This is a genomic window from Streptomyces sp. NPDC047130, from assembly GCF_040643475.1.
In the GTDB taxonomy this organism is placed as follows: Bacteria; Actinomycetota; Actinomycetes; order Streptomycetales; family Streptomycetaceae; genus Streptomyces.
This window is the reverse complement of sequence record NZ_JBEYUK010000025.1, coordinates 1-95951: the sequence shown is the minus strand read 5'-3', so window position 1 is coordinate 95951 and position 95951 is coordinate 1. Positions and strand designations below refer to the sequence as shown.

Below are 95951 nucleotides of genomic sequence, written 5' to 3'. Positions count from 1 at the left end.
GCCTCCCCGGCGGCCACCACGCGGAGCGCCTGCACAAGCTCGTGTGCCGGGGCGTCCTTGAGGAGGAAGCCGCTGGCCCCGCCGGCGACCGACCGCGGCCGAGCCGTACGCGAGGACGGGCCGGGCAGACCGGCGGGCCGGGCAGACCGGCGGGCCGGGCAGACCGTGCTGTCCGGGCCGTGCGGACCGACGCGTGCCGCTCGCGGCGTCGGGCGGTCGGGCGGCAGGGCGGCCTGGCGGCCGGCCGTCAGGAGGCCGGGCGGTCAGCCTGCCCGGCGGTCAGGCCGTATGCGCGGTCAGGCCGTTTTCGCGGTCATGATCCCGAACCCGGCGATGTACTCCCGGATCGGCTTGTAGAACCGCGTGCCCACCTCGTACCTCCCCGCGGCGCCGAGCGCGCCGAAGGCGGCCACCCAGGTGCGCACCTCGTGGGCGGAGTTGCCGGCGGCCTCGGCCATGCCGGCCGGTGTCATCGCGTCGACGGGGGTGAGGTCGCCCGAGGCCAGGGTGTCCATCAGGGCCCGGTCCCAGGCGGGGTTGAGGTCACGGATGGCGGCGGTGCCCGCCGCGAAGGCCCGGCCGGTGTCGATGACGCGCTGCTGGCGGGCGTCGCGGGCCGCGGCGGTGGGGTGGCGGCCGTCGAGCAGCAGGGCGCGCGCCTGCTCGTCCGCCGTGGCCCACTGCGGCACCGGCGGGTCGTGGGAGAGTCCGCCGGAGCCGATCACCAGGACCCGCTCGTCGAGCGTGGTCAGGAACGAGCCGATCGCCTCGCCCAGCAGCCGCACCCGGCGCATCGAGGTGAACGGCTTCGCGACGCCGTTGACGAAGACGGGGATCGTCGGCACCGTGGCGATGCCCCCGAAGAGGATCTCCAACGGCTGGATCGCCCCGTGGTCCAGCTCCATCCGGCGTGAGACGGCCACGTCGAGGTCACGGTCGAGCACGTGCTGCGCCAGCCGCTCGGCCAGTTCCGTGGGGACGTCGAGCGGCCCCTCGGCGGTGCCGTAGTCGCCCACGCCGAGGGCCTCGTACCCGATGCAGAACGGCGGCATCAGGTCGTAGAAGAAGCCGTTGTAGTGGTCCGGCGCGAAGGCGAGCACCAGGGTGGGGTCGTACTCCCGGACGAAGGACCGGGCCTGCTCGAAGGCGGCGTCGACCTCGGCCTTCACCTCCGCCGGCGGATCGTTGAACTCCAGCAGCGGCGAGTGGGACATGGTGACGAGGGCGAGGCTCACGAGGACACTCCTTCGGCGAGGGCTCCGGCGCGCCGGAGCGCGGCGAGGGCCGTGGACGTCTGCTGGCTGAGGCAGGCCGCGGCGACGAAGCGGTCGGGGCGCAGGACGACGGTGCCGCAGGCGCGGACGTCGAACCACCGCTTGAGCGCGCCGGACAGGTCGCCGACCACCGTGACCGGCTCCGGCGAGTCGGCGAACCGCTTCTCGGCCCACTCCCGCTGGGTCTCCGGCACGAACGACACGAGCCGGATCCGGTGCCGCCTGACGAACGCCAGGTCGGCGGGGGTCAGATGGGCGGTGGGGTTGCCGCCCCAGGACGCCAGGGTCCACCAGTCGCCGGTGACCTCGTCGAGCAGGACGTTCTCGGCGTCGGCGGTGGTGACGCGCGGCTGGACGAACTGCAGTCCGACCGGCGAGACCGAGCCGGGCGAGTCGACGAACGGGAGGAGCCTCCCCTTCTTGAAGCTCGCCTGAGCCGTGCCGGGCCGCAGCGTCACCTGGTCGACGACGACGCCCTCGGCGTACCGCGGCATCGGCTTGAACCGCAGCTCGCTGAAGTAGGACTTCCACGTCGGCACCAGGTTGAGCGCGCCGGCCGCCCGGTCGCGGACCCAGCCGCCGAGGGGGCGCATCTTCATGACCGACCCGGCGGTCATGTTGACGTCGATCATGTCGGCCGCGTGCTTGCGGCGCTCCGTGGTGTACGTGTCGAGCAGGGCGTCGCCCGCGTCGCCGTCGAGCACGGCGGTGAGCTTCCAGGCGAGGTTGGTGGCGTCCCGGATGCCGGAGTTCCACCCTTGGCCGAGCCACACCGGCATCAGGTGCGCCGCGTCGCCGGCCAGGAAGACCCTGCCCTTGCGGAAGCTGGAGGCGACCCGGCCGTGGTGGGTGAAGGTGCGCTGGTTGATGATCTTCAGCGCGGAGGGGTCCGGCACGTGGCGGCGCAGCAGGCCGTTCATGAAGGAGCGGTCCTCGACCAGGTCCGTGGGTTCGTCGTCGTGGAGCATGAACTCCCAGCGGCGTATCCCCTGCGGCAGGCCGATGGAGACGTACGGGCGGCGGGGGTCCGCGCCCAGGTAGACCGACGGGGTGCCGATCGGGTCGTCGGCGACGTCCACGACGACCCAGCGGGTGGAGGGCGACCTGCCCTCGAACTCCACGCCCATCCACTTGCGGGTGAACGAGCTGCCGCCCTCGCAGCCGACGGCGTACCGGCCGGTGACGGTGACGGTCTCCTGCACGGCACCGTCGGCGTCGAGGCGCTCGGCGGTGACGACGACGTGGTCGCCGCGGTCCTCCAGGCCGGTGACCCGGTGGCCGAAACGCAGGTCGTGCTCCGGGAAGCGCCCGACCCCGGCGGCCAGCTCCCGGTCGACGAGCGGCTGGATGAACCCGTGCTTGCGCGGGTGGCCGAACTCCTCGGTGGTGGGGTCGTTGGTGGCGAGCACCTGACCGGTGCCGTTGACGAGCCGCACCACGTGGTGGGGCACCGTGAAGGGCTTGACCCGCTCCCACAGCCCCGCGGTGGCGAGGGTGCGGATCGCTTCGTCGTCGAGGCCGACGCCGCGCGGGTAGTCGATCAGCTCCTGGCGTGCCTCCAGGACGATCGCGCGGTGGCCGCGCACGCCGATGAGGTTGGCGAGGGTGAGCCCGACGGGTCCGGCTCCGATGACGACGACGTCGGTGTCGAGAGTGGGGGTGGACATGTGCGGCGGCCTCAGTTGTGCGAGAGGAAGTCCACGACGAGACGGTTGAACTCGTCGGCGTGCTCGATCATGGCCCAGTGCCCGCAGCGGTTGAGGAGCACCAGACGGGAGTCGGCGATGTTGGCGGTCAGCCACAGGCTGACCTCGAAGTGCAGGACCCGGTCGTCCTTGCCGTGGATCAGCAGGGTCGGCGCCTGGATGCCCGGGATCAGGTCGCGGTCGACCCGGCGGGGGATCGGCGCGCCGTGGGCGAGGCCCTCGAGGTAGTTGGTCAGGTGCTCGGGGCGGGCCAGGGCGGCCTCCGAGCGGGCGCGGGTCAGCTCGGGGGTGGCGAACCGCGCCTTGTCGAAGGTCATGATCTCGACCAGCGCCTTCATGTTCTCCGGGCTGGGGTCGCGGTAGGCCCGTGCGATCACCTTCAGGCCCTCGCTGGGACCGTCGCCCGCGGAGAACAGGTTCTTCACCGGGCCGCGGCCGAGCGAGGCGCCCATGGTGACCAGGTGGCTGAGGCGCTCGGGATGCAGCGTCGCGAACCGGATCGCCGTGTGGGCGCCCATCGAGTTGCCGATCAGCGCCGCCTTCCCGATGCCGAGGGCGTCGAGGAACGCGACCAGGTCGGCGTCGTGGTCCATGTCGACGGTCCGCACCGCGTCCGAGTCGCCCCACCCCGGCATGTCGGGGGCGAGGACGCGGAACCCGCCGCGCGCGACGGCCTCCAGGTTGCCGGAGAAGTTGGACCAGCCGGTCGCCCCCGGCCCGGAACCGTGCAGCATCACGACCGGCGGCGCCGAGGCGTCACCGGCCTCGTAGTAGCGCAGGTGGGTGCCCGACGGGAGGGTGATGTCGCGGGCCGCGGATTCCTTGGTGAGAGTCACAACGCCTATCTCCTGTGCTGAATGTGCACGCCCTCAGGCGTTATGTGCACGCCCTTCTGCACGCCATGGCACCACCATCGACCGCGGAAGTCAATACCGACCGGTACGGCGCCGAACCACCCGCCACCGCCGCCGGGCCGTGCGCACATCACCGGGGCGGAGACGGAACGCCGGACCACCCGCGCGCAGGCCGTGTCCGGGCGCGGGGACGGAGCCGCCGGGCCGCGAAGGGCGGGCGGCTCCGTTCTCGGGCGGCTCCACTCTCGGGCCACTCCGCTCTCGGGCGACTCCGCTCTCGGGCGACTCCGTTCTGGGGCGGGTCAGGCGAGGCGTTCGGACAGGCGGGTCGCGGCGGCGATCAGTGCGGCGGGGGCCTTCTCGGCGACCTCGGCGCGGTAGGTGATGAGGTTCAGGCAGGCCGGCGGCAGCCCCGGCGCCCCGATCGGCACGGCCACCCCGTGGGCGCCGGGCTCCACCTCCCCGAAGGTGGCGGCGAACCCCCGCTCCCGCGCCCGGACCACGGCCTCCGCGTCCCCGGGGGCCGGCGGACGCGCGGCCATGAGCGCCACGCCCGCGGAACCGCGGCCGAGCGGGTGCCGGCTGCCGGTGCGGAAGGACAGCACCCAGCTCGCGGCCGGCGGCTCCATCACCAGGAGCGCCACCGCGTCGGCCCCCTCGGTGACCAGCAGGGAGATCGTGGCCCCCAGCTCGTCCGCGAGCTCCCGCATCACCGGCTCGGCCTCGGCCCGCAGCGTGGCGTGGATGCCCCCGGCGAGCGCGGCCAGGCCGACACCCGCGCGGTAGCGGCCGTCGCCGCCCCGCACCGCGAGACGGAAGTCGGCCAGGGTGCTCAGCAGGCGCGAGGCGATCGAGCGGTGCACGTCGAGCTGGTCCGCGACTTCCTGCACCGTGAGTCCGTCACGGGCTGCGGTCACCAACTCGAGCGCGCGGAGGCCCCGAGCGAGGGTCTGGGCGCCGGCGGCGCGGGAGGTCTCAGCCATGCCCTGAGCCTAAGGGCAGCGCGGACAACCCTTGACAGCTCACCCTCCACCGTCCAGCCTTCTCTAAATGCACGAGGAAGTGCACTATTTGCATGCAGGGTGGAGAGTCAGATGGACCTGAGAGACGCGATCCGGAACAACCCGATGACCCGCTTCCAATGGGTGGTCGTGGCGCTCTGCATCCTCCTCACGATGATCGACGGGTACGAGATCCTCATCACCTCGTACACGCTGCCCGCCCTGACCGATCACTGGGCGCTGAGCAAGGGGCAGCAGGGCCTCGTCGCCTCCCTCGGCACCCTCGGCATGGGCGTCGGCGCGACCCTGCTGAGCCCGGTCGCCGACCGGATCGGCCGTCGCCCGCACATCCTCGGTTCGCTCGCGCTGATCGTGCCGGGCATGGTCCTCAGCGGTCTGGCGACGTCCTTCGAAATGTTCCTGGTCTTCCGGTTCTTCGCCGGGCTGTTCCTCGGGGCGATCGTGCCGAGCATCAGCGTCCTGTGCGCCGAGTACTCCAGCCGGCACCGCCGCGGCGTGGTGATGGGCGTCTACGGCATCGGCCTGCCGCTCGGCGCGGCCATCGGCGGTTTCCTCTCGGTGTGGCTGATCGACGCCTTCGGCTGGCGCGGCCCGTACTTCTTCGCCGCGATCGTCACCGCCCTGCTCCTGGTGCTGGCGTCCGTCACGCTGCCGGAGTCGGTCGGCCACCTGGTCGAGAAGCGCCCGGCCCACGCGCTGCGCGACTACAACCGCATCGCCGCCAGGCTCGGCGTCCCCGCCGCCGCGGCGCTGCCCGCCCCCACCGGGGCCGCCGGCAAGGTGACGTTCGCGAGCGGCATGTGGCAGGGCGTGATGCTGCCCCGCACGCTCCTGCTGTGGACGTCCTACGCCCTGGTGATCGGCGCCTTCTACTTCGCCAACGGCCTCACCGCGAAGCTGGTCACCCAGACCACCGGGGACCCTGACTTCGGCATCCGCGCCCAGGCGCTGGTCGCCGCCGGCGGTGTCGTCGGCGCGCTGCTCTTCGCCGCGGTCTCCCGCAGGATCCACCCGCGCCTGGTGACGGCCCTGATCGGCGTCGTCGGCTTCGTGGTCTTCCTCGTCTTCGCCGCCTACTTCGACGACCGGACCGCGGTCCTGGTCCTCGCGGTGCTGATCGGCCTGGCGGTCAACGGCGGCGTCGCCGCGTACTACGCGATCAGCCCCTCGATCTACTCGATCGCCATCCGCACCGCCGCGGTCGGCCTGATGATGGGCGTGGGCCGGATCGTCGCCTTCTTCGCCCCCAACATCGCGACCTTCCTCGAGGACCGCGGCTTCACGCCCGAGGAGCTCTACCGCCTCTACGGGGTGGTCATGGTCCTCTCCGCCGTGACCGTCACGGCCCTCCACCTCACCTACCGCGGCCGGCACCGCGAGGACGCGATGGACGCCGAGGACTCCTCCGCCGCGGAACCCCCGGCGGCCGGCACCGCCCGGACCTCCACGACCGTGGGCTGACGTCCGGGGCGGCGCGGGGCGGCGCGGGGGCCGCGTCCGGACACGACCGTGCGGTCAGCCCTCCTGGCGGACCGCACGGTCGTCCCGTACCGGGGCCGGGGTGCGGGTCAGCTCGCGGCGACGCCCGACGGCACCGCCGTGGCGCCCGACGGCACCGGCGCCACGCCGCCCGCGGCCCGGGCCCGGACCTCGGTCAGCGCCGCCTCGACCTCCCGCAGCACGCGGGCCGCGTCCTCCGGGTTGTTCACCACGTCCGTGCGGTCCATGTCGATGACGAAGACCTCACTGGCCGAGTAGTGCCGGTGCACCCAGTCGTCGTAGCCGGACCACAGCGTCCGGTAGTACTCCACCAGGCTCTCGTCCTGCTCGAAGTCCCGGCCGCGCATCCCGATCCGGCGCAGCACGGTGTCGAAGTCCGCCCGCAGGTAGACCATGAGGTCGGGCGCCTTGCGGTACGGCAGGCCGTCGATCTCGCGCATCATCTCGTCCAGCAGACCCTCGTACACCTGCATCTCGAGGGAGCTGATCCGGCCCAGGTCGTGGTTGACCTTGGCGAAGTACCAGTCCTCGTAGATGGAGCGGTCGAGGACGTTGTCGTCCTGCCGGTAGGCCTCCTTGATCGAGGCGAAGCGGGTCTGCAGGAAGTACAGCTGGAGGAGGAAGGGGTAGCGCTTGGCCTGGATCTCCTCGGGGCTCGCCGTGTAGAAGAGCGGGAGGATCGGGTTGTCGGCCACGCTCTCGTAGAAGACCTGGCTCCCGAGCCCCTTCGCGAGCAGCTCGGCCACGCTCGTCTTGCCGGTTCCGATCATGCCTCCGACGCAGATCACTGGCATACCTCACTTCTCCCCTGGGGATTTCCGTTCGCGGATGGTGGGCCGGGCCACTCGAATCCCCGAGATGTCCATGATCGGCGTCATGTCGCCCCCGCCCGAACGGGTCCCGGCGTGAGCCGCCCCTACCGGCGGGCCGGACCGGCCGTTCCGCAGTTGCCGCCCTCGAACGACCCGCCGCCGCCCCTGCGGCCGCCCTGAATAATAAATGAGGAATCCCGACCCGCCTGCCAGGCCGACGCCACGCTTCCGGCCCGGCCCGTCACCACCGCGGCGGCCCCGTCCGGTGCTACGCGCGCTCCAGCACGGCCTCCTCCGGGAGCCCGCCGTTCTCCTCGCAGCCCAGTTCCTTCGCCATGGCCAGCGAGAAGGAGTGCGCCACGGTCGCGTACGCGTCCCGCAGCGCCTCGGCGTCACCCTCGACCGGCTTCGGCATGCCCCAGCGCTCCACACCGATGCGGACGTGTGCCGGCTTCGTCGCGCCGGGGAACCTGTCGCTCCGGCACCCGAACACCATCGAAGCACTCTTCTCCCCGGCCAGGGTCTCCTCCCCCATCCTCAGCCGGATGAGGTCCGAGGCCGTGCTCCCGGTGGGGGCGCCGCCTTCGAGTCCCCACGTGACGCGGAGCTCGAACTCCGGCGAGCCGGCGGCCGTGTAGACGCGGCAGATGTCGTCCCGCCCTCCGGTGGGGTACGGCCATGCCTCGACGAGGCCCTTGGCGGCGTGGGCGACGGTGGACGTCTCCGCCATCGTCCCGAACCGCGACGCCCCGGTGATCACCTTCAGTGCCTTGGACGCCTCGGCGGACACCGCGTCGCCGCCGCAGAGCTCCGTCCCCGCCAGGTCCTCGGCGGCCGCCTCCCCGCCCCCGCTCCCGCCACAACCGGTGGCCGCGAGAAGCAGCGAGGCGACGGCCGCCATGGCGAGGAACCCGGCCCGTGCCGACCTGCGACCGACCATGGTCCGCGTCCTTGTCCGTCGTTCAGCGATCACGCGCGGTCCAGCACCGCCTCTTCGGGAAGCCCGCCGTTCTTCTCGCAGCCCAGTTCCTTGGCCATGGCCAGCGAGTAGGAGTGCGCCACGGTCGCGTAGGCGTCCTTCAGCGCATCGACGTTGTCCTCGGGTTCGCTCACCGTCCGGTGCTCCGCGCTGATCATCAGGTGGGCCGCTGTCGACGAGCCGGCCAACTTGTCGCTTCGACACTCAAACAGGACATATGCCTCGTTCGACGCCGCCCCGGTCTCCTCGCCCATCTTCAACAGGGTGAACTTCTGAGCGGGTTTTCCCTTTGGCGGGCCCTCGAGCCACGTCCAGATGATTCTGAGCTCGAAGTCGGTTGTACCGAGAGGCGTGTAGACACGGCAGGCGTCACCCTCCCACACGTCAGGGGTCCCGAAAGCGTCGACCAGGTCCGCCGCGGCCCGCTCGACGGTGTACCTCTCGCCAGACGCCTCGAACCGCGGCTCCCCCGTGATCACCTCCAGTGCGCGGGACGCGTCGGCGGATATCGCATTGCCCCCGCACAGTTCCGTCCCCGCGACGACCTTGTAGTCCTTCGGAGTCTTCTGGCCCCCCTCCGGCTCTCCGTCCCCACCGCAGCCCGCGGCACCGAGAAGCAACGCACCTGCCACGGCCGCGGCGAGGAGTCCCCGACGTGCCGACCTACCACTGCGCACTGTCCGCATCCTTTACTTACGTATCCTCGGTCTGCCGGCGACTCAGCCGGCCTCCGGGTCATTGCCCTGCTGGTTCTCCCGGTCGTTGCCTTTCCCGTAGCCGATCACCACTGCCTGCTGCATGTCCTCGTGGAAGTCTCTGCTGCGGGTCCCGCCATGGCGCCGCAGGAACTCCTCCATCGGCGCCTCGGCCAAGCTCTCACCGGCGGAGTAGATCGCCTTCCTCTCGTCACCGATGAGTTCGTCCACCTTCTCCTTGTGCTCGTCCACCGAGTTCTCGGAGATGCCGCCGACCACCTGCCCCACGACCTGCTCGAGCGCGCCGCTGCCGATGTCGGTCGCCAGCGGGACGAGCACCGCGGCCGTGCCCACCGCCGCGGTGGCGGGGAGGAAGGCCACGCCCGCCGCGATGCCCGCCGCGGCGCCGAACTGGACCCAGCCGGCCCGCTTCTCGACCGCTTTCTGGTAGTCCTCGTGCGTCTTGAGATTCGTCGCCTCGACCTGATCGGCCCGGGACTGGTCGAGCATGCCCTGCACCTCGGCGCCCACGCGCACGGTCGCCCTGGCGGCGCCCTCGTCGATCTTGCCGTCCGGGCCCACCGTCCCCTCCAGCACGCTGCGGGTGTACACCTGCTCCGCGGTGGAGACCGTCGCGTAGGCGTCGGGGTGCTGCCCCAGGGTGCTGAGGAAGCCCCGGACGACGCTCCGCCCGTTTCCGTCCTCCGTGTCTGCGAAGTCGACGTGGCCCTCCGGGTTTCTGCCCGGTGCGAACAAGCTGTCCGGACGGTTCTTGTCCAGCGCCCAGTTGATGTCGTCGATGTAGCCCGCGCCCATGACCCCCAGGCTGTCGACCATCGCCTCGTGGTGCTCCTTGAGCAGCTTCGGGTCGTCGGCGTACTTCTCCATGACCTGCTGCATGACCGCCGCGTTGTCCGCGTCGCGCACCACGTCGGCGTCCGGGTGGCCGGCCGGGTAGCCGAGGGTCGCCGCCTCCAGGGCGTGGCCGAGGGCGTCGGGCAGGTGGTCGAGCGACGCCTTGAGTTCCTTCTCGTCGAGCGAGTTGACGTCGCCGAAGGTCTCCCACTTCTCGTTGGTGAAGAAGTCGAGGTAGTTGCCGATCTTCTGGCCGTCCTTGTCCTTGCCGAGGTCGGCCGTGGCGCCGTGGTCGACCGTCCCGTCCTCGTTGTACGCGGTCGGCGGGTCGGTGAAGAACTTCTTCGCCGCCTCCGGGCTGTTGCCGAGCGCCTCCAGCATGGCGATGGACGGGTCGTAGCCCGCCCCGTTGACCCCGGACGGGTTGAACGGGTTCTTGAACGGGCTGTTCACCACCTTGTTCTCGGCGAACATGTACGGGTCCTTCGCGTGCAGCTGCGCCACGTGCTCCGCGATCGGGTTGAGGAACTTCGCGTCGTAGTTCCCGTAGCGCATGATGCCGCCGAGCAGCTGGTACCCGAACGGCCCGCCGTAGTCGTGCTTGGCGAGCGGGATCCGCTCCGTGCCCAGCTTGCGGAGCTCCGGACCCCACTTGTCCGAGAACTCCTTGTCGTGCGAGGCGGTGGCCAGGTTGAGGCCCAGGTTCCGCTGCAGCTCCTGGACGTCCTCGAGGCGCTGCTTGTCGACCTTGCCGTACTCGTAGGTGTCCGTGGAGAGCTGGCCGAAGAACGCGAGCGCCTTCTCCGGGCCGAGCTTCTCGTAGAAGCCCTTGGAGAAGTCCGCCGACGAACTGTTGTCCTTGAGCAGCTCGTTGAGCTGCTGGAGCTCGGCGTGCGTGAGGTCCCGGCCCTTCGCCGCGAGGGCGGCGGCGCGGGCGGCCTCCTCCTGGTCCAGCTTGGTGTACGTCGGGGCGCTGAAGTCCTTGCGGTCGGTGACGTTCGCCTCGAGGGAGTTCTTGAGGGCGAGGTCGGTGTCGTTGCAGGTCTCGACGATCCGGTCGATCTTCTTCTGCCACGACTCGATGTTCCGTCTCTCCTGCGCGAGGAGCTCGGGGTAGTCGGGGTCGCGCTTCGCGTTGGGCGGGAGCTCGGACAGCGGTTCCCGCGCCGAGACCTTCCCGGTGGCGTCCACGCGGACACCGGCCGCGGGCCCCTCGTTGTCCCGGATGTTGACCAGGTCGTCCTTGGCCTTCTTGATGGCGGCGTGACCCTCTTCCAGGATCATCCGCACGCCCTTGGCCTCGGCCGCGGCGTCCGCGAACTCCTTGGCCGTCTTGCCGATGAACTCCCGGGTGACGCCCGCGTTGACGCCGTTCCAGGAGGCCTTCTCGGCCTTGGCCTTCATCCCGTCGGTGGCGTCGGTGGCCAGCGTCTCCAGCTTGCCCGCCATCTCCGCCCAGTCGTCGACGGCGGCCTTCAGCTTCGCCACCGGGGCGTCGACTATGTCCTCGTACTTCAGCATGGTGAACGCTCCCCCGAGCCTTACTTCATGTATTCCGAGAGCACGGAGACCCGCGTCAGGTCCCCTTCGATCTTCGCCTCGTCCTTGGCGTGCTGGGCCTTGCTGTAGTCCAGGTGGTTCGAGATCTGCGCGCAGGAGTCCAGCAGGGTCCTCAGGTGCTTCTGCCAGAAGTCGTGCACCTTCAGCACGGCCGAGCCGCTCACGAAGTTCCCGTTGGTCAGCGCCGTCGCCGCGGTGAACGTGGAGGCGCGGGCGATGTCGCCGTCCTTGCCCAGCCGGCCCAGCAGGTCGTACGCCTCGTTGCCGATGGCGCCGAGGTCGTCGCGGTTGACGACCAGGTCGTCCCCGCCGCCGCCCCCGCCGCCCTCGGCCGGCACGCCGTTGAGCCGCATGCCCGACCGCTCGGCGGCCGCAGCGCGTAGTTGGGCCCATTCCTGCTCGAACGTCACGCTTTCCCCCAACTCCATCCGGGCCGGCCACTCCACCGTACTCACGCGGTCACCGACCTGATCACCTGTCCCTCGTATCATCGCCCGTTCCCGGGGCCGCAGGGAATGGCTTCCCCGAAGCCCGGACGAGACCGTCACATCCGGCCGCCGCGCGGTTGTCGACGACGCGGCGCCGCCCCGTGGTTCACGACTCCCCGGCCCCCGCCAGGCGCTCGCCGACCCGCGCCGCCGTCTCGCGCAGCCAGATGTGGGCCGCGTCGTGGGTGTGGACCGGGTGCCACCACAGCGCCTCCCGCAACGGCACCGCCTCGTAGGGCGGCTCCACCACCCGCACGGCGGCGATCGGCGTCAGCAGCCGGGCCAGCCGGGCCTGGACGAGGGCGATGCGCCGGGTGCCGGTGACCAGCAGCGGCAGGAGCTGGAAGCTGTCGACGGAGACCTCCACCCGCGGTTCGATGCCGAGCATCCCCAACTGCCGCACGGCGGGCGCGTCGTAGGTGCGCTGGTAGGTCACCCACGGCAGCCGGGCCAGGTCCTGCCGGGTGAGCCGGTCCCCGACGGTCGGGTGGTCGTCGGCGACGAGGAAGACCCAGCGGTCGTCGTAGAGGTCGGTCGCGGGGAAGTCGCTGATCACACCGTGCGGCATCAGCAGGCCGTCGGTGGCGCTGAGCAGGGTGGCGGTGTCGTCGACGACGGCCGGCTGGGTCTGGGTGAAGCGGAGCCGGATCCCGGGCGCCTCCTGGTGCACGACCCTGGCGAGCTCGGTGCCGAAGACGGCGACCGCGTAGTCGGACGCCATCAGCCGGAACTCCCGGCTCTCCTCGGCCGGGTCGAACTCGGCCTGGCTGGAGAAGAGGCGCTCCAGCACGTCGTAGGCGGTGGAGGTGCGGTCCAGCAGGACCTGGCCGAGCGCGGTCAGCTCGTAGTGGCCGCCGACGCGGGCGAGCAGGTCGTCGGCGAAGTGCCTCCGCAGCCGGGCGAGGGCCGCGCTCATGGCGGGCTGGCTCAGCCCGACGCGCTGCCCGGCCCGGGTGACGTTGCGCTCCTCCAGCAGGGCGCGCAGGGCGACGACGAGGTTGAGGTCGAGACGGGCCAGGTTCACGGTGCGGTTCCTCGCGGGGCGGGCGACGAGCGGGGGGAATAAACGCGGTGGATGCCTGCCATCCACAGAATCTATTTCCCTGATCGCGGACGGCGGGTCCAGATTAGTCCCACCGCAATCAGGAGGACATGTCCGTGAAACCCGAACCCGCGTCCGCGCTCTTCGCCGGCCCGTTCGCCCTCGCCACCCTCTCGGCCCCGGACGGGCCCGCCTTCCCCGCTCTCGTCACCCCCGACGGCCGGGCCCTCGATCTGCGGGACGCCTTCGGCGACGCCCGGCTGACCACCCGTGACCTGCTGGAGCGCTGGGAGACGGCCCTGCCGCGCCTGCGCGACCTGGCGGCCGGCGCCGACCTGCCCCGCACGGCCGTCTCGGAGCTGCGGGTGCACGCCCCGGTGGAGCCGCGCCAGGTGTTCCAGTCGGGCGCGAACTACCGGCAGCACGTCATCGACCTGCACGTCGCCCACCGCGCCCCCGGTGACGACCGTCCGGAGGAGGAGCGGCGCGCGGAGGCCGCGGAGATCATGGACCGGCGGGCCGCGGAGGACCTGCCGTACGTCTTCATCGGCCTGCCGAGTGCGATCACCGGCCCCTACGACGACGTGGTCCTGCCCGCCTGGGCGCGGAAGCCGGACTGGGAGCTGGAGCTCGCCGCCGTGATCGGTCGCCCTGCCCACCGCGTCTCCGTCGAGGAGGCCCTGGACCACGTCGCCGGCTACACCATCGCCAACGACCTCACCGACCGGGCCACCGTCTTCCGCCGGGACATGCCGCAGATCGGCACCGACTGGCTGCGCAGCAAGAACGCGCCCGGTTTCACCCCGCTCGGCCCCTGGCTCGTGCCCACCGCCTCGGTCCCGGACACGGGCGACCTGCGCCTGACCCTCAAGCTCAACGGGGAGACCATGCAGGACGAGTCCACCAAGGACATGATCTTCGACGTCGCCCGGATGGTCTCCTACGCCTCGCAGACCGCCCGCCTGCTCCCCGGTGACCTGGTGCTCACCGGTTCCCCGGCCGGCAACGGCATGCACTGGGGCCGGCTGCTGCGCGACGGCGACGTCATGGACGCCTCCGTCACCGGGCTCGGCTCCCAGCGCACCCGCTGCGTGGCGGAGGCCGTCCGATGACCCTGGACCGCACCGACCCCGAGGGGTCCATAGCGCGCGCCGCCCGCGCGTGCTCCAACTGGGGCCGCTGGGGCGAGGACGACGTGCTCGGCACCCTCAACTTCCTCGACGAGGCCAAGCGCCGCGAGGGCGCGGCCCTGGTCCGGCGGGGCGTCAGCTTCTCGCTGTCCCAGCGGTTCGACATGGACGGTCCGCAGAAGGGGTGGCGGCGGCGCACCAACCCGGTGCACACCATGCTGGACACCGGCACCGACGCCGCCCTCGGCAACCAGGGCTTCCCGCACGGCCTCGGCGGCGCCGACGACGTGATCGCGATGCCGCTGCAGTGCTCGACCCAGTGGGACGGGCTCGGACACATCTTCGACCACGGCAAGGCGTGGAACGGCCGGGACGCCGCGAAGGTCGTCACCTCCGACGGCGACCTCGTCACCGGCATCGAGCACATGGCCCCGCACGTCGCCGGACGCGGTGTCCTGCTGGACGTCGGCCGGGTGGTCGGCGACGACGGGGAGCTGCCGGACGGGTTCGCGATCACCGAGGAGCACCTGACGGCGACGGCCGAGGCGCACGGGGTGGCCGTCGGCCGGGGCGACATCGTCCTGGTCCGCACCGGTCAGCTGGCCCGCGCGCGCCGCGACGGCTGGGGCGACTACGCCGGCGGTCCCGCGCCCGGCCTGTCGTTCACCACGGCCGGCTGGCTGCACTCCACCGAGATCGCCGCGATCGCCACCGACACCTGGGGCTTCGAGGTCCGCCCCAACGAGTTCGAGCACGCCTTCCAGCCCCTGCACCAGGTCGCCATCCCCAACATCGGGCTGCTGATCGGCGAGATGTGGGACCTGGAGGCGCTGGCCGAGGACTGCGCGGCCGACGGCGCGTACGCGTTCTGGCTCACCGCGGCGCCCCTGCCCATCACCGGTGCGGTCGGCTCCCCCGTCAACCCGGTCGCCGTCAAGTAACCCACGGAACTAGGGAGTTCCCCATGAGCACACCCCGCACGGTCCTGGTGATCGGCGGTGGCGCCGCCGGCAACGCCACGGCGGTCCTGCTGCGCCGCGCCGGCCTCACCGTCGACCTGATCGAGGCCAGGGACGACTGGAACGCGACCGCCGGCTCCGGCATCACCCTGCAGGGCAACGCCCTGCGCGTGCTGCGCGAACTCGGCGTCTGGGAACAGGTGCAGGCGTCCGGCTTCGGTTTCGGCTCGGTCGGCATCACCGCCCCCGACGGGACCGTCCTGCACGTCTCCGAGGACCTGCGCACCGGCGGCGACGACCTGCCCGCCACGGTCGGCATGCAGCGACCGCGGCTCCAGCAGATCCTGATCGACGCCGTCCGGACCAGTGGCGCCACGGTGCGGCTCGGCACCACCGTGGAGATCCTCGGCCAGGACGCGGACGGGGTCTCGGTGCGGTTCTCCGACGGCGGCGAGGGCCGGTACGACCTGGTCGTCGCCGCCGACGGCCTGGGCTCGGCCACCCGCGCGGCGATCGGCATCGCCGACAGGCCGGAGCCGACCGGCATGGCGATCTGGCGGGTCGCCGCCCCGCGCCCGGCCGGCGTGACCCGCACCGACCTGGCCTACGGCGGCCCCGCCTACATCGCCGGCTACTGCCCCACCAGCGACACCACCCTGTACGCCTACGTCGTCGAGGCCAACCGGGACCGGCCGTCCATCCCGCCGGAGTCGTACGCCCGGGAGATGCGGCGCCTGGCCTCCGCCTACGGGGGGTTCTGGCCGGAGATCACCGAGCACATCACCGATCCGGCGCGCGTCAACTACACCTGGTTCGACCGGCTGCTGGTGGAGGGCTCCTGGCACCGCGGACGGGTGGTGCTGGTCGGCGACGCCGCGCACTGCTGCCCGCCCACCCTCGCCCAGGGGGCGGCGCTCTCGCTGGAGGACGCGTGGGTGCTCACCCAGCTGCTGACCGCCGCGGACACCTGGGACGACGCCCTCCTGCAGGCGTACTACGAGCGGCGGATCGCCCGGGTCCGCCCGGTCGTCGAGGCGTCGGTGCAGATCGGCCGGTGGCAGCTCGACGGCGTCCGGGAAGCGGACGTGCCGGGCCTGATGGGCCGCACCATGACGATGCTGCGGGAGCTGCCGTGACCACCGACCCCACCCCGACCACCGACCCCACCCCCACCACCGGTCCGGCCGCGACCACCCGTCCGGCCGCGGCCACCCACCCCACCGTGGACGTCCACGCGCACCTGCTGCTGCCCGAGGTGGACGCGCTGGTGGCCGGCCTCCCGGGACAAGCGGAGGCGAAGGCCCTGGACGCGCGGCGCAACGGGCCGGACGCCCTGGCCGTGAGCGGGCCGATGGTGCGCGAGCGCGTCCCGCGCCTGACCGACCCGGCCGTGCGGCTGGCCTCGATGGACGCCCAGGGCGTGGACGTGCAGCTGGTCAGCCCGTCGCCGTCGCACTACCACTACTGGACCGACGAGGAGACCGCCGAGAAGGCGTACCGGCTGGCCGACGAGGCGACCGCCGCGCACTGTTCGGCCGCCCCGGACCGGCTCCGCGGGCTCGGCCTGGTGCCGCTGCAGCACCCCGGGCAGGCCGTGCGCGCCCTCGACCACGCCCTGGAGCACGGCCTGCTGGGCGTCGAGATCTCCAGCCACGCGCCGGGGCGGGAGCTGTCCGACCCGGCCTACGAACCGTTCTGGTCGCGGGCCGAGGAAACCGGCGCGATCGTCTTCCTGCATCCCTTCGGCTGCACGCTCGACGAACGCCTGGACCGGTGGTACCTGTCCAACACGGTGGGCCAGCCCACCGAGAACGCCGTCGCCCTCTCCCACCTGATCTTCTCCGGGGTCCTCGACCGGTACCCCGGCCTGAGGCTCATCGCGGCGCACGGCGGCGGCTACCTGCCCACCCACATCGGCCGCTCCGACCACGCCTGGTCGGCCCGCTCCGACGCGGGCGCCGACTGCGCCCACCTGCCCAGCAGCTACCTGCGGCGGCTGTACTTCGACTCCCTGGTCCACGACCCGCACGTGCTGCGGGAGCTGGTCCGTGTCGCCGGGGCCGACCGGGTGCTGCTCGGTTCGGACTTCCCCTTCGACATGGGCTCCGACGACCCGGTCGGCGCGCTGCGCGCGGCCGGCCTGCCCGAAGCCGACTTCCACGCGGTCCGCGGCGGCAACGCCGCCGCCCTCCTCTTCACGGAGTGATTCCATGCGTCTGCTCACCCACCTGCGGCACGTCGACCTCGCCGTGCCCGACTACGACAAGCAGCTCGACTTCTACGCCGGCGTCTGGGGCCTGACCAAGGTCGCCGAGGACTCCGGCATCTCCTTCCTGGCCGCCGAGGGCTCCCCGGAGCAGTACGTGGTCCGGCTCCGCAAGGCCGACGAGAAGCGCCTGGACCTGGTCTCCTACGGCGCCGCCTCGGCCGCCGACGTGGACACCCTCGCCGAGCGGCTGCTGGCCGGCGGCGTCCGGCTGATCTCCCGGCCGGGCACGGTCGACACCCCCGGCGGCGGGTACGGCTTCCGCTTCTTCGACGTCGACGGCCGCACCATCGAGGTCTCCGCCGAGGTCGAGGTGCGGCGGCACCGCCGGATCGAGGAGAAGGAGTCCATCCCGGTCAAGCTGAGCCACGTCGTCCTCAACTCGCCCGACCTCGACCGCACCCGGCAGTGGTACGAGGAGCACCTGGGCTTCCGCCTCTCCGACACCCTGAGCTCCCCGCACATGGGCGAGGTCATGCACTTCATGCGGATCTCCAACCAGCACCACTCCATGGCGCTGGCGAAGGGCCCGCACACCTCCCTGCACCACATCTCCTTCGAGATGCGCGGCATCGACGAGTACATGCGCGGCTCCGGCCGTGTCATCCGGGCCGGGTTCAGGAAGATCTGGGGGCCCGGCCGCCACATGGCCGGCGACAACACCTTCACCTACTTCCTCGACCCGCACGGCAACACCGTCGAGTACACGACGGAGCTGGAGAACCTCGACGAGGACACCTGGCACCCGCACGTCTACGACTTCTCCCGGCCCGAGGTCACCGACCAGTGGGGCACCGCCAACCCCATGAACGAACTCGTCGCCAAGGAGTCGTTCAACGACCCGGACCGCGGCGTGTTCGTCGCCCCGCCGGTCTGATCCCACCCCCGCCGCCCGGGACGCGGCCCGCCCCCGTCACTCCCCCGACGGGGGCGGGCCGCGCCCCGGGCCCAGCCTGCCCCGGAGCCGCACCATGCGTTTCGCCGCCTACGAACACCGTCACCGCCGCCACGTGGCCGTCGTGCAGGACGACGGCGTCCTGGTCCCGCTGCCCGGCGTCACCTCGCTCACCGCCCTGCTGCGGGAATGCGGCGGTCTGTCCGGCCTGCTCGCCGCCGGCACGGCGGCCCTCCGCGAGGCGCCGCCCGGCCCGCACCCGTCGGAGGTGCGGCTGCTGCCGCCCGTCGAGCCTCCCTCCGTACGGGACTTCGTCACCTTCGAGGAGCACGTCGAGGGCGTACGGCGGTCCGTCGAGGGCACCGCCGGCGTGCCCGAGCAGTGGTACGCCGCCCCGACCTTCTACTTCACCAACCCGCACGCCCTCTACGGCCACCAGGAGGACGTGCCGATGCCTCCCGGCTCGGCGGTCCTCGACTTCGAGCTGGAGGTCGCCGCCGTCGTCGGCCGCGAGGGCCGCGACCTGACCCCGGAGCAGGCCCGCGACCACATCGTCGGCTACACCGTCCTCAACGACTGGTCGGCGCGGGACCTGCAGTCCGCGGAGATGAAGGTCGGCCTCGGCCCCTGCAAGGGCAAGGACACCGCCACCACCCTCGGCCCGTTCCTGGTCACCGCCGACGAGCTGGAGCCCCACCGGGACGCCGACGGCTTCCTGCGCCTGGCGCTCACCGCCGAGGTCAACGGCGAGGTCGTCGGCCGGGACCTGCTGTCCAACATGAGCTGGACGTTCGAGGAGATGGTGGCCTACGCCTCGCGCGGCACCCGGGTCGTGCCGGGTGACGTGCTCGGCTCCGGCACCTGCGGCAACGGGGGCTGCCTCGCCGAACTGTGGGGCCTGCGCGGCGAGCGGGTCCCGCCTCCTCTGAAGCCGGGCGACACCGTCACCCTCACCGTGGAGGGCGTCGGGACCGTGGCCAACACCGTCGTGCCCGGCGCCGGCCCGGTGCCGCTGCCGGCGGGCCGGCGCCGTTCCCGGGAGCGGCCGTGACCGGCCCGCGCCCCGGGCGGCTGCCGGGCAGGGTCGTGGTCGTCACCGGCGCCGCCCGCGGCCAGGGCGCCGCGGAGGCCGAGGCACTGGCCCGCGAGGGCGCCCACGTCGTCGCCACCGACGCACGGCCCGAGGGCGGCTGCCGCCGCCTCGACGTGACCAGCGAGGAGGACTGGGCGGAGCTGGCCGCCGAGCTGAAGCGGACGTACGGGCAGGTGCACGGCCTGGTCAACAACGCGGGCATCACCTGGCGGGCCCGTCTCGACGCCGTACGGCCCGAGGACTTCGACCGGGTCCACGCCGTCAACGTCACCGGGCCGCTCCTCGGCATGCAGCACCTCGCGCCGCTGATGCCGCCGGGCTCCTCCATCGTCAACGTCGGCTCGTCGGCGGCCCTCACGGCCCACTACCCGGTCGCCTACACCGCCAGCAAGTGGGGGCTGCGCGGGCTGTCCCGGACGGCCGCGCTGGAGCTCGGTCCGCGCGGCATCCGGGTCAACACCGTCCACCCCGGCTACATCGAGACCGGGATGACCGCCTCCGCCGCGCCCGCCTTCCGCGCGGCGAACGTCCGCGAGACGCCCCTCGGCCGCACCGGAACCGCCGACGAGGTCGCGCCGCTGGTGGTGTTCCTGCTCTCCGAGGAGTCGTCGTTCATCACCGGGGCCGAGATCCCCGTCGACGGCGGCCTCACCGCGCACGGCGGGGTCAAGTCCGTCTCCGACGCGCTGCGCGGGGCGCCCGCGTGAGCAGCGGGTACGCGTGAGCGCCAAGTCCGCGTGAGCGCCGCGCCGTCGCCCCGGCCCAGGCGACGGCGGCGCGGAAAGGGGATGTCCGCGCCGCCGTCTGTCATGTACAACAGCCTCATGCAAGGGGAGACACGATCCGCCGGGGGGCCTCGGACCGGCGACGAGACCGGACCGGTCTACCGGTTCGCGGCCGTGCTGGTGGGGACGCTCGTCCGGGCCGTCGCCCGGCGGGACTGGCGGGGCGTCCACCACCTGCCGGCGTCCGGCGGCTACATCACCGCGGTCAACCACACCTCGTACGCGGACCCGTTCTCCTACGGCCTGTTCCAGTACCACAGCGGCCGCCCCGCCCGGTTCCTGGGCAAGGCGCCGCTGTTCGCGGTGCCCGTGCTGGGCACGGCACTGCGCAGCATGGGCCACATACCCGTGCACCGGAACACCGCGCGGGCCTCGGACGCGCTGGTGCACGCCAAGGAGGCGCTGGCCCGGGGATGCTGCGTGGCCGTCTACCCGGAGGGCACCTTCACCGACGACCCGCGTCTGTGGCCGTCCCGGGCCAAGACCGGCGCGGCCCGGCTGGCGCTGGAGACGGGGGCGCCGGTCGTCCCGGTCGCCCAGTGGAACGCCCACGAGCTCATCCCCGCGGCCGGCAGCGTGGTGCGCCGCTCCCGGCCCTGGTACCGGCGGACCGTGCTGCGGGTGATGGCCGGCCCGCCCGTGGACCTCTCCGACCTGCGGGGCCTGGAGATCACGGCACCCGTGCTCGAGGAGGCCGGACTGCGGATCATGGACGCGATCACCACCCTCCTGGAGGAACTCCGCGAGGAACCCCGCCCGGCGGCCAAGTCCCACCTCGACCAGGGCTGACGCGACCGGCGGGGCGGGGACCCGGACGTCGCCGTCACCCCGCCGGCAGGACGTCGACGCCGCTCTCCGTCAGCCACTCGATCACCGGGTCGTCCGCGCTCCGGTCCGTGACCAGGCCGCTGATCTCCTCCCAGGGCAGGACCCGGAACCGGGAGGCGGTGCCGATCTTCTCGGAGGAGGCGAGGACGTAGGTGTCGGCGGCCCGTGCCGCCAGGGCCCGCTTCATCGCCGCCTCCTCGGCGTCGCCGGTGGTGAGCCCCGCCTCGGGGTGCACGCCGGTGACACCGAGGAGGAAGAGGTCGGCGGAGACGTTCCGCGCGGCCTCGACCGCGGCCGCGCCGCAGGCGACCGCCGAATGCTTGAAGAGGCGGCCGCCCAGCAGGAAGACCTCGGCCCGGTGGTCGAGCAGGGCGACGGCGATCGTCGGGCTGTGGGTGATCACGGTGCAGTCCAGCTCCCGCGGCAGCGCCCGGGCGACGGCCAGCGCCGTGGTGCCGCCGTCGAGGATCACCGCGCCGCCGGGCCGCACCAGCCCGGCCGCCACCGCGGCGACCTTCCGCTTGCCGTCCGGGGCCACGCTCTGCCGGGCGCCGTAGTCCACCACGGCCGGCGAGACGGGCAGCGCCCCGCCGTAGACCCGCTGGCACAGCCCCTCGCTCGCCAGGTCGCGCAGGTCACGCCGCACCGAGTCCTCGGAGATGCCCAGCTCGGCGGCGACCTCCTTGGCGACGATCTTGCCCCGCCGGGCCAGCAGATCCAGCAGGTGATCGCGTCGTTCGGCAGCCAGCATCCTTGTTCCCTCCTGCTCTTGCACGTTTCTGCATGTATCGTAGCGCCCATGACCGACAAGCCCCTGCTCATCCTCATCGCCGGCCCCTACCGCTCCGGCACCGGCGGAGACCCCGCCGCCATGGCCGCCAACCTCGAACGCCTCGAAGCGGCCGCCTGGCCCGTGTTCGCCGCCGGACACCTCCCGGTCATCGGGGAGTGGATCGCCCTGCCCGTGCTGCGCTCGGCCGGCGCCGGACCCACCGACCCCCTCGCCGACGAGGTGCTGTACCCGACCGCCGAGCGCCTGCTGGCCCGCTGCGACGCCGTGCTGCGGCTGCCCGGCGAGTCCGTCGGCGCCGACCAGGACGTCGCCTTCGCACGCCGCCGCGGCCTGCCCGTCTACCACGACGTCGCGGAGATCCCGGTCCTCGGCCGGCAGGTGGAGGCGTGACGCCCCGGCCCGGGGTGGACGTCCCGGACCACCGCGGCCGGACCGGTCTCGACCGGGCGGGACGCCACCTCGACCGCAACCCCGGCGTCCGGGTCCGCGACGTCGAGCTGACCTCGCGGGGCTGGCACGTCCTGCGCCGCACCACCTTCGACTACCGGCGCCGCGACGGCCGCTGGGAGACGCAGGTGCGCGAGACGTACGACCGCGGCAACGGCGCCGTCGTCCTGCCCTACGACACCGGCCGCGGCCGCGTCCTGCTCACCCGCCAGTTCCGCTATCCGGCCTACGTCAACGACCACCCCGACGGCATGCTCGTCGAGGCCGCGGCGGGACTGCTCGACGCGGACGACCCGGAGACCGCGATCCGCCGCGAGGCCGCCGAGGAACTCGGCGTCGTCCTCGGTCCGCTCACCCACGTCCTGGACGCCTACATGAGCCCCGGCTCGGTCACCGAGCGCCTGCACTTCTTCGCCGCCCCCTACACCCCCGGCGACCGCACCGGAGCCGGCGGCGGCGTGGAGGAGGAGGGCGAGGACATCGAGGTCCTCGAACTGCCCTTCGCCGAGGCCCTGGCCATGACCCTGGACGGGCGCATCACCGACGGCAAGACCGTGCTGCTCCTGCAGTGGGCGGCCCTCCACGGCCCCTTCGCCGCCCGCACCCCCCGTCCGGCGGACGCGGACACCACCGGGCCCGCGCGCCGCTGACGTCCACCGGCCGGCCGGGCCCGCGGCGTCACGCCCTCGGCCGGCCCTCTCGGCGTCGAGCGCCGGCCCGGCCCGTCGGCCACGGCCGCCCGGCCGGGTTGCGAAGGGCCGGGCGGCCGGGACCATGGAGGAGGAGCAGGGGGGAGTGCGCGTCCGTGCCACCGCGCCGTGGCCGCCGGACGCCCGAGCACCTGGAGTCCGCATGAGCGATCTGCCCGCACCCGTCACGCCCTTCCTGGAGCCGGCGGCGAAGGAGCTGGCCGAGGCGACCGACCCGCACCCCCGGATCTACGAGGTCCCGCCGGAGCAGGGCCGCGACATCCTCCTCGGCCTGCAGAGCGACGCGAGCGTGCCCCGGCCCGAGGTGGACGAGGAGTGGGTGGAGGTCGACGCCGGCGAGTGGGGCACGGTCCGCACCCGCATCATCAGGCCCAAGGGAGCCACCGGCCCACTGCCGGTCGTCTTCTACATCCACGGCGCCGGCTGGGTCTTCGGCGACGAGAAGACCCACGACCGGCTCTTCCGCGAGCTGGCCGTCGGCGCCGGCGCGGCCGGGGTGTTCCCCGTGTACGACCGGGCCCCGGAGGCGAAGTACCCGACCCAGGTCGAGCAGAACTACGCCGTCGGGCAGTGGCTGCTGGAGAACGGCTCCGACCACGGCCTGGACACCTCCCGTGTCGCGGTCACCGGTGAGTCCGTGGGCGGCTGCATGTCCACCGTCTTCGCGCTGATGAACAAGGAGCGCGGCGGCATCGACCTGAAGGCACAGGTGCTGCTGTACCCGGTGGCCGACGCGGACTTCGACACCCCGTCGTACCACCAGTTCGCCGAGGGCTACTACCTCACCCGGGACGGCATGATCTGGTTCTGGGACCAGTACTCCGAGCCCTCGCAGCGCACCGAGCCGTACGCCGCCCCCCTGCGGGCGAGCCTGGAGCAGCTCAAGGACCTGCCGCCCACCCTCGTCATCACCGACGAGGCGGACGTCCTGCGCGACGAGGGCGAGAAGTACGCCAACAAGCTCCGCGAGGCCGGCGTCGACGTCACCTCCGTGCGCGTCGCCGGCATGGTCCACGACTTCCTGCTCCTGGACAGCCTGCGCGACACCCGTGCCGCGAACGTCGCCCGCCACCTGGCCGTCGAGGCCCTGAGGAAGGCCCTCCACGAGAGCTGACCCCACCCCCGCCGGGGCCCGTCACTCCGTCTCCTTCTCGTGCGGGCTGCTCGCCGGCGCCTCGGCCGGCCGCTGTCTGCCTCCGTCATGACCGGAGACGACCACGACGAGGATGCCGACGACCACGGCCCCGGCGACCACCCTGCCCGCCGCCCGCAGCGCCCAGCCCGGCAGGGAGCCACCCGCACGCCGCCCCGGGGCGCCCAGTCGCTCCGCGCGCCGGGCGGGTCTCAGCAACCGCACCAGCAGCAGTACGGCGACAGGCAGTTGCAGCAGCCACAGCACCGTGCGGGGCCACTCGCCGTACCAGACGTTGGTGCCGTACAGCAGCGTGTGCCACACGCTCAGCACGTACACGACGATCACGAACCGGTGCAGCCGCCGCCAGGTGGTGGCGCCGATGCGGTTGCGGACGTAGAAGAGCAGGCCCAGCGGCACGGCCAGGTACAGGGCCGCCTGGCCGATGGGAAGGGCGATCTGCCCGGTCCCGGAGTCGTACCAGCCGGGCACGAAGGAGTCGGCGAAGCCGGTCCACAACCGCTTCAGCCACGCCAGCTCGGTCTCGTAGCGCACGAGTTCGGCCGCGAACATCAGCGCGTGCGCGAACATCAGAGCCATCGTCGTCAGGCTCGTGGTGCGGTGCCACCGCTCCAGGACCTGCCGGGGGACCGGTGACCGGTCGAGTCTCGGCCCCGACAGCAGCAGGCCGAGCACGACCGTGCCCCAGGCCCACAGCAGGCCCGACCACCCGAACGCCTGGCTCAGCAGGTACATCCAGTACGTGCCCGGGTCGTCCATGAACGGCATGACCGCGACCGTCGCCGAGTCGCCGGAGCCCATTCGCGCCCACAGGAACACGAAGACGGCGGCCGTGACCAGGACCGCCGCCGTCGCGTCGGGCACCGCGGCCCGCAGGTCGGCGCGCAGGGTGACCCGGCCGGCCGCGTGTCCGTCACGGGCGGGCGACGGGGTGGCACCGTCCTCCGGCGTCGTCCCGGGCGTCGTCTCCGGCGGCATCGTGCCCCTTCCGAAAGGCGTGCCACGGGCGGGGACTCGGCACGTGCGGCGGGAATGGCGGGAGTCACCAGTGTGGCCCGGACCCGCCGTCCACGCGGAGGCCGCATCCGGCCACATCGGCCGTGGGGGCACGGGCGTCCGGGCCGCGGATTCGCCCAGGGCGCCGCGGGCCGCTCGAGCGCGGCGTGGTAGCTTCCGAACGCCAGTCGCACTCGTGAACGCGGTCCTCCGCGTCCACGGGTCAGGGAATCCGGTGGGAGACCGGAACTGACGCGCAGCGGTAAGGGTGACGGGCGAGGCAGCAGCCACTGGACGACGGTCACGGCCGGGTCCGGGAAGGCGCCTCGCCGGGATGATCCCGAGTCCGAAGACCTGCTGGCGACCGAACGTCCACGCGACCCCGCGTATGGGTCCGACGCCGAGGAAGCCTCTGCCGTGCATCTGTCACGCCCCGTCCGCCGTTCCGCCCTGCTCCTGACCGGAGCGCTCCTGCTCACCGCCTGCGGTTCCGGGACCACGTCCGGCTCCGAGTCCGGCTCCGGCCCGTCCGCCGGGCCCGGCGGCTCCGGCAGCTCAGGCGGCTCCGGCGCCCAGGCCGTCACGTTCGAGAACTGCGGTCAGCGGGTGACCGTCGAGGCCCCGCCGCGGCGGGCCGTGTCCCTGAACCAGGGCACCACCGAGATCCTGCTCTCGCTCGGCCTCGCGGACCGCATGGCGGGAACCGCCACCTGGACCGACCCGGTGATGAAGGGTCTGGAGAAGGCCGACGCCGGGGTGCCCCGGCTCGCCGACAACCAGCCGTCGTTCGAGCGCGTGCTGGACGCCGAACCGGACTTCGTGGCCGCCTCCTTCGCGTCCACCCTGGGCAAGGGCGGCGTGGCCCCCCGCGAGAAGTTCACGGAGCTCGGCGTGCCGACGTACCTGTCGCCCGCCGACTGCGAGGGCAAGGACAACAGCGGCGGCGGCGACGGCTCCCGCACCGAACCCCTGACCATGGACACGGTCTACCGGGAGGTGCGGGACCTGGCCCGCGTCTTCGGCGTGGAGGAGCGCGGCGAGCGGCTGGTCGACCGGCTGCGGAGCCGCGTCGCCGACGCCTCCGCCGGGATCGACGCCGGGGACACCACCGTCCTGTACTGGTTCGCGAACCAGGAGTCGCCCTACATGGCGGGCTGCTGCGGAGCCCCCGGCGTCATCACCGACGCGCTCGGCGCGAAGAACGTCCTCGACGACAGCACCCAGGAATGGCCGCAGGTCAGCTGGGAGACCGTCGCCGACCGCGATCCCGACCTGCTCGTCCTCGGCGACCTCACCCGCAGGTCGCAGACCGCCGAGTCGGCCGCCAGGAAGATCGCCTTCCTGGAGTCCCATGCGGCGACCAGGAACCTCACGGCGGTACGGGAGAAGCGGTACGTGCTGCTCAGCGGGCAGGCGATGAACCCGACGATCCGCACCGTCGAGGGCGTCGAGAAGGTGGCCGCGGCGCTGCGCGAGCACGGGCTCGCCGGATGACCACGACCCTGCGCCCCTCCCCCGCCCGCCCGGCGCGGGGAGGCGGCCGCGCTCTGCCCGTCGTGGCGGGCGTGGGCGGCGGACTGGCGGTGCTCGCCCTGTCCGTCGCCGCGGCCGTCACCATCGGCCCGGCCTCCGTCGGGGTGGGCGACGTCTGGTCCGTGGTCGCCTCCCGCCTGGGCGGGGGCCCGTCGGAGCTGACCGCGATCCGCGAGGGCATCGTCTGGGACCTGCGGCTGCCGCGCACCCTGCTCGCCGCGGTGTGCGGCGCCGGACTCGCGGTGTGCGGCGCGGTGATGCAGTCGCTGCTGCGCAACCCGCTCGCCGACCCGTTCGTGCTGGGCGTCTCCTCCGGGGCGTCGACCGGCGCCGTCCTCGTGATCGTCGTCGGCGCGGGCGGCGGTGTCCTGTCCCTCTCCGGCGGCGCGTTCCTCGGCGCGGTCGGCTCGTTCGCGCTGGTGCTGCTGCTCAGCCACACGCTCGGCGGGACGACGGACCGGGTGGTGCTGTCCGGGGTGGCGGCGATGCAGCTGTTCTCCGCGCTGACCTCGTTCGTGGTGACGACGGCGGCCGACGCCGAGACCACCCGGGGCGTGCTGTTCTGGCTGCTCGGCTCGCTGAGCGGGGCCGGCTGGACCGAGGTGGGGCTGTGCTCGGCGGTCCTGGCGCTCGCCCTCGTGGTGTGCCTGGGCCACGCGCGCAGCCTGGACGCCTTCGCCTTCGGCCAGGACGCCGCGGCCACGCTCGGTGTCCCGGTCGCCCGGACCCGGCTGGTGCTCCTGTCCGTGACGGCGCTGCTGACCGCCGCGCTGGTCAGCTCGGCGGGCGCGATCGGCTTCGTCGGCCTGGTGCTCCCGCACGCCGCGCGGGCCCTCGTCGGCCCGGGGCACGCCCGGCTGCTGCCGGTGACCGCGCTCGCCGGGGCGGTGTTCCTGGTCTGGGCCGACACCCTGGCCCGTACCGTCCTCGACCCCCAGGAGGTGCCGGTGGGCGTGGTCACCTCGCTGATCGGCGTCCCGGCGTTCGTCCTGGTCCTGTACCGCACGAGGAGGACGCGGTGACGGCCCCGGTCCGGGGGCGGCCCGCCGGCACGCCGCCCGCCGCGGGGCCCACCCTCGCCGCCGACCGCGTGAGCCGCGACCTCGGCGGGCGGCTGGTCCTCGACGGCGTCAGCCTCGCCCCCCGGCCCGGCTCGGTGACGGGGCTGCTGGGGCCCAACGGCTCGGGGAAGTCCACGCTGCTGCGGCTGCTGGCCGGGGTCCTCGCCCCCACCGCGGGTGTCGTCGTCCTGGACGGGCGCCCGCTGGGCGAGTGGGGGCGCCGCGCGGTGGCCCGGCGGGTCGCCGTCGTCGAGCAGCACGCCGAGACCCTGGTCGAGCTGACCGTGCTGGACGTCGTCCGCCTCGGCCGCATCCCGCACCGGCGTGCCTGGACCCCCGCGACCGCGCCCGACGAGGCCGCCGTGCGCGCCGCCCTGGCGAGCACCGGCCTCACCGACCGCGCGGACCGGCCCTGGCACACCCTCTCCGGCGGCGAGCGCCAGCGGGTGCAGGTCGCCCGCGCCCTGGCCCAGGAACCACGCGAGCTGCTGCTGGACGAACCCACCAACCACCTCGACGTCCAGCACCAGCTCGACCTGCTGAACCTGGTCGCCGAACTCCCCGTCACCAGCGTCGTCGCCCTGCACGACCTGAACCTGGCGGCCATGTACTGCGACCAGCTCGTGGTCCTCCGCGAAGGCCGGGTGGTCGCCGCCGGCTCCCCCGCCGACACGCTCACCGAGACCCTGATCGCCGACGTCTACGGCGTCCGCGCCGAGGTCACCCGCCCCGGACCCACCGACCGCCCGCACATCCGCTTCCTGGGCACGGTGACCGGAACCTGAACGCCGGACGGCTCGCGCACCGCCGACCGGCCGACCGGTCCTCGGGACACCCGCGGGCCCCCCTTGTCAGCCGCCCGCCGGGACGGGAGGAGGCGAGGACCCGCGGAGGTGGTGGGTGAGGCGGGCGCCGAGATCGGCGGTGAGGGGGCCGGTGTGCTCGAACCCGAGCTGAGCGGCGAGGTCGGGCGTGTGGAGGCGGGCGGCCACCTCGAGGAGGCGGGCGTAGGCGTCCACGCACCTGCGGGTGCGGTGCCTGGCGGCAGCCGCCAGGACCAAGGCCACCAGGACGGCCGGCCACCACCGATGGGCGAGCGCCGCGTACAGCACGGCCCAGCCGGCCAGGGTCGTGGCGCGCACCAGCGAGGCCCGGGCCTCGGAGATCCGGGCACCCAGAGCCTCGGGGAGGACGGGTTCGAGGTAGGGCCACACGACGGCGAGGTCCATGCTGTGGTCACGGTCCAGCCGCAGGGCGACGGCCTGGACGCGATCCCCGCTCCAGGTCGGCCGCTCGGGCCGTTCCAGGGCGATCCGAGTGCGCCGTGCGAGAGCCGCGCGTCCCACCGCGGGATCGGGCCGGTCGGCCGGGTCGGGCGCGAGGGCGAGCCGCCGCTGCCGGTGGTACACGCCGTGGGCGTCGTCCCAGCGACGCTGTCTGCGTCGTACCCACCAGCCGGCCACAGCCGGCAGTCCGAGCGGCCACGCCTTCCAGCCGACCGCCAGCACCAGGCGTTCGACCAGTGAACCGACCGCCTCGGCGACGAGCCCGGCCGTGGCCGAGGCGATCATGATCGCCCCCACCAGCACGATCTGTCCGCCGACCCCCGTCACGGTCGGCTGCTGGGCGAAGGCCGTCACCTCCTGGATCAGGAACGGCGCGTCCAGTGCGTGCCGCTGCCCCAGGGTGTGCGCGGCGGCGACCGTGGCGACGTAGAGCACCCCGGGCAGGACGAGCAGTGACAGCCACCGGTCGGCGAGCTTCCTGCCCAGCTCGCCCCAGAGCCCGCCCACCTCAGACCAGCCGTTCCCGGACGAGTTCCCGGCCACCGATCGCGCAGACCGGCCGGGCGACGGCCACCTCGCTGCCGTGCCGCCCGGTGCACTGCCGCAGCGGACACCGGAAGACGATCTCGAGCGGCTCGAGACCGCTCAGCTCCCGGGCACGGCCCTCACCGGCACCGTGAATGCTCGCGAAGCCGTCGGTCGCGGCACGGAGCGCCGCGTCGACCTCGGCCAGCAGCCGTGCGGTTCGGGCCGCGTCGGCACCGCAGGCCGCCCGCAGCCGCGCCAACGGCGTCGAGGGATCACGACCGTCGTCGCCGAGCAGCTCCTGCAACTCCTCGAAGTGGGCGCACACATAGGCCAGCCCCGCCGCGTCCGTACCCGACAACCTGGCCTCCCCGCCTCCCCGCCGACGTCTCGCGCCGAAGCATCGTCTCACCAACTTGCCTTGTATGAAGGCCAATTGCCACGAACAATCCCTCCCCCTAGCCTGAGCCGGACGACGCCGCGGCACGAGACGGGGATGACGGTGACGAGTACCGGGAGACCCACGGAAGGCCTGCTGATCCACGACGCCGCGAAGGCCGCCGCAGTGGTGCGTCAGCACATCCAGGCGTTCTCCGGCACGGCCGACCCCCGGATCGCGCTCGCGGCCGCGCCGTTGTGCGCCGCGGGATCACTGATCCTCGAGGTCGGCGAGCGACTGTACGAGGAGCCCGTGACCGAGGACGACGTGGCGCTCGCCCGCCTGGTGGGTGTCCTGTTCGACATCCGTCTCCAGGTTCTCGGCCAGGCGCAGGCCCCGTTCGACGTACACGCGTGGCTGTCCGTGTTCGGGCTCCTGCACGCGATCGCTCCGACGGCCGTTCCCGGGGCCATGGCCGAGGTGTTCGCCGCCAAGCCTCCCCCTGTACCGGAAGCACACGTCCTGCTCAGCGCGATCGGCACGGTCCTGCTCCAGGAGTGCGGACGGACCAAGGACCCGGAGGTCTCCGGCACCGCCATCCCCTTGTTCGAGGCCGCGTTGCGGACCGCGCCCGAGGAGGACCGGCCAGCGATCCGGTTCAACCTGGGGAGTTCCTGGGCGGAACTGGCCGAGGTCCTCGACACACCCGACGCCCTGAAAGTGGCCGCCCACCACATGGACCGAGCGGCAGGCGCGGCCGAAGGCCATCCGGAAAGGCCGCGGATGTGGGACAGCCTCGCGAAGGTCCAGGACGACCTGTTCGCACACACCCACGACATCGCCCACCTCGACAAGGCGATCGGTGCGCGTCGGGCGTCGGTGGGCGAAAGCCTCCCCGAGGCCGGCGGCTGGTTCCTGCTCGGACACCTCCTGTGGAAGCGGTTCGAGCACACCCACGTCGAGAGATACCTGCACGAGGCGATCGACGCGACTGCTCGTGAGACCGAACGCATGCCCGGCGAGCACCCGTCGCTGCCCGGGGTGCTGGGCAGCCTCGGGAACATGCTGATGGCCCGCTACGCCACCACCGGCGACCTGGAGCAACTGGAAGCCGCTCTGGCCGCCACGGCCGCGGGCGCGCGACTCGCGCCCCCGGAGCATCCGCAGTACGCGGCGCTGCGCCAGAACACGGACGCCCTGCGGCAGCGCCACGCGCTGGCCCTGGGAGGCCTGCCCCAGCCTGCCTTCGACGGGTGGTACCACGAGCGGCGGGACCCGGACGTCCTCGCCACCCTCGCCGCGAGCCTGCTCGGCCAGTTCATCCGGCTCGGCGACCCGGAGGACGTGGAGGCTTCGCTGCGGCTGTCGCGGGAGGCGCTCGCGGCGGTCCCCGGGCATGCCGCCGCCCTGTCGGCGCGGTCCGCCGCGCTGTTCCACCGCTTTCGTCTCATGGCCGAACCGGCCGATCTGGTCGAGGCGTTCGCATCCGCCTCCGCCGCCCTCGCAGCCACACCCGACGACTCCCCCGCACGTGTCGGGCGTCTGGCCGCCCTCGCGTCCGTCCTGCGCATCCGGTTCGAGGGCGTGGGCGATCTGGCGGACCTCGCCGCCGCGATCGACGCGGCCGAGACCGCCGTCGGCCTCGCCGACCGCCTGGGCACAGCCGAGCACACGGCACCGGCCGTTCTCAGCGGCCTCCTGCTCGCCCGGTTCGTCACACTGGGCCACCGCGGCGACATCGACCGAGCCGTCGCCGCCGCCCGGACGGCAGTGGACACCGCTCCGCCCGGCGCCGAGACCGGACGCGCGCTGACCCACCTGGCTGCCGCCCTGCAGTGCCGCTACGACGCCTTCGGGCAGCGGGAGGACCTGGAAGGCGCGATCGTCTCTCTCCGCACGGCGACCGCTGTCACCCCGTCCACCCATGTGGACCACCCGGTCATGCGGCTGAAACTGGCCGTGGCCCTGCGCGACCGCGGCGACCGGGACGACCTCGACGCGTCGGCGGCCGTCCTTCGCCGGACGGCCGGGGAACTCGCCGTCCGCCGCCCCGACGACCCCGACCTCGCCCACCTGCGCTCGGAGCTCGGACTCACCCTGATGAAGCGGTGGTCGCGGGGCGGTGGTCCGGCCGAGGACGCGCACGAGGCCCTGGCGGCATTCCGAGCCTCCGCCGCCGGCGTCACCGCCTCGACGCGGACCCGCCTGTTCTCGGCCTTCTACTCGGGCCGACTGGGCATGCTGACCGGCGACACCCGAGGTGCGCTCGCCGACTACCGTACGGCGATCGAGACCCTGCTGCCCCGCCTGGCGGACCGAGGCATCCCACGGGCGTCCCGGCTGGCGCAGATCGCCCAACTCCCCCTGCTGGCCAGCGATGCCGCTGCGGCAGCGATCGCCGTCGGTGACCTCCGCCGTGCCGTACGGCTGCTGGAGCAGGGCCGTTCGGTGATCTGGTCCCAGATGATGCAGACCCGCACCGACCTGACCGCGCTGCGTGCCGAGCATCCCTCGCCGGCAGCCGAGTTCGACGCGATCTGCGCCGCCCTGGAAGGCAGCCGGCCCGGTCCGGACGGCAGCAGCACCGGGGCATCGGGGCAGGACGCCCGACGCTGGCGGCTCGGCGAGCAGTTCGACGACATCCTGGCTCGCATCCGGGGGCTCCCCGGCTTCGCCGACTTCCTCGAACCGCCGTCCTTCGAACACCTCCACCGCGCCGCCGACGACGGCCCGGTCGCGGTCATCAACATCAGCAGCCACCGCTGCGACGCCCTCCTGCTCACCCGCTCCCCCGGCGAGGACCCGATCAGACTGGTCGAGCTGCCCGGCGTCACCGCCAAGGACGTCGAGCGCAGCGCCGCCGGCTTCCTCGACGCCGTCGGCCGGCTGAACAAGCCCGGGCTCGCCCTCGGCCCCGTCGAGGCCCGTGCTCTCGGAAACCGGATCACGGACACACTCCACCGGCTCTGGGAGGACATCGCCGAGCCCGTCCTCGCCGAACTCGGCCTGGATCAGCCGGCGGGTGCGGAGCTGCCACGCGTGTGGTGGTGCCCCACCGGCCCCCTGACGCTCCTCCCCCTGCACGCCGCAGGGCCCAGGAACGGGCCGCCGGTGATCGACCGGGTGGTCTCCTCCTACACCCCCACCCTGGGCTCGCTCGTCAGGGCGAGATCGCACCGCCCGTCCCGGCGTCCGCGGCTGCTCGCGGTAGGGGTGTCCGGCGCACCGAAGGGCGACGGAGCCACCGCGCCGCCGACCGACCTGGCCGGCGTCCGGGAGGAACTGTCCGTGCTGGGTGAGCTCTTCGGCGACGCGTCCACCCTCCGGGCCGAGGAGCGGGCCGTCCGGTCGGACGTCCTGTCGGCGCTGCCCTCCCATCCCTGGGTCCACTTCGCCTGCCACGGCATCCACGACCAGGACGACCCCGCCCACAGTCACCTGGCGCTGCACGACGGACCCTTGTCCGTGACGGCCGTCGCCGAGCAGAACCTCTCCGGCGCCGAACTCGCCTTCCTCTCCGCGTGCCACACCGCGCGCGGCACCAGCGCCCTGGCCGACGAGGCGATCCACCTCGCCGCCGCCTTCCAGCTCGCCGGCTTCCCGCACGTCGTCGGCACCCTCTGGAGGCTCGCCGACGACCCGGCTCCTGGCATCGCACGCGACTTCTACCAGGCCCTGACGGCCTCCGCCGACGGAGCGGGCGGCAGCGCCCGCGCCCTCCACGACGCCGTCCGGCGACTCCGCCGGGACCCCGCCCACGCCGCACGCCTGGACTGGGCCTGCTACGTCCATGTGGGCCCGTAGGGTCAGGGCACCAGGGAGCCGAGGTCGATGTCCCCCGGGAAGGGAGGGAGTCGCCTCGGGTCGCACCGTCGGAACGCGTCCCACGGATCGCGCACGAGGACGGCATGGAAGTCGCCCGAAGACTGCCGGGATCCGGCAGTGAACTGCCGTGCGGTCCGGTGTGAGGATGCCCCGGACGGCGGAAGCACCGGGGATCCGGGGGGGGCGGGGACATGGTCTGGTTTCTTGGTCTCGGCATCATCGGTGCGGCGCTGCTGGCTCTGTCCCTCGTCTTCGACGGAGTGCTGGAGGGGGTCCTGGACGGGCTGGGCGGAGGGCTGGACGGGGTTCTGTCGTTGCCGGTGATCACCGGTTTCCTGTCGGCGCTCGGCTTCACGGGGGCCATCGTCACGGGGACCACCGGCGCCGGAACAGGGATCGCCACCGGGGCGGGCGCGGTCGCGGGGGGCGCCGTGGGATGGGTGGCCTGGCGGTTCGGCCGGGCGCTCCTGCACGACGGCGCGCCCGCTCCCCGGGGTGAGGACCTGACGGGGACGTCCGGATCGGTGATCACGGCGATCCCGGCCGACGGCTACGGCGAGGTGTTGCTGCACCTCGCCGGACAGCCGGTGAAGTACGCCGCGAGGGCCGCCTCGCCGGTCGCCCGTGGCACCGAGGTGTGGGTCGAGTCCCTGCTCTCGGCCACGTCGGTCACGGTCCGTCCGGTGGAACGCTGACGCTCCCGCTGCCTCCTCCTCTCCCAACCTTTCCCAGTTCCGATCGAAGGGGGTCTCGTGATGAGCCCTGTTCTCACCGCTGTGGTGGGCATCGTCGTCCTATTGGTGCTGCTCGGCCTGGTGGTCGTCACGCGCTACAAGGTCGCGGGTCCCAGCGAGGCGTTCGTCATCACCGGCCGGCGCGGCAAGAGGACCACCGACCCGGAGACCGGCCGCGTCTTCACGGACACCAGTGGCCAGAAGGTCGTGGTCGGCGGCGGCGTCTTCGTCGTGCCGTTCGTCCAGCAGAAATTCAGTCTCGACCTGTCCAGCCGGCACATTCCCGTCGCGGTCCGGGGCGCCGTCACCCTGCGCGGGGTGAAGGCGAACCTGGAGGGTGTCGCCATCGTGAAGGTGGGCGGCACCGAGGACTCCATCCGGGCCGCGGCGCAGCGGTTCCTGATGCAGCAGGACGGCATCGTCGGCTTCACCCAGGAGGTGCTGTCCGGCGCCCTGCGTTCCATCGTGGGCCGCATGTCGGTCGAGGACATCATCCGTGACCGGGCGGCGTTCGCCGGTCAGGTCGCTGAGGAGGCCGAGGCGAGCCTGTCGGGGCAGGGTCTGGTGCTCGACGCCTTCCAGATCCAGGACATCACCACGGAGGGCTCCTACCTGGAGGACCTGGGCCGGCCGGAGGCCGCCCGCGCCAAGCAGGAGGCCGACATCGCCGAGGCCGTCGCCCGTCGGGCGGCCGAGCAGGCGCGGCTGAAGGCGGAGGAGGAGATCGCCGTCGCGCAGCGGACCCTCTACCTGAAGCAGGCCGAGATCAAGGCCCAGACGGACGAGGCCGCCGCCCAGGCCAACGCCGCCGGCCCGCTGGCCGAGGCGGCCAGGCAGCAGGACATCCTCTCGCAGCAGGAGAAGGTCGCCGCCCGCCAGGCCGCCCTCACCGACCGGCAGTTGGACACCCAGGTCCGCAAGCCGGCCGACGCCGCCCGCTACCAGGCCGAGCAGGAGGCCGAGGCCCGCCGTATCGCGCTGGTGAAGGAGGCGGAGGCCGCCGCCGAGCGGGCCCGGCTCACCGGTGAGGGCGAGAAGGCCCAGCGCGCCGCACTCGCCGACGCCGTGCGCCTCGAGGGCGAGGCCGAGGCCGCCTCCATCGGCGCCAGGGGAGCGGCGGAGGCGGAGGCCATGCGGAAGAAGGCCGACGCCTTCGCCCAGTACGGCGACGCCGCCGTCCTCCAGATGCTCGTCGAGGTCCTTCCGCAGGTCGTCGCCAAGGCCGCCGAACCGCTCGCCGCCGTCGACAAGCTGACCGTCGTCTCCACCGACGGCGCGAGCCGGCTGACCCGTACCGTCACCGACAACGTCACCCAGGGCATGGAACTCCTCTCCTCCGCCACCGGGGTCGACCTCGCCGCGCTGCTCCAGGACATCACCCGGAAGAAGACGGACCCGACACCGGACAAGGCCGTCGAGATCTCCGGCTGAGACGTCCACGAGGCGGTGCGGGTCGGGGTGGCGCGCACCGCACGGCACGGCACGGCGCGACGACGTGGGCCGCAGGCCACGGACCGCGGTGGCCGGTCCGGCCGGACGCGGGGGACGTGCCGCATGGCCGCCGGTGAGGTGGCACGGCCGCCCCACTCGACCGCCTCGGTCCTCCGGTGCGGGGCCGGTCGCCACCACCCGGCCGCTCACCCGCCCATGACCGCCCGACCCACCACCCGGACGCGGAGCAGCAGCATGTCCGTACGACGCATCGGAGTGACCCTGGCCGCCGCCGGATCGCCGCTGACCCTGGCGGGGGCGGCGATGTACGTCCTCCCCGGGCCCGGCCTCCCCGTCCTTGTCATCGGCCTCGCCGCACTCGTGACAGGACTCGCCCTGATCGCCACCGCCCGCCGCGGCTGACCGACACCCGCGCCCACAGGCGTCCCGCGCGGAACCGCAGGCGCGGCGGGCACGCGCGCATCCCCCGTGAGAGCTACAGGAACTGTCCATGCGGGGGTGATCCGCGGGCGCCGGTGGATTCCTAGCGTTGTCGTCGGGTCGCCACGAGGGGTGACCGGCACTGGGAGGAGCCCCATGGGTACGACGTCAACCGCAGAACACGGCACAGGCTCCGGCCCGGCCGACGGCAGCGGCACAGGCTCCGGCCCGGCCGACGGCAGCGGCACAGGCTCCGGCCCGGCCGACGGCAGCGGCACAGGCACCGGCGGCCGTCTGAGCCGCGCCGTGCGCTCTCCGCTCGGGTGGATGCTGACCGGCGTCCTCGGCGTCGGCCTTGTCGCGGGTCTGACCGCCGACGGGCCCGGCCCGGTCCCGGCACTGGGCGCAGTCGTTGCTGTGGCCGTGTACCGGGTGGTCATGCGCCGTGTCGCACACCGCTCCACACCGGAGATCGCCCGGCGCGGAGCCGGCCGGGAGGCGCTGCGCGGTGGCGCGGTCGGTCTGGCCTTCGTCCTGGTCTCCGCCCTCCTGATCACGGTGCTCGGGGGCTACTCGTTCTCCTGGGCGGGCAACGGCTTCCTGCCGGTCGTGTTCGCCGCGGTGGCGGTGCAGGCGGGCGCCGCGGTCACCGAGGAGCTGATGTTCCGCGGTCTCGCCCTGCAGGCTCTGGAGCAACTCTGGGGCAGCCGGGTCGCCGTCGCGGTCTCCGGACTGTTCTTCGGTCTCACGCACCTGTTCGCGCCGGGAGCCACTCCGTGGAGCGCGCTGGCGATCGCTCTGGAGGCGGGGGTCATGCTCGGTGCCGCGTTCCTGTGGCGCCGTAACATCTGGTTCGTCGTGGGTCTGCACTTCGCCTGGAACACCACGGAGCAACTGCTCGGCGTCCCGGTCTCCGGGCACACCCCCGTGGGCCTGTTCACGGTCGATGTCCACGGCTCTTCCCTGCTGACCGGTGGCGGCTTCGGCATGGAGACGTCGATCCTGCCCGTCGTCATCGGGGTGCTGCTCGCCATCGCGATGTTCGTCCGCGCCCGCCGGTCCGGCGGTCTGCGGTCCGGGCCGCGCGCGAAGGGCTGAGAGCGGGCGACTGGAGGAAGGCCGAAGTGATGTCTCGTCAGGCGCCCTCGCGTGTCCCTCTGATCGGGGCGCCGTACCACTGGTGGGGAGAGCTGCGGCCCTTCCTCAAGGACGGCGTCCTCGCGCTGGCGCTCGCCGTCCTGGCCTTCGTGCCGACCCTGTCGAAGATCGGGGGCCAGATCGGTGATCTGCCCGAGCGGCCGGCGAACGTGCTGAGCGTCGTGCTGGTCGTGGCCCAGGCCCTGCCGCTGGCGGCCCGCCGCCGGTGGCCCGCCGCCTGCCTGTGCGTGACGGCGGGCGCCTTCGCCGTCCACCAGGCACTGGGCTTCGCGACGACGTTCGGGAGCTGGGGGCTGTATCTGGCTCTGTACTCCGCCGGGGCGCATCAGGTGCGCTTCCGCCGCGGTCTGACCGTCGTGATGAGCGCGGGCTACGCCGGGCTGGCCACCGTCCTGCACCTCCTCGGGTCCCCCCAGGAGATCCCGGACTTCCTCGCGTTCTACCTGGCCCTGGCCGCGGCCTGGCTGGTGGGGAACATGGTGCGCACGCGACGGGCGGGAGAGGCGGAGCGGCGGCGGCTGGCCGGCGAGGTGGCCACGGCCGCGGAGCGGGCGCGGATCGCCCGCGAGCTGCACGACGTGGTCACCCACCACGTGACGTCCATGGTGGTGCAGGCCGACGCGGCGCACATCCTGCTCCCGTCCGCGCCGGAACGGGCCGGTGAGGGCATGTCGGCGGTCAGCGACACCGGCCGCCTGGCGCTGAAGGAGCTGCGGTACCTGCTCGGCGTGCTGGAGGCGACCGGCGAGCCGGTGTCCGCGGACGCGGAGCGTCCCGGCCGGGCGCCCACCCTGGGACGGGTGGGGGACCTGGTCGAGCAGGCCCGCAGGTCGGGCCAGCCGGTCGCGTTCGACGAGCAGGGCGAGCGGCGGCCGCAGCGCACGGACGTGGAGCTGGCCGCGTACCGGGTGGTGCAGGAAGGGCTCACCAACGCCCTGAAGTACGCGGCCGGGAGGCCGACAAGAGTCCTGCTCCGGCACGGTGAGGAACACATCGCGATAGCGGTGACCACCGACGGACCCGTCGTCCCACCCGTCGGCCGGACACCGCACTCCGGCGAGGGCGGGCGAGGACTGGCCGGGCTGCGCACCCGGGTACGGATGCTCGATGGTCAACTGGAGGCCGGTCCCCGGCCCGAGGGCGGGTTCGAGGTCCGCGCCCGGATTCCGGCCAGCCCCTTCAGGAGTGACCCGTGAGCGATACGCCACAACCGATCCGCGTGCTCGTCTGCGACGACCAGGCACTGGTGCGGACCGGCTACGTCACCATCTTCTCCGCCCAACCCGACCTGGAGGTCGTCGGGGAGGCCGAGAACGGGCTGGAGGCGGTGCGGGCGGCGCGGGAGCTGCGCCCCGATGTGATCGTGATGGACATCCGCATGCCGCTGCTCGACGGCATACGGGCGACGCGGCAGCTGGCCGGCCCGGACACCGAGAGCGCACCGAAGGTGCTGGTGGTCACCACGTTCAACGTCGACGCCTACGTCTACGACGCGTTGCGCGCCGGAGCGAGCGGCTTCCTCCTCAAGGACGCACCTCCGGCGGAACTGGTGAACGGCATCCGGACCGTCGCCCGGGGAGAGGCCCTGCTGGCGCCCGCCGTCACCCGCCACCTCATCGGCCACTTCGCCGAACACCTGCGACCGGCCGACACCGGCCGGCCGGCCAGGCAGGACGTCGTGCGTGCGTTGAGGCCCCGGGAGCTGGAAGTGCTCCAACTGATCGCCGAGGGGCTGTCGAACACGGAGATCGCGGCGGCGATGTCCATCACGCCCGAGACCGTCAAGACCTATGTGTCACGCATCCTGGCGAAACTCGGCCTGCGCGACCGCGTCCAGGCCGTCGTCCTCGCCTACCGGGTCGGACTGGCCTCCGCCACGCCGTGAACCGGCACGGTCCCCTGACCGAGGTGCGGGGCAGAACGTTCCCCTGGACCGAGCGGCAGCGCATCCAGTTGCCAGGGCCTGTCCTCAGCCGCGAGACCGGCACCTGGCCGGGCACCTCCACCGTCGGGATGACGGCTCCCACGGGGGAGTCGTCATCCCTCCGGTCTGCCCTCGCGAAACAGAGGACCCGCGGGTCAGGCAGCCTTCTTCACCGACTCCAGGATGGCCACGCACTCCAGCCACACACTCCACGTGATGGGTCATCGGAAAGATGCTGACCTGAAGGGATCACGCAAAGCCCATGTCAGAACGGGTTTCTCAGCTCACCGAACATCATGCAGGCGCCCAGAGCGTCAAGTGCACCTGCCGGTCCGGCAACAGCTTGCAGCCTGGATGCGGGAAGCGTCGCTCGCGCCGCGGCAACAACGGCTCCAACAGGTCCCATAACTCATCCGGCACGATCCATGGTGACGTCTCCACAAGAAGCCGAATACTCAACTTCGACCCCGGACCCGGCCGACACTGCCCGTCCATCTCATTGTGTTAGCTTCTGTAGATCGACAATATCAGCGCGACTGCCGAAGCCATTCATCCTGCGGAATCCGCCCTTCGCTACAACTCCCGCATCGCTCCCCCCACGACCTACCTACGAAAATCGGACGACTCAGCACCACATCGTCTACACGTTGAGCTCTCAAAACAATGCCAAGCGCTTCAGAAGACATGTCCCAGAACTCAGAGTAGACCAAATCCAGACCACGGGATTCAACATATCCCACGAACTGCCCTTCGATTTCCGACGGAACGCGACCCACCAGGCCGAATTCACCCATAACAACCTGAGGGCCACTTCGCGCATCGATAGCCACAGCGGCCAGGTTGCCGCCTTCGTCGTAGTACGTCGACAAAGAAAGAACCGGACTCAACGGGTTCGAGCCACGCCGAGCGAACTCGGCCCTGACGCCTCGGTCCAAGGAATCCAGAACCACAGAAGATACGAGCATACCTTCCTCAAGGGCACGCTCGACTTCCTCATGACCCATCCCAAACCTGAGCGGACCGACGCTTTCAAGCGGAACTGCCTTCCAAACCCCACGCTCGACATCATCGAGCGCATTCCACTGCAATGGCAAGTCAGCTCCTACCGTTGCTCAGCCCATCAGCTTGTAGCACCCCGCGGCGCTAGGTCCTGGATCAACCCAGATTTTTGCAAAACCCCGCCGGCGTTACGATACCAGATCCTCATACTTCTTCCCTGCTCAAGGAGGGCCGGGAGAATATTCGAGCACCCAGCCCCGCCCGCATCTCCGCAGATATGGTCCTGATTAATCACTACATTCGCGAAAGAAACATCATTGTCGTTCATCCACAGGGAAATTTTGGGCTCAGCATGATCTGCAGCGTTCCAGTGGGCATACGCAGGTTTATTGTAGGCCCGCCGCAGCACCCCGTTTACCCTGGCAGACATGGCGTCCCGGCCACTCAAGGCTTCCGGGCCTATCGGAACTCCCTGGGCATTTGTGGGCACCGCAGTGGTGGTGTGCTTTCCGTCAAGGCTGTCCAGCACCGCTGAAATGTTGGCTTCACAGTTGTGAACCAGGACCGGAGCCTCGCCTGCCAGCACATAGTACGCATGGATACCGGTGACGGTGAGGTCGTGCGCAGTGGTGGGCTGACTGGTGTGGCGGGTGATCGCGGTGATCTGGACGTGGGTGCCGGCGCTGGTGCGGAGCCATTGGCCGTTTTTGAGGTCGCCGGCTTCGACCCATTCGTCGAGTTCGGGGACCCAGAAGGGGTGCGTGTCGGTGACGGTGAGCTTCTCTTCGCCGTGCGCCGTCTGGATGGTGAGTTCGGTGAAGTGGGTGTCGTCGGGGGTGGTGATCGTGGCGGCGACTTCGCGGGTGGTGGTCTCCTCTGCTTCGGTATCGGTGGTGGTGACCTTGTCGCCGGGCTTGATGTCTTCGATGGGTTTGGTGGTGCCGTCGGCGAGGAGGGCCTTGGTTCCGGGAAGGAAGCTGTGGCACGGCGGGGTACTGCCGCTGGCGCTGGCTGCCTCGCCTTCGTTGCTCTGGCGCGCGTGACCGTCGCTGTCGCCGCCCTCGGCCTGGCGGCGGGCGGTGGTGGAACGGCCGGTGCCGGCGGTGTCCTTGGCCTCGGCGCGTGCTTCCCTCTGAGTGGCGTTGCCGGTCTGCTTGTTTTGGCGCTTCGAGTTTCTGGTGACGGATTCCTGTGCGGCCTTCGCCTTCTTCTTGGCCGCCTGCGCGGCGCGCTTGGCAGCTTCCTTCGCCGCCGCCGCAGCCTTTTCCGCGGCCCGCTGAGCGGCCTTGGCCTGGGCGATGAGCTTGCGGGCGCGGTCCTGTGCCTTGCGCAGGGTGTCGATGGCGGAAATGGTCGCCTGGACGGCGTTCCAGATCTTCTTGCCCTTGCTGAACACGGACGTCCACGGGATGGCATCCATGAGGAGGCTGCCGCAGGCCCACATGTCTCGGCCGCCGAAGCAGGAGACGATGTCGTTCCAGCCGACGAATTCCTTGAAGACCGCCCAGCCGACGGACAGGATGATGTCGCCGATCGTGGTGCCCAGGGTGGTCTTGGCGTCGGCGATCTCGCCGTCGCTGGGGCCCTCGTAGAAGTCGTCCGCGGAGGTCAAGCCGGTCGGGTCCGCATACGTGACGGGGTTGTTCTCGCAGTACACGTAGCCGTTGGACTGCACCGGGTCGGCGAGGTCCAGGATCGGGTCGGCGGAGATGAACCGGCCGGTCGTCGGGTCGTACTCCCGCGCACCCAGGTGCACCAGGCCGCTGGGGTCGCGTTCGCCGCCTACGTACCCGCGGTGCGAGGCCCAGGTCGAGGACTCACTCCGGGGTGCACCGAACGGGGTTGTCTTGGAGAACTGCACCCGGTTGCCCTGCACGAGTTCGACGCTCACGTAGGAGGAGCCGTTCTGGTCGGCGACCAGAACCTGCAGCGTGTCCTTCGCCGTCCCTTCGGCATGCCGCATGACCGTGGACGTGCCGGGCTGGGTGTAGTAGCGCTCGGTGTACTTGGCGGCGCCGCCCGCGGTCGTCGCCACGGTCGTCTCGCCCAGGTGCAGGGTGTGTCCGCTGTCCGAGACGGAGATCAGGCGCTCACCGGCGGGACCATAGATGTAGCGGGTCTTGTCGGCCGGGTCCCACACCTGGCCGGCGGCGCCGGCCGTGCAGGTCTTGAGCTGGAGGTCGGTGCCGGCCGCCGTGGCCGGGGTGGTGAGGCACTTGCCCGAGGAGACGTGCTTGAGCTGCCCCGCGGAAGTGGCGGTCCACTCCAGTGCGGCGGCGTCCGAGCAGGCCGCGATGACGACCGGGGTACCGTCCGCCGTCGCTCCGTCCTTGGGCACGACGCAGTGGTCGACGACCTTCAGCGCGCCGGTGGCCGCCGAGGTGCCGGGCTTGGGGTCGAGGCGGAACTTCTGCGGCTTGGTGCCGTTGCAGCCGTAGACCTGGAGCGGGTTGCCCGCCGTCGTCGAGCCGTTGCTCAGGTCCAGGCACAGGCCTGACGAGGTGTTGACGAACTCGCCGGAGCCCTCGTCTCCGAAGCCGGTGACGGATGCGACCTTGCCGTCCCAGGTCCAGTCGATGGTCTGGGTGTCGCCGTCCGTGACCCGGGTCGTCGTGTTACCGGCGGCGTCGTAGTCGACGGTGGAGCGGGACACGATCTGGCTGCTGCCCGAGGTGTAGGTCCGGTCCATCGACGTCAGCGTGTGCGGCTGCTTCGTCCGGTCCGCCGGGTCACCGTAGTGGTAGTCGGTGGTGACGTCCTTGGCCGTGTTCAGGCCCGGATCGTGTTCGACGAGCTTCTTCCGGTTGCCGACCTCGTCGTAGGTGTAGGAGTGCCAGTAACCCTGCTCAGCAGCAGTGACATTCGTGGTGCCGCTGCTGTACTGCGGCTGGCGGAGGGTTTCGTTGGAGGGCTTGCAGCCGACGTTCGGTGAGGTCCACGCCTCGGTGAGCTGGCCCAGGCCGTCGTAGACGAAGCACTGCCGGTCGGTGCGGGTGTCCGCCTTGTCGGTGATCTCCAGGATGTTGCCGGCCGGGTCGTACTCGTAGGTCCGGGAGTTGACCTTGGTGCCCAGGACTCCTGTGGTGTCCGAGGGACGGCAGCATCGCGTTCTACAAGGGCGGCAAGACCACCCTCGGAACCGCGACCACCGTCATCAGCGCCGCCAGCGAATGGGACCAGACCAAGCTGAGCTTCGGATGACGGGAGACATCGCCATGTTCACGTCGCCCGCTCGCACGCGGCGCGCATACCGGGCCACCGTCGGCCTGTTCCCCGCCCTCCCTCTGCTCGCCGCATGCGCGAGGGCCGAGGACGAGCCGGCCGACGCCGCTTCGACCGGCCTGGGCATCGGCGCGTCCGCCATGCCCCTGCCGGGCAGCAAGGGTGCCCTCCCCCTAAGCGTCGTGCAGCTCGAACAGGCCGCGTTGAGCGGCCCTGACCTTCCCTCCGGGGTGATCAGCTCCGAGGCCGGTCCGAGGGACTTCCCGAAGCCCGAGACCGTGCGCAGCCGGCCCGTCGCGCTGCTGCAGGCAGGCAGTGTCATCGGGGCGCCCGTCGCCGTCGTGCGGCGAACCTGGACCGGCAGGGCGGACAACGACGCCTCCACGCGACTGACCGCCCGCATCACTCTGGCCTCCTACGCGTCCGAAGAAGCCGCCCAGAGTCACCGCGGCGCTCGACCGGGCAGCCACGACTGCGCCGAAGGCTTCACCTACGAGGCACCTGGTACTCAGGCGAGGAACCGCGAGATCACACGTGTTCTCGCTTCCCAGGGGGCGGATGAGGCCATGACCCTGACTGCCCGTATCGGCAAGTCGAAGAGGCCCGCGTCACTCGTCCTCGCCCGTAAGGGCGCGACCGCTGTCCACATCACGGTCACGTCGACCGGCGACACGGCAGAGCTGTCCGACGGACTCGTGGGCACACAGTTCTTGAAGCTGAACCAGTAGACCGCGCACTACACGGTGAGGTGGGCGAGTCGCTGATGGCGACGTCGCAGGCGCGTGCATCCGGCGGACGGCCCAGCAGCACATGGGGCCGGGGGTATCCCGCCCCACGTGCTGTGCACGGCATCAGGTGTCGAAGGCCGCACCGGAACAGAGGCCCCGCAGGTCAGGCGCCCTTCTTCACCGGCTCCAGGATCGCCACGCACTCGACGTGATGCGTCATCGGGAACAGGTCGAACGCCCGCAGCGTCCGCACCCGGTAGCCGCCGTCGCGGAAGTAGGCGAGGTCGCGGGCGAGGGCGGCCGGGTCGCAGGCAACGTAGGCGATGCGGCGGGCGCCGAGGGAGGCGAGGTGGGCGACGGTCTTGCGGCCGGCGCCGGCGCGGGGCGGGTCGAGGACGATCAGGTCGACCTCGGTGATGCCGGTGCGCGGCAGCACGGACTCGACCTTGCCCTGCTCGATGCGGACCCGGTCGAAGCCGGCCAGGTTGTGGCGGGCGTCCTCCACCGCGCGCTTGCCGGACTCGATGCCCAGCACCGCGCCCTCGTCGCCGAGGCGGTCGGCGAGCGCGCCGGCGAACAGGCCGACGCCGCAGTACAGGTCGAGGGCGGTCTCACCCTTGCGCGGCAGCAGGCCCTGCATCACGGCGGTGACCAGCGTGTCCGCGGCCTTCGGGTGGACCTGCCAGAACCCGCCGCTGCCGACCCGGTAGGTGCGGCCGTCGGCCCGCTCGCGGACGAAGGGGCGGCCGTGCACCCGGTGGACGCCGCCGTCCTTCTCGCCGACGCGCATCACCGAGACCGGGCGGTCCAGCTCGACGATCGGCAGCCGGGCGCCCTCGCGCGGGGTGAGGATGACCTGGCGGTCCTGGGAACCGGACGCGGCGATCGCCTCGACGCTCTCCATGCCGGACCAGTCGCGCCGCTCGACACCGAGTTCGCTCACGCCCTCCGCGGCGATCAGGCACCGGTCGACGACCTGCACCTCGTGCGAGCGGTGCTTGCGCAGGCCCGCCCGGCCGGTGCCGGGGTCGATCGCGTACTGGACGCGGGTCCGCCAGGACGGGACCTCGCCGGCCGGCACCTTGTCGCCCTCGGCGGGCATCACGGTGCCGTCCCAGCCGGCCTCCTCGGGGGTGAGCCCGGCCAGCCGCTGCAGCTGCTCGGCGATGACCTCGCCCTTGAGTCGCCGCTGGGCGCCCGGCTTGGCGTGCTGCCAGTCGCAACCACCGCACTTGCCGGGGCCGGCGAACGGGCAGGGCGCCTCGACGCGGTCCTTGGAGGCGTCGAGGATCTCCACGGCGTCGGCGCGCAGGAACCGCGCCCCCTCCTCGCCCTCGGTGACCCGGGCCACGACCCGCTCACCGGGCAGCGCGTGCCGGACGAAGAGGACCTGGCCCTTGTCGGTCCTGGCGATGCAGTGCCCGCCGTGGGCGACGGGGCCGATCTCGACCTCGTACTCCTCCCCCACCAGCGACTTCTTCTCCTGTGCCTGCATGGCGGGGTGACTCCACAACCTCGGTGACGAATCGGGCGCGGGCACCGGTGGCGCACGCCCGGACAACAGCCGACCAGTCTACGCGGTCCCCGGGACACGCCGCCCGGGCCGGACCGTCACCCGGGCCGGACCATCACCCGGACCGGAGCGGTCACCGGACCGGTCAGCCCGGCGCGGTCAGCCCGGACCGGTCAGCCGGAGCGGCCCGACGACGCGGCCCCGCCGCCACCGTCACCGCCACCGCTGCCACCACCGTTGCCGCCGCCCCCGCCACGCTCCCGCCGCTCCCCGTTGCGGGACGTAACGGCCGGCCCGCGCCGCACCGAACCGGGGGCGTTCCACTCCGCGCGCCTGCGCGCCCGGCGCCGCGCCGCCTCGGAGGACTCCAGCTGGTACGGCACCGAGGTGACCATCACACCGGGCTGGAAGAGCAGCCGTCCCTTGAGCCGCAGCGCGCTCTGGTTGTGCAGGAGCTGCTCGTACCAGTGGCCGACCACGTACTCCGGGATGTAGACGGACACCACGTCCCGCGGCGACTCCCTGCGGAGGTTCTTGACGTACTCGACGACCGGCCGGGTGACCTCGCGGTACGGCGAGTCCAGGACCTTGAGCGGCACGCCGATCCGGCGCCGGTCCCACTCGGCGCGCAGTTCCCTGGTCTCGGCGGCGTCGACGTTGACGGTGAGCGCCTCCAGGGTGTCGGAGCGCATCATCCGGGCGTAGCTCAGCGCGCGCAGGGCCGGCTTGTGGACCTTGGAGACCAGGACGACCGAGTGCACCCGGGAGGGCCGCCGGCTCTCGTCACCGGGCTCCTCCGGGGCCGCGATCTCCTCGGAGACCCGGTCGTAGTGCCGCCGGATCACGGTCATCGTGCCGTAGAAGATCACCATGCCCAGCAGGGCCACCCACGCGCCGTGGGTGAACTTGGTGAGCAGCACCACGACCAGCACCAGGCCGGTGAAGGTGGCGCCGAAGGCGTTGATGGCGCGGGAGCGGTGCATCCGGCGGCGGACGGTCTGGTCCCGCTCGGTCGCCAGGTGGCGGTTCCAGTGCCGGACCATGCCGATCTGGCTGATGGTGAAGGAGACGAAGACGCCCACGATGTAGAGCTGGATGAGCCGCGTGGAGTCCGCGTCGTAGACCACGACCAGCAGGGCGGCCGCGCCGGCCAGCAGCACGATGCCGTTGGAGAAGGCGAGGCGGTCGCCGCGGGTGTGGAGCTGGCGCGGCAGGTAGCGGTCCTGGGCCAGGATCGAGCCGAGCACCGGGAAGCCGTTGTAGGCCGTGTTGGCGGCGAGGAAGAGGACGAGGGCGGTGGCCCCGGCGAGGATCAGGAACGGCAGGGTGTTGTGTCCGAAGACCGCCTCGGCGACCTGGGAGATCACCGGGTGCTGCACGTAGTCGCCGCCCACCGGACGGCCGTTCTCCAGCAGGTCGTGGGCGGGCGACTCCGCCATCTTGACCCCGGTGGCCATCGCCAGGGCGATGATCCCGCAGAACATGGTGACGGCGATCGCGCCCATCAGCAGCAGCGTGGTCGCCGCGTTGCGCGACTTCGGCTTGCGGAATGCGGGGACGCCGTTGGAGATGGCCTCCACGCCGGTCAGCGCGGCGCAGCCGGAGGAGAAGGCGCGCAGCAGCAGGAAGACGAGGGCGAAGCCGGCGATCCCCTCGTGCTCCGCGCGGATCTCGAAGTCGGCGGTGGGCGCCCGCAGCTCGTCGCCGAGGAACATGCCCCGGAAGGCGCCCCAGAGGATCATGGCGAAGACGCCGGTGACGAAGACGTACGTCGGAATGGCGAAGAGCTTGCCGGACTCCTTGACCCCGCGCAGGTTCATGAGGGTCAGCAGCACGATCACGCCGACCGCGCAGGCGACCTTGTGCTCGACCACGAACGGCACGGCCGAGCCCAGGTTCTCGATGCCCGAGGAGATGGACACCGCCACGGTGAGCACGTAGTCGACCAGCAGGGCGCTGGCGACGGCCTTGCCGGCCCGGCGGCCCAGGTTGGTGGTGGCGACCTCGTAGTCGCCGCCGCCGCTGGGGTACGCGTGCACGTTCTGCCGGTAGGAGGCCACGACGGTGAACATCAGCACCACGACCGCAGCGGCGATCCACGGGCTGAACCGGTACGCCGACACACCCGCGATCGACAGGACGAGCAGCACCTCTCCCGGGGCGTAGGCCACGGAGGAGAGCGGGTCGGAGGCGAAGACGGGCAGGGCGACCCTCTTGGGCAGGAGGGTCTCCCCGAGCCGGTCGCTGCGCAGTGCGCGCCCGATGAGGATGCGTTTGGGCACGTCGGTCAGTTTGGACACGACAGAGGATCGTAGGCCCGCCGGGTGGGCGGACCCAGCCAGGGACATCAGGATCGCGTTAAGGGAAGCAAAACATCGCCAAGGCTTTACCCACCAGGTGCGGGGGGTGGTTTGCTCCGGACGCTGCGTGTGTACCTTGGGCGGCTGTCTGAGACCCTGTTCCTGTCGACCGGGCACGCCGGCCGGCGAACGAACAGCTCGACAACACGTGCAGAGCGACAATCGCGACACCGGAAGGACGGTCGTGCACATCGTCATCATGGGCTGCGGACGCGTAGGCGCCGCTCTCGCCCAGACCTTGGAGCAGCAGGGGCACACGGTCGCCGTGATCGACCGTGACCCCACCGCCTTCCGCCGGCTGGGCTCCGGCTTCGGGGGCCGCCGCGTCACCGGCGTGGGGTTCGACCAGGACACCCTGCGTGAGGCCGGGATCGAGGACGCCGGCGCCTTCGCCGCCGTCTCCAGCGGCGACAACTCCAACATCATCGCCGCCCGGGTGGCGCGCGAGATGTTCGGCATCGAGCACGTCGCCGCGCGCATCTACGACCCGCGGCGGGCGGAGGTCTACCAGCGTCTGGGCATCCCGACGGTGGCGACGGTCCGCTGGACGGCGGACCAGATGCTGCGCCGCCTGCTGCCCTCGGGGGCGGAGCCGCTGTGGCGCGACCCCACCGGCGGCGTCCAGCTGGCCGAGGTGCACACCTCCCCGGCGTGGATCGGGCACCGGATCAGCAGGCTGCAGGACGAGACGGGGGTGCGCGTGGCGTTCCTCACCCGGTTCGGCGAGGCCATGATCCCGAGCTCGCAGACCGTCCTCCAGGACGGCGACCTGGTCCACGTCATGATGCGGACCGAGGACGTGGCCGAGGTCGAGGCCGCGTTCGCGAAGGGTCCCGAAGAGGAGGCCGGTCTCTGATGAGGGTCGCCATTGCCGGTGCCGGGGCCGTCGGCCGCTCGATCGCGGGCGAGCTGCTGGAGAACGGCCACGAGGTACTGCTGATCGACAAGGCGCCGACCGCCATCTCCGTGGAGCGGGTGCCCCGCGCGGAGTGGCTGCTGGCCGACGCCTGCGAGATCACCTCGCTGGACGAGGCGGCGCTGCAGCGCTGCAACGTGGTCATCGCCGCGACCGGCGACGACAAGGTCAACCTGGTCGTCTCGCTGCTCGCGAAGACCGAGTACGGGGTGCCGCGGGTCGTCGCCCGGGTGAACAACCCGAAGAACGAGTGGCTCTTCAACGAGGCGTGGGGCGTGGACGTCGCCGTCTCGACGCCGCGCCTGATGTCCGCGCTGGTGGAGGAGGCGGTCAGCGTCGGCGACCTGGTGCGCCTGCTGCGCTTCAGCCACGGCGACGCCAACCTGGTCGAGCTGACCCTGCCCCCGGAGTCGGCGCTGGCCGGCACCCGGGTCGGGGACGTGGCCTGGCCGCAGGACACCTCGCTGGTCACCATCATCCGCGGGTCGCGGGTGCTGGCGCCCTCCCCGGAGGACTCGCTGGAGGCCGGCGACGAGCTTCTCTTCGTGGCCGCGCAGGACCGCGAGGAGCAGCTGGAGAGCCTGCTCTCGGTGCGCAACAACGTCTGAGTCCCGCGGCAAGCGGACGCGGAGCGGCGAAGGGCCCGGTGACCTCCCCGGCGGGGGACGGTCACCGGGCCCTTCGCCGGTGGTGACCGGGGTGGTGGCTGGGGGGTGACGGCGATGGCGTGCCGCTCAGGCGCCGGTCAGGCAGACCGGGCAGGTCAGGCCACTCGGCCCGGTCGGCCCGGTCGGTCCGCTCAGGCCGGTCAGGCCGGTCAGGAGTCCCGGCGGTGCCGTCCGCCGCGCTCGGACGCGGGGTCCACGGCGTCGGTCCGCACCTCGGCGGCCTCGGCGGCCGCCGCGGCCTCCGCCTCGGCCCGCTCGCGCTCCTCCATCTCGGCGAAGACGTCGATGGGGGCGGGCGCCTTGGCCAGGAAGACCCAGGTCAGCCAGACCGCCAGCAGGAACGGCGGGATCTTCAGCGAGATCAGCACCCAGCCGAGTTCGGTGGTGTCCGCCCACCAGTACAGCGGGAAGAGGATGGCGCACTTGGCGAGGAGGATCAGGCCCCAGGCGATGCTGGCCTTGGAGTAGGCCTTCTTCCGCCCCGGGTTCCGGTGGCGCCAGGACAGGTTCTCCTTGAACAGCGGCCCGAGGATCACGCCGATCAGCGGGAAGCCCAGCGCCGTGGACACCAGGTAGGCCAGCGCGAGGCCCAGCGTGTAGAGCATGCCGGGCAGGTAGAAGTCCTTGGCCTCGCCGGTCATCATGGCGAACACGACGCCGAAGGCCACGCCGAAGACGCCGCTGAAGGCGTGCTTCACGGTGTCCTTGCGCACCAGCCGGACCACGCCCAGCAGCAGGGACACCGCCAGGGCGGCGATCGCCGAGCTGTGCAGGTCCTGGTTGACGGTGTAGATCGCGACGAAGATCAGGCCGGGCACGACCGTCTCGATCATGCCGCGGACGCCGCCGAACGCCTCGCCGAGCGCGGCCTGGGTCACCGCGCGTGAGTCGTGCTCCGTCTGCGGTGCCTCTTCGGTCGGCTTGTCGAGGGACGTCACCGGCTACTCCCGTCCGAGGGGTCTCAGTTCGTAATGCGGATTGAACAGCACACGGCGGCCGTGGATCAGGGTGATCCGCCCCGACGCGATCAGCCTGCGTCCGGGTTCCACGCCCACGATGGAGCGTCTGCCCAGCCACACCAGGTCCAGGGAGGCCGAACCGTCGAACAGCTCCGCCTCCAGGGCCGGAACCCCGGCCCGCGGACGCAGGGTGACCGTGCGCAAGGTACCAGTGACCGTGACCACTTCACGGTCGCTGCAGTCACCTATTCGGGTCATTCCCGCGGTGTCGGTCTCCTCCCGCAGCTCCTCGCACTCCAGGTCCTCCTGGGACGAGGAGAGCCGGTCGAGCATGCGGCGGAAGCGGCCCACCGGCTTGTCGGAACGGGGGACAGCGTTCATGTCTGCAGCCTACCGGGGGTCTACGAGGGCCCGGAACCCAACCGGAACGCGGCCTTCCCCACGCTCCTGGGCCCACTCCCCACAACGCCCGGGACCCCACCCGCGTTCCCGCCCGCGCCTCGGAAACCGCGCCCCTGCCGGCATGCCCGGGAAAGAAGTGAGCCGCGCCCCCGTGGGGGGCGCGGCTCGGGGTCAGCGGACCTCGGAGATCTCCGGGCCCCGCTGGAGCTGGCCGATGCCGCCCGCGAACCGGGACCCCTGGTCCTCGGCGGGCGCCTGCATCCCCTCGGCCACCATCTGCGCGTCGTTCGGCAGCTTCAGCACGATCGGGTCCCGCGGCGCCATCGGCCCCTCGCCCCGCACCACGACCGTGTCGCGGAAGATGTGCTCGAGCAGCCCCGCGGCCTCGGGGTGCACCGCGCCCTGCCCGGAGATCACGCCCCGCAGGAACCAGCGCGGGCCGTCGACGCCGACGAACCGCACGACCTGGAAGCCGCCCGTGCCGTCGGGCAGCTTCACCGGCACCTGGGCCCGGAGCTCCCAGCCCAGCGGCCCCTCGACCTCGTCGACGATGCCCCCCTGCTGGGTGATGCCGGACGCGATCTCCTCGCGCACCTCGCCCCAGATGCCCTCGCGCTTGGGTGCGGCGAAGGCCTGGAGCTGGACGGCGCTGTCGCGCAGCACGACGGTCGCGGCGACGATGGCGTCACCGGCGACCTCCACGCGCAGCTCCATGCCGTCGACTCCCGGCACGAAGAGGCCACCGAGGTCGACCCGGCCCTCGCCCGGTTCACGGACCTCGGAGCTGTCCCACGGGCCGTCGGGACGCGGGGCCGGCTCCAGCCGCACCCGCTCCTGCTCGGCCTCGTCCGCCCCGCTGCCGACACCGCCGACGACCTGCTCGGCCTCGCCCGCCGCGCCGTCGGCGGCTGTGCCCTTCTTGCGACGTCCGAACACGTCACTGTCCTTCCCGGTCGGATACGACCGAACCGTATCGATTCCCACCCGCCAAGTCGCCCACCGCGGCATGACCGCCGGTGGACCCGAAGCCCCCCGCGGCCCGTACCGAGCCGGGAAGTTCCGCCACCTCCTGGAAGCGGACCCTCTCGACCTGCTGGACGACCAGTTGCGCGATCCGGTCGAAGCGCTCGAACCGCACGGACTCGCGCGGGTCGAGATTCACCACGATCACCTTGATCTCCCCACGGTACCCGGCATCCACCGTCCCTGGGGCGTTCACCAGTGCCACACCGCAGCGCGCGGCAAGACCGGAGCGCGGGTGCACGAAGGCCGCGTACCCCTCGGGCAGGGCGATCGACACCCCCGTGGGCAGGACGGCCCGCTCGCCGGGGGCCAGCTCGCACGCCTCGGTGGTAAGCAGGTCGGCCCCGGCGTCGCCGGGGTGGGCGTAGGCGGGCAGCGGCACCTCGGGGTCGACCCGGCGGATCAGCACCTCGAGGGGACCGCTCACGGGTTCACCTCGAAGGCGCGGGACTGACGGCGCACGTCGGGGTCGTCCATGACCGCACGGATGTCCTCCGCGCGGCCGTTCTCGATGAAGTGGTCCACCTTGACCTCGACGAACAGGGCGTCGGCGCGGACCGCCACGGGGCCGTCGGGCCCGTCCAGACGCCCCTCGGCGGTGGCGTAGATCTTGCGGCCGGCCCGGGCGGTGACCTCGGCGGTGATGTGCAGCGCGCTGCCCACCGGCACCGGGCGCAGGTAGTCGGTCTCCAGCCGGCCGGTGACCGCGATGGTGCGCAGCAGCCAGGTGAGGGCGCCCAGCGCCTCGTCGAGCGCGCTGGCGAGGACGCCGCCGTGGGCGAGGCCGGGGGCGCCCTGGTGCTCGGGCCGCACGGTGAACTCGGCGGTGAGGTCGACGCCCTCGCCCGCGCGTGCGGCCAGGTGCAGGCCGTGGGGCTGACCGGAGCCGCAGCCGAAGCAGTTCGCGTAGTGGGAGCCGACGGGCTCGCCGGGGGCGGGCGCCTCCGGGTGCCGCACCGGGGCGGTCGCGTCGGCGGGGGGTTGCACGGCCCTGTTCGTTGCACTCACGGCGCAGACCTTACCCGCGCGTACGCGACGGGCCGACACCGTGCCAAGCTGGAGGCATGGAGCGTTCCCCCTCGCAGAGCCCCCGTCAGAGCCCTCCGCAGGGCACCGGCCCCTCGCCCTCGGCGGCGTCCCCGGCCGCGCCGGCAGCGCCGGTCAGGGCCGTCGTGTCGTACGACGAGCGGCTGTCCGCGCCCTGGCACTGGTGGCTGTACTGCCTGCTGCTGGGCTTCGCCTCGGCGCTGGCGGTCTATCCGTTCGGGGTGCTGGCCATGCTGGGCGGGCTGGCGCTGGGCGCCGCGGCCTCCGCGATGGTGGTGAGCTCCTACGGCTCGGCGCGGATCCGGGTGGCGGGCGACACGCTGATCGCCGGCGAGGCGCGCGTGCCGCTGTCCGCGCTGGGCGAGGCGGAGGTGCTGGATCCCGCCGAGGCCCGGGCCTGGCGGAGCCACAAGGCCGATCCGCGCGCGTTCATGCTGCTGCGCGCGTACGTGCCGAGGGCGCTGCGCATCGTGGTCGTCGACCCTCAGGACCCGACGCCGTACCTGTACCTGTCCTCGCGTGAGCCGGAGCGGCTGGCGGCGGCGGTGGAGGCGGCGCGCACGACGGCCGGCTGAGCGCCGCGCGGCCGGCCGCGCTCAGTCCTGCCGGGGCTCCCCGGTTCCGGGGTTCCCCGGGTTCCGCGGCCCTTCCCCGGCCTCGTCCCGCCCCGCCCCGGGCAGTTCCAGGGGTTCGGCGGGCTTGTCCAGCGGGGGCAGCTCCTCCAGCCGGTCCCAGGGGACCTGCCGGATGCGCAGATCGGCGCGGATGTGTTCGGCGAACCGCCGGGTGTCGCGCCGGTTGACGACGGCTCCCACCGTGGCGCCCACCATGAAGGGCAGCAGGTTCGGGACGTTGCGGATGACGCGCCGCTTGAGCTGCTTGCGCAGCTGGCGCTTGAGTCCGCTGTCGACCACGCGGCGGTAGGTGGTGGGCCGGGCGGGGTCGACCCCGTGTTCGGAGGCCCAGGCGCCGAGGTAGGCGATGCTGCGGGTCCGCAGGTCGCCCGCGGGGCGCTGTCCGTAGACCTCGTGGAGTTCGGCCACCAGCTTGAGCTCTATCGCGGCGACGCCGCTGATCTCGGTGGCCATGCCGGCGGCCCAGGCGGGCGGTACCGGCAGCATGTTGGCGGCGCCGACGCCGGCGCCCACGACCGCGGTGGCCTTGGCTGCTCCGGCGACGAGCCGGTCGGCGATCTCCTCGGGGCCGAGCCCGGGGAAGTGCCGTCGCAGGGTCGCGAGGTCGCGCACCGGGATCCGGGGCGCCATGGCGACCATGCGGTCGACGCTCACGCCGAGAAGGGCGTGGAGCCGGCCTTCGGCCCGCCGCCGGGCGGCGGGCTCGTCGGGCGCGGCCGGCGCCGGGAGGCCGCCGCCGGCCGGTTCGAGCGGGGCTCCTTCGCCGGTCACGGCATCGGTGCCCCGCTCTTCTACGTCACGCGCGTCGTGCGAGCCGTCGAGCGGCTCGAGGTCCGCCGCCCGTTTCCGGGAGCGGCGCTTCCAGGGAGGGGTCGAGCCAGGCACGGCCGACCCCGCCTCAGTCGCAGTCGCGGCAGATCGGCTGACCGTTCTTCTCGCGGGCCAGCTGGCTGCGGTGGTGCACCAGGAAGCAGCTCATGCAGGTGAACTCGTCCTGCTGCTTCGGCAGCACCCGGACGGCGAGTTCCTCGTTGGAGAGGTCCGCTCCGGGCAGTTCCAGGCCCTCGGCGGCCTCGAACTCGTCGACGTCCACCGCGGAGGTGGACTTGTCGTTCCGGCGTGCCTTCAGTTCTTCCAGGCTGTCCGAGTCGACGTCGTCGTCGGTCTTGCGTGGAGTGTCGTAGTCGGTTGCCATGTCGCTCTCCCCCTCTGGGTGGTCTTGGGTGTCTCCAGCGCACGTAACGCGTGAGAGGCCGGACTTGTGCCCGACCCGAGGCGGAGATTTTGCCTCACATCAAGGTCTGTTACTCAATCGACACCCAACCGGACTCCCGAAGAGTGATCGGCACGGATGGCGAACCGGACCGTACACCCTGCGAATGCCCCAGTTCAAAGGCGTCATTCCGTGTACTGCCCGCCATCAGGACGCCCGAAAACCCGGATTTTCCTCATTTTCGGAGCCGGTTGTCGTCACGGAGAGTAGACGCTTTCCGTGACACTTCTGTGACCGATCACACATCCTCCTCCTGGACGCGACACTCCGGAATTCAGCGCAGAGCGAACACGCCGTCACTCGTTCAGAGGGGAAGCGTGACGCGCATCACCAGTCCTCCGCCCTCCCGGGGGACGGCCGTGATGTGTCCCCCGTGCGCCCGGGCGACCGACCGCACGATGGAGAGCCCCAGTCCGACGCCCTTGTCGCTGCCGGTCCGCTCGGTCCTCAGACGGCGGAACGGCTCGAAGAGGTTGTCGATCTCGTAGGCCGGCACGACCGGGCCGGTGTTGCCCACCACCAGCACCGCCTGGCCGTGCTCCACGCCCGTGGTGACCTCGACCCAGCCGTCCTCGGGCACGTTGTAGCGCACCGCGTTCTGCACCAGGTTGAGCGCGATCCGCTCCAGCAGCACGCCGTTGCCCTGCACCACCGCCGACGACCGCTCGCCGCGGAACTCCACGCCCCGCTCGGCGGCCTCGCCACGGACCTGGTCCAGGGCGCGGGCGGCCACCTCGGCCAGGTCCACCGGCTTGCGCTCGACGATCTGGTTGTCGCTGCGGGCCAGCAGCAGCAGGCCCTCGACCAGCTGCTCGCTGCGTTCGTTGGTGGCCAGCAGGGTCCGGCCGAGCTGCTGGAGCTCGGGCGGCGCGGCGGGGTCCGAGAGGTGCACCTCCAGCAGGGTGCGGTTGATCGCCAGTGGTGTGCGCAGCTCGTGCGAGGCGTTGCCGACGAACCGCTGCTGGGCGGTGAAGGCGCGCTGAAGTCTCTCCAGCATGTCGTCGAAGGTGTCCGCGAGCTCCTTGAGCTCGTCGTCCGGGCCGTCCAGCTCGATCCGCCGGGACAGGTCGGATCCGGCCACCGCGCGGGCGGTGCGCATGATCCGCCCCAGGGGCGAGAGCACCCGCCCGGCCATCGCGTAGCCGAAGGCGAAGGCGATGACCGCGAGGCCCAGCAGGGCCAGCAGGGAGCGGCTGAGCAGGCTGTCCAGGGCGGCCTGGCGCTCGAGGTCGATGCACCGGGCGATCTCCGCGTTGAACTGCGCGAGGGGCAGCTCGCCCTGGTTGACCGCGGGGCACCGGCCGCTGGAGACCCTGAGGCCGCTGAACTCGACGATCTTGAACGGCGGCTGGTTGCCCGTCGAGATCGCCTGGGCGGCCAGCAGGTAGATCATCGACAGCAGCACGATCCCGGCGACCAGGAACATGCCGCCGTAGAGCAGCGTGAGCCGTATCCGGATCGTCGGGCGCAGCCACGGGAAGGACGAGTGCTGTTCCTTGGGGTCCCAGGTGGGCCGCGGCGGGACCCGTGGCGGCGGGGGCGGGGGCGGGGTCGGGGTGGAGCCCACGGCGTCAGATCCGGTAGCCGGAGCCGGGCACGGTGATGATCACCGGCGGTTCGCCCAGCTTGCGGCGGAGCGTCATCACCGTCACCCGCACCACGTTGGTGAACGGGTCGGTGTTCTCGTCCCAGGCCTTCTCCAGGAGCTGCTCCGCCGACACCACGGCGCCCTCGCTGCGCATCAGCACCTCGAGCACCGCGAACTCCTTCGGCGCGAGCTGGATCTGCCGGCCGTCGCGGAACACCTCGCGCCGGTTGGGGTCCAGCTTGATGCCGGCCCGCTCCAGCACCGGCGGGAGCGGCATGCTGGTGCGCCGCCCCAGGGCCCGCACGCGGGCGATGAGCTCGCTGAACGCGAAGGGCTTGGGGAGGTAGTCGTCGGCGCCCAGCTCCAGGCCGGCGACCCGGTCGCTGACGTCGCCGGAGGCGGTGAGCATCAGCACCCGGGTGGGGGCGCCCAGCTCGACGACCCGGCGGCACACGTCGTCCCCGTGCACCAGCGGCAGGTCCCGGTCGAGGACGACCACGTCGTAGTCGTTCACGCCGATGCGCTCCAGGGCGGCCGCGCCGTCGTAGACGACATCGACCGCCATCGCCTCACGGCGCAGCCCGGTGGCCACCGCATCCGCGAGCAGCTGCTCGTCCTCGACGACGAGTACGCGCACGTCGGCCTTCCTTCCTGAACATCCACCCTGAACATCCACCGGCCTGACGTCTTCCGGTGGTACCGGTCTCCATCCTGCCTCGTCGGCCGGTAAGTCGGAGGTAAGGCGGGAGGGGGGCAGGGCGGGCGGGAGGACGGCGGGCGGGGCAGGGCGGGAGGCCTCCGGGCAGCCGAACGGGCCCCGGCGGATGCCGGGGCCCGTCGACGGTGCGGGTGGTGCGGGCGGTGCGGTGGTGCTGCGCTGCCGGGTGGTGCGGTGCCGGATGGCGGGTGGTGCTGACGGTGCTGGTGCCGGGGCGACGGCACCCGGGCGCGGGGCGCCCGGGCGGGCTCGGTCAGGCGCTCGCGGCGCCGACCTCCACCCCGTGCTCGGCGGCCAGGCGGCGCAGGTCGTCGAGCTCACCCTGCTCCACCTCGGCGGCGAACTCGTCGCCCTCGTCGCGGGCCCGCGTGAGGTGCGACTCGGCAGCCCTTATGCGCTGGAGAAGCCCTGCGGTGAATGCGTCCATGCGGCGCCCCCTCGTCCTGGGTCGTGGGTCGGGAAGGGACGATCACGCGGGCCGTGCGTCCGGCCGTGCCTCCGGGGAAACGGGACACCGGACGGGGCCGTGACGTGCCGGATGGTGCAACGGCACGTGCGGAGCGTGATCGCGGGGTTGAGACCGTCCTCCCCACGCGTCACGGGACGGAAACCTTGGGCGGCAAGAAAATCTGGCATAGGCCAAGGGTTCGACTCCGGGCCACCTGCGGTCCATGTGCGCAGGTCACCCGGCCCGCGGACCCCGGACGCGGCGCGCGGGGGGTCCGCGGTGAAACAGCTCACACCTCAGTCGTGCCAGGCGCCCAGGCGCTCCAGGAGGCTCTGGAGGGGCTCGAAGACACCGGCCGTGGCGGCCACCGTGAGGTCGTCGGAGGGCCGTTCGCCCGGACGTCCGCCGGTGACGGCGCCGGCCTCCCGGGCGATCAGGTCACCGGCCGCCCGGTCCCAGGGGTGCAGGCCGCGCTCGTAGTAGCCGTCGAGCCGTCCGGCGGCCAGGTCGCACAGGTCGACGGCGGCGGACCCGCCGCGCCGGATGTCGCGGACCAGGGGCAGCAGGGCGCGCGCCACCTCGGCCTGGTGGGTGCGCACGGCGGTCACGTAGTTGAACCCGGTGGCGATCAGCGCCTGGTCCATGGGCGGCGAGGGCCGCACGGCCAGCTTCCGCTCCCCGTCCCAGGAGGGACCGGTCGCCCGGGCGCCCCCGCCGAGCACGGCGTGGAAGGTCTCGCCGCGCATCGGGATCTCCACCACGCCGGCCAGGGTCTCGCCGTCGAGCTCGGCGGCGACCGAGACCGACCAGGACGGCAGGCCGTAGAGGTAGTTCACGGTGCCGTCGAGCGGGTCGACCACCCAGCGCACCCCGCTGGTGCCGACGGAGGAGGCACCCTCCTCGCCGAGGAAGCCGTCCTCGGGCCGCCGGGCCGAGATCAGGTCGACGATCAGCTTCTCGGCGGCGATGTCCATCTCGGTGACCACGTCGATGGGGCTGGACTTGGTGGCCGCCACCTCGAGGTCGGCGGGGCGTCCGTCGCGCAGCAGCTCACCGGCCCGGCGGGCGGCCTCCCGGGCGATCTCCAGCAGTTCCCGGCGCAGTTCCGTCCGGTGCGGTTCCGTCACGGTGTCCTCGCGTCCTCTCGGTCCGGTGCGGTGCGGTGCTGTGCTGTGCGGGGTGGTGCTGCCCCGTGCGGTGCGGTGCGGTGCCGGGCAGGTGCCGGGCGGGGCGGTGCGGCGGGGGGGGGCGGCGCGGCGCGCTCGCCGCCCCGCCCGGCCCCGTCAGGCGTACGGACTGTCCGCGCCCGCGGCGGCGGGCTTCGGGTCGCGCGCCGCCGGGCAGCAGCCCACCGGGCAGACGTTGTGGCTCGGGCCGAGCGCGCCCAGGGCGCAGGGCGTCGCCCGCTGCCCGCGTTCGACCGCCGCCCTCTCCACGATCATCTCCCGGATCGCGGCCGCGAACCGGGGATCGGCGCCCACGGTCGCGGAACGGCGGACCGGCAGGCCCAGCTCCTCGGCCTTCGCCTTCGCCTCGGTGTCGAGGTCGTACAGGACCTCCATGTGGTCGGAGACGAAACCGATCGGGACCATCACCACGGCCGGGACGCCGGCCGCGTGCCGCTCCTCGAGGTGGTCGCAGATGTCCGGCTCCAGCCACGGGATGTGCGGGGCGCCGGACCGCGACTGGTAGACGAGCTGCCAGGGCCGTTCGACCCCGGTGCGCTCGCGCACGGCGTCGGCGATCACCCGGGCGACGTCGAGGTGCTGCCGGACGTAGGCGCCGCCGTCCCCGTGCTCCTCCACCGGGCCGGAGGTGTCGGCGGCCGCGGTCGGGATGGAGTGCGTGGTGAATGCCAGATGGGCGCCGTCGCGCACCTCCTCGGGAAGGTCGGCGAGGGCCTCGACCACGCCGTCGATCATCGGGTCCACGAAGCCGGGGTGGTTGAAGTAGTGCCGCAGCTTGTCGACCCGCGGCGGTTCGAGCCCTTCCGCCTCCAGGGCCGCCAGGGCGTCCGCGAGGTTCTCGCGGTACTGCCGGCAGCCGGAGTACGAGGCGTAGGCGCTGGTGGCGAGCACCAGGACGCGGCGGCGCCCGTCGCGGACCATCTCGCGCAGGGTGTCGGTCAGGTAGGGGGCCCAGTTGCGGTTGCCCCAGTAGACCGGCAGGTCCAGCCCGTGCTCCGCGAAGTCCTCGCGCAGGGCTTCGAGGAGCTCGCGGTTCTGGTCGTTGATCGGGCTGACGCCGCCGAACAGGAAGTAGTGCTGACCCACCTCCTTGAGGCGTTCCTTGGGGATGCCGCGCCCCCGGGTGACGTTCTCCAGGAACGGGACCACGTCGTCGGGGCCCTCGGGGCCGCCGAAGGAGAGCAGCAGCAATGCGTCGTAAGGGGAGGATTCGAGCACATCTGGCATGCCTAGATCTTCCCACCAGCCACCGGCGGCGGGGCAACCGGGCCGCTCGACCGAATCGTCGCGCCGAGCCGTCGGGCCGAGTCCTCCGGCCGGCCGTCCGGGCCCTGCGCCCCCTCTGCCCCCGCGCTCCCCTCGGACCGCCCGTACACCTGGGCACACCTGGTCGAAACAGCCGTAAGCTGTATCGGCCAACCACTTCGTGACCAGGGCCGCGACGCCCCTTTTCCCCGGAGAGCCCGTGCCCACGCCCTACCGCGCCCTCTTCGCGTCTCCCGGCACCCGCAGCTTCGCCGCCGCGGGACTCGTCGGGCGCATGCCGCTGTCCATGATGGGCATCGGCGTGGTCACCATGATCTCCCAGGTCACCGGCCGGTACGGACTGGCCGGCGCCCTCTCGGCGACCATCGCGCTCTCCTCCGCCCTCCTCGGACCGCAGATATCCCGGCTGGTCGACCGCCTCGGCCAGAGCCGGGTGCTGCGCCCGGCGGTGCTCGTCGCCCTGACCGGGGCGGCCGGGCTGCTGCTGGCGACCCGGTTCCGCTGGCCGGACTGGACCCTCTTCGTCTTCGCCGCGCTGATCGGCTGCGTGCCGAGCCTGGGCTCGATGGTGCGCGCCCGCTGGGCCGCCCTCTACCGCGGCACCCCGCTGCTGCACACCGCCTACTCCTTCGAGTCGGTGATCGACGAGGTCTGCTTCATCGTCGGCCCCATCGTCTCCATCGGCCTGTCCACCGCCTGGTTCCCGGAGTCCGGGCCGCTGCTGGCGGCGGTGTTCCTGGCGACCGGCGTCTTCTGGCTGACCTCGCAGCGCGCCACCGAGCCGCGGCCTCATCCGCCGGAGGAGCACGTGCGGGGCAGCGCCCTGCGCTCCCCCGGTCTGCAGGTCCTGGTGGTCACGTTCGTGGCGACGGGCACCATCTTCGGCGCGGTGGACGTGGTGACGGTGGCCTTCGCCGAGGAGCTGGGCCACAAGTCCGCGGCCAGCCTGGTGCTGGCGGTGTACGCGGCGGGCTCCTGCGCCGCCGGGCTGGTCTTCGGCATGCTGCGCGTGCAGGGCCGTCCGGAGAGGCGCTGGCTGGTGGGCGTCTGCGCGATGGCCGCGAGTATGATCCCCCTCCAACTGGTCGGGAACCTGCCGTTTTTGGCCGTGGCGCTGTTCGTCGCGGGCCTCTTCATCGCTCCCACGATGATCACCACGATGTCCCTGATCGAGCAGCACGTACCACGCGCGCAATTGACCGAGGGCATGACCTGGATCAGCACCGGCCTCGCGGTCGGCGTCGCGCTCGGGTCCTCGGCGGCCGGTCTGGTGATCGACGCGGCGGGGGCGCGGACCGGGTACGTGGTTCCGGCGGTCGCCGGAGCCGTCGCGGTGGCGGTCGGTTTCCTCGGATACCGCCGGCTCCTCAGGCCGGCTCCGTGGCGGGGAGGCACCGTTGTCGAACAGCACGGCGAGCGCGCGGGCGAGGCAGAGCGGAACCTGGCGTAACTGGGCGGGCAACGTCAGCGCCCGCCCCGCGGAACAGGCATCGCCCGGCAGCACCGAGGAGGTCGCCCGGACGGTGCGGCGGGCGGCGGAGCGGGGACTGCGGGTGAAGCCGGCCGGCAGCGGCCACTCCTTCACCGCGGCCGCGGCCACCGACGGCGTGCTCCTCCGGCCCGAACGGCTGGCGGGGGTGCACCGCATCGACCGGGAGGCGGGCACGGTGACCGTCGGTGCCGGGACCCCCCTGAAGCAGCTGAACGCCGCGCTGGCCGGCGAGGGGCTGTCGCTGACCAACATGGGCGACATCATGGAGCAGACGGTCTCCGGCGCCGTCGGCACGGGGACCCACGGCACCGGGCGGGAGTCCGGCTCGATCGCCGCGCAGGTGGTCGCCCTCGAACTGGTCACCGCCGACGGCTCGGTGCTCACCTGCTCCCGCGAGGAGAACGCCGAGGTGTTCGCCGCGGCGCGGATCGGCCTGGGCGCCCTGGGCGTCGTCACCTCGCTCACCTTCGCGGTGGAGCCGGTCTTCCTGCTCACCGCCCGCGAGGAGCCGATGAGCTTCGAGCGGGTGACCGCCTCCTTCGAGGAACTCTGGGCGGGCAACGAGCACTTCGAGTTCTACTGGTTCCCGCACACCGGCAACTGCAACACCAAGCGCAACAACCGCAGCCCCGGCCCGCCGCGTCCGCTGGGCCGCGCGGGCGCCTGGTTCGAGGACGAGTTCCTGTCCAACGGCGTCTTCGAGGTGGTCAACCGGTTCGGCCGGGCGGTGCCGGCGGCCATACCGGCGATCGCGCGGATGTCCAGCCGGGCGCTCGCCTCGCGCACCTACACCGACATCCCGTACAAGGTGTTCACCTCGCCGCGCCGGGTGCGGTTCGTGGAGATGGAGTACGCCCTGCCGCGGGAGGCCGTGGTGGACGCGCTGCGCGAACTGCGGTCCATGATCGACCGGTCGGGGCTGCGGATCAGCTTCCCGGTGGAGGTCCGCACCGCGCCCGCCGACGACATACCGCTGTCCACCGCCTCCGGCCGGGACAGCGCCTACATAGCCGTGCACATGTTCCGGGGGACCCCGTACCAGGCGTACTTCACCATGGCGGAACGCATCTTCACGGCGTACGAGGGCCGCCCGCACTGGGGCAAGGTCCACAGCCGGGACGCGGAGTACCTCTCCGGGGTCTACCCCCGTTTCGGTGAGTTCCGGGAACTGCGGAACCGGCTGGACCCCGACCGGCGTTTCCAGAACGACTACCTGAGGCGGGTACTGGGCGAGTAGTGGTCCCGGCGTCCGGTCCGGCGGGTCCGCGGCGGTGCGGGTGATTGGAAACGGCGGGACGGGGCAGGGATCAGGGGCGTGGACCGGGACGTGAAGTGCGCCACGTCGCAAGGGCCTTACGGCCCTTGAGGCGCCGGGCCGAGGCGATCTTGGGGCGACCCGCCCCGATTCGACCGGCGCGCCAATCCACGCACGTGGCCCAAATGGAGTAGTGTTCAGAGCCCTGGGTCCGGACTCCCGCCTGGGCGCCCGCGATCCGTCAGGAACGCCGGGGAGGGAGGCTGTTGCGCAGGGTGACCGATGTGGGTCACTTGACGTTGCAAACAGGTATCCGTGCCATGGCGGTGTGCCTGGGCCCGGCGCCCGACACGCCGGGCAACTCGGCAAGGTTGTGGCAGGCTGCACCCGGGCAGGCCACACTCGACTAGCGGAAGCAGCGACGCACGTGACGTCGGCAGGCACCACCCGGGAGGTCCCCATGCCCGAACTGCGTGTCGTGGCCGTCTCCAATGACGGCACACGGCTGGTGCTCAAGGCTGCGGACAGCACGGAGTACACGCTTCCGATCGACGAACGGCTGCGCGCCGCCGTACGCGGCGACCGCCCCCGTCTCGGACAGATCGAGATCGAGGTGGAGAGCCACCTCCGCCCCCGCGACATCCAGGCCCGTATAAGGGCGGGTGCCACCGCGGAGGAGGTCGCCCAGCTGGCCGGCATCCCGGTGGACCGGGTGAGGCGTTTCGAGGGCCCCGTGCTGGCCGAGCGCGCCTTCATGGCGGAGCGCGCCCGCAAGACCCCCGTGCGACGCCCGGGCGAGAACACCGGTCCCCCGCTGGGCGAGGCGGTCCAGGAGCGGCTGCTGCTGCGCGGCGCCGACAAGGACACGGTGCAGTGGGACTCGTGGCGCCGGGACGACGGCACCTGGGAGGTGCTGCTGGTCTACCGCGTGGCGGGCGAGACCCACACGGCGAGCTGGACCTACGACCCGCCGCGTCGCCTGGTCACCGCGGTGGACGACGAGGCCCGGTCGCTGATCGGCGAGTCCGACGACCTCGGTCCGGCGGAGCCGGCGCACCCGTTCGTGCCGCGGATCGCCCGTCTGCCGCGCGACCGTGACCGGGACAGGGACCGGGACCGCGGTGACCGGCCGGAGCGGGCGGTGGTGCCGGCGCAGGCGCAGCCGTCGGACCCGGTCGAGGAGAGCGGGGACTCGCTCACCAGCCTGCTGGAGGCGGTGCCGAGCTTCCGGGGCGACCTGGTCGTGCCGGAGCGCCCCGGGGACGGGGCCGAAGGCCCCGACACGGAGCCGGACGTCGAGGAACCGCCGGCGCCTGCGGCGTCCGCGGGGGCGGGTTCCGCCTACGCGGACGTGCTGATGCCGCGGGCGGTCAGCAGCCACCGTGACCGTCTGATCGGGGCGACCGACCGGCAGGCCGAGGCGGACGGGGTCCGCCCGGGCCGCCGGGCCGCGGTCCCCAGCTGGGACGAGATCGTCTTCGGCACGCGCCGCAAGAAGAACTCGGAGTAGCCGCCGTCCCGGCCGTCGGCACGCGCCGCCGGCCGGAGGCGTGTCGGCCGCGTGCGTCGGCCGGGACGCGTGGTCAGCCCTTGGCGACCGGGCGGGAGGGGTCGGCGACCCACTCGGACCAGGAGCCGGGGTAGAGGGCCGCCCTGATCCCCACCAGTTCCAGCGCCAGGACCTCCTGCGCCGCGGAGACGCCGGACCCGCAGTAGACGCCCACCCGGGCGCCCTCCTTCGCGGCGCCCAACTCCGCGTAACGGGCCGCGAGTTCGCCCAGCGGCCGGAACCGACCGTCGGGTCCCACGTTGAGCGAGGTGGGCGCGGACACCGCGCCGGGGATGTGACCGCCGACCGGATCCACCGGCTCGACCTCTCCCCGGTACCGCTCCCCCGCCCGCGCGTCCAGCAGCAGCCCCTCGCGGGCGAGTTCGGCGGCGCCCGCCGCGTCGACCACCGGCATGCCTCCCGGCTCCGGCTGGAAGTCGCCCTCCTCGGGCGCGGGTTCGGGCCCCTCCGCCAGCGGCCCGCGCCAGGCCGGCAGGCCGCCGTCCAGCACCCGTACGTCCTGGTGACCGGCCCACCGCAGCAGCCACCACGCCCGCGCCGCGCCCCAGCCGATGCCGCCGTCGTAGGCGACGACCGGCCGCCCGGCGGACACGCCCGCGCGGCGCAGGGCCGCGGCCAGGACGCCGAGGTCCGGGAGCGGGTGGCGGCCGCCCTCCCCCGGCGGCCCGGCGAGCTCCCGGTCCAGGTCGACGTGGACCGCGCCCGGCAGGTGCCCGCGCTCGTACTCGGCACGTCCGTCGAACGCGGGTTCCCCGTTCGCCTTGGCGGCGCTCAACTGCCAGCGCACGTCGAGCAGCACGGGAGGAGTCGGGCCTTCCAGCAGTCCGGCCAGTTCGGCGGCCGTCACCAGTGCGGAGTTCATGCCCCGCATCCTGCCCGACCCGCCGCCGCCCCGGCCAACCCGGCGAGTCGGCCAACCCCCGCGAGCCGGTCCCGCCCGGAGCCGGACGCCCGGAGCCGGACGGCCGGAGCGCACGCCACGCCGGACGGGGGCCCCGGATGGCCACGCCCCTCCGTGTTGGCTACGCTGCTCCGCCACGGCGACTTCGGTCACGCACCGCGCACGTTCGCGCACGCCGCGTGCCCGCGGCGCACAGAGGTGAACAGCGCGCGTAACAGTGGTGCATGTTCCGGCCCGGGGCGGGGATCCGCCGAGAAGACAGAACCCTCCGACTCCCCCGACAAAGGGGTACGGAAACCATGAAAAGACCGATGACGGACAGAACGGGGGCGGCCGACGTGAGCGACTTCTCCACCACCGGACGCGCACCGGGCGCACCCGGGGCGCCCTGCTGGGTGAGTCTGATGACGCGGAACCTGGGTCTCGCGCGGGACTTCTACGGCCCGCTGCTGGGCTGGAAGTTCCTCCCCGGCACGCGCCACCGCGGGAACGAGCTGATCGCCACGGCCCAGGGCCGCCCGGTCGCCGGCATCGGCCTGCTGCCGGCGGGGGTCCGGCTGCCCAGCGTCTGGACGCCGTTCCTCGGCGCCGACGACGTGGACGGCGCGGCCCTCGCGATCCGTCAGTGCGGCGGCACCGTCGGCGTGGGTCCGCTGGACGACGCCGAGGGCGGGCGTCTGGCGTTCTGCTCCGACCCGTCCGGCGCGGTGTTCGGGGTGCGGCGCCTGCCGCCGGGCTACCCGCCGCCGGCCCCGGACCGGCCGGGCTCCCCCGCCTGGCTCGAACTGGTGGTGGCGGAGGCGCCGTTCGCGGCCAAGTTCTACGAGACGGTCTTCGGCCTCGAGCGGGAGAGCGCCCCCTCGCCGGTCGCGGAGCGGGTCGTGCTGCGCCACGCGGGCCGGCCGGTCCTCGGCATCCGGGGCGCGGGACCTTCCGTCCACCGCGGCGGCGGCGCGCACTGGCTGGCCTCCTTCGCCGCCGAGGACGTGGACCGCGCGGCGGCCCGTGCGGTGGAACTCGGCGGCCGGATCACCCGGCCGCCGGCCGACGGGCCCGACGGCCGTTCGGTCCAGCTGACCGACCCCGAGGGCACCTTCTTCGGCCTGCTCACGCCGCCGGCCCGCCGCCTCCGGGAGGCGACGAGCACGGCCCCGGAGACGGGCGTCGGCTCGGGCTGACCGAGGGCCGCCGCCCGCGCCTGCGCCCGGCCGCGCCTGTGCCCTGCCTGCCGCGCCCGGCATGCGTCCGCGCCTGCTCGGCAGCGGGCCGGGCGTCAGGGCCGGGACGCGGGTGCGGCGGTCCGTGGGGTGAGGGCGCCGCACCGTGCGGGCACAGCGCGGAACCCGGGGGCGGGTCCCTGGCGGCAGGCGGGCCGTCACCACGTCCGGTGCAGGGCGACGTGCAGGGTGTCGAGGATCTGGACGCGGGCCGCGCGGCTCGCCCAGCTGTGCCGCAGCGGGTCGAAGAGGACGAAGCCGTGGATCGTGCCGTGGTAGCGCGCGGACACGACGGGCACGTCCGCCGCCCTGAGCCGCGCCGCGTACGCCTCGCCCTCGTCGCGTACCGCGTCGGCCTCTGCGGTCAGCACCAACGCGGGTGGCAGGCCGCGCAGTTGGTCGACCGTCGCCCGGGCCGGGGAGGCGGTGGCCGCGGCCCGCGGCGCGCCGTCGGGGAGGTAACGCCGCCAGAAGGCGCGCAGGGCGGCCCCGCCGACGACGTAGCCGCGGGCGAAGAGCCGGTGCGAGGCGGTGCCCATGCCGGCGTCCACCACGGGGCAGACCAGCACCTGGTACAGCAGGTCGACGTCGCCGCGCTCCTTGGCGAGCAGGGTGAGGGCGGCGGCCAGGTTGGCGCCGGTGGACACCCCGTGGACGGCCACGCGGCAGCCGTCGAGGAGCCGCTCCCCGCCGCCCCCGGCGATCCAGCGCAGCACGGTGTACGCCTGCTCCAGCGCCACCGGATGCGGGGCGGCCCCCGCGAGGTCGTACTCGGGGACGACGACGGCCGCGTCCACGCCCAGGACCACGTCCTCCAGCAGCCGCTGGTGGGCGCCGGCCGTGGTCCGGACCCCGCCCAGGCCGTGCAGGTGGAGGACGACCGGCAGGGCCTCATCCGCTCCGGCCGGGCGCAGGATGCGCACCCGGACGCGTTCGCCGTCGTCTCCGGGGACGGCCAGCCACTCCTCCTCGACGTCGGAGGACCTCTCCGCCTCGCCGAGCAGCGCGGCGGTCCGGTCGGCGGACGCGTCTCGGTCGCCGGGAGCCGCGGTGCCGTAGGCGTCGGTGTCGTAAGCGTCGGTGTCGTAGGCGTCGGCGAAGGCCTGAACCGGCCGCTCGAGGACCGGCGGCGGTTCGGAGCGATGGTCCACGAGTGACTCCTGCGCGAGGGCGCGACGCCCCGATCGACGGCTACCGGAGCACCACCCTAGGGCCCTGCCCCCGGCCGGCGGCCGACCTGGGTGAACAGGACGTACCGCTGCGCACACCTGTTGCCCGAGCGAGCCGGTCCGTTCCCGCGCGGGTACCGATGCGCGGCTGTGCGTCCAACGACCTGGATGCCCGGCGGGGCCGGCGCCCTCCGCAACGCGGCGGAGGGACGCATCGCGTGCTCGCCGCTCTCGTCCCTCTGGGGCAACACCCCGTTCGTCCGACGGCAAGAACCGGCCGGGCGGCCGCCTACCGTGACGGCACGAGACGAATCCCCGAGCCCCCCGGGCCGGGAACGATGGGGGTGCCCTGTGCGTCAGGTCCTGCACGAGGTCGTCGTGCACGTGGTCGTGGCCGGCGGGCGCGGGGGACGTCCTGGTCTCGCCGCACCGGCGCGACCGCCGCTCCTGGGTGCGGGTGGTCGTCCGGTCCAGGGCGGGCGCCGCCGTGCTGGAGATCGCGGCGCCCGCGATCACCGCGTTCCTGAGCCGGACCGGCCGGCTGGTGCCGCCGGGTACGGAGGGACGGCACATCGACCTGGAGGGCGTGATCGCCGACCTCATGGCGCAACGCGACTGAGCGGCGCGACTGAGCGGCGCGGGTCAGGAACGGGGGCCAGGAACGCGGGTCAGGGACGCGGCCGGACCCAGGCGGCGTCGGCGGACCGCTGCCGGTGGGCGGCCGCGGCGACGGCCGCCAGCAGCGCCAGCGTCAGCGCGAGCGTGGCCACGAGGTGCCCGGCGAGGACCAGCGAACCGCCGGTCAGCGCGCCGAGGAACATGGCGGCCACCGACAGCACCCGCCGCCCGGGGCGTGGCGCCTCTCCCCCGGCCGGGCCGGAGTCCGCGGCGAGACCGGTCAGGGTCAGTGTCAGCACCGTGGTGGTGAGGTCGGGGACGCCCAGGCGGCGGGCGACCGCGTTCTGCAGCCCCATCGCGAGCCCGAGGAACGCGATCAGCGCGTACTGGACGCCCGGGGTCACCCGGCCGTGCGCCGCGGCCGCCGTGACCAGGGCGGCCGCGACCAGCGCCGTCTCCCCGGCCGCGGCCGCCGCCAGCAGGCGGGCCCGGTGCCCGGCGAACCGGGTACCGAGCCTGCCACCGGCCAGCGCGCCGAGGAGGAAGGCGGCCGTCGAGGCCACCGGCGCGAGCACCGACGGTTCGGCGTCCCCGGCCAGGGCGAAGCCGAGGAACACCACGTTGCCCGTCATGTTGGCGACGAAGACGTGGCCGAGCGCCAGGTAACTCACCGCGTCCACCAGCCCGGTGGCGACCGTCAGCGCCAGCAGGAGGGGCGGCAGCGGGCCGTGGAGCTCCTCGCCCCGCGGCCACAGGGTGCGGAGGGCGTCACCCAGCAGCCTGCGCACGCCCGGCCCCTCCCCCCGCCGTCGCCGGCCGGTGCAGGACCAGGCGGGTGAGCAGCCCGATCCCGGGACCGGCCAGGACGGCGGCCGGCGACATCCACAGCGGCCAGGGGGTGAGGCCCAGCAGCTGGTCCGCGGACCACCGCCCGGGCCCGGTGAGGGCCAGGGCGGCGGGGACGGCCACGAGCACCAACGGGTACTCGTAGCCGTCGTTCTGCACCCAGAGCCCCTTCGGCCGCTTCACGGTGACGGCGACGGTCATGACTCCCGCCGCGGCCGTCGCGGCCAGGGGGGTCAGCAGCCCGGCGGCCAGGAACAGGCCGGACCCGATCTGACCGGCCCCCGCGGCGAGCGCCGTCAGCCGGCCGCCGCGGAACCCGTCGCGGCGGAACTCCTCCGTCCCGCCCGCCAGGCCCCCGCCTCCGAGGTGGAAGCTCACCTTCTGCACCCCGTGCCCGGCGATGAGCAGGCCCACCACCAGCCGGAGGATCAACAGTCCAGCGTCCATCACGTTCGTTCCCGCCCGCCGTGTGCCGAGTGTGTTCCGCCGCCGGTCAGCCGGCGGCGTGGGCGCCGATGACCGACTGGGCGTAGACCATGCCGAGGCCGTAGGCCCCGCCGTGCGCCTTGACCACGTCGCCGACCGGGACGTACGTCTCGGTGCGGGCCCAGTCGCGCTGCAGCTCCAGCAGCACCTGCACCCAGGTGACCGGGACCGCGCCGGCCTGGACCATGCGCTGGACGGCGTGCTCGTGCGCCTCCGGGGTGACACCGCCGGACGCGTCGGTGACCACGTACACCTCGTAGCCCTGGGCGATGGCGGAGAGCGCCGGCAGCACCACGCAGACCTCGGTCCACAGACCGGCGAGCACCAGCTTCCGACGGCCGGTGGCCTTCACCGCCTCGACGAAGTTCACGTCCTCCCAGGCGTTCATCGTGGTCCGGTCGATGATCTTGTGGCCGGGGAAGACGTCGGCGAGCTGCGGCATCAGCGGGCCCGAGAAGCTCTCGGCGGCCACGGTCGACAGCACGACCGGCACGTCGAAGACGCTCGCGGCCTTCGCCAGGCCCACGGTGGAGTTGATGATGGCGGTGCGGTCGCCGCTGCCGGTGCCGAAAAACATCTGCGGCTGGTGGTCGACGAAGAGGACCGCGCAGTTGTCCGGGGTGAGGAGGTCGGGGCTGGGGGCAGCGGTGACGTCGGCGATGTTGACCATGGGGTGTTGCCTCTCTCGGTGGTGGGTCGGGTGTGGTGGGTCGGGTGAGGTCGCGGACCGGCCGGTCCGCGCCGTTGTGTGGCCCTCCGCGGGCGGAGGATGTCCGTCCGGGTGCGGACGGGGATCAGGGGCGGCGCCGGGACCGCGGGCGGTGCTTCGGGCCATGGTCCGCGCGGACGCTCACAGGTCGAAGCAGGGGTCGAAGGGAATGGCCGCGTCCGCCCGCACCCGGCCGCGCTCCTCGCGCCACCGCCGGTGCTCCCGCGACTCGGAGACGGCCTCGCCGAGCGACGCGGCCTGGCGGACGCCCGCGGAGAGCGCCTGGGCCCGCCCCGACGCCTGGTAGCCGCCGAAGCGGGTCACCGGGCTCCAGGCGGGGCTGACGGGCGGCAGTTCCTCGTCGATGCCCTCGTAGTCCGCGGCGGCGTACACCACGCGCCCGCCGACCACGGTCAGCAGGGACTCGATGTGCGGGATCTCCTCCTCGGGCACGGAGAAGTAGTCGTCGGACAGCACCGCCAGGTCCGCGTAGCAGCCGGGTCGCAGCTGTCCCTTGACGTCCTGTTCGCCGGTGAGCGCGGCGCCCGCGCGGGTGAACATCTCCAGCGCGGTCCGCCGGTCGACCCGGTTGGACGGAGGCCGCAGCGCCAGGTCTCCGACGGTGCGACCGCTGACCAGCCAGTGCAGCGCGACCCACGGGTTGTAGCTGGAGACCCGGGTGGCGTCGGTGCCGGCCGCCACGGTGAGACCGCGGTCCAGCATGGCCCGCACCGGCGGCGCGTCCGCGGCGGCGCCGGGACCGTAGCGGCGCAGGAAGACCTCTCCCTGGAAGGACATCCGGTTCTGCACCGACACCGCCCCGCCGAGCGCGGCGATGCGGTCCAGGCTCTCGGCGGACACGGTCTCGGCGTGGTCGAACAGCCAGCGGTTACCGGCCGGGAAGAGGCCGTCCGCGGCGAGCTTCTCGAAGACCACCAGGTCGCGGCGGATGGTCTCGTCGTAGGTGGCGTGCAGCCTGAAGCCCCAGCCGTTCTCCATCAGCAGCCGGACCGCCTTCTCGAACTGCGCCTCGTAGCCGTCGGCGAGTTCCGGGCGCGGCTCGGCGAAGTTCTCGAAGTCGGCGGCCGACCAGGTGAGGTTCTCCCCGGCGCCGTTGAGCCGCAGCCAGGCGTCGCCGTCCTCGGGCCGCACGGTCGCGATCCAGCGGGCGAGGTCGTCGACCTCCTGGCCGGGCGTCTGCGGGAACAGGTGGTAGGCGATGCGCAGCGACAGCTGCCCGGCCTCGGCGAGTTCGACGACGGTGGCGTAGTTGTCGGGGAAGTTCTGGAAGCCGCCGGCGGCGTCGATCGCCGAGGTCAGACCGAACCGGTTGAGTTCCCGCAGGTAGTGGCGGGTGGAGGTCTTGCGGTCCTCGCCCTCGAGCGTCGGCGCCTTGGCCAGCGTCGAGTAGAGGATCAGCGCGCCGGGTGCGGCCAGCAGCATGCCGGTGGGCTCCCCGTCCCGCCCGCGCACGATCTGACCGCCCTTCGGGTCGGGCGTGTCCCGGGTGAAGCCGGCCGCCTTCAGCGCGGCGCGGTTCATCACCGCCGACTGGTAGAGGTGCAGCACGAAGACGGGGGTGTCGGGTGCGGCGGCGTTCAGCTCCGCGGGCGTCGGCAGCCGGCGTTCGGCGAACTGCTCCGCCGACCAGCCGCCCACCACCCGGACCCACTGCCCCTTCGGGGTGCGGGCGGCCTGCTCCCGCAGCATCCGCAGCCCCTCGCGGAGGCTGCGCACGCCGTCCCAGCGCAGCTCCAGCACGTAGTTGAGGCCGCCGCGGATCACGTGCAGGTGGGCGTCGTTGAGGCCGGGGACGACCCGTCGGCCGAGCGCGTCGACGACCCGCGTCCGGGGTCCGACCGAGCCGGCCACGTCCTTGTCGTCGCCGACGACCGTGACGACGCCGTCCCGTACGGCGATCGCCTCGGCGTGGGGGCGGGCCGGGTCCCCGGTGTGGATCCGCGCGTTGCGGACGACGAGGTCCGCCGCGTTCTCCTCGGCGAGCGGAACGAGTCCGCCGACGGGCATGGTCGACATCTCTGGAACTCCTCGGGAGGGGGCGTGCCGCGACGGCGCGACGGCGCGGCGGCGGAACGGGGCGGTGCGGTCGCTGCGGTGCGGTCGCGGCGGTGCGGCCGACGCCGACGGCGGAGCGGCCGGGAAGCGGCCCCGTACGGTGCCGTCCGGTGCCGTCCTCGGGTGCCGTCCGGTGGCCGCGACAGGAGCGAAGCACGGTCGACGGGCCGCGCATGTCCCGGAAGTGCACGACGAGTTGCTCGGTCGTGCACCGCCGCGGAGCGTGCGCCCAGGGAGAAGTCGCCGTGCGCGCCGGGGCAATCGGGGGCGGGCCCCGCCTGCCTAGCGTGGGAGCGGCGCTCCGGTCGCACCCTGCGCGGACCAGGCCCGCGCGTGCCGCCGGGGCCGGTGTGTCCCGGCGCCGGACGCCCCACCCCGCTACCCCGAGGAGACCTCCGTGTCCGAGACCCGACCCGTGCTGGAACCGGCGGCTGCCGCGTTCGCCGAGGCGACGGCCCAGCGTCCCTACCTGTTCGAGCTGCCGCCCGCGGAGGGCCGCAAGGCCGTCGACGAGGTGCAGTCCGGCGGGACCGGCAAGCCCGACGTCGACGAGGAGTGGGTGACCGTCCCCGGCGGTCCCACCGGCGGCGTCCGCGTGCGCGTGGTCCGTCCCGCGGGCGCCCGCGGGACCCTGCCGGTCGTCCTCTACATCCACGGCGCCGGCTGGGTCTTCGGCAACGCCCACACCCACGACCGCCTGGTGCGCGAACTGGCCGTCGGCGCGGGCGCGGCCGTCGTCTTCCCCGAGTACGACCTGTCGCCGGAGGCCCGTTACCCGGTCGCCGTGGAGCAGAACTTCACGGTGGCGCGGTGGATCGTCGCCGAGGGCGCCGCCCACGGCCTGGACGCCGGCCGCCTGGCGGTGGCCGGGGACTCGGTCGGCGGCAACATGACCGCGGCGCTGACCCTGATGGCCAAGGAGCGCGGCGGGATCCCGCTGCGGCAGCAGGTGCTCTTCTACCCGGTCACCGACGCCGCCTTCGACACCGGCTCGTACCACGCGTTCGCCACCGGCTACTTCCTGCGCCGCGACGGCATGCAGTGGTTCTGGGACCAGTACACGACCGACGAGGAGGCACGCGCGCAGATCACCGCCTCACCGCTGCGGGCCACCGTCGAGCAGCTCGCCGGCCTGCCCCCGGCGCTGGTGATCACCGCGGAGGCCGACGTGCTGCGCGACGAGGGCGAGGCCTACGCCGACAAGCTCCGCCAGGCCGGCGTCCCCGTCACCGCGGTGCGGTTCCAGGGCGCGATCCACGACTTCGTGATGCTGAACGCGCTGCGCGGCACCCAGGCCGCCGAGGGCGCCATCCGGATGGCGGTCGACACCCTGCGCACCGCGCTCCACGGGCGGGACTGAGGCCCCGCGGCACGCCGACGGCCGCGCGGACGGGCCGCCCCGTCCGGGCCGCCGTCGGCACACCGGAACGATCTCGGTGACCGCGTGCGTTGCGGGCCTGCCGGCGGCAGGAGGCGTTGGCGACGGCCCACGGCACGGTGGGGCCTTATCGCCGGTGTGGACAGACCTGGGCGGGCTCGCCGTCGACGCCCTCACGGACCTGGTGAGCGACGAGACTTCGCTGCCCGAGGCATTCCGGGCCGCACCCCGACACCTGGCCGGCCGGCGGGCCCAACCGCACGACGCCGAGTACCGGCGGGCCGGGGCAGCACGTGAGCCCGGAGCGGCGGGAGTCAGCCGGTGACCGGCAGGACGTCCGGCGAGAGGGAGGCCGCCCGCGCCGTCGCGCCGGTCATCTGCCGGCGGTGGTGACGCCGGCACAGGACCTCGTAGCCGATCTCGCCCGGCTGGTTGGCCACGTCGCCCACCATGACCTGCTCGCCCTCGACCACCATCACGCCGCCCACCGTGCGCGCGTTGTGCGTGGCCCGCGCGCCGCACCAGCACAGCGCCTCGACCTGCAGGGTCTCGACGCGGTCGGCGAGCTCGATCAGCCGCTGGGAGCCGGGGAAGAGGCGGGTGCGGAAATCGGTGGTGATGCCGAAGGCGTAGACGTCCATCTCCAGGTCGTCCACGATCCGCGCCAACTGGTCGACCTGTTCCGGGGCGAGGAACTGCGCCTCGTCCGCGATCACGTAGTCGACCCGGCCGCCCCGCTGCAGCCGGTCCACGACGAAGCCGTACAGGTCGAAGCCGGGCCCCGCCTCCACCGCGTCGGTCACCAGGCCCAGACGTGAGGAGAGCTTGCCCTGGCCGGCCCGGTCGTCGCGGGTGAAGATCAGCCCCTCCAGCCCGCGGGCGGAGCGGTTGTGGTCTATCTGGAGGGCCAGGGTGGACTTTCCGCAGTCCATCGTCCCGGAGAAGAACACCAGCTCGGACATCAGCAACGCGGGCCCTTCCCCGACGAACCTACGTGGACGATCCCGCTCCCGAGGCCGCCCGCCCGCGCCCGCACGGCCCGCGGCGAACGCCCGGGAGCGTCGGCCGACGTGCCGCGGTCCATCGCTGCGGAGCAGAACACCGGCTCTGGCATGACAGGTCGAGGGCCTTTCGGTCGGCGTGCGGAGGGGGCAGGAGGCGGGGGCGGGAGGCGGGTGACGGCGGCGGCCGTCAGGTGCGGACTTCCAGGAGCGGGACGAACTGCTCGGCGGGCGTCATCGAGCCGTGGTTGCCGACCATCAGGGACTCCTTGGGCTCCCGTTCCGAGGCGATCAGCAGCACGTCGTCCCGCGCCGCCGCGATCACGTCGCCGAGGCGGTCGTACACCCGCTCGTCGACGTGCGGGCCGAACCAGCCGGCCGCGATCGCCTCGTCCCGCGAGGCGATCCAGAACTGCTCGCCGAGCACCTCGCGCCAGACGGCGAGGACGTCGCCGGCCGCGCCCGGGACCGCGTACACGTGCCGGGCGCGGCCCTCGCCGCCCAGCAGCGCGACGCCGGCCTTCAGCTCCCAGTCCTCGTCGACGTCGATCCGGTGCTCCTCGTCGAACGGAACGTCGATCATCCCGTGGTCGGCGGTGACGTAGAGGGCGCTGCGCGGCGGAAGCTGCTCGGCGAGGCGCTGGACCAGGCGGTCGACGTAGGCGAGCTGTCCGCGCCAGGTGTCGGAGTCGATGCCGAACCGGTGGCCCGCGCCGTCCACCTCGGAGTAGTACGTGTAGACCAGCGCCCGGTCGCCCGCGGCGAGCTGCTCGGCGGCGAGGTCGACCCGTTCCTCGCCCGAGAGGCGGCCGTGGAAGGTGCCGCCGCTGAGCGCGACCTGGGTGAGCGGCGTGGTCGCGAAGGCCGGGGAGGACACCTGCGCGGCGTGCACGCCGGCCGCCTCGGCCATGCGGAAGACGGTCGGGTGGGGCTGCCACAGCGCCGGGGGGGTCCACGGGTTCCAGCGGAGCTGGTTCATCAGCTCGCCGGTCTCCGGGTTGCGGACCGTGTAACCGGGCAGGCCGTGCGCGCCCGGCGGCAGGCCGGTGCCGACCGAGGCCAGGGAGGTGGCGGTGGTCGCCGGGTAGCCGGCCGTCAGGGGGCGGCCGGTGCCGCCGCGCGAGGAGGCCAGCAAAGAGTTCATGAAGGGCGCGTCGTCGGGGTGCGCCTTCAGCTGCTCCCAGCCGAGGCCGTCGACGAGGAAGACGCACGCCCGGTCGGCGGGGGCGAGTTCGGTGATGGCCGGGCTGAGCCCCGGCACGCCCATGCCCGCGGCCAGGGTGGGCAGCAGGTCGGCGAGGGAGCCGCTGCCGTACTCGGGGACGGGCGCGGAGGCCGGCGGAAGCGGCTCCGGGTGACCGGGGACGGCGGCGGCGTTGGCCCGCTCCCAGTCGTCCCATGCGGCGTGGGACATCAACGGGCGTTGTCCGCGATCGCCTCGGAGAGCGCCTGCGCGAAGGCGAGCGCCTGGGCGACCGTCTCCGGGCCGTCGCCGGCCTCGCTGACGCGCAGGGAGAGGTCGTCGGCGGTGGAACTGCCGGTGTAGCCGTGGTCGGCGTCGCAGTTGGGGTCGCCGCAGGCGGCCGGCTCCAGGTCGATGCGGGCGACGGCGCCCCAGCCGATGGTCAGCACGACCTCGCGGGGCAGCCGGCCCGGCGTGTAGGTCTCCGGGTCGGAGACGACGCGGCTGACCACCACGGAGGCGATCTTCTCCAGCTTCACCGACTCCGTGGACGTCGTCGCGTACGGGGACGGGGAGCTGCTGTCGGCGTTCTGCTCGTCGGTGTGGCTGACGATGAAGCGGTTGCCGGTGAGCACCAGCACCGTCACATGGCGGCGGACCTCGTTGGCGTCGAAGGTGGTCTCCTGATGGACCAGGAACGACCGGACGGGCTCGCCGCCCACGGCGGACTCCACCGCCTCGGCCACGAGGGCCGGGTAGTAGCCGCTGCGCTCGATCGCCGCGCGCAGCCCCTGGGTCGTCGTACTGGTCTTGGCCATGACGTCCATCCTACGGCGGCGCACGGACTGCCCGGACCGCCCGGGAGCGGTCCGGTTCGCCCCGTCGCGCGGCGTGCGGGCCGGGCGGGGTCCCGTGCGGGGCCGGTCGTGTGCCTGGTGCCGTGCGGGCCGGGTGGCCGGTCAGTACTGCGGCAGCGTACGCGGTCCCTGGTCGTCGCGGGCGGGCGGGTGCGCCAGTCGCACCGAGGCGCCGAGCACGCTCACACCGCGGGGGGCGACGACCACCGGCTCCAGTGTGACGGCCACCACCTCGGGGTGGTCGTCGACCAGGCGTGACACCCGCAGCAGGAGCCGCTCCAGGGCGTCCGTGTCCACCGGGGCGGCGCCGCGCCAGCCGAAGAGGAGGGGCGCGGTCCGCACCGAGCGGATCATGGCCGCGGCGTCGCGGTCGGCGACCGGGATCAGCCGGTGCGAGAGGTCGCCGAGCAGCTGGGAGGGGGCGCCGGCCAGGCCGAAGGAGAGCACCGGGCCCGCGGCGGGGTCGATCACGGCGCGGACCAGGGTGTCCACACCGCGCGGCGCCATCTGCTGCACCACCGGGCGGACCTGCTCGGCCCCGCCGAACAGCTCGGCCAGTTCGGCGAAGGCGCGGCGGACCTGCTCCTCGTCGGCCAGGTCGAGCCGGACGCCGCCGAGGTCCGCGCGGTGCCGCAGGTGCGGGGCGGTGGTCTTCAGGGCCACCGGGAAACCGATCCTGCGGGCCGCGGCGACGGCCTCGTCGGCCGTGCCGGCGGGGACGGCGCGGCGTACCGGGACGCCGTAGCGGCGCAGCAGGGCATGGGTCTCCTCGGGGCCCAGCTCGACACCGACGTCCGGCCCCGCCTCGGCGGCCGGTCCGGTCCCGGCGGCCGACCCGGCGCCGACGGCCGGTCCCGTCCCGACCGTGGGCCTGGTCCCCGCGGCGGGGCCGGTCCCCGCGGCGCCCGGGGCGTCGGCGAGCAGCGTGTCGATGAAGGAGGCGGCCTCCTTCTCGTCGATGTCCTCGAACTCGGGCACCCGGCCCGCCTCGGCGGCGTCGCGGCGCCAGCCCGCGTAGCGGACGGCCTCGGCCAGGGCGCGGACCGCGCGTTCGGCGGCGGGGTAGGCGGGGATCAACCGCAGTCGCGTCTCGTCGGGCTGCGGGGTGTACTGCGGCCCGGTGCTCTGCTGATCGGTGCTCTGCTGATCGGTGCTCTGCTGCCCGCTGCTCTGCGGCGCGCCGCTCTGCTGCCGGGCGTCCTGCCGCAGGGCGCTGTCCCCCGCCGGCGCCGCCTCCCCGGACGCCGCGGCCTCCCCGGCGTCCTCCGGCCGTGCCTCCGCCGCGGCCCGGGCCTGGGGCGCGGTGACGGCGGCGGCGGAGAGCGCCTCGGCCAGTCCGCCGAGTTCCACGTGGACGACCAGGACGGGCTTGTCCGGCGCGTCGGCCCCCGCGGTGCGCAGGGCCTCCGCGAGCGCGGCGTCCGCCGCCGTGCCCCCGTCGCCCGCCGCCTCGTCGATGCGGGGGATGGCCGTGACCACCACGGCGTCGCTGCCGGGGTCGGCCAGGGCGCGGGAGAGCGCGCGGTGGAAGTCGTCGGGGGTGGCGGCGGTGGTGAGGTCCAGCGGGGGCAGCGGTTCCAGGCCCTCGGCGAGACAGGCGTCGTAGGTGAGCAGGCCCAGCGACTCGGAGTTGCCGAGGATCGCCACCCGGGGGCCGGCGGGCAGCGGCTGACGGGCCAGCAGGAGCCCCGCGTCGACCAGTTCGGTGATGGTGTCGACGCGGATCACGCCGGCCTGGCGGAGCAGCGCGGAGACGGTGTCGTGCGACAGCCGGGTGGCGCGCACGGCATGGCCCTGGGGCACGCCGCTGTGCCGGGCGCCCTGCACCACGACCAGCGGTTTGGCCGCGGCGGTGCGCCGGGCCAGCCGGTTGAACTTCCGCGGGTTGCCGATGGACTCGAGGTACATCAGCGCGACGTCGGTCTCCGGGTCGTCGTACCAGTACTGGAGGACGTCGTTGCCGGAGACGTCGGCGCGGTTGCCGGCCGAGACGAAGGTGGACACCCCGGTGACGCCGGTGACCCCGCCGTCACGCCGGTGGAGGCGGGAGAGCAGGGCGACGCCGATGGCGCCGGACTGGGTGAACAGGCCGATCCGCCCGGCGCGGGGCATCTCGGGGGCGAGGGAGGCGTTGAGCCGGACGTCGGCCGCGGTGTTGACCACGCCGAACGCGTTGGGCCCGATGACACGCATGCCGAACGCGCGTGCCCGGCGCACCAGTTGACGCTGCCGTTCCCGCCCCTCGGGGCCCAGCTCGGCGTACCCGGCGGAGAGGACGACCAGCCCCTGCACGCCGTGCGCCCCGCACTCGTCGACGACCTCGGGCACCCGGTCGGCGGGGACGGCGACCACGGCGAGGTCGACCGGCCCGTCGATCCCGGCGAGCGAGCGGCGGGCGGGGACGCCGTCGAGCTCGGTGAGGTCCTCGGGGAAGGACGGGTTGACGGCGTGGAGGGCGCCGGTGAAGCCGCCGTCACGCAGGTGCTCCAGCACGCTGCGGCCCACGCCGCCCCTGCCGCGGCTCACGCCGACGACCGCGACCGAGCCCGGGGCGAGCAGCCGCCGCACGGAGCGGGCCTCGGCACGCTGCTCGCGGGCCTGCTGGACGGCGAGCGAGCGGTCGGTGGGCTCGAGGTCGAGGTGCAGGCGGACCACGCCGTCCTCGAAGCTGCGCTTCTGGGCGTATCCGGCGTCCGTGAACACCTTGATCATCTTGGTGTTGGCGGGCAGCACCTCGGCGGTGAAGCGGCGCACGCCCCGTTCCCGGGCGACGGCGGCGATGTGCTCCAGCAGCGCGGAGGCGACACCGCGGCCGTGGTGGGCGTCCTGCACCAGGAAGGCGACCTCGGCCTCGTCGGCGGGCGAGGAGGCGGGCATGCCGGTGGCGTCGACCCGGTCGTAGCGGACGGTGGCGATGAACTCGCCGCCGAAGGTGGCCGCGAGGCCGACCCGGTCGACGTAGTCGTGGTGGGTGAACCGGTGCACGTCCTTGGCGGACAGGCGGGGGTACGGGGAGAAGAACCGCAGGTACTTCGACTCGTCGGAGACCTGCTCGTAGAAGCTGACCAGGCGTTCCGCGTCGTCCTCGGTGATGGGCCTGACGTGGGTGATGCCGCCGTCGCGGAGCACGACGTCGGCTTCCCAGTGTGCGGGGTACTCGTGACGGTCCGACGGGCTCTGCATGCCGCAAGCCTACGGCGCGCGGCCGCTTCGGGCGCGGGGCCGGTGGGCCCCGGTCCGCCGGGGGCGGGACGCACCGGCCAGGAGGGCCGCAAGGCGCCGCGGGGACGACGGGAGCCACGAGGACCGCGAGGACCGCGAGGACCGCGACGTTCACGACGAGAAGGAGGAGAGCGAGGTGCCGGAGATGGCCGAACGGCGGGTGAGGGTGGCGGGACCGGACGGGCTGCACGCCCGGCCGGCGGCGCGCTTCGTGCGCGCGGCGCAGGAGTCGGGGCTGCCGGTGCGGGTGGCCCGGGCGGACGGGGCCGGGGCGGGGCCGGTGAGCGCCGCGTCGATCCTGAAGGTGCTGGGCCTGGGGGTGCGGGGGGGCGAGGAGATCGTGCTGTCCTGCGAGGGCGAGGGCGCCGAGGCGGTGCTGCGCCGTCTCGCGGACCTGGTGTCGCAGCCGCCGCCGAGGGGGCCTGGACACGCGATGCTCTGAACACCTGCGCCTGGAACGCCGCTTTCCCCTCCGCCGTGCGCGCCGTCCGCATTTCCGGGCAGGCAAAAGCGCCGGGCAACACCTCGGACCGAAGAAAGACCGAAGGAATAGGCATGCGGTAACGAATTCCTTCGCCCTTGTATACGGCCTCGGTGTTAAGTGGAGAGGCCGCTCGTGTTTACGGCATGTTGCGAAGTCCTCACCACGTCCGGGCGCACCGCGCTTCCGCGGTTCTGCCCGGGAATGCGGAGCCGGTGCAGGGCGAGCGAGCGTTCGGTGTGCAGGGCGGTCGTCTGCCGGGCCCGCTCGCCGTCCCCGCGGGCCACGGCGTCGACGATGGCGCCGTGCTCGGCCCAGGTCTCGGTGGGCGCCGGCAGCGGGTCCACCGAGTACATCCAGGCGATCTTGTGCCGGAGCTGAGTGAGGGACGAGGTCAGGGCGCCGCTGCCGCAGGCCTGTGCGAGCGTCTCGTGGAACCAGCCCCCCAGGGATCGCAGGTCCTCGCCGTAGCCCCGCCGCGCCCGCTCCTGCCCCAGCCTGACCAGGCCACGGAGGACTTTCAGGTGGGCCTCGGTGCGGCGCTGCGCGGCCCGGGCGGCGCCCAGCGGCTCCAGCAGCAGCCGCATCTCCAGCAGGTCCGCGGCCTCCTGCTCGGTCGGCTCGGCCACACAGGCCCCGGCATGGCGCCGGGTGACCACGAAGCCCTCCGCCTCCAGGGTGCGCAGCGCCTCGCGGACCGGGACCCGGGAGACCCCGTAGCGCCGGGCGAGCAGTTCCTCGGTCAGCCGGCTTCCCCGCTCGTGGACGCCTGCGACGATGTCGTCCCGGATCGCCGTGCATACCGAATGCGCGGGAATACGCATGCCGACCTCCGCCTCGATGAATGAATTGACTCTAAGGCAATCGACGGCGATTTCCGACGGGAAGGCCCCGCGGACGGGGAATTTTTGGCCGTGGCCCGCCCGGTGCGTCCGGTGCGCCCGGAATCCTTCCGGAACGACGAAAAGCCCCCGCCCGGGAAACCGGGCGGGGGCTTTCGCGTGTGCGGGTGGCGTCAGAGGTTCACGCCGTGGGACCGGAGGTAGGCGACCGGGTCGATGTCGCTGCCGTACTCGGCGGTCATCCGCGCCTCGAAGTGGAGGTGCGGCCCGGTGACGTTGCCGGTGGCGCCGGAGCGGCCGATGTGCGCGCCGGGGGTCACGGCCTGGCCGGGGGTGACGCTGACCGAGGAGAGGTGGCCGTACTGGGTGTAGGTGCCGTCGTGCATCTTGATGACGACCTGGTACCCGTAGCTGCCGCCCCAGCCGGCCTCGACCACGGTGCCGCGGCCCACCGAGCGGACCGGGGTGCCGGCGGCGGCGTGGAAGTCGACGCCGGTGTGGCTGCCGGAGGACCAGACGGCGCCGCCGGCCTGGTAACCGGTGGAGACGTAGGAGCCGGCGATGGGGCTGACGAACATGGTGAGGCGGCGCAGGCGCTCGCGCTCGGCCTCGCGGGCGGCGCGGCGCTCGGCCTCCTCGCGCTCCTCGCGGGCCTTCGCGATGGCGGCCTTCTCGGCGGCCGCCCGCTCCTGGGCCTCGGCCTGCTCGTCGATCTGGTCGGCCACCCGGTCGCCGATGGTGACGACGGGCAGCAGGCCGGTGGTCTCGTTGACGGACGTCTCGGCGGCGGAGGCGGGAGTGGCCAGGGTGCCGACGACGCCGGTGGTGGTGAGAGCGGCGAGGCCTGCCAGGCCGGCGGTGGTACGGCTGGTCCGGCCGGGACGGCGGTGCCTGCCGGAGGCGCAGTTGAACGCCATGAAGTGGCTGAGTCCTTTCCTTCCCTCTCGCCGGCCGGGTTAGCTGTCGGGTTCGGAGCAGGAAGGTCTCCTACGGGCTTCTCCCACCGTGCGCACGCTGTGCGCGCGCCGTGCGGAAGGCACCCGATTCACCCCAGGGGATGCCGCTTGTGGGTCCCCGGCTCCCCTGGCTCGCGCCGTACGGGGATTAGGCGATGACTGCCCGGCGCCGCGGGCGCGGCGCACAAGTGTGGCGGACAGCCGGACCGAAGCTAATGGCGTGATCATTCGGATCACAAACGGATCAAGGCTTTTGTAGCGCATCCCACAGGGCAAACCGGACGCTTCCCTACGCAACGCATGTTGTCCGGGACGAAACGGGCCCCGGCGACCGGATGGGTCACCGGGGCCCGAACCGGCTTGTACGGGCGGTTACTCCGCGCCGACCACCGTCACCTCGCCGATGCCCAGGTCGCGGACCGGGCCGGCGATCTGCGCGGCGTCGCCGACGAGGACCGTGACCAGGCGGTCCACCGGGAAGGCGCTCACCGCGGCCGCCGTGGCCTCCACGGTGCCGGTGGCGGCGAGCTGCTGATAGAGCGTCGCCTGGAAGTCGTCCGGCAGGTGCTGCTCCACCTGGTCGGCCAGGGTGCCGGCCACCGCGGCGGCCGTCTCGTACTTCAGCGGGGCGACGCCCACCAGGTTCTGCACCGCGGTGTCGCGTTCGGCGTCGGTGAGGCCGCCCTCGGCCAGCGTGCGCAGCACCTGCCACAGGTCCTGCAGCGCCGGGCCGGTGTTGGGGGTGTCCACCGAGCCGCTGATGGCCAGCAGGGCCGCGCCCGAGCCGTCGGGCGCGGAGCGCAGGACCTGGGCGAAGGAGCGGACTCCGTAGGTGTAGCCCTTCTCCTCGCGCAGCACCTTGTCCAGCCGGGAGGTGAGCGTGCCGCCGAGGCAGTAGGCGCCGAGCACCTGGGCCGGCCACACGCGGTCGTGCCGGTCCGGACCGGTACGGCCGATGAGCAGCTGGGTCTGCACCGAGCCCGGGCGGTCCACGATCACCACGCGGCCCGTGTCGTCCGCCGTCACCGCGGGCACCGGGTGCGGGTCGGCCGGGGAGCCCGTCCACGCGCCGAGGGTCTCGGCCAGCAGGGCGTCGAGGTCGACGCCGGTGAGGTCGCCCACCACCACGGCGGTCGAGGTGGCGGGGCGGACGTGCCGCTCGTAGAAGGCGCGCACGGCGGCCGCGTCGATCTTCCCGACCGTCTCCTCGGTGCCCTGACGGGGGCGCGCCATCCGCGAACCGGCCGGGAAGAGCTCCTTGTAGAGCTCCTTGGCGGCGCGGCGGGCCGGGTTGGCCAGCTCGTGGGGGATCTCGTCGAGCCGGTTGCGGACCAGCCGGGACACTTCGTCCTCGGCGAACGCGGGGGCCCGCAGCGCGTCGGCGAGCAGCCCGAGGGCCTTGGGCAGCCGGGAGACCGGCACCTCCAGCGAGACCCGCACGCCGGGGTGGTCGGCGTGCATGTCCAGCGTGGCGCCGCACCGTTCGAGCTCGGCGGCGAAGTCCTCCGCGGAGTGCTTGTCGGTGCCCTCCGCGAAGGCGCGCGCCATGATGGTGGCGACGCCGTCCAGTCCGGCGGGCTCCGCGTCGAGCGGCGCGTCCAGCAGCACCTCGACCGCCACGACCTGCTGTCCGGGGCGGTGGCAGTGCAGGACCGTCATGCCGTTGTCCAGCGCGCCGCGCCCCGGGGCGGGGAAGGCCCACGGCTTGGGCTCGCCGGCCTGCGGCATCGGGTGGAACTCCATCGTGGCCAGCTCGGTCACTTGGCCTCCTCCTCGTTCTCGTCGGTGGCGGCCTCGTCCTCGCCCTCCGGGGTGATCGGCTCGTACACCAGCACCGCGCGGTTGTCGGGGCGGAGCCGGGCCTTGGCCACCTCCTTGACCTCCTCCGGCGTCACCTCCAGGACGCGGCGGACGGCGGTCAGGGCGAGCTGCGGGTCGCCGAACAGCACGGCGTAGCGGCAGAGTTCGTCGGCGCGGCCGGCGACCGTGCCGAGCCGGTCCAGCCACTCGCGCTCCAGCTGCGCCTGGGCGCGCTCCATCTCCGCGGGAGTGGGGCCCTCGGCGGCGAGCCGCGCGAGCTCCTCGTCCACGGCGGCCTCGATCACCGGGACCTCGACGTCCCCGGAGGTCTTGACGTCCAGCCAGCCCAGCGACGGGGCGCCCGCCAGGCGCAACAGGCCGAAGCCGGCCGTCACCGCGGTGCGGTCGCGGCGCACCAGCCGGTTGTAGAGGCGGGAGGACTCGCCGTAGCCCAGGATGGTCAGGGCCACGTCGGCCGCGTCGCAGGCGCGGGTGCCGTCCTCGGGGAGGCGGTAGCCGGCCATCAGGGCGCGGGCCGGGACCTCCTCGCGGACGACCTCGCGGATCTCCTCGCCGATGACCTCGGGCAGCGCGCCGTCCCGGGGGGCCGGCTTGCCGTCGTGGGAGGCGATGGAACCGAAGTACTTCTCGACCCAGGCGAGCGTCTGCTCCGGGTCGATGTCGCCGACCACCGACAGCACCGCGTTGTTGGGCGCGTAGTAGGTGCGGAAGAACGCGCGGGCGTCCTCCAGGGTGGCGGCGTCCAGGTCGGCCATCGAGCCGATCGGGGTGTGGTGGTACGGGTGGCCCTCCGGGTAGGCGAGGGCGAAGATCTTCTCGAACGCCGTGCCGTAGGGGACGTTGTCGTACCGCTGGCGGCGCTCGTTCTTGACGACGTCGCGCTGGTTCTCCATCGACTCGTCGTCGAGGGCGGTGAGCAGGGAGCCCATCCGGTCGGCCTCGAGCCAGAGCGCGAGCTCCAGCTGGTGGGCCGGCATGGTCTCGAAGTAGTTGGTGCGCTCGAAGCTGGTGGTGCCGTTGAGGGAACCGCCCGCGCCCTGCACCAGTTCGAAGTGCCCGTTGCCCTTCACCTGGGCCGAGCCCTGGAACATCAGGTGCTCGAAGAGGTGGGCGAGGCCGGTGCGGCCCCGGACCTCGTGCCGGGAGCCGACGTCGTACCAGAGGCACACCGCGGCGACCGGGGTCAGGTGGTCCTCCGACAGCACCACGCGGAGCCCGTTGGCGAGGCGGTGCTCGGTAGCGGTGAGGCCTCCTGAGCCTGCCTCGGCTGTGGCCGTGTGACCCATGGGCATGTACGTCCCTTCGATCGCGGTTGAACATTGAGAACGTTGAACATTTGAGAACGCTGAGCACGCTGAGCACGCGAACTGCCTGTCACTGTATGCAACCGTGGCGGGGTACCGCCCGGTTCCCGGTACGGCACTTTGCCGCCCGATCCGGGGACGCGCTCCGCCCCCGGGGCCCGGACCCCGCTCCCTCCCGGGCGCGGGGATGTGCTGGGATGGTCGGCGCCCACCGACCTGACGTCCCCGCCGCGGGACAGGAAAGGACGTTCCGATGCGCAAGGCCCTGACCGTCACCGCCGCCCTGGTAACGGGCGCCGTGCTGCTCACCGGATGCGGAGGCTCCGGCGGCGACGAGGCGGCGAAGGGCGGGAGCGCCGCGTCCTCCGCGCGGGCCGAGGAGTCCCCGCGGGCCGAGGAGTCCTCGCAGCCCGCGCCCGCGGAGAAGGGGATCGACGGCACCTGGCGCACCGTCAACGACAGCCCCATCAAGACCCTCGAGATCACCGGGACCGAGGTCGCCACCACCGGCGAGCTGGCCTGCGCCGGCACCCTGGAGGGCGTCAACACCGAGAAGCCGCGGATCACCCTGGACTGCGCGAAGCCGGACCCCGGGCGCACCGAGGGCACCCTGAAGGTCAAGTCGGACGGATCCGCCGTCTCCATCGCGTGGGACGGGCCCGAATGGGGTGGCATGATCGACACCCTGCGCCGGAACTGAATCACCCGCGCCCCCCGCTCGCCGCGCGGTCACCGGCGGGGGGCGCGGTCCGCGCTGTCGGCGGCGAGGGCCACAATGGTGCGCGACAGTCCCCCGTTCATGCTCGCAAGACCGTGAAGGAGCCCGGCAGCGATGGCCCGCCGCAGCACGAAGACAGCATCGCCCGACGATTTCGAGGAGCGGATCCTCGACATCGACGTCGTGGACGAAATGCAGGGCTCCTTCCTCGAGTACGCGTACTCGGTCATCTACTCCCGTGCCCTGCCCGACGCGCGGGACGGCCTCAAGCCGGTGCACCGGCGCATCGTCTACCAGATGAACGAGATGGGCCTGCGCCCCGACCGCGGCTACGTCAAGTGCGCCCGCGTCGTCGGCGAGGTCATGGGCAAGCTCCACCCGCACGGCGACACGTCGATCTACGACGCCCTGGTCCGCCTCGCCCAGCCGTTCTCCATGCGGGTCCCGCTGGTCGACGGCCACGGCAACTTCGGCTCCCTGGGCAACGACGACCCGCCGGCAGCCATGCGGTACACCGAGTGCCGGATGGCCGACGCGACCAGCCTGATGACGGAGTCGATCGACGAGAACACGGTCGACTTCCAGCCCAACTACGACGGCCAGGAGCGGGAGCCGGTCGCGCTGCCCGCCGCCTTCCCGAACCTGCTGGTCAACGGCGCCTCCGGCATCGCGGTCGGCATGGCGACCAACATGCCGCCGCACAACCTCGGCGAGGTCGTCGCCGCCGCCCGCCACCTGATCCGCCACCCGAACGCGGATCTCGACGCGCTGATGAAGCACATCCCCGGCCCCGACCTGCCCACCGGCGGCCGGATCGTCGGGCTCCCCGGCATCCGGGACGCCTACGAGAAGGGCCGCGGCACGTTCAAGATCCGCGCCACGGTCGCCGTGGAGCAGGTCACCGCCCGCCGCAAGGGCCTGGTCGTCACCGAACTCCCCTTCTCCGTCGGGCCCGAGAAGGTGATCGCCAAGATCAAGGACCTGGTCGGCTCCAAGAAGGTCCAGGGCATCGCCGACGTCAAGGACCTCACCGACCGCGAGCACGGCCTGCGCCTGGTCATCGAGATCAAGAACGGCTTCGTCCCCGAGGCCGTGCTGGAGCAGCTGTACAAGCTGACGCCGATGGAGGAGTCCTTCGGCATCAACAACGTGGCCCTGGTGGACGGCCAGCCGCTCACCCTGGGCCTCAAGGAACTCCTCGAGGTCTACCTCGACCACCGCTTCGACGTGGTCCGGCGCCGCTCCGAGTTCCGCCGCGGCAAGAAGCGCGACCGGCTGCACCTGGTCGAGGGCCTGCTGACCGCCCTCATCGACATCGACGAGGTCATCCGCCTGATCCGCTCCAGCGACAACTCCGCCCAGGCCAAGCAGCGCCTGATGGAGAGCTTCGCGCTGTCGGAGATCCAGACGCAGTACATCCTCGACACGCCGCTGCGCCGCCTCACCAGGTTCGACCGGATCGAACTGGAGGCGGAGAAGGAGCGGCTGACCGCCGAGATCGAGGATCTGACCCGGATCCTCGAGTCGGACGCCGAGCTGCGCAAGCTGGTCTCCGGCGAGCTCGCCGCCGTCGCCAAGAAGTTCGGCACCCCGCGGCGCACGGTGCTGCTGGAGTCCGCGGACGCCCCGGCCGCCCTGCCCCTGCAGGTCGCCGACGACCCGTGCCGGGTGCTGCTCTCCTCCACGGGCCTGCTGGCCCGCACGGCGAACGCCGACCCGTTCCCGGCCCAGGACGGCGCCAAGCGGGTCAAGCACGACGCGATCGTCTCCGTGGCCCACAGCACCGCGCGCGGCGAGATCGGCGTGGTCACCTCCGCCGGGCGCCTGCTGCGCGTCAACGTGGTCGACCTGCCGCTCCTGCCGGAGATCCCCGCGGGCACCGCCCCCAACCTGTCCGGCGGCGCGCCCCTCGCCGAGTTCGTGTCCTTCGAGGACGACGAGACGCCGATCTGCCTGACCTCGCTGAACGAGTCCTCCCCCGGCCTCGCGGTCGGCACGCTCCAGGGCATCGTCAAGCGGGTGGTGCCGGACTACCCGGCGGGCAAGGACGAGCTCGAGGTCATCACCCTCAAGGAGGGCGACCGCGTGGTCGGCGCCACCGAGCTGCGCACCGGCGAGGAGGACCTGGTCTTCATCACCGACGACGCCCAGCTGCTGCGCTTCCAGGCCTCGCTGGTGCGCCCGCAGGGACGCCCGGCGGGCGGTGTGGCCGGCATCAAGCTGGCGGACGGCGCCAAGGTCATCTCCTTCACCGCGGTGGACCCGGGCCGGGACGCGGTGGTGGTCACCGTCGCCGGCTCCCGCGGCACGCTCGACGACTCGGTGCAGACTACGGCGAAGATGACGCCGTTCGACCAGTACCCGCGCAAGGGCCGGGCCACCGGCGGCGTCCGCTGCCAGCGCTTCCTCAAGGGCGAGGACTGCCTCTCCCTGGCCTGGGCGGGGCCGGCCCCGGCCCTCGCCACGCAGAAGAACGGCATGCCCGCCGAGCTGCCCGAGACCGACCCGCGCCGCGACGGCTCGGGCGTGGGCCTGCCGAAGACGGTCGCCGTCGTCACCGGCCCTGCCTGACCCGACCCGCGGCCCGCACCTCGGCACGGGCCGCCCCGGCCGCACCTCGGCACGGGGCCGCCCCGGTCCGCACCGCGTCCGAGGGGTCGCCAGGGCCCACGCCGCGTCCCGCCGTCGGCAGGACCGGCGCCGCGCCCCTCGGCAGTTCCGGGGGCGCGGCGCGGTCACTCGCCCTCCGGAGCCTCCACGTGCGGCCCGGCGGCCCCGGCCGCCGGGCCTGCGGCGTCCTCGGCGTCCTCGGCGTCGAGGGCCGCGTCGAGGCCGGCATCGACATCGGCGTCGAGGTCCGCGTCGTCGTCCCCCCGCACGTAGCGCAGCACGCCCCACATGCCGTGCTCGTCGGCCTCCCCCGGCGCCGTGCTCACGCAGGCGGCCAGTTCCTTCTCCAGCCCCGCCGCGTCGATCCCGGAGCCGATCAGCACCAGCCCCGAGCCCCGGCTCCCGTGCGCGCCCCACGGCTCCGGGTAGAACCGCAGGAACCGGCCCACCGCGTGCACCAGGTACCGGTTCCGCGGGTCGTACGCCCCGAAGTCGACCCATCCCTTGATCCGGTACAGGCCCTCCGGCCGCTCGTCGAGGAACCGCATGAGCCGCCGCGGGTCCATCGGCTCCGGCGACGCGAACGACACGCTGTCGTACCCGGCGTGCAGGTGCCCGCCGTGGCCCGCGCCCTCCTCGTGCGGGTGCACGTCGTCGAAGGTCAGCTGCCCGACGCGCTCCTCGGCGGGGCGGCAGTCGAAGAGGAACTCCGGGTCGATCCTCCCGTAGGCCGCGGGCACCACGGCGGCCCCGTCGGCCAGTTCCCCGACCGTGCGCAGCACCGCCTCGCGGTCCGCGGCACGGTCGATCTTGTTCACCACCACCAGGTCCGCCAGCGCCAGGTGCCGGTCGACCTCGGGGTGCCGTTCGCGGGTCGCGTCGAACTCGGCCGCGTCCACGACCTCCACCAGCCCGCCGTAGACCACCTCCGGCTGCTCGCTGGCCAGCACCATCCGCACCAGTTCCTGCGGTTCCGCCAGCCCGCTGGCCTCGATCACGATCACGTCGATGCCGGCCGAGGGCCGGGCCAGCCGGCCCAGGTACTCGTCCAGCTCACCGACGTCCACGGCGCAGCACAGGCACCCGTTCCCCAGCGACACGGTGGAGTCGCCGAGCGCCCCGGCCACCGCCAGCGCGTCGATCTCGATCGCGCCGAAGTCGTTCACCACCGCTCCGATCCGGCTTCCGCCGCTGTGGTGCAGCAGGTGGTTCAGCAGGGTCGTCTTCCCCGCCCCCAGGAACCCCGCCAGCACGACGACCGGAATCTGCGGGGTCTCGCCGCTCATCTCGCGCCCTTCCTCACCGCACCGCGCGCCCGGCGCACGCTGCTCGTCATCGAATGCCGCCGTCAGGATATGGGGACTGTGTAACGGCCATCGGTGAACGATTGTTCACGCCTCGCGCTGGGCAAACGTTTCACCATGGCGCCGGTCCGGGTGACCCGCACGTCCCTCCGTGCGCCTCCCTCTCCGCCTCCCGCCGATCAGAGCCGCTCGGCACCCTGGGAGCGGCAGCACGAAGCAGCGCCACCGCTCGCCGGTCCCCGCCCGCGTCGCCCTCACCGACCCGACCGGCGCTCGGTCGTCCGATTCGGGGGATTGACATGGCCACACAGTTCTTGCGCTCCGCCTTCACGGCGTGCGTGGGCGCCGCCGCCGGCGCGATCACCGCCACCGCGGTCCACCGCCGCGCCCTGGGCGAACTCCGCTCGGCCCTGGACCAGCACCTGGCCCAGATCCGCGCCATGCAGCGCGAGACCAACCTCACGACCCAGCAGCGCCAGCACTGGGCGCTGCTCAGCAAGGCCATCGACGACCCCGACCTCGCCGAGGTCCTGGACGTCTACGAGGGCCCGCCCGTCTCCCCGCGCAAACGGCGCCAGTACCTGTTCGCCAACGCGCTCTACACCAACCTGGTCTTCTACCACCGGCTCGGCAACGTCACCGAGGACGAGTTCATCGGCCACCTGCGCGGAAGTCTGCAGAACCCCCTGATGCGGGAGTACTGGGCGCGCACCACGCACCACCGGGAGAGCCTGCCGCCACGGTCCGACGAAGCGCGGCTCGGCCGCCGGGCCGACGGGCTCCTGGGCGAACTGGAGGACGCCGAGGAGGACTGGTGGGTGGTCGAGCCCCCGCGGGAGCCGGAGGCCGAGACGTAGGTTCCCTCGCCTCCCGAGCGGGGGTCTCCTGAGATCCACCGGCCGGCGAGCGGCTCACGCCGGACCGTCGTCCGCCGCTCCTGGTCCCATGGCGGCGAGGTCCTCGCCCCAGGCGTCCAGCACCTCACCGAGGCCGGCCTCCCGCGCGGCCTTCTCGACGAGCCCGAACAACTGCCGCTGCGGGGGCAGTTCGCCCGTCGCCGAGACGCGGTCCACCGCACGCAGCAGCGCCTCGTTGTCCCAGCCCGGCAGCGGGTGCCGGGCCAGCTCCCACTCCAGGTACTTGTTGTAGGGGCGTGGACGGCGATGGAGCGCGAAGAGCAGTTCCAGGAGGCACCGCACGCTCTCGGCCGCGTCGAGGCGGGCGGCGAGCGGCAGGCCGTCCCGGTGGTTCTTGGCCGAGCGGTAGAGGGAGTTGGCGTAGGCGTCGAGCCATCCGCCGGCGTCCCGGAACGCCTCGTCGGCGTCCAGCCGCACCCGGTCGGCCAGGACGCGGGCGATACCTCCGTCGAGCCGGTCGAGCACGACGCGGGCACGGGCCAGCGCGTACCGCTCCCACGGGGGCACGCCGGCTCCGCGGAACCGGCTGAGGGGAAGGACGACGAGGTCGAGTTCGGCACTGCGGTGGCCCGAGAACCGCATCAGGTCGGTCGTGGCGTCGTCGGCGACGATCACGTACAGGTCGTGGTCGGAGCGCGGGGTGCTCATGCCCTCGTGGGCGCGTGAACCCTTGAGGACGAGACCGAGGACGGCCGGGTCGGCGACGGCGCGTTCGACGAACGCCGCGTAGGTGAGCGGCTGCTGAGCAGTCATGGGTGGGGATCTCCGATGGGTGACGACAGGCGTGCCTGCCGGGACGCCCCCGTGACGAGGCGCCCTGTACCGTCCGCGGCAGCGCGGGGCTGCCGCCGTGGAGATCAACGCACCCCCTGACCCTACCGCTCGGTGGGCTCCTCGCCCACGGCCCTGGCGCGGGCGTACCGGACGTGGCCGGCAGGGAGCGTCCGCCCCTTCACCCTGTCGGGGGGAAGCCGGACCAGTACTCTCCTCGTTGTCAGGACGCCATGGGCCGCCCGTGGGCGATCGCGTGGCACCGCTCCACAAGACGGTCGACGCCCCGCCCCGACACCGTCCGCACCCCAAGAGGGTCGAGGGTTCTTCCCGGCCCGTGCGCGCCGATGTCTGCCACGGTCCGAAAGGGAGAAACCCAACAGTGAGCAAGATCCTCCGCCGTATCGGCGCCTCTCCTCGTGAAAGAGGCAGCGCCACCGGTGCGACATGCCCCGACATCTTCGAGCTGGAGGACGGCAACTTCGCCGTCATCGGCACCGAGGCCACGGCGGAGCTCGACCGGCACCTCCCCTCGGACGCGGCCCGGGCGGAGTACGAACGCATCGTGATCATCAGCCGGGACACCCTGGTGCGGGCCAAGGCGGACATCCCCGACGCCTGACCCGTCGGCCGCAGGCACGGGGCGGCCCCGGCGTGAGGCGGTGCCGGGGCCGCCTCGTTCGTGTGCGGGTCCCCCGAACGCGCGTCGTCGGGCCGCACGGGCCCCACCAGTCAGGTTAGGCTCACCTGTGTGAGTAGGTGCGCAACCGTGTCACGGGTCCTGGACGAGCCCATCGCCGGGACCGCGGTGCACGCGCGGACATGGCTGCTGCTGGAGCAGCCCGGGCCCTGGGGGCCGAAGGCGCTCACCGGGAGCCGCCTGGACCCCGCGCTGGGGCGCGCCCTCGAGGAGGCCGCGGAGGACAGCGGCGTACGGATCGCGCTGATCCGGCGACCCGGCCGTCACGCCGACCACGGCGCTCCCCCGGTGCGTCAGGTGTACGCCGCCCACACCGCGCCCGGCAACGACTGGCTCCACGGCGCCGTCACCACCGAGCCGGAACGGCTGCTGGACATCGACTTCGCGGCGCTCGGCCGTGGCCGGGCCGCCGCCTTCGACGCCGCCCTGCCCGGCGCCGCGCCGCACACCCGCCATCCGCTCGCCTTCGTCTGCACCAACGGCCGCAGGGACCGCTGCTGCGCCCTGCTGGGCCGCCCGCTCGCCGCCGAACTGGAGGCCTCCGGGGTGCCCGGCACCTGGGAGGTCACCCACCTCGGTGGACACCGCTTCTCGCCGACCCTGCTGGTGCTCCCCCACGGCTACGCCTACGGCCGCGTGGACGCCCCCGCGGTGAAGGAGATCCTCCACCGGGCCCGGGAGGGCCAGGTGGCCACCGAGCACTGCCGGGGCCGCTCCGCCTGGCCGCGCCCCGGACAGGCCGCCGAGCTGGCCGTCCGGACCACGACCCGGGTGACCTCGGCCGACGCGCTGGACGTCACGGAGGTGAGCCCGCTCCCCGCCGGTGACGGGGCAGCGCCGCCGTCCTGGGAGGTCACCGTCGCGCACACCGACGGTCGCCGGTGGCGCGTGGTGGTCGCGCAGACGCCTGCCGGGCCGCCCCGGCCCGAGAGCTGCGGAGCGCCCCTCGGCTCGCCGGCCCGGATGGACGTGCTCGAGGTCCGTCGCCGGACGTGAGAGGCACAGGCCTGCGAAGCACAGGCCTGCGAAGCACAGGTCTGAGAAGCACCTGAGAGGCACCTGTCTGCGACGCACATGCCTGAGAGGCGCCCCGACGGGCGACGCGGAACGCCGGGCCGCCCCGCGCGCACGGAGTGGTGCGGCGGGGCGGCCCGGCGTGATTCCGGGGGCGAGGGCGTCAGACCGCTCCCGCTCCGGTGAGGGACCGCACCTCGGTCTCCGCGTGCTTCGCCTCGTCCGGCTCCTCGGAGGACAGCAGCGTGCCGATCCAGCCCGCCAGGAAGCCCAGCGGGATCGAGATCAGGCCCGGGTTCTCCAGCGGGAAGAAGGCGAAGTCCGCTCCGGGGAACATGGAGGTCGGCCGGCCGGAGACCACCGGCGAGAAGACCACCAGTGCCACGGCCGGGACCAGGCCTCCGTAGACCGACCAGACGGCGCCCCGCGTGGTGAAGCGGCGCCAGAAGAGCGTGAACAGCAGCACCGGCAGGTTGGCCGAGGCCGCCACCGCGAAGGCCAGACCGACCAGGAAGGCGACGTTCAGGCCGCCCGAGAGCAGGCTGAGCCCGATGGCGACGACGCCGATCCCCACGGCGGCGACCCGGGCCACCGCGACCTCGCTGCGCGGCTTGGCGCCCGCCTTGCGGAACGAGGCGTACAGGTCGTGGGCGACCGAGGCCGACGAGGAGAGGGTCACCCCGGCGACCACGGCGAGGATGGTGGCGAAGGCGACCGCCGCCACCACCGCGAAGAGCACCGGCCCGCCCGTCGAGTCGGCGCCGCCGCCGAGGTCGAGGGCGAGCAGCGGCACCGCCGTGTTGCCGGCCTCGTTGGACTTGCGGACCTCGTCGCTGCCGACGATCGCCGCGGCGCCGAAGCCCAGCAGAATGGTCATCAGGTAGAAGCCGCCGATGAGGCCGATCGCCCACACCACCGACCGGCGCGCGGCACGGGCCGTGGGCACTGTGTAGAAGCGCGAGAGGATGTGCGGCAGGCCCGCCGTGCCCAGGACCAGGGCGAGACCGAGGCTGATGAAGTCCAGCCGGTCCGTCCAGCTTCCGCCGTACTCGAGGCCGGGGGCGAGGAAGGCGTCGCCGAAACCGCTGTTGTCGGCGGCCGAGGTCAGCAGTTCGTTGAAGTCGCCGCCGAAGCGGACCATCACCAGGACGCCCAGCACCAGCGTGCCCGCCAGCAGCAGCACGGCCTTCACGATCTGGATCCAGGTGGTCGCCCGCATGCCGCCGAGGGAGACGTAGACGACCATCAGGGCGCCGACGCCGATGACCGTCCACGTCTGGGCCGCGCCGCCCGTACCGCCCAGCAGCAGCGCCACCAGGGTGCCCGCGCCGACCATCTGCGCGACCAGGTACAGCACGGAGACGATCACCGACGACGTGCCCGCCGCGATCCGCACCGGACGCTCCCGCATCCGCGCCGCCAGCACGTCGGCGAGGGTGAACCGGCCGCAGTTGCGCACGAGTTCGGCGACCAGCAGCAGCACCACCAGCCAGGCGACCAGGAAGCCGACCGAGTAGAGCATCCCGTCGTAGCCGAACAGGGCGATCAGGCCGGAGATGCCGAGGAACGAGGCCGCCGACATGTAGTCGCCGGCGATGGCAAGGCCGTTCTCCATCGGGGAGAAGAGCCGGCTGCCGGTGTAGAACTCCTCGGCGGAGCCGTGCCGGTTGCGGCCGGCCCAGGTCGTGATGCCGAGCGTCACCGCCACGAAGGCGCTGAACAGGATGAGGACCAAGAACTGGTGGTCGCCCGTCACGCGGCACCCCCGCGGGCGCCGCGCGTGAGCTCCTGGGTGTCCCAGCGGAGCTGGAGCGCGGCACGGTCCCGGCGCAGCCGGGCGTGGCGGGCGTAGGCCCAGGTCAGGAGGAAGGTGGTGAGGAACTGGCCGAGGCCGGCGAGCATGGCCACGTTCACCGAGCCGGCCACCGGGGTCGCCATGAACTCGGTCGCGGTGGTCGCCGTCACGACGTAGGCGACGTACCAGAGGAAGAAGGAGATGAAGGCGGGGACCACGAACTTGCGGTAGCGGCTGCGCACCTCCTGGAAGGCCGCGCTGCGCTGCACCTCCAGGTAGACGTCGGCGGCCGCCCGGTCATCGATCTCCTCCTGCGCCTGGCGCGCGGGCGGCACGGTGGGAGCCTGCTCTCCCGTGCCGTCCGTCTCGCCCCAGCCGAAGGCGAGTGCGTCGTACCAGGGGTCGTCGAACCGCACCTCTCCGGTGTCGCGACCGTCGTGCTTGTTCACCGAAATCTCCTTGTCCCACGGCGCCATTCGGCCGTAGGAACAATGATGGACAGACCGTGAACATCCTGGACTCTTTCGGCAGGTCTCTCACCCCATCAGGTGACCGATATGTCAACGGCCCCGGACGCACCTCCCGCACGGGTGATATGCCGCGGCCCCCGCCCGGTCCGGCGGGGCGGCGAAGGCGGGGCCGCGCCC

86 protein-coding genes, 1 pseudogene and 2 riboswitches are annotated in these 95951 nt (G+C 73.0%); of the genes and pseudogenes, 38 read left to right on the top strand and 49 right to left on the bottom strand.

Features of this window, described 5'->3' with window-relative positions; translation table 11 throughout:
• From ABZ836_RS24915 to ABZ836_RS24895, 5 genes and pseudogenes are all read right to left on the bottom strand, one after another.
• Positions 1–92: pseudogene (locus ABZ836_RS24915) on the bottom strand (DNA-binding response regulator); the annotation flags it as partial.
• A 204-nt stretch (positions 93–296) separates the two neighbouring features.
• Positions 297–1235, bottom strand: a complete 939-nt coding sequence (locus tag ABZ836_RS24910; RefSeq protein WP_361145595.1) for a 3-carboxyethylcatechol 2,3-dioxygenase — start codon at positions 1233–1235, stop codon at positions 297–299.
• Positions 1232–2941: a bifunctional 3-(3-hydroxy-phenyl)propionate/3-hydroxycinnamic acid hydroxylase gene (locus ABZ836_RS24905; RefSeq protein WP_361145592.1), complete on the bottom strand. Its 1710-nt coding sequence runs from the start codon at positions 2939–2941 to the stop codon at positions 1232–1234. The genes ABZ836_RS24910 and ABZ836_RS24905 overlap by 4 nt, the downstream gene beginning before the upstream one ends.
• Before the next feature lie 11 nt (positions 2942–2952).
• Positions 2953–3816: an alpha/beta hydrolase gene (locus ABZ836_RS24900; RefSeq protein ID WP_356133576.1), complete on the bottom strand. Its 864-nt coding sequence runs from the start codon at positions 3814–3816 to the stop codon at positions 2953–2955.
• 320 nt (positions 3817–4136) lie between these two features.
• Positions 4137–4817, bottom strand: coding sequence for a helix-turn-helix domain-containing protein (locus ABZ836_RS24895; RefSeq protein WP_356133578.1), 681 nt, complete (start codon positions 4815–4817; stop codon positions 4137–4139).
• 111 nt (positions 4818–4928) lie between these two features.
• Between ABZ836_RS24895 and ABZ836_RS24890 the strand changes: the two genes are divergently transcribed.
• Entirely contained in the window at positions 4929–6317 is a 1389-nt protein-coding gene (locus tag ABZ836_RS24890; protein WP_356133580.1) for an MFS transporter, read from the top strand.
• 107 nt (positions 6318–6424) lie between these two features.
• Here ABZ836_RS24890 and ABZ836_RS24885 read toward each other — a convergent pair whose 3' ends face one another.
• The 6 genes from ABZ836_RS24885 to ABZ836_RS24860 form a co-directional block, all read right to left on the bottom strand.
• The gene (locus tag ABZ836_RS24885) at positions 6425–7150 is read right to left on the bottom strand and encodes a deoxynucleoside kinase (RefSeq protein ID WP_361145588.1); all 726 of its coding nucleotides are present in this window, start codon (positions 7148–7150) and stop codon (positions 6425–6427) included.
• A 286-nt stretch (positions 7151–7436) separates the two neighbouring features.
• On the bottom strand, positions 7437–8108 hold the full coding sequence (locus tag ABZ836_RS24880; protein ID WP_361145585.1) for a hypothetical protein: 672 nt from the start codon (positions 8106–8108) through the stop codon (positions 7437–7439).
• A 29-nt stretch (positions 8109–8137) separates the two neighbouring features.
• The gene (locus ABZ836_RS24875; protein ID WP_361145581.1) at positions 8138–8833 is read right to left on the bottom strand and encodes a hypothetical protein; all 696 of its coding nucleotides are present in this window, start codon (positions 8831–8833) and stop codon (positions 8138–8140) included.
• Positions 8834–8866: 33 nt separating this feature from the next.
• Positions 8867–11218 carry a hypothetical protein gene (locus ABZ836_RS24870; RefSeq protein ID WP_361145578.1) on the bottom strand — a complete coding sequence of 784 codons (2352 nt, stop codon included), beginning with the start codon at positions 11216–11218 and terminating at the stop codon, positions 8867–8869.
• 20 nt (positions 11219–11238) lie between these two features.
• Entirely contained in the window at positions 11239–11667 is a 429-nt protein-coding gene (locus ABZ836_RS24865) for a hypothetical protein (protein ID WP_356133588.1), read from the bottom strand.
• A 184-nt stretch (positions 11668–11851) separates the two neighbouring features.
• Positions 11852–12769, bottom strand: coding sequence for a LysR family transcriptional regulator (locus tag ABZ836_RS24860; protein ID WP_361145575.1), 918 nt, complete (start codon positions 12767–12769; stop codon positions 11852–11854).
• 128 nt (positions 12770–12897) lie between these two features.
• Here ABZ836_RS24860 and ABZ836_RS24855 point away from each other — a divergent pair, with 128 nt between their 5' ends.
• The 8 genes from ABZ836_RS24855 (at position 12898) to ABZ836_RS24820 (ending at position 20704) form a co-directional block, all read left to right on the top strand.
• On the top strand, positions 12898–13899 hold the full coding sequence (locus tag ABZ836_RS24855; protein ID WP_361145572.1) for a fumarylacetoacetate hydrolase family protein: 1002 nt from the start codon (positions 12898–12900) through the stop codon (positions 13897–13899).
• Complete coding sequence (locus ABZ836_RS24850; RefSeq protein ID WP_361145569.1) at positions 13896–14858, top strand: cyclase family protein; 963 nt, start codon at positions 13896–13898, stop codon at positions 14856–14858. Before ABZ836_RS24855 ends, ABZ836_RS24850 begins: the two co-directional genes overlap by 4 nt.
• Positions 14859–14881: 23 nt before the next feature.
• Complete coding sequence (locus ABZ836_RS24845) at positions 14882–16012, top strand: FAD-dependent oxidoreductase (RefSeq protein WP_361145566.1); 1131 nt, start codon at positions 14882–14884, stop codon at positions 16010–16012.
• Between the two features lie 86 nt (positions 16013–16098).
• Positions 16099–17082, top strand: coding sequence for an amidohydrolase family protein (locus ABZ836_RS24840; RefSeq protein ID WP_361145601.1), 984 nt, complete (start codon positions 16099–16101; stop codon positions 17080–17082).
• A 4-nt stretch (positions 17083–17086) separates the two neighbouring features.
• Positions 17087–18019, top strand: a complete 933-nt coding sequence (locus tag ABZ836_RS24835; protein WP_361145564.1) for a VOC family protein — start codon at positions 17087–17089, stop codon at positions 18017–18019.
• A 94-nt stretch (positions 18020–18113) separates the two neighbouring features.
• Positions 18114–19088 carry a fumarylacetoacetate hydrolase family protein gene (locus ABZ836_RS24830; RefSeq protein WP_361145561.1) on the top strand — a complete coding sequence of 325 codons (975 nt, stop codon included), beginning with the start codon at positions 18114–18116 and terminating at the stop codon, positions 19086–19088.
• Positions 19085–19837 (top strand): SDR family oxidoreductase, encoded by a 753-nt coding sequence (locus ABZ836_RS24825; protein ID WP_356133602.1) that lies wholly within the window; start codon positions 19085–19087, stop codon positions 19835–19837. Before ABZ836_RS24830 ends, ABZ836_RS24825 begins: the two co-directional genes overlap by 4 nt.
• A gap of 117 nt (positions 19838–19954) precedes the next feature.
• Positions 19955–20704, top strand: coding sequence for a lysophospholipid acyltransferase family protein (locus ABZ836_RS24820; protein WP_356133604.1), 750 nt, complete (start codon positions 19955–19957; stop codon positions 20702–20704).
• Positions 20705–20738: 34 nt separating this feature from the next.
• Here ABZ836_RS24820 and ABZ836_RS24815 read toward each other — a convergent pair whose 3' ends face one another.
• On the bottom strand, positions 20739–21494 hold the full coding sequence (locus ABZ836_RS24815; protein WP_361145556.1) for a DeoR/GlpR family DNA-binding transcription regulator: 756 nt from the start codon (positions 21492–21494) through the stop codon (positions 20739–20741).
• Positions 21495–21542: 48 nt separating this feature from the next.
• On the opposite strand from ABZ836_RS24815, the gene ABZ836_RS24810 reads away from it, so the two are divergent.
• The 3 genes from ABZ836_RS24810 (at position 21543) to ABZ836_RS24800 (ending at position 23807) form a co-directional block, all read left to right on the top strand.
• The gene (locus ABZ836_RS24810; RefSeq protein ID WP_361145554.1) at positions 21543–21926 is read left to right on the top strand and encodes a DUF4406 domain-containing protein; all 384 of its coding nucleotides are present in this window, start codon (positions 21543–21545) and stop codon (positions 21924–21926) included.
• Positions 21923–22633 (top strand): NUDIX domain-containing protein, encoded by a 711-nt coding sequence (locus tag ABZ836_RS24805; RefSeq protein WP_356133609.1) that lies wholly within the window; start codon positions 21923–21925, stop codon positions 22631–22633. Before ABZ836_RS24810 ends, ABZ836_RS24805 begins: the two co-directional genes overlap by 4 nt.
• A 202-nt stretch (positions 22634–22835) precedes the next feature.
• Positions 22836–23807: an alpha/beta hydrolase gene (locus ABZ836_RS24800; RefSeq protein WP_356133611.1), complete on the top strand. Its 972-nt coding sequence runs from the start codon at positions 22836–22838 to the stop codon at positions 23805–23807.
• 21 nt (positions 23808–23828) lie between these two features.
• Here ABZ836_RS24800 and ABZ836_RS24795 read toward each other — a convergent pair whose 3' ends face one another.
• Positions 23829–24824, bottom strand: coding sequence for a ferric reductase-like transmembrane domain-containing protein (locus tag ABZ836_RS24795; RefSeq protein WP_361145550.1), 996 nt, complete (start codon positions 24822–24824; stop codon positions 23829–23831).
• A 204-nt stretch (positions 24825–25028) separates the two neighbouring features.
• Positions 25029–25219, top strand: a riboswitch (cobalamin riboswitch).
• A gap of 40 nt (positions 25220–25259) precedes the next feature.
• Here ABZ836_RS24795 and ABZ836_RS24790 point away from each other — a divergent pair.
• The 3 genes from ABZ836_RS24790 to ABZ836_RS24780 are packed head-to-tail and all read left to right on the top strand — an operon-like array spanning position 25260 to position 28221.
• A complete protein-coding gene (locus ABZ836_RS24790) occupies positions 25260–26336 on the top strand; it encodes an ABC transporter substrate-binding protein (RefSeq protein ID WP_361145547.1) in 1077 nt (358 codons plus the stop codon).
• A complete protein-coding gene (locus tag ABZ836_RS24785) occupies positions 26333–27397 on the top strand; it encodes an iron chelate uptake ABC transporter family permease subunit (protein WP_356133616.1) in 1065 nt (354 codons plus the stop codon). Before ABZ836_RS24790 ends, ABZ836_RS24785 begins: the two co-directional genes overlap by 4 nt.
• A complete protein-coding gene (locus tag ABZ836_RS24780; RefSeq protein WP_361145544.1) occupies positions 27394–28221 on the top strand; it encodes an ABC transporter ATP-binding protein in 828 nt (275 codons plus the stop codon). The genes ABZ836_RS24785 and ABZ836_RS24780 overlap by 4 nt, the downstream gene beginning before the upstream one ends.
• Before the next feature lie 66 nt (positions 28222–28287).
• Here ABZ836_RS24780 and ABZ836_RS24775 read toward each other — a convergent pair whose 3' ends face one another.
• Both ABZ836_RS24775 and ABZ836_RS24770 read right to left on the bottom strand, forming a co-directional pair.
• On the bottom strand, positions 28288–29229 hold the full coding sequence (locus ABZ836_RS24775; RefSeq protein ID WP_361145541.1) for a hypothetical protein: 942 nt from the start codon (positions 29227–29229) through the stop codon (positions 28288–28290).
• Between the two features lies 1 nt (position 29230).
• The gene (locus tag ABZ836_RS24770) at positions 29231–29608 is read right to left on the bottom strand and encodes a hypothetical protein (protein ID WP_356133622.1); all 378 of its coding nucleotides are present in this window, start codon (positions 29606–29608) and stop codon (positions 29231–29233) included.
• Positions 29609–29743: 135 nt separating this feature from the next.
• Here ABZ836_RS24770 and ABZ836_RS24765 point away from each other — a divergent pair, with 135 nt between their 5' ends.
• The 7 genes from ABZ836_RS24765 to ABZ836_RS24735 all read left to right on the top strand — a co-directional run bounded on the left by ABZ836_RS24765 (position 29744) and on the right by ABZ836_RS24735 (position 39100).
• Positions 29744–33430 (top strand): CHAT domain-containing protein, encoded by a 3687-nt coding sequence (locus tag ABZ836_RS24765; RefSeq protein WP_361145538.1) that lies wholly within the window; start codon positions 29744–29746, stop codon positions 33428–33430.
• A 212-nt stretch (positions 33431–33642) separates the two neighbouring features.
• Positions 33643–34146: a hypothetical protein gene (locus tag ABZ836_RS24760; protein WP_361145535.1), complete on the top strand. Its 504-nt coding sequence runs from the start codon at positions 33643–33645 to the stop codon at positions 34144–34146.
• Between the two features lie 60 nt (positions 34147–34206).
• A complete protein-coding gene (locus ABZ836_RS24755) occupies positions 34207–35616 on the top strand; it encodes an SPFH domain-containing protein (RefSeq protein WP_361145532.1) in 1410 nt (469 codons plus the stop codon).
• 255 nt (positions 35617–35871) lie between these two features.
• The gene (locus tag ABZ836_RS24750) at positions 35872–36039 is read left to right on the top strand and encodes a hypothetical protein (protein WP_361145529.1); all 168 of its coding nucleotides are present in this window, start codon (positions 35872–35874) and stop codon (positions 36037–36039) included.
• A 174-nt stretch (positions 36040–36213) separates the two neighbouring features.
• Positions 36214–37155: a CPBP family intramembrane glutamic endopeptidase gene (locus tag ABZ836_RS24745; RefSeq protein ID WP_361145526.1), complete on the top strand. Its 942-nt coding sequence runs from the start codon at positions 36214–36216 to the stop codon at positions 37153–37155.
• A 26-nt stretch (positions 37156–37181) separates the two neighbouring features.
• Positions 37182–38411, top strand: coding sequence for a histidine kinase (locus ABZ836_RS24740; RefSeq protein ID WP_361145523.1), 1230 nt, complete (start codon positions 37182–37184; stop codon positions 38409–38411).
• A complete protein-coding gene (locus ABZ836_RS24735; RefSeq protein ID WP_361145520.1) occupies positions 38408–39100 on the top strand; it encodes a response regulator transcription factor in 693 nt (230 codons plus the stop codon). The genes ABZ836_RS24740 and ABZ836_RS24735 overlap by 4 nt, the downstream gene beginning before the upstream one ends.
• Before the next feature lie 566 nt (positions 39101–39666).
• On the opposite strand, the gene ABZ836_RS24730 is transcribed toward ABZ836_RS24735, so the two are convergent.
• Positions 39667–40233 carry a hypothetical protein gene (locus ABZ836_RS24730; protein ID WP_361145517.1) on the bottom strand — a complete coding sequence of 189 codons (567 nt, stop codon included), beginning with the start codon at positions 40231–40233 and terminating at the stop codon, positions 39667–39669.
• A 26-nt stretch (positions 40234–40259) separates the two neighbouring features.
• Entirely contained in the window at positions 40260–42827 is a 2568-nt protein-coding gene (locus ABZ836_RS24725) for a ricin-type beta-trefoil lectin domain protein (RefSeq protein ID WP_361145514.1), read from the bottom strand.
• Between the two features lie 508 nt (positions 42828–43335).
• On the opposite strand from ABZ836_RS24725, the gene ABZ836_RS24720 reads away from it, so the two are divergent.
• Positions 43336–44088 (top strand): hypothetical protein, encoded by a 753-nt coding sequence (locus ABZ836_RS24720; RefSeq protein WP_361145511.1) that lies wholly within the window; start codon positions 43336–43338, stop codon positions 44086–44088.
• A gap of 163 nt (positions 44089–44251) precedes the next feature.
• Here ABZ836_RS24720 and ABZ836_RS24715 read toward each other — a convergent pair whose 3' ends face one another.
• A complete protein-coding gene (locus tag ABZ836_RS24715; RefSeq protein WP_361145508.1) occupies positions 44252–45583 on the bottom strand; it encodes a class I SAM-dependent RNA methyltransferase in 1332 nt (443 codons plus the stop codon).
• Positions 45584–45774: 191 nt separating this feature from the next.
• Positions 45775–47901 (bottom strand): APC family permease, encoded by a 2127-nt coding sequence (locus tag ABZ836_RS24710; protein ID WP_361145505.1) that lies wholly within the window; start codon positions 47899–47901, stop codon positions 45775–45777.
• A gap of 244 nt (positions 47902–48145) precedes the next feature.
• On the opposite strand from ABZ836_RS24710, the gene ABZ836_RS24705 reads away from it, so the two are divergent.
• Entirely contained in the window at positions 48146–48817 is a 672-nt protein-coding gene (locus ABZ836_RS24705) for a TrkA family potassium uptake protein (protein WP_356133653.1), read from the top strand.
• Complete coding sequence (locus ABZ836_RS24700; RefSeq protein WP_356133654.1) at positions 48817–49485, top strand: TrkA family potassium uptake protein; 669 nt, start codon at positions 48817–48819, stop codon at positions 49483–49485. Before ABZ836_RS24705 ends, ABZ836_RS24700 begins: the two co-directional genes overlap by 1 nt.
• Positions 49486–49694: 209 nt before the next feature.
• Here the strand turns inward: ABZ836_RS24700 and ABZ836_RS24695 are convergent, their stop codons facing one another.
• The 5 genes from ABZ836_RS24695 to ABZ836_RS24675 all read right to left on the bottom strand — a co-directional run bounded on the left by ABZ836_RS24695 (position 49695) and on the right by ABZ836_RS24675 (position 52937).
• The gene (locus ABZ836_RS24695; RefSeq protein WP_356133656.1) at positions 49695–50483 is read right to left on the bottom strand and encodes a DUF3159 domain-containing protein; all 789 of its coding nucleotides are present in this window, start codon (positions 50481–50483) and stop codon (positions 49695–49697) included.
• Between the two features lie 3 nt (positions 50484–50486).
• Positions 50487–50885: an OB-fold nucleic acid binding domain-containing protein gene (locus ABZ836_RS24690; RefSeq protein WP_356133658.1), complete on the bottom strand. Its 399-nt coding sequence runs from the start codon at positions 50883–50885 to the stop codon at positions 50487–50489.
• A gap of 192 nt (positions 50886–51077) precedes the next feature.
• Positions 51078–51842 carry a DUF3710 domain-containing protein gene (locus ABZ836_RS24685; RefSeq protein ID WP_356133660.1) on the bottom strand — a complete coding sequence of 255 codons (765 nt, stop codon included), beginning with the start codon at positions 51840–51842 and terminating at the stop codon, positions 51078–51080.
• 1 nt (position 51843) lies between these two features.
• Positions 51844–52356, bottom strand: a complete 513-nt coding sequence (gene dut / locus ABZ836_RS24680; protein WP_361145500.1) for a dUTP diphosphatase — start codon at positions 52354–52356, stop codon at positions 51844–51846.
• Positions 52353–52937: a PaaI family thioesterase gene (locus ABZ836_RS24675; protein ID WP_356133664.1), complete on the bottom strand. Its 585-nt coding sequence runs from the start codon at positions 52935–52937 to the stop codon at positions 52353–52355. Before ABZ836_RS24675 ends, dut begins: the two co-directional genes overlap by 4 nt.
• A 56-nt stretch (positions 52938–52993) precedes the next feature.
• Between ABZ836_RS24675 and ABZ836_RS24670 the strand changes: the two genes are divergently transcribed.
• Positions 52994–53551, top strand: a complete 558-nt coding sequence (locus ABZ836_RS24670; RefSeq protein WP_356133666.1) for a DUF3093 domain-containing protein — start codon at positions 52994–52996, stop codon at positions 53549–53551.
• A 21-nt stretch (positions 53552–53572) separates the two neighbouring features.
• Here the strand turns inward: ABZ836_RS24670 and ABZ836_RS24665 are convergent, their stop codons facing one another.
• The 7 genes from ABZ836_RS24665 to ABZ836_RS24635 all read right to left on the bottom strand — a co-directional run bounded on the left by ABZ836_RS24665 (position 53573) and on the right by ABZ836_RS24635 (position 60052).
• Positions 53573–54496: a hypothetical protein gene (locus tag ABZ836_RS24665; RefSeq protein ID WP_361145496.1), complete on the bottom strand. Its 924-nt coding sequence runs from the start codon at positions 54494–54496 to the stop codon at positions 53573–53575.
• Positions 54497–54509: 13 nt separating this feature from the next.
• The gene (locus ABZ836_RS24660) at positions 54510–54806 is read right to left on the bottom strand and encodes a DUF4193 domain-containing protein (protein ID WP_005481602.1); all 297 of its coding nucleotides are present in this window, start codon (positions 54804–54806) and stop codon (positions 54510–54512) included.
• A 382-nt stretch (positions 54807–55188) separates the two neighbouring features.
• Entirely contained in the window at positions 55189–56451 is a 1263-nt protein-coding gene (locus ABZ836_RS24655) for a HAMP domain-containing sensor histidine kinase (protein ID WP_356133670.1), read from the bottom strand.
• Positions 56452–56455: 4 nt separating this feature from the next.
• The gene (locus tag ABZ836_RS24650) at positions 56456–57109 is read right to left on the bottom strand and encodes a response regulator transcription factor (RefSeq protein WP_356133672.1); all 654 of its coding nucleotides are present in this window, start codon (positions 57107–57109) and stop codon (positions 56456–56458) included.
• 334 nt (positions 57110–57443) lie between these two features.
• Complete coding sequence (locus tag ABZ836_RS24645; RefSeq protein WP_356133674.1) at positions 57444–57617, bottom strand: hypothetical protein; 174 nt, start codon at positions 57615–57617, stop codon at positions 57444–57446.
• Positions 57618–57934: 317 nt separating this feature from the next.
• Positions 57935–58765: an inositol monophosphatase family protein gene (locus ABZ836_RS24640; protein ID WP_361145491.1), complete on the bottom strand. Its 831-nt coding sequence runs from the start codon at positions 58763–58765 to the stop codon at positions 57935–57937.
• A 156-nt stretch (positions 58766–58921) separates the two neighbouring features.
• The gene (locus ABZ836_RS24635; RefSeq protein ID WP_361145489.1) at positions 58922–60052 is read right to left on the bottom strand and encodes a ferrochelatase; all 1131 of its coding nucleotides are present in this window, start codon (positions 60050–60052) and stop codon (positions 58922–58924) included.
• Positions 60053–60290: 238 nt separating this feature from the next.
• Here ABZ836_RS24635 and ABZ836_RS24630 point away from each other — a divergent pair, with 238 nt between their 5' ends.
• The 3 genes from ABZ836_RS24630 (at position 60291) to sepH (ending at position 64348) form a co-directional block, all read left to right on the top strand.
• A complete protein-coding gene (locus tag ABZ836_RS24630) occupies positions 60291–61541 on the top strand; it encodes an MFS transporter (protein WP_356133680.1) in 1251 nt (416 codons plus the stop codon).
• Complete coding sequence (locus ABZ836_RS24625; protein ID WP_356133682.1) at positions 61489–62820, top strand: D-arabinono-1,4-lactone oxidase; 1332 nt, start codon at positions 61489–61491, stop codon at positions 62818–62820. The genes ABZ836_RS24630 and ABZ836_RS24625 overlap by 53 nt, the downstream gene beginning before the upstream one ends.
• 478 nt (positions 62821–63298) lie before the next feature.
• Entirely contained in the window at positions 63299–64348 is a 1050-nt protein-coding gene (sepH, locus tag ABZ836_RS24620; RefSeq protein ID WP_356133684.1) for a septation protein SepH, read from the top strand.
• 73 nt (positions 64349–64421) lie between these two features.
• Here sepH and ABZ836_RS24615 read toward each other — a convergent pair whose 3' ends face one another.
• Complete coding sequence (locus ABZ836_RS24615) at positions 64422–65270, bottom strand: sulfurtransferase (RefSeq protein WP_361145484.1); 849 nt, start codon at positions 65268–65270, stop codon at positions 64422–64424.
• A 350-nt stretch (positions 65271–65620) separates the two neighbouring features.
• On the opposite strand from ABZ836_RS24615, the gene ABZ836_RS24610 reads away from it, so the two are divergent.
• Positions 65621–66487 carry a VOC family protein gene (locus ABZ836_RS24610; protein WP_361145481.1) on the top strand — a complete coding sequence of 289 codons (867 nt, stop codon included), beginning with the start codon at positions 65621–65623 and terminating at the stop codon, positions 66485–66487.
• 197 nt (positions 66488–66684) lie between these two features.
• Here ABZ836_RS24610 and ABZ836_RS24605 read toward each other — a convergent pair whose 3' ends face one another.
• Positions 66685–67677: an alpha/beta hydrolase gene (locus ABZ836_RS24605; protein ID WP_361145478.1), complete on the bottom strand. Its 993-nt coding sequence runs from the start codon at positions 67675–67677 to the stop codon at positions 66685–66687.
• Positions 67678–68044: 367 nt separating this feature from the next.
• Between ABZ836_RS24605 and ABZ836_RS24600 the strand changes: the two genes are divergently transcribed.
• Positions 68045–68314 (top strand): SsgA family sporulation/cell division regulator, encoded by a 270-nt coding sequence (locus tag ABZ836_RS24600; protein ID WP_361145598.1) that lies wholly within the window; start codon positions 68045–68047, stop codon positions 68312–68314.
• A gap of 49 nt (positions 68315–68363) precedes the next feature.
• On the opposite strand, the gene ABZ836_RS24595 is transcribed toward ABZ836_RS24600, so the two are convergent.
• The 4 genes from ABZ836_RS24595 to ABZ836_RS24580 all read right to left on the bottom strand — a co-directional run bounded on the left by ABZ836_RS24595 (position 68364) and on the right by ABZ836_RS24580 (position 72391).
• On the bottom strand, positions 68364–69101 hold the full coding sequence (locus tag ABZ836_RS24595; protein WP_361145475.1) for a YoaK family protein: 738 nt from the start codon (positions 69099–69101) through the stop codon (positions 68364–68366).
• Positions 69082–69606 (bottom strand): DoxX family protein, encoded by a 525-nt coding sequence (locus tag ABZ836_RS24590; protein WP_361145472.1) that lies wholly within the window; start codon positions 69604–69606, stop codon positions 69082–69084. Before ABZ836_RS24590 ends, ABZ836_RS24595 begins: the two co-directional genes overlap by 20 nt.
• Positions 69607–69652: 46 nt before the next feature.
• On the bottom strand, positions 69653–70315 hold the full coding sequence (locus tag ABZ836_RS24585) for a hydrolase (protein WP_356133697.1): 663 nt from the start codon (positions 70313–70315) through the stop codon (positions 69653–69655).
• A gap of 180 nt (positions 70316–70495) precedes the next feature.
• Complete coding sequence (locus tag ABZ836_RS24580; RefSeq protein ID WP_361145469.1) at positions 70496–72391, bottom strand: amidohydrolase; 1896 nt, start codon at positions 72389–72391, stop codon at positions 70496–70498.
• Between the two features lie 436 nt (positions 72392–72827).
• Between ABZ836_RS24580 and ABZ836_RS24575 the strand changes: the two genes are divergently transcribed.
• A complete protein-coding gene (locus ABZ836_RS24575) occupies positions 72828–73790 on the top strand; it encodes an alpha/beta hydrolase (RefSeq protein ID WP_361145466.1) in 963 nt (320 codons plus the stop codon).
• A gap of 332 nt (positions 73791–74122) precedes the next feature.
• On the opposite strand, the gene ABZ836_RS24570 is transcribed toward ABZ836_RS24575, so the two are convergent.
• The 4 genes from ABZ836_RS24570 to ABZ836_RS24555 form a co-directional block, all read right to left on the bottom strand.
• A complete protein-coding gene (locus ABZ836_RS24570) occupies positions 74123–74770 on the bottom strand; it encodes a thymidine kinase (RefSeq protein WP_356133703.1) in 648 nt (215 codons plus the stop codon).
• A gap of 229 nt (positions 74771–74999) precedes the next feature.
• Positions 75000–76223, bottom strand: coding sequence for a nucleotide pyrophosphatase/phosphodiesterase family protein (locus tag ABZ836_RS24565; protein WP_361145463.1), 1224 nt, complete (start codon positions 76221–76223; stop codon positions 75000–75002).
• Positions 76223–76810 (bottom strand): DUF5998 family protein, encoded by a 588-nt coding sequence (locus ABZ836_RS24560; RefSeq protein ID WP_356133706.1) that lies wholly within the window; start codon positions 76808–76810, stop codon positions 76223–76225. The genes ABZ836_RS24565 and ABZ836_RS24560 overlap by 1 nt, the downstream gene beginning before the upstream one ends.
• Before the next feature lie 141 nt (positions 76811–76951).
• The gene (locus tag ABZ836_RS24555; RefSeq protein ID WP_361145460.1) at positions 76952–80032 is read right to left on the bottom strand and encodes a GNAT family N-acetyltransferase; all 3081 of its coding nucleotides are present in this window, start codon (positions 80030–80032) and stop codon (positions 76952–76954) included.
• Between the two features lie 184 nt (positions 80033–80216).
• On the opposite strand from ABZ836_RS24555, the gene ABZ836_RS24550 reads away from it, so the two are divergent.
• Positions 80217–80513 (top strand): HPr family phosphocarrier protein, encoded by a 297-nt coding sequence (locus ABZ836_RS24550; protein WP_356133851.1) that lies wholly within the window; start codon positions 80217–80219, stop codon positions 80511–80513.
• Positions 80514–80668: 155 nt separating this feature from the next.
• On the opposite strand, the gene ABZ836_RS24545 is transcribed toward ABZ836_RS24550, so the two are convergent.
• The 4 genes from ABZ836_RS24545 to ABZ836_RS24530 all read right to left on the bottom strand — a co-directional run bounded on the left by ABZ836_RS24545 (position 80669) and on the right by ABZ836_RS24530 (position 85463).
• Entirely contained in the window at positions 80669–81376 is a 708-nt protein-coding gene (locus tag ABZ836_RS24545) for a GntR family transcriptional regulator (protein ID WP_361145457.1), read from the bottom strand.
• A gap of 191 nt (positions 81377–81567) precedes the next feature.
• Positions 81568–82311 carry a M23 family metallopeptidase gene (locus ABZ836_RS24540; RefSeq protein WP_361145454.1) on the bottom strand — a complete coding sequence of 248 codons (744 nt, stop codon included), beginning with the start codon at positions 82309–82311 and terminating at the stop codon, positions 81568–81570.
• A 13-nt stretch (positions 82312–82324) separates the two neighbouring features.
• Positions 82325–82515, bottom strand: a riboswitch (cyclic di-AMP (ydaO/yuaA leader).
• 207 nt (positions 82516–82722) lie between these two features.
• Positions 82723–84111 carry a pitrilysin family protein gene (locus ABZ836_RS24535; protein ID WP_356133713.1) on the bottom strand — a complete coding sequence of 463 codons (1389 nt, stop codon included), beginning with the start codon at positions 84109–84111 and terminating at the stop codon, positions 82723–82725.
• Entirely contained in the window at positions 84108–85463 is a 1356-nt protein-coding gene (locus ABZ836_RS24530; protein ID WP_356133715.1) for a pitrilysin family protein, read from the bottom strand. Before ABZ836_RS24530 ends, ABZ836_RS24535 begins: the two co-directional genes overlap by 4 nt.
• A gap of 265 nt (positions 85464–85728) precedes the next feature.
• On the opposite strand from ABZ836_RS24530, the gene ABZ836_RS24525 reads away from it, so the two are divergent.
• The gene (locus ABZ836_RS24525) at positions 85729–86175 is read left to right on the top strand and encodes a hypothetical protein (protein WP_361145451.1); all 447 of its coding nucleotides are present in this window, start codon (positions 85729–85731) and stop codon (positions 86173–86175) included.
• A gap of 132 nt (positions 86176–86307) precedes the next feature.
• Entirely contained in the window at positions 86308–88764 is a 2457-nt protein-coding gene (locus ABZ836_RS24520; RefSeq protein WP_361145449.1) for a DNA topoisomerase IV subunit A, read from the top strand.
• 164 nt (positions 88765–88928) lie between these two features.
• On the opposite strand, the gene ABZ836_RS24515 is transcribed toward ABZ836_RS24520, so the two are convergent.
• Positions 88929–90089 (bottom strand): GTP-binding protein, encoded by a 1161-nt coding sequence (locus tag ABZ836_RS24515; protein WP_361145446.1) that lies wholly within the window; start codon positions 90087–90089, stop codon positions 88929–88931.
• A 317-nt stretch (positions 90090–90406) separates the two neighbouring features.
• On the opposite strand from ABZ836_RS24515, the gene ABZ836_RS24510 reads away from it, so the two are divergent.
• Positions 90407–90964 carry a DUF6082 family protein gene (locus ABZ836_RS24510; protein WP_361145443.1) on the top strand — a complete coding sequence of 186 codons (558 nt, stop codon included), beginning with the start codon at positions 90407–90409 and terminating at the stop codon, positions 90962–90964.
• 54 nt (positions 90965–91018) lie between these two features.
• Here ABZ836_RS24510 and ABZ836_RS24505 read toward each other — a convergent pair whose 3' ends face one another.
• Positions 91019–91777, bottom strand: coding sequence for a hypothetical protein (locus tag ABZ836_RS24505; protein WP_361145440.1), 759 nt, complete (start codon positions 91775–91777; stop codon positions 91019–91021).
• Positions 91778–92177: 400 nt separating this feature from the next.
• Here ABZ836_RS24505 and ABZ836_RS24500 point away from each other — a divergent pair, with 400 nt between their 5' ends.
• Together ABZ836_RS24500 and ABZ836_RS24495 are read left to right on the top strand one after the other, a co-directional pair.
• On the top strand, positions 92178–92417 hold the full coding sequence (locus ABZ836_RS24500) for a hypothetical protein (protein WP_356133727.1): 240 nt from the start codon (positions 92178–92180) through the stop codon (positions 92415–92417).
• Positions 92418–92546: 129 nt separating this feature from the next.
• The gene (locus ABZ836_RS24495) at positions 92547–93491 is read left to right on the top strand and encodes a sucrase ferredoxin (RefSeq protein WP_361145436.1); all 945 of its coding nucleotides are present in this window, start codon (positions 92547–92549) and stop codon (positions 93489–93491) included.
• Between the two features lie 181 nt (positions 93492–93672).
• On the opposite strand, the gene ABZ836_RS24490 is transcribed toward ABZ836_RS24495, so the two are convergent.
• Together ABZ836_RS24490 and ABZ836_RS24485 are read right to left on the bottom strand one after the other, a co-directional pair.
• Entirely contained in the window at positions 93673–95265 is a 1593-nt protein-coding gene (locus tag ABZ836_RS24490) for a cation acetate symporter (RefSeq protein WP_356133730.1), read from the bottom strand.
• Complete coding sequence (locus tag ABZ836_RS24485; protein WP_361145434.1) at positions 95262–95780, bottom strand: DUF485 domain-containing protein; 519 nt, start codon at positions 95778–95780, stop codon at positions 95262–95264. Before ABZ836_RS24485 ends, ABZ836_RS24490 begins: the two co-directional genes overlap by 4 nt.
• Positions 95781–95951 lie beyond the last annotated feature (171 nt).

Bases quoted from the DNA above. Each gene is read 5' to 3' on its own strand.
- ABZ836_RS24645 (WP_356133674.1), bottom strand. From the start codon at position 57,617: ATGGACGCATTCACCGCAGGGCTTCTCCAGCGCATAAGGGCTGCCGAG.
- sepH (WP_356133684.1), top strand. From the start codon at position 63,299: ATGCCCGAACTGCGTGTCGTGGCCGTCTCCAATGACGGCACACGGCTG.
- ABZ836_RS24800 (WP_356133611.1), top strand. From the start codon at position 22,836: ATGAGCGATCTGCCCGCACCCGTCACGCCCTTCCTGGAGCCGGCGGCG.
- ABZ836_RS24895 (WP_356133578.1), bottom strand. From the start codon at position 4,817: ATGGCTGAGACCTCCCGCGCCGCCGGCGCCCAGACCCTCGCTCGGGGC.
- ABZ836_RS24795 (WP_361145550.1), bottom strand. From the start codon at position 24,824: ATGCCGCCGGAGACGACGCCCGGGACGACGCCGGAGGACGGTGCCACC.
- ABZ836_RS24660 (WP_005481602.1), bottom strand. From the start codon at position 54,806: ATGGCAACCGACTACGACACTCCACGCAAGACCGACGACGACGTCGAC.
- ABZ836_RS24610 (WP_361145481.1), top strand. From the start codon at position 65,621: ATGACGGACAGAACGGGGGCGGCCGACGTGAGCGACTTCTCCACCACC.
- ABZ836_RS24905 (WP_361145592.1), bottom strand. From the start codon at position 2,941: ATGTCCACCCCCACTCTCGACACCGACGTCGTCGTCATCGGAGCCGGA.
- ABZ836_RS24690 (WP_356133658.1), bottom strand. From the start codon at position 50,885: ATGAACGCTGTCCCCCGTTCCGACAAGCCGGTGGGCCGCTTCCGCCGC.
- ABZ836_RS24745 (WP_361145526.1), top strand. From the start codon at position 36,214: ATGGGTACGACGTCAACCGCAGAACACGGCACAGGCTCCGGCCCGGCC.
- ABZ836_RS24715 (WP_361145508.1), bottom strand. From the start codon at position 45,583: ATGCAGGCACAGGAGAAGAAGTCGCTGGTGGGGGAGGAGTACGAGGTC.
- ABZ836_RS24515 (WP_361145446.1), bottom strand. From the start codon at position 90,089: ATGAGCGGCGAGACCCCGCAGATTCCGGTCGTCGTGCTGGCGGGGTTC.
- ABZ836_RS24820 (WP_356133604.1), top strand. From the start codon at position 19,955: ATGCAAGGGGAGACACGATCCGCCGGGGGGCCTCGGACCGGCGACGAG.
- ABZ836_RS24530 (WP_356133715.1), bottom strand. From the start codon at position 85,463: ATGCCCATGGGTCACACGGCCACAGCCGAGGCAGGCTCAGGAGGCCTC.
- ABZ836_RS24550 (WP_356133851.1), top strand. From the start codon at position 80,217: ATGGCCGAACGGCGGGTGAGGGTGGCGGGACCGGACGGGCTGCACGCC.
- ABZ836_RS24700 (WP_356133654.1), top strand. From the start codon at position 48,817: ATGAGGGTCGCCATTGCCGGTGCCGGGGCCGTCGGCCGCTCGATCGCG.
- ABZ836_RS24725 (WP_361145514.1), bottom strand. From the start codon at position 42,827: ATGGACCGGACCTACACCTCGGGCAGCAGCCAGATCGTGTCCCGCTCC.
- ABZ836_RS24815 (WP_361145556.1), bottom strand. From the start codon at position 21,494: ATGCTGGCTGCCGAACGACGCGATCACCTGCTGGATCTGCTGGCCCGG.
- ABZ836_RS24540 (WP_361145454.1), bottom strand. From the start codon at position 82,311: ATGGCGTTCAACTGCGCCTCCGGCAGGCACCGCCGTCCCGGCCGGACC.
- ABZ836_RS24590 (WP_361145472.1), bottom strand. From the start codon at position 69,606: ATGGACGCTGGACTGTTGATCCTCCGGCTGGTGGTGGGCCTGCTCATC.
- ABZ836_RS24720 (WP_361145511.1), top strand. From the start codon at position 43,336: ATGACGGGAGACATCGCCATGTTCACGTCGCCCGCTCGCACGCGGCGC.
- ABZ836_RS24830 (WP_361145561.1), top strand. From the start codon at position 18,114: ATGCGTTTCGCCGCCTACGAACACCGTCACCGCCGCCACGTGGCCGTC.
- ABZ836_RS24875 (WP_361145581.1), bottom strand. From the start codon at position 8,833: ATGCGGACAGTGCGCAGTGGTAGGTCGGCACGTCGGGGACTCCTCGCC.
- ABZ836_RS24565 (WP_361145463.1), bottom strand. From the start codon at position 76,223: ATGTCCCACGCCGCATGGGACGACTGGGAGCGGGCCAACGCCGCCGCC.
- ABZ836_RS24880 (WP_361145585.1), bottom strand. From the start codon at position 8,108: ATGGTCGGTCGCAGGTCGGCACGGGCCGGGTTCCTCGCCATGGCGGCC.
- ABZ836_RS24750 (WP_361145529.1), top strand. From the start codon at position 35,872: ATGTCCGTACGACGCATCGGAGTGACCCTGGCCGCCGCCGGATCGCCG.
- ABZ836_RS24585 (WP_356133697.1), bottom strand. From the start codon at position 70,315: ATGGTCAACATCGCCGACGTCACCGCTGCCCCCAGCCCCGACCTCCTC.
- ABZ836_RS24890 (WP_356133580.1), top strand. From the start codon at position 4,929: ATGGACCTGAGAGACGCGATCCGGAACAACCCGATGACCCGCTTCCAA.
- ABZ836_RS24785 (WP_356133616.1), top strand. From the start codon at position 26,333: ATGACCACGACCCTGCGCCCCTCCCCCGCCCGCCCGGCGCGGGGAGGC.
- ABZ836_RS24525 (WP_361145451.1), top strand. From the start codon at position 85,729: ATGCGCAAGGCCCTGACCGTCACCGCCGCCCTGGTAACGGGCGCCGTG.
- ABZ836_RS24555 (WP_361145460.1), bottom strand. From the start codon at position 80,032: ATGCAGAGCCCGTCGGACCGTCACGAGTACCCCGCACACTGGGAAGCC.
- ABZ836_RS24855 (WP_361145572.1), top strand. From the start codon at position 12,898: ATGTCCGTGAAACCCGAACCCGCGTCCGCGCTCTTCGCCGGCCCGTTC.
- ABZ836_RS24580 (WP_361145469.1), bottom strand. From the start codon at position 72,391: ATGTCGACCATGCCCGTCGGCGGACTCGTTCCGCTCGCCGAGGAGAAC.
- ABZ836_RS24615 (WP_361145484.1), bottom strand. From the start codon at position 65,270: ATGAACTCCGCACTGGTGACGGCCGCCGAACTGGCCGGACTGCTGGAA.
- ABZ836_RS24485 (WP_361145434.1), bottom strand. From the start codon at position 95,780: ATGGCGCCGTGGGACAAGGAGATTTCGGTGAACAAGCACGACGGTCGC.
- ABZ836_RS24765 (WP_361145538.1), top strand. From the start codon at position 29,744: ATGACGGTGACGAGTACCGGGAGACCCACGGAAGGCCTGCTGATCCAC.
- ABZ836_RS24870 (WP_361145578.1), bottom strand. From the start codon at position 11,218: ATGCTGAAGTACGAGGACATAGTCGACGCCCCGGTGGCGAAGCTGAAG.
- ABZ836_RS24505 (WP_361145440.1), bottom strand. From the start codon at position 91,777: ATGACTGCTCAGCAGCCGCTCACCTACGCGGCGTTCGTCGAACGCGCC.
- ABZ836_RS24670 (WP_356133666.1), top strand. From the start codon at position 52,994: ATGGAGCGTTCCCCCTCGCAGAGCCCCCGTCAGAGCCCTCCGCAGGGC.
- ABZ836_RS24760 (WP_361145535.1), top strand. From the start codon at position 33,643: ATGGTCTGGTTTCTTGGTCTCGGCATCATCGGTGCGGCGCTGCTGGCT.
- ABZ836_RS24570 (WP_356133703.1), bottom strand. From the start codon at position 74,770: ATGTCCGAGCTGGTGTTCTTCTCCGGGACGATGGACTGCGGAAAGTCC.
- ABZ836_RS24850 (WP_361145569.1), top strand. From the start codon at position 13,896: ATGACCCTGGACCGCACCGACCCCGAGGGGTCCATAGCGCGCGCCGCC.
- ABZ836_RS24560 (WP_356133706.1), bottom strand. From the start codon at position 76,810: ATGGCCAAGACCAGTACGACGACCCAGGGGCTGCGCGCGGCGATCGAG.
- ABZ836_RS24520 (WP_361145449.1), top strand. From the start codon at position 86,308: ATGGCCCGCCGCAGCACGAAGACAGCATCGCCCGACGATTTCGAGGAG.
- ABZ836_RS24810 (WP_361145554.1), top strand. From the start codon at position 21,543: ATGACCGACAAGCCCCTGCTCATCCTCATCGCCGGCCCCTACCGCTCC.
- ABZ836_RS24510 (WP_361145443.1), top strand. From the start codon at position 90,407: ATGGCCACACAGTTCTTGCGCTCCGCCTTCACGGCGTGCGTGGGCGCC.
- ABZ836_RS24885 (WP_361145588.1), bottom strand. From the start codon at position 7,150: ATGCCAGTGATCTGCGTCGGAGGCATGATCGGAACCGGCAAGACGAGC.
- ABZ836_RS24635 (WP_361145489.1), bottom strand. From the start codon at position 60,052: ATGCCAGATGTGCTCGAATCCTCCCCTTACGACGCATTGCTGCTGCTC.
- ABZ836_RS24755 (WP_361145532.1), top strand. From the start codon at position 34,207: ATGAGCCCTGTTCTCACCGCTGTGGTGGGCATCGTCGTCCTATTGGTG.
- ABZ836_RS24845 (WP_361145566.1), top strand. From the start codon at position 14,882: ATGAGCACACCCCGCACGGTCCTGGTGATCGGCGGTGGCGCCGCCGGC.
- ABZ836_RS24545 (WP_361145457.1), bottom strand. From the start codon at position 81,376: ATGCGTATTCCCGCGCATTCGGTATGCACGGCGATCCGGGACGACATC.
- ABZ836_RS24835 (WP_361145564.1), top strand. From the start codon at position 17,087: ATGCGTCTGCTCACCCACCTGCGGCACGTCGACCTCGCCGTGCCCGAC.